Raw genomic sequence first — 115,343 nt, forward strand, 5'->3', positions numbered from 1 at the left:
GGATTTGCAGAGAGTGGTGTCCTCGCGGTGATGCTTTCGTCGACAGCGCTCGTCTTGATAGGCCTGGGCGTAGGTTGGTTGCTTTACGGTAGTAAACCGGCGCCGGAGCCCGCAGCCCCCGATGCCCTCGAACGATTTACTCCGCAAATCTTTCGCGTGTTGCGTAACGGCTGGTTTGTTGACGCCTTTTATCAGGCTACCTTCGTTCGCTTCACTACATGGTTCTCCCGCGTATGTGACTGGCTCGATCGATCAGTCTTCAATGGCGCGGTTCAGTTCATATCGTCGCTTACACTCGGAGCTTCCCGGCTGAGCCGATCAACGGATGTTTCCGTGGTAAACCGCATCTTTGATCAAAGCTGTCAGGAAGCAGTCCTCAGCGGCCGGCTTCTTTCGCGCCTTCAGGATGGCCGCGTGCAAAGCTATCTCCGCGTCATCGGAATCGCCTTTGCAGGATTCGTCCTATTCCTCATCTGGGGTCACCACGGATGAAGGTATTTCCATTCCTTTCAGTGCTGACTGCTGTGCCCCTGATCGGCGCCATCACAATTCTTGGCCTTGGTGACAAGCAGAAGAACCGTGCTCGGATCCTCGCACTGGTTTTCAGCTTCATTGCACTCGCTCTGATACTTATCCTGTCTCACGGCTTTGACTCGGCTTCTGGACAGCTTCAGTTCCAGGAGTTGCACGCATGGATACCCTCGCTTGGCGCGGAGTATCACCTGGGCATCGATGGGCTTGGGCTCGTGATGCTGCTGCTTTCGGCTCTTGTCGTGACCATGTCGATTGCCGCGTCCTCGCAGATTCGCGAGCGAGAAAGTCTTTATTTCTCTCTCGTCCTGTTCCTTCAAGCTGGCCTGTTCGGAACGTTCACAGCTCTAAACTTTTTTCACTGGTTCATCTTCTGGGAGCTAAGCCTCATCCCCGCTTTCTTCCTCATCCAACTGTGGGGTGGGCCTCGACGCGCAGCCGCAGCGACTCAATTTTTTGTTTACACGATGGTCGGCAGCGTCGCATTGCTGCTCTCGTTTCTTGCCTTATTCCATTGCACAGGAACATTCGACTTTCTTCGCCTGTCTGAACTGGCACGAGAGGGCCAGCTTGTCCCGGCCATGGCTACACATCTCGCGTGGCACAGGTTTACGCCGGAACATATTGCACTCTTGATCTTTGGCGGTGTATTTCTCGGCTTCGCGGTTAAGGTCCCTCTCGTTCCACTTCATACATGGCTGCCTTCGACATACGCCGAAGCGCCAACCGGCACGACAATGCTGCTCACCGGCGCAATGTCAAAAATGGGTGTCTACGGGTTCCTTAGAATCGTTCTTCCAATCTTTGCCCCGCAGCTTCGATCTACGCTGACGGTGCTCTTGTGGCTCGCTGTATCCACAGTTGTTCTCTCCGCGTTTGCGGCCCTCGCGCAAAAAGACTTGAAGCGTATCTTCGCCTATTCCTCTATCAATCACCTTGGCTATTGCATGCTGGGAATCTTTGCAGTTGCCAGTTTCACCGGCAATTCCGTCGCTCTAACAACAGCTAAGATCGCGGCTCTCGATGGTGTGATCCTGCAGGTTTTCAACCACGCCCTGATTGCCTCGGCGCTATTTTGGTTCGTGGCGTTGCTGGAAACGCGCACTGGAGGATTGCGTGGCCTAAACGATTTCGGTGGTCTCCGCAGGGTCGTTCCCGTCTTCACCGGGCTGATGGGCATCGCCCTGTTTGCCTCTCTCGGCTTGCCTGGGCTGAACGGCTTCATCGGAGAATTCCTCATCTTTCGAGGCGTCTTCCCGCTCGCGGCATGGGCTGCTGCGCTCTCCCTCCTCGGCCTGCTTGTCACTGCAATCTTCATCCTGACAATACTGCAGCGTGTCTTCTCTGGTCCCCTCAATGAGCGGTGGTCGAACATGCCGGACCTGACAGTCACCGAACGGCTCGCGCTGTTTTCCCCAATCGCCCTCATGTTTGCATTGGGCGTCTTTCCGCAACTCATTCTCGGCATCATCAACAGCACCGTCATGACCCTGGTGCAGCAGGTGAGGTACTAGCTCTTGCTCGCCTGGACAATCTACATATCGTTTCTGGGGGCACTGGTCCTGATGTTGCCCGGCGTGCCGGCAAAGGCTGCGCGCGGCATCGCATTGTTGGCGGCCATTGCGGGATTTACGGTCACAATCTCCGCGTTGCTGCGGCCGGCAAATGGCGCCATTGCCACCATCGTTCATCGATCATGGGTTCCGTCGCTCGGTATTGAATACCATCTTGCCGCTGATGGCATCAGCCTCGTGCTGGTCCTGCTCACCGGAATCGTCGCCATTGCTGGCGTCCTTTTCTCCTGGAACATCGAACATCGCTCAAAAGAGTTCTTCGCGCTTTATCTCGCCCTTATCGGAGGAGTCTACGGCGTATTCCTCAGCGCCGATTTATTCCTGCTCTTCGTCTTCTACGAGATCGCTATCATTCCGAAGTATTTCCTCATTGCCATCTGGGGTTCGACACAGCGCGAATATGCCGCGATGAAGCTTGCCCTCTACTCGTTGGTGGGCAGTGCAATGGTGCTTCTCGTTCTGATCGCGGCATATGTAGTCGCCGGCGCGAAGACGATGAACCTGCTGGCACTGTCACAATTCCCCTTCCCTCTTCACTTTCAAATGTGGGCGTTTCCAGTCGCGTTTATCGGCTTCGGAATTCTGGCCGGCCTCTGGCCATTCCATACCTGGGCTCCCACAGGCCATGTCGCCGCGCCGACAGCAGCTTCGATGCTCCTTGCCGGAGTTGTCATGAAACTGGGCGCATACGGCTGCTTGCGTGTCGCCATGGCGCTGTTTCCCCACGGGCTCGATCCCTGGGGATTCGCTGTGCTCGGCCTTGCTTCATGGCGCGATGTCTTTAGCCTGCTTGCGGTGATTGGCATCGTCTATGGCGCACTGGTCGCGCTCGTGCAACAGGATTTCAAATTCGTCATCGGCTATTCCAGTGTGAGCCACATGGGTTTCGTGCTGTTAGGCCTCATGACTCTCAGCCGTATCGGCCTCACCGGAGCGGTAGTGCAGATGTTTTCTCATGGTGTCCTGGCAGCGCTGCTGTTCGCTGTCGTGGGACGCATGGTCTATGACCGCACGCACACTCGCGATCTGACCGCACTAAGCAAAATGCACCTCAGCAAAGCCATCCCTTTCGCGGCATTCACCTTCGTCATTGCAGCGGTCGCTTCTATCGGAATGCCCGGGTTCAGCGGCTTCGTCGCCGAACTCCAGATTCTCATCGGGGCTTGGAGCGCGTTTCCAAGGTATGTGATCGTCGCAGGCATCGGAATTGCAATCTCGGTTGCCTACGCCTGGCGCGCCTTGCAGAAGGCATTTTTCTCTGACACCGATCCCGAGAGCACGACGCCCACACTCGCTGCCATTTCGATGCCTGAACGCATCGGGGCTCTCATGCTAATCCTCGCTAGCGTGACGATTGGACTCTATCCGCAATTTCTATTGAACCTGATAATTCCAGCCCTGAACTCACCGCTCTTTGACGGCCTGCGGAAAGGACACTGGTAATGATCGCAGTCTCCTATACCGCGCTCCTTCATCTCCTCCTGCCGGAGGTGATTGTGGTTGTCACGGCCCTGCTCGCGCTTGCCGCAGATCTCCTGATCTCCCGAACCGCTCCGATGCGCACTCGGTTCACGACCGGAGCTGTAATCTCTGCTATCGGCTGCCTTGGCGCAATCACACAAATCGTGCGCGATCCGCAGCACGCGAACGTCTTCAATGGAACCCTCGTTATTAACCCAGGATCGCAACTGGTTCAAATCGCCATACTCATCCTGACAGCCCTTATCGCCGTCCTGTCGATCGAATCATCTTTCACCTCGCACGTTGGCGAATACTTTGCTGTCACCCTCTTTGCAACCACGGGCATGATGCTGCTCGTGAGCTCAGAAAATGTTCTCCTGATCTTCCTCTCCCTGGAATTGCTAAGCCTCTCTCTTTATGTTCTCGCAGCGTTTAACAAGCGCAGCTCTCACTCGGCAGAAGCCGCCCTGAAATATTTTCTCTTCGGCGGAATGTCGGCGGCATTCCTGTTGTTCGGACTCAGCCTTCTGTACGGTCTGTCTAACTCAACAAATCTCCTGCAAATTGCGCGCGCAATTAAAAGCCCGCCTCTGGACCCACTCTGGGCTGCAGCAATCGTGATGATCGTCCTCGGGCTTGGCTTCAAGGTCGCGGCAGTCCCATTTCACTTCTGGGCCCCTGACGTCTATGAAGGAGCGCCATCCAGCAGCGCTGCACTCATTGCCTCCAGCGCCAAGGTAGCGGGCTTCGTCATCTTCTATCAGGTGATGGTTATCGGCTTCGCCGGAGCGGGAGGCAGCGGCGACTGGAAAAACTACACACCCGGCTGGGTTCCAATCGTTGCAGTCGTGGCGGCTATGTCGATGGTGCTTGGGAATCTAGTGGCCATCACGCAGACCAGCGTCCGCAGGCTTCTCGCCTATTCGGCAATCGCGCAAGCAGGATACATTTTGCTGGGACTGGTATCGCACACCGAACAGAGCTTCGACGCCCTGCTCTACTATGCGGTCACCTATGCTTTGACCGTGATTGGTGCGTTTGGAGCCGTAGCTATCGTTGAAGAGCAGCTTGGCGGTGAAAAGCTCTCTGACTTTGCCGGGCTCAGCCGTCGTGCGCCTCTGCTCTCCTTCTGCATGCTGATTTTTATGCTCTCGCTTGCAGGAATCCCGCCCCTGGCCGGGTTCTTCGGCAAATTCTTTCTCTTTGCTTCGGCGCTGGCCGCTGGACAACATCCACTCGGTCTGCTCTGGCTCGTGGTTCTGGCGATTGCCATGAGCACCGTTTCTCTCTACTACTACCTGCAGGTGCTGAAGCGTATCTATATCGCGGAACCGCCTTCAGAGGCGAACCGCATCCACGTACCGATCGTGAGCCAGCTTGCTCTTTGCGCGATTGCGTTGAGCATCCTGCTGCTTGGTTGCGCGCCAAACCTCTTCTTGGCTTGGCTGCACCAACCAATTCGCATCGCTCAGTTTTGACGGAACTTGTTGATTTTACTGGTCGGGGCGGAGGGATTCGAACCCCCGACCCTCTGCTCCCAAAGCAGATGCGCTACCAGACTGCGCTACGCCCCGACACACTCATTTTCCCATAACCGCGTTGAGAACAACCAGCGCTACATCATCGCGCCTCACCATCAACGCCAGCCCGGAGCCCCCGTGTGGTGCAGCAGCGCTCCGCCGATCCACAGCAGCAGGAAGAACGGCACCATCGCCAGCGCCATCAGGCCCACACCGAGCAGCAGCATGAACACCCAGTCCTTCCACGTATCCCGTCGACCGACCGCAAGACTCCGCTCCAGCAGGTGGTAGTTGCGACGATTCGCACGCCACGCGATGTCGAACAGATTGCCCGCAAACGGAATCGCTCCAATGCCGACCTCAATCGCGAGGTTCACAACCATCCTCGCGACCGTGACCAGCGGCACGCCGCGGAAGAACGCCGCGATAACGATGATGCAGCTCGCCAGCCCGCCAAGAAAATCGCCGATACCCGGAATGAAGCCGATGATTCCATCCAGCCCAAACCGGATCGACGTCCCCGGTACGCGAAACCACGTATCCAGCACACGCGAGAGCAGATCGAGGTTCTCATCGCGAAACGCTCCGCCCGCCCCGCGAAACCGTGGCTTCAAAGCTCCTGTATTCACAACACCAGGCGGCAGCACCTCACCATATTCGGCCTTCGTTCCCATAGCTTCGCCTGGCTCCCTTCGTGTCTTACGCATTGGATGCTACAATCGATAGCGGTACGGCGGCTATAGTTCAGTGGCAGAACGCCGCTCTGTGGCAGCGGATGTCGTGGGTTCGAACCCCACTAGCCGCCCCAAAAACTTCGTCTGCACAGGGCATCCTCCCCAGCCGCTGCGCTCCATTTTCGCGCGTTCGCAACACTGCGCGTCAGTTGTGAGATCGACCTTGCCGCGCGCCTCCAAGAGTCCCGAGCCAATCTCCGCTCCGCCGTCAGCCCCGAATCTTTTCGTCGGCACGTCCGGCTGGGCGTATCCCACCTGGAAGCCGGCTTTCTATCCCGCGAAGCTTCCCGCGCGCGCATTCCTCAACTTCTACGGTTCGCAACTCACCGCCGTCGAAGTCAACTACACCTTCCGCACGCTTCCCACGAACACCCAGCTTGAAAACTGGCAGGCCGCCGTTCCCGCCGGCTTCCGCTTCAGCTTCAAGGCCCCGCAGCGCATCACGCACTTCGCTCGCCTGCGCGACTGCGAACCGCTCGTCCAAAGTTTCCTCGGCGCGCTCGCGCCCATGCGATCCGGCGCCCTCGGCCCGCTGCTCTTTCAGCTTCCTCCGAACCTTCACGCGAATCGCGAACTCCTCGCGCACTTCCTTGATCTTCCGGCGTTCCATCATTCGCACGCTCAGCTCGCATTCGAGTTCCGCCACAACAGTTGGTTCACCGACGAGATCTTCTCGCTCATGCGTCAACACAACTCAGCCCTCTGCGTGGCTGAAAGCGATGACCTCTCCACGCCGGACGTTCAGACTGCATCGACGCGCTGCTACCGCCTGCGCCGTTCCGGCGGCTACACCGAGCCGGAGCTCGACGCGCTCGCCGAGCGCTTCGTCTCTCTCGCGCAGAACGGCGAAGTCTACGTCTTTCTCAAGCACGAGGACGAGCCGACCGGCGCTCTCAATGCAGCGCATCTCCAGCAGCGCGCCGCGCAACTCGCGACCCCAGCACTGCGAGGCGGCAACGGATGAGCGGCTCCCGCAACGGTAGCACCCGGCCCCCTCAGTTCCCTCCGTTTCACCCGCGCCGCTGGCTCGCCAACGGTCATCTGCAGACCATCGCCGGAAACTTCCTGCCGCGCCCGAACCATCTGCCCCCACCCACCGCGGAGTTCGTCGAGGTCTGCCCCGCGCGCGGCACGCAAATCTGCAGTCAGGTTCTCTGCGAGTGCCACTGGCAACCGGACGCAGTGCGCGGCGACCGCCCCACCGTGCTGATCCTCCATGGCCTCGAAGGTTCTTCGAACTCGCAGTACGTTGTCGGCAACGCCAACAAGTTTTGGAAGGCCGGCTGCAACATCATCCGCATGAACATGCGTAACTGCGGCGGCACCAAGTACGAAACCGCAAAGCTCACGCCGACTCTCTACCACTCCGGTCTGTCGAACGACGTCAAGCAGGTCATGGAGTTCTTTCTCGACCGCGAGCGCCTGGGCTCCATCTCGCTCATCGGCTACTCCATGGGCGGCAACCTCGTTCTCAAACTCGCCGGCGAATTCGGCAGCGACGCTCCGCCTCAGCTCAGAGCCGTCGTCGGCGTCTCGCCCGTCGTCGACATCGCAGCTTCCGCCGACGCGCTGCACGAGCCCATGAATCGCCTCTACGAGCGCAAATTCCTTCGCGAACTACTCAAGCGTTTCCGCCGCAAGGCCACACTCTTCCCCCGCGCCTACGATCCCCAGGTCGCCACCAGCATCGGCTCGCTCCGCGACTTCGACAACCGCATCACTGCCCTGTACTCTGGCTTCCAATCCGCCGACGACTATTATTTCCGGGCCGCCTCGGCCCGCGTGCTCGACCGCATCGCCGTTCCCACGCTTCTCATCCACGCCTGCGACGATCCGTTCATCCGCCTGCTGCCGGAGACCCGCGCCGTCATCGCCGAGAACCCGCACATCACGCTCCTCGAAACCGAGCACGGCGGCCACTGCGCATTCCTCGCCACGCCCGAACCCGCCAATGGAAACGACGGTTATTGGGCCGAGCACACCGCACTCCGATTCGTTCTCTCCCACGCACAGGGAACCCTGAACGATGCTCCCGCGCATTCAATTGCGATAAACCCTGTATCCTGAACCTGAATGCACGCAGAGTGGAGTGCCGAGTGTTCGGCTGAGGCTGCCGTACTTGTGGTTCCGTGGTCTGACGCGGACGGAGGCGCGCACTTCGTCAATCTGCGCACCGAACCCTACTCGATCGCCGAAATCCCTGAAGCCGAGCGCTTCCCTGATCTCGCCCGCGCGCTGCGCGCCCTCAACGCCAATCGCTCGCCCTTCCTTACCGCCAAATGCGACGCGTGGCCGCTCTCGGTCCGCGATAGCGCCGACGACCTCGAACTCATGCGCAAGGAACTGCTGATTGAAGCAGATGAGGCCACCTACGCCTTCACCAGCTACATCGATCTGCTCTGGCGCGAGCGAACCGTCTTTGCCTCGGCCCACCAGCAGCAGGACCGTATCGATCGCATCGTCCGCCGCGCCGGCAAGCTCCAGCACACGGAGTCCATGCTGCAGTGCGTCCTCCGCCCGGCGATCGTTGACCTCGGCGCGCCGCTCGAAGGCTTCGCAACCACGCTCTACGTCACCTCACTCGCACCCGACGCCGAACTCGCGAATCGCCGCTGGGCCAGCGCGCTTGAAGACGTCGTTGATCTCCTTCGCAGCCGCGAGTTCGAGATCAATCGCCTGTCCGTTACAATCGACCTGTAGTGCCTTCGACTGAATGCTTTTGTGGAACACGAATGTTCCATGTGGAACATTCATATTTCCGGAATAATGGATGTGGGAAACGCATTTTTCTGTGGAATAGCCGCATCGTCGAGTCGATAAACGGGCGCGTAGCTCAATCGGATAGAGCACCGACCTTCTAAGTCGGGGGTTGCAGGTTCGATTCCTGCCGCGCCTACCACTTCCCCCCGACCTGCACTGCACAGAATCCAAGCCCTCAGAACTTCACCTTGAGCGCAAGCTGGCCGGTCCGCGGCTGCTGCGCCGCAGTGATCACGCCAAACGTTCCCGAGCCAAACGTAGTTCCCGGGTTGTTCGGGTTAGTGTGATTGAAGACGTTGAAATATTCAGCGCGGAACTGCACCGTGACTCGCTCGCGAATATCAAAGTCCTTGTACAGGGCCATGTTCGAAACTTCGATTCCCGGACCCCGTAGCACTCCGGCGCCGGCGTTTCCGTAGAAGCCATTTGCCGGACGGGCAAACACTGGGGCCGCCGTCGTTCCCGGGTTGAACCAGAACGCGTTCGATCCGTACACCGTCGGCTTCCACGTCTTCGGATAGGTAATCGTTCCGACGATGTTCGGGCGCGTAATGGGACCGAGGTTCGAGCCCGTGATGCCAAGGTTCAGCGACGATCCGCTCTGGAGCGTCGTCATGTCCGACACCTTCCATCCACCCAGCAGCGTATGCGTCAATCCCTTCCCGCCAAAAAGCGGAACGCTGTAAATCACGCTTGCTGTGAAGACCTGGGGTACATTCAGCGTCGAGTTGCCGTACGCGCTGTGCAGGTTGTAGGAATTCTGGAAGCCGCCGCCATTGTCCAGATTGTGCGACCACGTGTACGCAACGGTCGCATAAATATGGTGAACTTCAGGATGCTTGAGACTCACCTCCAGCGCCGTCCAGTTATCAACGCCGATCGGATTATTCCAGCTGATCGTCCCGTAACCCTGATAAGGCGCATAGTAGGCCGAGGAATAGCCCGCGACGTTCAGATTTGGATTGAAGTCGTAGACGCCGGTTGGTCCGGGCTGGTTGAGGTTGTAGCTGGTGGAAAGATGGTTGGCGAAGTCTCCCGCTCCAGCGAGCGTCATCAGGAATGATCCCGGCAACTGCTGCTGCGCGCTCAGGCTGAACGTCTTGATCATTGCTACCTGGTAGTCATTCGGCATCCCCGTGACGGAAGGTGCCGTCGGCGCCGGTGCCGTACCGCCTGTCACGTTAGGAAATGTCGGGTCGGTAAGGTTTGTCTGATTGAGTATGGGAAAACTGACGCAGTTTTGCGAGCAGGCCGCACCCATGCCGCCATTGCGGTTATAGACGATCGAGAAGCCGCCGCGAAGTGAGGTCTTTCCATCTCCAAAGACATCCAAAGCGAACCCGCCCATCGGCCCGAAGTAGTAGTTGTGCTGATTCGTAATGTTGAGCGGAACACCATTCTTGCCATTCAGCTCGATGCCATTCTGATAACCAGCCGCATACGGTCCTGAAAGAACGCCGCCAATCGATACGGTGGGCACCGTCGCAGGATTGAAGAGCGAAGGAAGGAAGTTGGCCGAGTAGCCGGCCTGCGATCCAGGAAACGGCATCCGGTAAAAACGTATGCCAAGGCTGAGAGTCAGGCGCTTGCTCGCAGTCCAGCGATCCTCAACGTACGGGCTGGTAATTGTGTAGTGAATGTATTTGCGAACTCCATCCTGCCCCTGAGCGAACGTGTTCGGCAAACCGAGCAGATAATCCGCGATCGGGTTACCAGTGGCGTAACCGTTGAAATTGACATCACCGGTGGTATTCGAAACCGTCGACCATTGCCGCTTCGTTCCGAACACGATCTCGCCGCCCGCCTGCAGGAAGTGATGCCCGCGCAACCAGCTCCAGTTATCGGAAACCGTATCCTCCAGATCCGTCGCATCGGGAATCGTGTTGTTGGCGCTGGTGCCGAACTGCGACCATCCATTCGAGAAGGTGACGTGCGGCAGGCGGTTTTCGAGATAACCGCCGCTGTACGGGAACGCCTGAGAGTATCCGGAGATCTGCGAGCCAGAGATGATGCCGGCAAAATCATGCGTGATGACGTAGTTGTTCATCGCAATCGACGTATCGTTTGCCATGTTCGCTGAATACGTTTGCGTCAGCTGCACCTGCGCGAGCTTGTTATCCGAGATGAAAACGTCATAGTTTGTCGTGAACGGAGATCCCATGCGCGAAGCGTTCGGATTGTAGGCATCCTGCGTCTCCCAGAAGAGCTCGCCCATCAGGTGCAGCTTCGGCGTAATGTAGTGGTCGACCTTGCCTTCTTCATCCTTCTGGCCGGTGATCGCCGACTTCGTGTTGATGTAGTTCGTTGCGTTCGTCGTCGTGTAATTGGGCAGCACGGCCATCGCATTCAGCAGTGCAAGCTCAGACGAGTTGATGCGATTCGCCGGGATGACCCAGTTCCCGTTGCCATCCGTACCGAAGCACGCCGTCTTGGACGATGCATTGCAACTGCCCGTCAGCGTCGGATCTTTGAGGAACGCGGTCCCGTACACGCCCGTCATCGGGAACAGCGCCTCGTTGCCCGGCGTTCCGATGCCGCGCATCGTGGCCAGTGGTGTCTGGCCTGTCACAACTCCCTGCTGCTTCTCGTGCAGGAACTGCTGGTTGAAGTAAAAGAACGTGCGTTGCCGATTTGTGTTGTAGACGTGAGGGATAAAGACCGGGCCGCCCACGTGATAGCCGTAGATGTTCCACTCTTCGGGCGAGATGCCGGTGCTGACCGGAACGAAGTAGTTGCGCGCGTCGAGGAACGTGTTGCGCAGAAACTCCCATGCGCCGCCGTGGAACTGGCTGGTGCCGCTCTTGGTCTGCACGACCATCACGCTCGCGCCCATCAGGCTGTACTTCGCGTCGTAGTTGTTCTGCAGAACTTTGACTTCCTCGATCTCGTCCGGAACCGGCGTGATCGTGGTCTGCGTCATGTTGCCCGTGTTTTCGTTCCAGATGCCATCCAGCGTGTAAAACGTTCCGCTGGAGCCGCCGCCATTGATGTTGAGATAGTTCGAGGTCGCAAATCCGCCAGGCCCCATCGAATTGACCGGCGACGTATTCACGACTCCGGGCATCAGTTGCCCGAGACCCTCATAGTTCCGGCCGTCCAGCGGAAGCGCCTCCGCCTCCTCGCCGGAGACGGTGTTCGATATCTCCGGTGTGACGGTCTGCACGGCCACCGGGCTCGCCTCGACGGTCACCGAGGTGTCCACCGAGCCCGCCTTCAACGTGGCGTTCACCTGGAACACCGCCAGCGGCTCGAGATCGATGCCGGTTTCACTGAAGGTCGCAAACCCAGGTGCCGTGATGTTGACGTTGTACTTTCCGTTCGGCAGACCGGTCTGCGTGAACGAGCCATCGGAGTTTGTCTTCGTCTTTGCAACCAACCTCGTGTCCAAATTGGTGAGCGTGACGATGGCTCCGGGAACCACGGCGCCCTGCGAGTCCTGGGCAATGCCGCTGATCGTGCCTGTCGTCGTGATCTGGCAGATGGACGGTCGCACCCAGGCGATGACCAGCGCGAGGCAGACGAGCAGACCGCTGACGCGTGCCAGCAACGAGCTTTGCCCGCGGCGCAGACCTTTCGATGATTTCGCGGCGTTGCGCTTCGGCGTGGTCTCGTCTTGTGATACCGGTCTCTCGAATTTCATCTCGCGATTCTCCTTGAAGTTTGGCTCCGGAACTCTTCGTGTCAGATTGTGCCCAGGAAGGCGCGAATGCTTGCCGGATAGACCCTCACCGTCCGCTGCTATTCAAAGTTCACAGCGGCAGAGAGGCTCATACCCCACCGGCTGGGCACTATAGATATCCAGAAATGCGATTGTCAAGAGAGCGGTTTCTTAATCATGCCCAGACCGGATCGCGGCTTCTCTGCCGCGCCTACGATGACTCCCTGTCATCTCCTGTTGCGGTTCGTTTCGCAGCCTGCCTGAAGCTCTAGCGCCTCACGCAGGTTCGCTCTCGCTCGCCGGCATATGCACTATCGGTTGCGGATGCCGCCTGCTGAATCCGGTCATGTGCCGCACACCCGCCGCTGCAATGAACGTCAGTTCCAGCGCACAGACACCATCCCACTGCCAGCGCGACCACGCCAGTGACGCGAGCGCCGAACCCAGCGCTCCGCCAACGAAATAAATCGTCATGTAAATCGTGTTCAAGCGGCTGCGCGCCTGCGCTCCCAAACCAAAGATCCGTGTCTGGTTCGCAACCTGCATCATCTGCGCCCCGACATCGAGCGCCACCACCCCAATCACCAGCCCCGCCATGTGCATCGCCACGGTGGTCGATGCGCGCTCGGAAAGCCACAACCAGACATACGATCCGGTTAGCGTCGCGCCTGCAGCCGACACCACATATCGCGTTCCGCGCCGGTCCGAGAGCTTTCCGGCAAACGGCGCAACCATCGCTCCCGCTGCGCCCACCACGCCGAACGTCCCCGCGACTCCCGGCCCCATGCCGTAGTGCGACTGCAAGAGGAACGCCAGCGTCGTCCAGAAGCAACTGAACGACGCAAACACCAACGCGCCCAGGACACCGGCCTCGCGCAGCAACGGTTCGGTGCGGAACAGCGTCCACAACGACCGCATCGTCTCTGCGTAGGTCAGCGATTCACGCGCCTTCATCCGCGGCATCACGCGGTAGATGAACGGAACGAAGCACGCGTTCATCACCGCCGCCACGATGAACACGGTGCGCCAGCCATTCAACCGGCTCAGCCATCCGGCAAAGGTTCGCGCCAGCAAAATGCCCAGCAGCAGCCCCGTCATGACCGTGCCGATCGCCCGTCCTCGTTGCTCGTGCGGCACAAGGTCCGGCGCTATCGGCAACGCGACATGAGTCACCGACGCCATCAGGCCAATCAGCACGCTCGCGGCAATCAGCCACGCCAGGTTCTGCGCGAACGCCGCCAGCACCAACGCCACAGACACACCCGCGTACATCCGCAACATCAGCTTGCGACGTTCTGCGACATCTCCCAGCGGAACGAAGAACAGCAGGCCCGCGGCATAGCCTACCTGAGTCGCCACGGCCACAAAACCGATATGGCGCGCATCCTGCCCCAGGCTCTGGCCCATGACAGACAGCAGCGGCTGGTTGTAATACATGGACGCAACGCCGACCGCGCACGCCACCCCCAAAAAGGGCAACGCCCACCGTCCACTCAGCGCTGCATTTGTGCCTTCAGCCATTGGTCTCCAACTATTTGAGTCTACACAGACTTCCACCCCAACTCTTCCACCGCGAGCCCAATCCTGTCTAACCGCTTTAGAACCTTCGCGAAACAGCTATCATCGCGGAACAGCTATCATTAAGAGTTGAGCCTTATGCAGGCCCGGAGCCAGACTGAGATGGAGAACCAGACCATCGCGATTGCCATGTCCGGCGGCGTCGACTCCTCGACCGTCGCCGCGATGCTGCACGCCCAGGGACATACCGTCGTCGGCCTCACCCTGCAGCTCTGGAACCAGCGCCGCCTCGCAGGCCGCGAGGGCATGCCCGAGTCCGTCCAGGGCCGCTGCTGTTCCATCGATGACGTATACGACGCCCGCCGAGTCGCCGAGCACCTCGGCATCCCCTACTACCTCGTCAACGCGCAGGACCGATTCGAGGCCGAGGTCGTTCGCCCCTTCGTCTCCGAGTACCTCGCCGGCCGCACGCCCATCCCCTGCACACTCTGCAACAACCACCTCAAGTTCGACCAGCTCCTGGCCACCGCACGCTCCATCGGCGCCGATAAGATCGCCACCGGACACTATGCGCGCAATCAATTCGACCCCGCTCGCAATCGCTGGGTGCTCTCCCGACCCGCCGACCGATCGAAGGACCAGACCTACTTTCTCTTCGGCCTCACGCAGGAGCAGCTCTCGCGCACGCTCTTTCCTCTCGGCGATCTGCACAAGCCCGCCGTTCGCGAGATGGCCGCCGACGCCGGACTCGCGCTCGCCGCCAAGCCTGACTCGCAGGAGATCTGCTTCATCCCCGGCGGCAGCTACTCGCAGTTCCTCAAGGCGTATCTCGATGAGCAGGGCCGCGAGCTCCCTGACTCCTCCGGCGAGCTCGTCTCGACTACCGGCGAAACACTCGGCCACCACGAAGGCATCCACGCCTTCACCGTCGGACAGCGCAAGGGCCTCGGCCTCAGCTCGCCCGACCCGCTCTACGTCCTCAAGATTCATCCCGACTCTCACCGCGTCGAAGTCGGGCCGGACACCGACCTCTACACGCGCACACTGCGCGCCGATCGCCTGAACTGGGTCTCCATCGCCGCGCCCGCCGAGCCCATCCGCGTCAGCATCAAGATCCGCCACCGCCACGAGCCCGCGCCTGCCACGCTCCGCGTCATCAGCGACGACACAATCGAGGCCACGTTCGACGAGCCGCAGCGCGCCATCACGCCTGGCCAGTCCGCAGTCTTTTACCAGGAGGACGAGGTCGCCGGCGGCGGCTGGATCTTCTAGCCCACCGTCTCAGTCCTCTCCCGTCAGCCCCCAGGGATAGACCACCTTCCCGTCTTCCCGAACCACCGCACCCTGCGTCAGCCGCGCACGCTCAAAGCGACCCAGCCCCATAATGTGGAACACAGTCTCTCCGCTGGCGATCAGATAGTCCGTAACAATGCGGCGATGGCATCGCCACCACACCGCTTCCGAGCACATGGTCGCGCAACGCCGTTCGTGCCCCATGTCGAGCAGGTGACGCAGGCCGGCGCTGAACTCCGCAGACAGCGCATAATCCGCGTAGTTGTGGAAGCTCACATTTCGCCACAGACCGTTAACGTCCGGCGGTACAGACTTCACTGTCCCGCGACGCCCACCCAGCACGCCCATCAGCTCATACGAAATCCCGCAACGCGGCAGCTCCTCTGCTAGAGTCTCCTGGTTGAACTGCGGGTTCGTTCGCGATCTCGGAAACTTCCTGATATCCGCGAGCAGTTCAATCTCAGCACTGCGTAACAACTCGACAAATTCTTCCAGGCTGCGATTGGAATGCCCTACCGTGAAGAATGGCAGCCTCACGCTCAGCCCTTGCCGCGGTTCAGCGCGCTCTTGAGTGTTAGAGCGCCGCCCTTATGAGCAGCGACATGATCGGTCTTGTCGCTCTTGATCTCATACTGCGGATCGCTCTCCGAGGCATGGTGCGTATGCCCCTTGTAGTCGAAATCCCTGGTGTGCACAGCGATAACCGTCCCCGACACGTGACCTGCTTCAGAGTTCCAGCTCACGTGGTCGCCGATCTTGAACCTCTTCGTCATCGCACGTTCGCGTCTAGCCGTACGGCGTCACCCGCTTCGTCTCACTCGCAGCGGTTGGTGTCGTGGTCTCGCGCACCGTCGTATACCGCGCTGCAACAGGCGTGCCAGCCGCCGTCGTGCCATAGGTGGTCCGCTCATCCACCTCGACCACCGTCTCCACGTTCCGCTTGAAGGGCGACCGGTTCACCAGGGTCTCGGCACCGCGCTTCACCGCCTCAATAATCCCGGCAAGCTGCTGCACCGGCTTCCGCACGCTGTCCTGAACGGTGCGCGAGACATGATGCGCGGTGTTCAGCGCCTCGTTCACCATTCCGTCCACGCGCGCCACCTTCTCCTGCGTGCGCTTGTTCGCGTCCTTTACCGTCCGATTGATTTCGTCGGCCGTTGCGCTGTATTCATCCACCTTGGTCCGAACCGTGTAAGTGATCTGCTCCACGTTCGTGCTGATGGTGCGCACCTTCGGGCCCACATCCTCAATCAACAGGCGCGTCTTCTCGACCATCGGCGAGACCTTGGCCTCAGCCCGCTCGGCCATCCCTTCGAACTTGCGGATCAGCCTCAATCCCGTGAGACCCGCGATACAAACACCGAGAAACCCCGCGATAACCGCGATCGCGATGATCCCCATGAAGATCATCATCCAGTGGACGTCGTGCTGAATCGATCCCGCGTCCTCCTGAAAAAAAGCCAGCGCCAGGCAGCTAACTGCGTGCATCTCTTCACCTCTTCGAAACTTAATTGTGATGCCTTGCATCGAGCTGTCGCAATATCACCGCCAACCCGCCAAACAGAAGGGCCGGTCGCGACGAACCGGCCCTTCGCGTCCTTCCGAAGAACCTTTACGCCTGCGGCGTCTCCGAGGTCTTCGACATGTAAGCCTGTTTTCCAGCGTCCACAGCCGCCGTCACCGCGTCCGCCTGGCTCTGAACAAGGTCCTTGCCCTTGTCCACGTACTGCGACCATTGGGTGCGGCCCTTGTCGTAGTACTCCTTGCCCTTGTCGACATACTGGCCGAGCGCATCGCGGCCCTGCTGCACATACTGGCCGGCCTGTTCCCTGCCCTGGTTGTAAATCTGGTTCGCCTTGTCACGGGCCTCCATCGCGCTCTGCATCAGTTCGTCGCGCGTCTCCTTGCCGGACTTCGGCGCATAGAGAACACCCACAAGAGCCCCAATCCCGAGACCCGCCAGAAACCATCCAAACCCGCTTACGCTGCTGTCGTTATCCGCCATAGTCTTCTCCTAATCCTTCGAATTCACCACACTCCTCGAACCATGTTCGAGAGCGTCTTGTTGGGTCAAAACCGGTGTTGTTGTTCCCGGTCAATACCTTGGCGCATTGCCAGGCGCAAAGCCTCGCGTAAGGTACCCGTCCATGCGGGTAGATGCCTGCCGGGGCAGCTTCGGTTGCGTTCTCCCGATGCTTCTCCGGTGCAGTGGAGAGTAGCACAAAGATCTGCTCCGTGCACCGCGTCACCCGCATCCTACTGCCGAAGAATGTTTATGATCCGCGCTGGAGTGCAGCCTTGCCCTTCTCCACATTTATGTCCTTTGGCCGACACTTCGCCACGGGAGTACACTGCCCTCAGGAGCTATCCCGCTCCCCCCACCTGCGCGCCCCCCGGCCGGGCGCACCCAGAGATTGAGATCCTGTGAGTCAACCAGCGTCCAAGCCGCGTGGATATCTAAACCTCACGTTGCACGCCCATCTGCCCTATGTCGTTAACCACGGCAGTTGGCCCCACGGCATCGAGTGGCTTCTCGAGGCTGCCGCGGAAACCTATCTTCCGCTGCTCCGCACGCTCGATCGCCTCGACCGCGACAACATCCCGCTCAACTGCAATCTGAATCTTTCCCCCATTCTGCTCGAGCAGCTCGCGCATCCTGTCTTCCGCGCCGAGTTCCCCCGCTATCTCGAACGCAAGATCCTCGCCGCGCGAGAAGACGAGTCCTTCTTCCTCTCCATCGGCGAACACACCTACGCCGAGACCGCCCGTTTCTGGCAAAGCTTCTTCACCGAAGCCTCCCAGCAGTTCGCCGCGCTCAACCAGGACATCGTCGCCGGCTTCCGCAGCTACGCCGACCGCGGCATCATCGAGGTCATCACCTGCACCGCCACGCACGGCTACATGCCGCTGCTCGGCACAGACGAGAGCCTCCGCGCGCAGGTCCGCGTCGCCGTCGCCACGCACGAGAAGCATCTCGGCCGCCGCCCCCGTGGGATCTGGGCGCCCGAGTGCGGCTATCGGCCGTCCGGCCTCTGGTCCTATCCCGTCGCCCCTGAAGGCACCACCGAACCACCAAGCTTCCCGCGCATCGGCATCGAGCAGGCGCTGAGCGAATCCTCGCTGGAGTTCTTCTTCGTCGATACCCACCTTGTCCAGGAATCCGCGCGCGTTCACTCGCCCTACGAATTTCTTCGCCGCACGACAGCCAACGCAGGCCAGCCCAACGCCGGCTTCAACGCGCCAGACGATCGCCGCATCTATCATCCCTTCTACGTCGAGGGCCCCTACAAGAAGAGCGAAGCCGTCACCATCTTCCCGCGCGATCCCCGCACCGGCCTGCAGGTCTGGTCCGGCGACTCCGGCTACCCTGGCGACGAGAACTATCTCGACTTCCACAAAAAGCGCTGGCCCGGCGGCCATCGCTACTGGCGCGTCACCGGCCCGCGCGTCGACATCGGCGACAAGCAGCCCTACATCCCCTCCGTCGCCGCACAGCGCATCCGCGAGCACGCCGACCATTTCGTTCATCTCGTCTACCAGGCCCTCGAGCGCGGCTTCAACGACCCCGTGCCACCCATCCTCTGCTCGCCCTTCGACGCGGAGCTCTTTGGCCATTGGTGGTTCGAAGGCGTTGCGTGGCTCGAAGCTGTCGCCCGCATCCTGCATGACTACGACACTGGGATCGTCCTCACCACCTGCTCGTCCTATCTCGACAACTTCCCGCGCGGCGGCTTCCTCGCTTTGCATGAAGGCTCCTGGGGCGCCGAGGGCAACAACCAGGTCTGGCTGAACAACGAAACCACCTGGACCTACCGGCAGATCTACGCCGCCGAGCTCGCCTGCCGCGAAATCTGCACGTCATCCAAATGGCGCGACGGTGGCCTCGGCGAACGCATCGTCAAGCAGCTCTGCCGCGAGCTCCTGCTCCTGGAATCCTCTGACTGGCAGTTCCTCATCACCACCGGCGCCGCCCGCGACTACGCCGAGCTCCGCTTCAACACCCACCGCGATCAGTTCAACGAAATCCGCGCGCTCTACGAAACTCTCCATGGCGACGATGCCGCGCAACTCTCCGAAGACCAGCTCAATCGTCTCGCTTTCATCGAAGACCGGGACAACATCTTCGCCGACATCGACCCCTCCTTCTGGGCGATCGGCGCACATGCCACCCGCCCGTCAACCCGGCCCAACGGTTCGCCGAAGATCATCGATGAAGCCCTGCCCACTGATCCCCTTGACACCCCCATCGACGATGGCACCGTAAGCGAAGTCCACAAGTTCCTTCTCCCGCTCGACTCCAGCACCAAGGACGCGGATGACCCCGTCTAGCTACCGGTTCGTCGAGCTCCCAGGTCGTCGAGCTTCCAGGTACCCCGAGGCTTTAGCCTCGGGTCTCTTAGCAGCAGAAAATAGAAGGGGGCTTTAGCCCCTGAGGCATGTCTTTTTTTACCAATGCAATCTGCTCATAAAAAGAACACATCAACAGCAATCCGCGCACAGCTAACTCTCGTCCCACGCGCCCCACGAGAGCACACGCAGCGCCGCAGTCCGCTCGCACTCTGGCACCTTCTCTCACTCGACGCACCCTCCGTCGCCTGCGTCTGGACCATCGCCGTTGCGTCCGCCGTCGGCCTGCATCTTCCCTGGACATCACCCGCCGCGATGTTCGTCGCCGTCTGGATTCTCTATGTCGCCGACCGGCTCCTGGACGCCCGCTCGCTCGACACACATCACGCTCCGCACGATCTAGAAGCTCGCCACATCTTCCACCATCGTCATCGCCGTGCCTTCCTCGCCGGCATCCTCATCTCCGCCTGCCTGCTCTCTGCGCTTCTGCGCACGCTTGACACGCACGCACTCCGCCTCTACGTGCTCCTCGCCACGCTGCTCGCCGCATACTTTCTTCTCATCCACGCGCGCCCTGACACCGCCCATCGCCTCCCCAAAGAGCTCGCCGTCGGCATCTTCTTCCCTGCCGCCGTCTTCATCCCCACCGTCGCGCGTCTGCCGCAACTGCGGCTCGATCTCCTGCCCATCGCGATTCTCCTCGCCGCCACATGCTCCCTCAACTGCCTCTTCCTCTACGCTTGGGAGCATCCCGGTCCGCGCACACACGCACACAGCTCCACGCGCTGGGCCACACGTCACCTCGTCCCTCTCACCTGCACCATCGCCGCGCTCTCGCTCGTCTACTGTCTCCGGTCGAGTGCTCTACTGTCTGCACCGCGCAGCCTCATCGCATGCATTCTCGCGAGCTCGCTCCTGCTCCTCGCACTTCATTACCTGCGCCGACGCCTTCAACCCATCCATCTCCGCGCGCTCGCAGACCTCGTGCTCCTTACGCCACTCATCCCGCTCGCACTCTCCCATCTCAAACGGTGAGCGACACGCAACCCAACTTCGACCGCGTCGCGGCCATCTACCGCTGGGCGGAATACATCTCCCTCGGCCCGCTCCTGCAGCGCACCCGCACGCACTTCCTCAACCAGCTCAACAACCCTAGCCGCGCACTCATCCTCGGCGACGGCGACGGCCGCTTCCTCGAGCAACTCCTCCGCCGCTACCCCGACTGCACCGCCATCGCCGCCGACACCAGCGCCGCCATGCTCTCGAAACTCCGCAACCGCTGCGCCTTCGCCACAACACGCCTCACGACCCTCCATCGCTCCGCACTCGAGATCGACACCCCACCCGCCACCGACCTCATCGTCACGCACTTCCTTCTCGACTGCTTCACCCAACCCGAGGTCGACGCGCTCACCACCCGCCTCGCCTCGCCACTCCCGCCCGGCGCGCTCTGGCTCGTCAGCGACTTCGCCCTTCCCACCAGCCGCCTGCTCCGCCCGATCGCTCGCCTCTACATCATGTCGCTCTACGCCACATTTCGCCTGCTCACCGGCCTTCGCGTGCGTCACCTACCCGACCCGCAGTTCGCTCTCGCCCGCGCCGGACTTCGCCGCATCGCCCGAATATCTTTCCTCTTCGGCCTGCTCTACACAGAGCTCTGGCAGCACGAGTAGACTTGTCCTAGCGCGCAACCCACACGGTTTCGCCAACATCCACCCTCGTATGAGCTCCTCAACGCAGCCATCGCGGACGCCCTTCAACGCCCCCGAACGAGACCCCGTCTCCGACCCCGAGCCGCCCGTTCCGCCGCTGCCCGAACCCGACCCCGGCGTCTTCCACCACGAACCCAAATCGGCCCCCATCAAGTCAGAACCGGCCCCCGCCAGGAACGAAAAAGCCCACGCATGAATCTGTTCATCCTTCGCCACGCCAGTGCCGGTACGCGCCGCACCAATCCAGTCGTAGACGTCAAACGCCCTCTCGACAAAGACGGCAAGCGCCACTGCATCCACCTCGCGCAAGTCCTCAACGCGCTCAAGACCAACTTCGATCTCATCGTCTCCAGCCCGCTCAAGCGCAGCCTGCAGACCGCCCAACTCGTCGGCACAGAGACCGGCTACGAGTCGCCCATCCTCATCTCAAAGGCGCTCGCGCCGGACGCCACCTGGGCGCAGTTCCAGCGCCTCCTGCACGAGTGCTCCAACTACGAAAACGTGATGGTCGTCGGTCACAATCCGAACATCACTTCGTTCCTTGTCCATCTGCTCAGCTCGAACGGTCATGACGGAATGCATCAGCGGCCGCGCATCCGGCTCCGCAAAGGTGCAATAGCCCGGCTCAACATGCAGCGCGGTCCGGCCACGCTGCAATGGCTGCTTGCCCCGCCAGTCGTCAAAGCGCTCTACGCCACTTCCACAAAGAGCTCCCGCCGGAAGACTTCGCGGAAGTAAGGCGCCTCTTTCTTCAGCGACCACAGCTCCAGCTCCGCTCCTCCGCGCGACGGAATCAGCTCCATGATCACGCGCTTCGGAAACACACGCGTGCGCACCCGCACCGCCGTCGTGGTCCCGCGATCCTGGTTCAGCGTCTGCGCCAGCCGCAGCAGCACCACCGCGCGAATCACGTGCGTATGTTCCTCCAGCGGCACCGTGCGCATAATGCGGTCCATCGGATCCGGCCGCGTCTTGCCCAGGTAACGCGCAATCGCCCCTACAATCGCCCGCTGCTGCGGCGAGAACCCGAAGATCTCGGAGTTCGCAATGATGTATTGCGTGTGCCGGTATCTCCCCTGGTGGTTCATGTACTTGCCCACGCCCTGCATCATCGCCGCCGCGCGCAGCCACAGCCTGTACTCTTCCGGCAGCTCGTGCACGCGCTCCAGTTGATCGAAGATCTGCCCTGCCTGCTCGCTGTGCGCAGTCGCCTTCTTCAGATCGATGCCATAGTGCTTACATAGATGAACCACCCCGCGCCACCGCTCCGCTTCCATCGTGCGATGCACAGTGGCACGCGTGTCCGTCTCTGCCAGCATCTGCGCCAGCATGCCATCGCGCAGCCCTAGCCGCGAGTAGCGGAATCCCTTCAGCTCCATCCGCTCCAGCAGCGTCGCGTACACCTGCGCTCCGCCGCAGATAATCTCTGACCTCCGCGGCCCGATTCCCGGCATCGCCGCGCGCTGCGCGTTGGTCATCTTCAGCAGACGATCGGCAATTCTTCGCACCGCCGCCGCGCTCGTCGCCAGCGTCGCGTCACGCATCACACGCGCGCGTTTGCCGCGCGCCTGCTTCGTCGGCGCACGTTCGATAACGTCCTCTGCCGGAAGCGAGTGTGAAGCCTCGGCCAATGCCGCCGCCGTTCCTGACGTCGCAATCACCAGCCCTACGCGCGGGTGACCAAGCTTCCGCTCTCCACGACGCAGCTCACGATCGATAAACTTTCGCAGCCTCGCTACATCGACCTTGCTCGGCGGGTCGCTCCTCAAAAACTCCTGCTGCAAACGCACGGCTCCCAGCGGCAGACTCACCATGCTCTGAATGCGTCCCTGGTCCGATAGCGTCACCTCGCAGCTTCCGCCGCCGAGATCAATCAGCAGGCACTTGCCGCGCGCTCCCGCCTCGTGCGTCACCACTCCCAGGTGAATCAACCGGCCCTCTTCGAGCCCCGAGATGATCTCGACATTCCACCCGGTCGTCGACTTCACCCACGCGCGAAATGCCTCCGAGTTCCGCGCATCGCGCATCGCGCTCGTCGCCACCACACGCACGCGGTCCGCGACATGCATCTGCGTTGCACGATGAAATCTCTTCAGGGCCTTGATGGTGTTCGCCATCGCCTCCGGCGAGATAACCCCAGTCTCGAAAACACTTTCGCCGAGCCTTGTTACCTCCCGGTCTTCGTACAACGTCTTAAGCTTGTGCTGCTGCACCGACGCGATCGCGAGCCGACAGGAGTTGGAGCCGATATCGATGGCTGCGAACGTTGGCATTAAATGTTGAATCCTTCGTCGAGTTGAGTTCGTCCTTCTCTAGCAAGATACATTGGCGGCTACATCCCCCACGCATGAGACGACCATCAATTCCTGTCTTTACCGCGCATTCCCTCACAACAAATCCACAACTGCGCGCAATTGTTGCCGAGCCATCTCCCGCTCGTCCCGTTCTCTACGTTGAGAGCACGCCTCGCGCCTCACCGCATCCCGAGCCCTGGTCCCGCCGCAGCGTACTCGTTCTTCTCGCGCTCTGGGCCGCAATGTTCCTCGCCGCCGCAGCCACACCCTCTCTGCTTGACGACGCCGACGCCACACACTCGCAAGCCGCGCAGGCCATGCTCCACACCGGCGACTGGGTCACGCTTCACGTCAACGGCATTCGCTATCTCGAAAAGCCGCCCCTGCCCTACTGGATCGCTGCATCCAGCCTCCGCATCTTCGGCGAGAACACCTTCGCCATCCATCTCCCGCTCGCACTAACCGTCCTCGGCCTCGCTCTGCTCGCGTATGCCTGGGGCCGCCGCGCTTTTTCTGAACGTGCCGGCTTCTACGCCGCGCTCTTCACCCTCACCTCCGTCGGCGTCTTCCTCTTCACACGCATCTTCATCCCCGACGCGCTGCTCTCTCTTCTTCTCGCACTCTCCATCTATGCCGCCCTCCGCGCCCTCGACATCCACGCGCAACGTCCGCGCCTCTGGGCCTTCCTCATGTGGAGCACCCTCGCCTGCGCCGTGCTCACCAAGGGCCTCGTCGCCATCGTCTTCCTCTTCGCCTCCGTCGGTCTCTTCCTGATCCTCACCGGCGAATGGCGTCGCTGGCGCCTGCTCCACCCCTTTACCGGCCTCGCCCTCTTCCTCGCGATTGCCGCGCCGTGGCACATCCTCGCCGCGCTGCGCAATCCAGCCGTGCCCATGCCCGCTGGCTCGGGCTTCCCATCGCACGCCGGCTGGACCTGGTTCTACCTCTACAACGAGCACATCGCGCGCTTCCTCGGCACCCGCGTCCCACGCGACTACAACAAGCTCCCCGCTGCGCTCTACTGGCTCCTTCACATCGTCTGGCTCTTCCCCTGGAGCCTATTCGCTCCCGCTGCCATCGCCGTCGCCTGGCGAGAACGAGGTTCACCGTCAGCTCGCTGGCTGGGGCTGGAACGTCACCGCCTCCGCGAGTCCCGTTGGCACAGTTTCCCGCGCCGTTCGTTCGCCGCCCGCACCATTCTCCTGCTCACCATCTTTTCGGCCATCATCCTCGCCTTCTTCTCGCTCTCCACCAACCAGGAGTACTACACCTTCCCCGTCTACCTCCCGCTGCTCCTGCTCACCGCAGCCGCCCTCGCCCATCTCGAATCCGAGCCACTCACCTCCACTCGCACGCCGGGGTCCCTCACCTTCGCGCACGCCGCGCTCACCGTCCTCGGCCTCATCATCGCCTCCGCGCTCACCTACGGCCTCTGGACCTCCCGCCACCTCGCCTTCGTTCCCGACATCGGCAGCCTGCTCGCACATCGCGGCGTCGGCGACTACACGCTCTCGATGTCCCACTTCTTCGACCTCACCGGCCCTTCCTTCGCCGCCCTTCGACTCCCCGCCGCGCTCGCCGCCATCGCCTTCGCCATCGGCCCGCTCGCCGCCTGGATCCTCCGCGCACGCCGCCACGCATTCGCGTCAACCCTCACCATCGCCCTCACCGCGGCCACGTTCCTCATCGCCGCACACATCGCCCTCGTCCGCTTCGCGCCCATGCTCTCTTCGCGCGACTTCGCCTCCACCATCCAGAACCTCGAAGGTTCACACGCCATCGCCCCCGACAGCCAGGTCTTCCTCTACGGCGACCAGGCCTACGGCTCCTCCATCCCCTTCTACCTCGGCCAGCACGTTCAGCTCGTCGACGGCCGCAGCACCTCCATGCTCTTCGGCAGCCTCTTCCCCGACGCACCGCACATCTTCCTCACACCCGCCGACCTGCTCGCTCAATGGGGCCGCGGCCCGCGTAAAATCCTCTTCGTCCCGCTCGAAAAGCGCGACATCGTCGACCACCTCCTCGGCCCGCACCAGATCCTCCTCAAAGAGACCTCCGGCAAAGCCCTCCTCACCGACCGCCCACTCGACCATCCTTCCGGGCAGTGAGCACGATCAGCCACGCCGCCATCTGACAACGTGAGACCATAGAAAAGACCCTCACGCGTGATCTCAACCACCGCAGTTCCGTCCCCCTCAAGCCCCACACGAGGCACCCTCGCTGCGCCCCGTTCCTGGCGCTTCAGCTCCCTCGCGCTCATCACCCTCCCCTGGCTCATCCTCTATCTCGGCGGCATCTTCACCCCCGGCCTTCTCGACGACGTCGACTCGGTCTACATCGAAGTCGCCCGCGAGATGCTCCTCCGCCACGACTACGTCACTCCCTTCGTCGACGGCATCCGCTTCTTCGACAAGCCGCCCCTCATGTACTGGCTCGCCGCCGGCTCCATGCACATCTTTGGCATCCACGACTGGGCCGCACGCCTCCCACTCGCCCTCGGCGTCCTCGCTCTCCTCTTCGCCGTCTACGCGCTAGGCATCCGCCTCTTCGCCGCCGTCTCCCCCACGCACGCGCCCGACCGCGGCGGCCTCTACGCCGCACTCGCGATGGCGCTCTCCATCGGCCCCTGGCTCTACACCCGCTTCTACATCCCGGACATCCTCATCGCCCTCTGGATGACCCTCGCCGTCCACCTCTTCCTCATGGCCCTCGACCGCACTCGAATCCCCACCAATCCGGGCGCCCCGCGGACCACCGTCCCCCCGGGTGCCCCATTCATGCGCAGTCTCATCGCGCATGAGTGGGTTCGCACGCTCTCACAATCCCCACTCCTGCCCATGCTCGGCTTCGCCGCCGTCGTCGCCCTCAGCGTCCTCACCAAGGGCCTCATCGGCCTCGTCTTCCCCATCCTCTTCGCGATCCTCTACCTCGCGATCACCCGCCAACTCAAACTCCTCACCAAGCTCTCGCTCCTCCCCGCCACTCTCGCCTTCCTCGCCATCGCTCTCCCCTGGCACATCCTCGCCGCGCTCTGTAACCCTGCCATCGCCATGCCCAGCGGCGTCGGCCTCCCACCACGCGCCGGCTGGGCCTGGTTCTACCTCTACAACGAGCACATCGCGCGCTTCCTCGGCCGCCGCATCCCCCACGACTACGGCCAGGTCCCCATCCCGCTCTTCTGGCTCCTGCTCGTCCTCTGGCTCTTCCCCTGGGCGGCTTTCCTGCCCACCGCGGTCATCAGCGCCGTCAAACACCTTCGTGACCGCCACGCGCGCAACCATCCTCCCACCATCCCCCGCCAGCGCACTTTCATCCCCTTCCGCCTCACCGAAGCCCTCACCGCCCTACTGCTCTGGGCCGGCATCATCCTCGGCTTCTTTACCATCTCCTCGCGGCAGGAGTACTACCACCTTCCCGCACTCCCCGCGCTCGCGCTCCTCGTCGGCGGCCTACTCGCCGCGGCCGACGACCACTTCTTCACCAACTATCCCTTCTACGCCGACCCACTCCGCCGCACCCTCCGTGCCTCCCTTTGGTTCCTCGTTCCCATCGGCACTCTCCTCTTCCTCATCTGCGGATACTTCGCCCTCTTCTCACCGCGCCCTGCCGCCGGCGTCACGCTCAACGACCTCCTCAGCTCCAATCCCGCGCTCTACAACCTCTCGCTCGGCCACATCTTCGATCTCACCGGCTCCGCCATGGGCTTCTTCCGCTGGCCCCTCTCCATCGTCGCTGTCTCTGCGCTCGTTCTCGGCCCCATCCAGCACCTCGTCCGCCGTAGCGCCGTCGGCAAGCCACCCCACCCGCTTGGCCCGCGGTCACGCACCTTCGCGGCCAACCTCGTGCTTGCCGCCGCCACCACGGGCATCCTCCTCGCCGCCCACCAGGGCTACGTCCGCTTCAATCCCATCCTCGGCTCCAAAGACATCGCCCTTGCCATCAACGCCCAAAAGCGTCCCGGCGACCTCATCCTCATCGACGGCGAGCTGACCTCCGGCTCATCCCTGCTCTTCTACACATGCGAGCCCGCCTTCCTCGTCAACGGCCACGTCAACGGCCCATGGTTCGGCAGCTTCTGGCCCGACGCCCCCCAAATCTTCCTCACCGACGCCGACCTCACCCGCCTCTGGTCCGGCCCCCACCGCATCTTCCTGCTGACGTACCACCCCACCGAGCGCGAACACTTCCTCGCCCCCCAAGGCCCCGTCCACGACCTCGCCGACTCAGGCGGCAAAACGCTGCTCTCGAATCGCTAGTGGTTAGTGGTTAGTAGTTAGTGAGTTCTTGTCTGAGATACGATTTCGGATTGTGGCGATCGACGCATTCAGGATTGTGCCGACTTCCACCGCGAGTTGCTGCGTCAATTCCAGCTCGTCACGTTCGCCGAATCCGAGCGTCACTGCCAGCTCAAGCTGAGTTTCAACCTCCAGTGCCGAGCCTCTGGCAATTCCGAGGAAATGCAGAAATTCTCGTCGTGAAAGTCTCCCTCATCCCTCCGCAATATTGCTTGGCACCGAAACCGCGGCTCTCCGCAACTGATTCGTAAGCCCGAATCGCTCATCTGCCGGAAATGTTCGAGTGACCCTGTAAACCGCAGCAGTGAGCTCCATTGCCTTTTGCCACGCCACCGAACCCCGCAAAGAAGAAACCGCCAAACCAGCCCGCCTTTCACTAACCACTAACTACTAACCACTAACTACTCGCCTTCCGGCGCTTCCACCCGTCCCCCCGGCTTCAACTTATAAATCTTCCCGCGGTAATAAAAATTCTCCCCACCATAGCTGCCGACCCACAAGACCCAACCCAGCAGATCACGCAGCGGATAAATCGCCGTATTCGAAAGCCACTCCGAATCCCCCAGCGCGGTCAGCACCGCGCCTGCCTGCAGCCACCGGTTCGCCACCATCGCCAGCAGCCAAAGCACGCCGATCACCGCATGCCCGCTCCACAAGCCCCACAGCAATCCCAGCAAACCAAACGGCATCGCGAACGTCAGCCCGCTCCCGAAATGCCCCCACGGCCGTGAACGCCGCGTGCTCTGCATCCACCGCAACTGATTCCGGAAGCTCAGCCCAAACGGCGAATCCTGCACCATCAGCCGGATCACATGCGTCGCCATCTTCACGCCCGTTCCCTGCGCTGCCAGCCGGTTTCCCAGCACAAAATCGTCGGCATAAAACTGCCCCAGCTCGTCGAAGCCGCCCACATCCTGGAAGCTCTTCCGCCGCACCGCCATCGTCGCGCCCAGGGCGAACTTCGTGCCCTCAATCATGTCCGCGACCAGCACGCCGCTCGTCATCTCCACGCTCTTTCCCACCGCGTCCAGCTTCGACGCCAGCCCCGCGCCCTCATGCGGCGTCCCCAGATAAACGCAGCTCGCCAGCCCCACATGCGGGTCCTTCAGCGTCTGAATCATCGCGCGCAGATAATTCGGCCGCACCCGCACATCCGCATCGCTCGTAATGAACAGATCATTTTCCGCGACGGAATCCAGCTTCGCCAGCGAGTACACCTTGGCGTTGTGAAACTTCGGCATAGGCTCGCCGCAGGTCACGAACTTCGCGTTCACATGCGGATACTTCGCTCCCACGCGCCGCGCCAGCCGCAGCCCCTCATCCGAATCATGCCGCGCGCAGAACAGCAGCTCATAGTCCGGATAGTCCTGCTCAAAAAACGTCTCGAAGTTTCGCTCCATGCCCTGTTCGGTCCCATGGACCGGCTTCAGCACGCTCAGCTTCGGCAGATAATCCGCTGGTATACGTTCCTCACGCCGCCGCCGCAGCCCAAACCGGGCCGCCGCCGCCACTACCATACCGCAGTAAATCGAAGAGGTCACCGACCCCACGGCCGCAACCCAGAACAAAACGCGAAGTGCAATATGCATATTTAGAAAAAACACGGGCTCATGAAGCCAAAACACGGGCTTCCCGATGGCGACTTCAGCCGCAAAACCCCGTCCTCCAGTGTAGTTCAGCTCGAACGGCGCGTTCTATACCGGCCTAAGGGGAAACCTTAGGTCAGCTCATTTTTTTGACTCCAAAGGGCTGAAGGCCCGACCTATACGCCGAGGGCGCCGCAACTAACTTGCGGCTCGAAGCTTCCAGCTCCATCGCATGATGCGAACCATCCAGCGGGGACCCGGTTCCTGAAGTTCAAACCGAAACAGAAAGGCGGCCCGTGTGGGCCGCCTTTCCATGCCTGCATACTCCGCTCAGGATCCTGTCTAAGCTTTGGGCTTCTTTCCCGACCCTCGATGAGAGCCGTTCCCATTTGAACCACGAGACTTCTTTTCGCCGCCCTTGTTTGTGCTGGGATGCGTCTGACTGAGAGCCTCGCCAAAGACAGATGTCGTCGCCTTCTGTCCGGAGTCCTGGCGACCACGCTCTTCCTGGTCTTCCGTTCCCTTCACCTCACCGACCGAAAGCCCCTGTCCTCCGTTCATCTGCGACTCGACCGGCTCGAGCCCGAACGATGTCTGCCACGGTCCGCGCATATCCGACTCGCCTTCGTCACCGTCCCCGGTCGAACCATTGAAATACTCATCCACCAGAACCGGCGTGGGCTTGAGGAAACCGATCGAGAACGGCGGCTTCTCCATACTTTCCAGCGCAGCGGTGAAGGCCTTCATGTGAGTAATCTCACGCGTCATGAGAAATTGCAGCGTGTCGAGCGTCCCCGGATCATCCGTGTGATCGATCAGCCGTTCGTACACAATCTTGGCCCGCGCTTCGGCTGCGATATTGCTGCGCAGGTCAACATCCAGTTCCCCTGTAATCTTCAGGTAATCCGCCGTCCAGGCATTGCCTTGCGAGTTGTAGAGGCTCACGCCGCCGCCTCCCGCAATGGTCACCAGCGGATCCGCATCGGCAGCTTCGCGATTGGTCTTAAGTTCTTTCAGGTGCATTCGGATTAGCGCGCCCACAACTTCCAGATGGCTGAGTTCTTCGGTGCCGATATCCAGAAGAAGGTCCCGGCGTGCCAGATCATCCACGCAATTCCAGCCCTGGATGGTGTACTGCATGGCAGCCGCAAGTTCACCGTTCGCCCCGCCGAACTGTTCCAGCAGGAGTTTGCCAAACTTCACATCGGGCGTTCCGACGTTCACGGTGTACATAAGCTTCTTGATGTGGTGATACATTCAATCCCCATTTCGGTTTTCGGCGTGCGTGGGAGTCATCGCCCGTTAGGCAGGATGTCATTTGTCTCTAAGCGTAAGATGCGGCCCGTCTGCCGCGGCCAGCGGAGCGCCCAGGAAACGCGTTCACTAGCGTGTATTGTCTTGTAGCCGACTAAGCTCATAGGGCGCCGCGAGGACCCTAAAAGACCCTGTCTGTGCCAATTCCGCCAGCTATCCCTGTACGGGCCCCAAGCCTTTAGAATCAAGACTTTGCCAAAGGAGGTCCACCCATAACCCATTTGTTTTGAAGATTTTGCGCAAAAACCGGGGGAGGGGGGCTACCAAGGCGATCTACCGCCGCTTCTTCCCCGCCGACTGCACCGCATCGCGCAGCGGCACCGCCACCGGCCGCCGCACCGGAACCAGCCCCGCCTGCTGCCCCTGCGCCTGCTGCATCCGGCTCAGCATCTCCGTCCGGACGTATTCAACAAATCCCTGCATCTGGCGGTTCATCTCCTCCATGCGCTCCCGCATCTGCAGAACAATCGCAATTCCGGCGATGTTTACGCCCAGGTCGCGCGCCAGATTCAGGATGAACTCCAGCCGTTCCAGGTCCTCGTCCGTGTACAACCTCGTATTGCCCTCGGAACGCGACGGCCGCAACAGCCCCTCGCGCTCGTACAATCGCAGCGTCTGCGGGTGAATGTCATACATCTCGGCTACCGCCGAGATCATGTACGCTCCCTTGGACTTCCTCTTCGTCGCCATCGGCACAAGAATACCCCGAGGCTCGGTCGCATCGCATCCAACTAGGAACCAAACACCACAAGGAGCCCGCATGGCCCGCTCGCTGAACCCGCTCTTCCTCGCCGGCCTCGGAGCCGGATTCGCCGCCGCCGCCATCGCCACCACCCGCGCTCTCCGGGCCGCTCCGCCACCCGACGGCGCCGTCGTCCTCGTCACCGGCGGTGGCCGCGGCCTCGGCTACGCCATTGCCTCACGCTTCGCACGCCGCCCCATCCGGCTGATCCTCGCCGCCCGCGACCTTGGCGAACTGCACGCAGCGCAGGCTGCTCTCATCGCCGAACACCCGCACCTGCGTCCCGAGGACTTTTACCTCTTCCAGGGCGACCTCGCCAACCCAATGGAATGCCATCGTCTCGTCGACGAGTCCTTCGCGCACTTCGGCCGCATCGACGTCCTCATCAACAACGCTGGCATCATCGAGGTCGGGCCCGCGGAGGTCCAGCCGCTCGACGCGTTCTACCGCGCCATGCACATCCACTTCTACGGACCCTTGCACATTCTCTGGGCGGCGCTGCCGCGCCTGCGCCAGCAGTACCCCATGCCAGGCTGGAACCGCCGCTGCGCCATCGTCAACATCGCATCGATCGGTGGCAAGGTGCCGGTCCCACACATGCTGCCCTACACCGCATCGAAATTCGCTCTCGTCGGATTCTCGGAAGGTCTGCACGCGGAACTCCGCAAGGCGAACATTCTCGTCACGACCGTCTGCCCCGGCCTGATGCGTACTGGCGGCGAGCACCACGCGCACTTCACCGGCGATGTGGAAGCGGAGAAGCGGTGGTTCATGTTCGGCGCCAAAACTCCCGGCATCGCCACCACGCCAGAGCATGCGGCCTGCCGCATCTACTCCGCCGTCACGCATGGCTGCGCCGAGATCGTGATCACACCGCATGCGTGGCTCGCGGCACGCGTCCACGGCCACTGCCCAGGGACGAGCCAACTCATTGCGGGCCTCGCGAACGAATACGTTCTCCCGGACGCGCCGTGATACCTTCCATTCGATGAATGAGATTGAAGCCGTCGGCGCGGAGGCAGCTCTCACCGAAGGTCCGCTCGCCGATGCCACGACGCCTGACCGGCCGGAACGTCCGTGGATCTTCGGCTTCATCATTGCGCCCTCCGCCATCGTCGCCAACGGAGTCATCCAGGGCGGTGTGCTCGGCTTTCTGCTGAGCCAGCAAGGCATCGGCAGCAAGGTGCAGTCGCACCTCATCGGACTGCTAGCTCTTCCCACGAGCCTCTACTTTCTCTGGAGTCCGATCACCGACTTCTTCGTGCGCCGCCGGACTTGGTCGCTGGTCGGCGGTCTGCTCTCCGCGGTCCTGATGGCGGCGGCGTTTCACCAGAAAGACCTTAGCTCCACGCCAGCGCTCGCGCTGATGCTGCTGAGCGCGTGCCTGAGCCAGCTCGTGGTTTCAAGCTGCGGCGGCATGATGGGTGCTCTGCACTCCGAACGCAGCAAGCGCGTTGCGGGCAGCTTCTACCAGGCTGGATCGATGGGGCTCGGGGCGCTTTCCGTCAGTGTTCTGATCGGGCTCAGCTCGCGCGTCTCCCGCGACACGCTCTCTCTGGCGGCTGCTGCGCTCATTGGTCTGCCGACGCTCTTCGCGCTGGCCGCTCCAAAGCAGGACCAACTGGCGACCGGCTCGTTCGGCCACACCATGCAGCGTGTCTGGCTGGAGTTCAAGGGCACGTTCCTGAACTGGAGAGCGATTCCCTACACGCTCTGCATGCTCTTTCCAATCGCCACCGGTTCGGCCATTGGGCTGATTCCCGGCATCGCGAAGAGCTATGGCGTCAGCGGCGACAGCGTCGCCTGGGTCAATGGTCTGGTTGGCGGGCTGCTCACAGCGGGTGGATCGCTCGTCGGGGCAGCGATCCCCGCGCGCATCTCGGCACCAGTCGTCTATCTCTGCGTGGGTATCGTCAATGCCGCCACGATTGCGGTGCTCTGGCTTGGTCCGATGACGCCTGCGACCTATTACGTCGGTGTTCTGTTGTACTTGTTTACCGTCGGCACGGCCTACGCCCTGTTCACAGCCGTGGTGCTCGAATTTCTCGGCAACTCCGGCAAGAGCGGCAGCGGACGTTACTCCATCATCAACTCGATGGGCAACATTCCGGTTCTTTACATGATCGAGGTGGACGGCTGGGGCGCCGACCGCTGGGGCACACGTGGTCTGCCCGGTATCGATTGCGTTGTCGGCGGATTAGGAGCGGCGCTGTTGTTGAGCTACTTTCTCCTCTGGCAAGGCAAAGGTAGGAAGTCAGCGAGTTAGGAGCTCCTAACCCCTAACTTCTCACCTCCTAACTTCCCGACTGCTTGCTCAGCGTTCCCGTTCCAGTGTCCGCTCCGCACGGCCCGGTCAGCGACCAGTTCGAAACAGTCAGCGTTGATCCGTCGGTGGAGAAGCTTCCGGTTGCGGTCACGCTGTTGCCGGTGGTGTTGTCCGTGTAGGTCAGGACAAAGGCTCCGCCCGTCACCTGCGAGTTCACAACCGTTACCGGGCTCACGAAGCAGGGATTCGTCCCCAGGTTGGCCGTCCCGCTCAGCGTAAAGTTGCCGTCCGTATCCCCATTCGCCGACTGCGTCAGGTTCGCCGTCACGTTCATCACCGGCTTCTGCGTGTCCGAGAAGGTTCCGACGTACGTTCCCGTCACCGAGCTGTAGTTCTGCACCTGCGCCTTCACCGAGCTCACGAACGCGCACTGCCCGCCAGTTACATTCACGGTTGCGTTGGTCAGCGAGCGCCCGTCGGATGAAAGTCCGCCCGAGATCGTCAGCGTTCCTCCGGCAACCGGTCCGGTCAGCGTGATCAAGCCTGTGTCGTCGGTCGTGCCCGTGATGGCGATCGGCTGGGCTGCCGTCGCGCACCCGGTTGTCGCATCCGCGTGCAGCACGCCTGTGAACGCTCCACTCGACGTCCCGACGAGCGCCCCCGACATCATCGGCAGCGGCAGTCCACTGCCCGTGGCGCTCACCTGCCAGTTCCCGTTCACGAAGTTCTGGGTGTAGTCGTAGACGACACCGTCGTCCGCGCAGCCGGCCAGCGCCAGCATCAAAACAAGCGAGGAGACGGCAATCGTGCTCCGGTAACGAGGTCGGCGAAGGTGCATCTGGGGGACTCCAGCCTTAATGGCTGCCCGCAGTATGGCAACAGCGGGGTCCCGCCACAATTCCCCGGTATGGTTACCCCCCACCCCGGCGGGTGCCAGAACCAAGCCGCCCGAAGCGGTTTTTTCCGGAAAATCCTTCAGGAAACGGCATCCAATAGCGAACCGGAGCATCAGATAGGTTGACAATACTTCACTCACATGCGACAGTGAGGGAGGTCAGACAGACCCGGCCGGGCCGGGCTAAACCCGATCAGGGCCGGAACTTTGGCCCGGTACAGGAGCAACAACATGGCAAAGATTATCGGAATAGATCTCGGCACGACTAATAGCTGCGTCGCCGTGATGGAAGGTGGCGAACCCAAGGTCATCCCGAACGAGGAGGGCGGACGTACGACCCCCTCGATTGTGGCGTTTACGAAGAATGGCGAACGCCTGGTGGGCCAGGTGGCGAAGCGCCAGGCGATTACGAACCCCCAGAACACGGTTTACTCGATCAAGCGCTTTATGGGCCGGCGCTACAACGAAGTTTCGGACGAGATGAAGATGGTGCCCTACAAGGTCGTCCAGCAGGGCGATCACGTGGCCGTGGAGGCGCAGGGCAAGCTGTTTACCCCGCCTGAGATCTCCGCGATGATCCTTCAGAAGCTGAAGAAGGCCGCAGAGGATTACCTCGGCACGACGGTCACCGAGGCCGTTATCACCGTGCCCGCGTACTTCAACGACGCGCAGCGCCAGGCGACCAAGGATGCCGGCCGGATTGCCGGTCTCGACGTCAAGCGCATCGTGAACGAGCCGACCGCAGCCGCGCTGGCTTATGGACTCGACAAGAAGAAGGATGAGACGATCGCCGTGTATGACTTCGGTGGCGGAACGTTCGATATTTCGATCCTCGAGGTCGGCGATGGCGTTATCGAGGTGAAGTCGACCAACGGCGACACGCATCTTGGTGGCGACAACCTGGACCAGCGAATTGTGGAGTGGCTGATCTCGGAATTCAAGAGCGAGTCGGGTCTGGACCTGACCTCGAAGGGCAACGAGATGGCGCTGCAGCGTCTGAAGGACGCCGCGGAGCGCGCCAAGATTGAGCTCTCGACCGCGCAGGAGACGGAGATCAATCTGCCGTTCATCACGGCAGACGCTTCCGGTCCGAAGCACCTGGTTCGCACGCTGAGCCGCGCGAAGCTGGAGTCGCTGGTCGATGACCTGCTGCAGAAGTCGATTGGACCTTGCAAGCAGGCGATGAAAGATGCTGGCGTCGACGCGAGCAAGATCGATGAGGTCGTGCTCGTCGGCGGACAGACCCGCATGCCGAAGATTCAGCAGTTGGTGAAGGACCTCTTCGGCAGGGAGCCTCACAAGGGCGTCAACCCTGATGAAGTTGTTGCGATTGGCGCTGCGGTCCAGGCTGGCGTACTTGCCGGCGATGTGAAGGACCTGCTGCTGCTGGATGTCACGCCGCTGACGCTCGCCATCGAGACGATGGGCAGCGTGGCGACGCCGATGATCCCGCGCAACACCACGATCCCGACAAAGAAGACGGAGACGTTTTCGACGGCGGCCGACAATCAGACCGAGGTCGAGATCCACGTCCTGCAGGGCGAGCGGCCGATGGCAGCGCAGAACCGCACGCTCGGTAAGTTCAAGCTCGGCGGAATCCCGCCTGCTCCGCGCGGCATGCCGCAGATCGAGGTCACATTTGACATCGACGCGAACGGCATTCTGAACGTGACGGCGAAAGACAACGCCACCGGCAAGGACCAGAAGATCACGATCACGAGTTCTTCGGGTCTGAGCAAGGACGAGATCGACCGCATGGCCAAGGACGCCGAAGCGCACGCTTCGGAGGACAAGGAAGCCAAGGAGAAGATCGAGGCCCGCAATCAGCTCGACTCGATGGTCTACAACGTCGAGAAGATGCTGCGCGAAGGCGGCGACAAGGTCGCGGCTGCGGACAAGGGCGACGTCGAAACCGCGCTTGCCGATGCCAAGACCACGCTGGCCGGCGGCGATCCTTCGAAGACCGAGATGGAAGCGGCGCGTGAGCGGCTGACGACGGCAAGCCACAAGCTCGCCGAGGCGCTCTACAAGGCGCAGTCTGCGGGTGCGTCCGCTCCTCCGACCGACGGCGATGCGGCCGCGGCTGGAACGACGGATCAGCCGAAGGACGAAGGCGTGATCGATGCGGAGTATGTCGACACTGAAAAGTAAAACACTGGAATCCGAAGCCAGGTAACAGAACCGAATAGCTTCGTAGCGCGTATTACAAGGAGGAGTGCTTCGAATCTGGAGCCTCCTCCTTGTTGTATCTACGTCGTCGACGCGACAAAGCGATGACGAAGAAACGACACGGAATTGACTCGGAAAACGAATCGAAAACGGGTGGATCGGGTTCTAATAATTAGCTGGAAATTGGGCTGGAAGGGTGGCGGAGGAATGACAAACGAGAGAGCAAAGAACGACGGGGCTTGGCCCCAGGGAGTGCAGTGGAACCTCGGCTTCGGGCACGAGCATATGGGGGAAATTCTTTGGCGGTGTGATGCGCTTCGCGCCGGCCGCCTGTACCAGCGCAGTCTGTTTGCAACGCGCGAGGAGGCGGAGGAGTTCGTCGCGCGCATGCAGCAGGCGGAGCCCGATCAGGTTTTCAATGTGGAGGCAATCAAGGCCTCGACCGTCTGGAACTAATCGTCGATTAACACATTCGGGCATCCAATAACCGCGGCTCAAAACAGGGCCGCGGTTGTTGTATGCGTAACATTTTGGAGACAAGATGACCATCAACTGGGTGGCGGTACAGGCCATCGCCACCACTGCGCTCGTCATTACCAGCGGCGGAGCCATCGCCTACGCGGCGCTGCAGCTTCGGCACGAACGCGAGTATCGCTCGGTAAACAACCTCGAAAAGCAGCTTAGTTTTTTCCTCAGCGACTCCTTCGCTGCCGCGCGACGCCGTCTCGCCCAGGCGCGGGTCGGTGAGAACGGGCTCCTTCCCTGGAGCATCGATGAGCCACCGGTCGCGGCGTTTGAAGTCCTCGACTTCTATGAGCACCTTGGCCTGCTCGTCAAGAAGGTCCACCTGGACGTCTACGACGTCTGGCACACGTTCTACGAGTGGGCGCAACCTGTCTACGTCGACCTGCGGCCGCTGATCGAAAATGAAGACAGCCCGTACTCCGTGCAGTACAGCGATCTCCGCAAGCTCATGCGCGCCATGGACGAGATCCAGATCGAGCGCATGCACGCCAGGAATGCGAACCACTGGTCACTCTGGACACCGGAGCGCATCCTGGACCACTACCGCTACGAGCTCGAGACCTCGGAAGCGCCCGTACAGCCGATGAGCCGCCGTGCACGCCGCAAGGCCGAGGCCGCCGCTCGGGAGCGTGACCTTGCCTGAAGGCAACGAGATTCATCGCTGGGCCGAGCGCCACAGCGCCGCACTCACTGGTAAGAAGCTGCGCGTGGAGTCGCCGAACGGCCGCTTCCCCGACGCCGACGAGCTGGATAACCGCAAGCTCGAGCGCGTGCTCGCCAAAGGCAAGCACCTCGGCTACGTGTTCGGCAAAGATCGCATTCTGCACGTGCACCTGGGCCGCTATGGCGATTGGACCGAGGGGCAGATGCCGCTCGCTGAGCCGAAGGGCGCGCTGCGGTTGCGCATGTGGCCCGTCGGCGCGAAGCCGCGCAAGGACGCAGCCACACCAAACAAGCGCCACGGCTGGTACTCGTCGGATGATGGCACGAGCGCACTCATTCCGGAGCAGATCGACTGGCTGGAACTCCGCGGCGCGTCAGCCTGCCAGCTCTGGACCGACGCCAACTGGCAGGCGCTGCTCGCACGCCTCGGCCCCGATGCCCTCGATGGCGACGATCCGCAGCCCGCCTTCGATCGCATTCTCAGCGCGAAGACGCCGATTGCTGTGCTTCTGATGGACCAGACCGTACTCTCGGGGATCGGAAACATCTACCGCGCGGAACTGCTCTATCGCGCGCGGCTGGACCCCTTCACGGAGGGCCGCGAGGTGCCTCTGCAGACGCTGAAAGCCATCTGGAAGGATTCCATTCCGCTGCTCCGCGCGGGCATGCTCGACCGCCGCATTGTCACCACGCGCGCCAAGGACAGGCCAACGAAGAAGACCGGTCAGCCGCCCAAGGAGGAGGTCCACTACGCCTACCGCCGGCACGGGAAGCCATGCTTCGTCTGTGGCACAAAGATTCAGCGCCGCGACATCGCCGGCCGCACGCTCTATTGGTGCCCGGTGTGTCAGGCTGCTACACCTCGATGATGCGTCTACCCTCTCGGCGCATCTGTAGAGTAAGTTGAGAACAAGACTATGGCAGGACCAAAGAGCAAGGACTACTACGGCGTACTCGGCGTCAAGAAGGCGGCCACGCAGGACGAGATCCGCAAGGCCTTTCGCAAGCTCGCGCGCAAGTACCACCCCGACGTGAACCCCGGGGATAAAAAAGCCGAGGAAAAATTCAAAGAAATCTCCGAGGCCAACGACGTTCTCTCCGACGAGAAGAAGCGGAAGGTCTACGACCAGCTCGGCTTCTACTCCGACAACATCGACCCCGCCGCGGCCGAAGCGTATGCTCGCGCGGGCGGCGGTGCAGGTGCCGCCGGCGGCTTCGGCGGGGGTCGCGGAGCAGCCGACCAGGGTGTTCCGTTCGACTTCTCCGGCTTTGACTTCTCCGGCTTCACACCTGAGGGCCGGCGCACACAGCAGACAGAATCCACCGGCTTCGGCTCCAGCTTCCGCGACATCTTCGGCAGCATGTTCAGCGGCGGTGGTGGCGGCCGCCAACCTCGCGGTCCGCAACCCGGCACCGATCTTGAATACCAGGTGGAGATCGACTTCTGGACCGCAATCCGTGGAGGCATCACGCGCCTGGAAATTCAGCGCCAGTCACCCTGCCCGACCTGCAAGGGCACGGGCGCCGTAGGTAAGCCCATGGAATGCCCGGAGTGCCACGGTACCGGGCAGGTGCAACAGACCGGCGGCCGCATGAAGTTCAACATTCAGTGCCCGCGCTGCGGAGGTTCGGGCAAGGTGCAGAACAATTGCCCGACCTGCGATGGCGCCGGCGTCATCACGCGCCATGAGCCGCTCGAGTTCCGCATCAAGCCGGGCACGCGTGACGGGCAGCGAATCCGCCTCCCCGGCAAGGGCAACGCCGGCACGGAAGGCGCGGCTGCGGGTGATCTGTTTCTCATCATCCGCGTTGGGCATCACAAGCTGTTTCGCCGGGTTGCCGATGACATCCACATCACTGTCCCGGTCACCGCGATGGAGGCTGCACTCGGCGCGCGGATCGAGGTGCCGACCATCGATGGTGACGGCCATCATGCCGGACGCGCGCAGCTTAAGATTCCTCCCGGGACGCAGACGGGACAGAAGCTGCGGATGCGCGAGAAGGGCGTGCCCAGCGCCACACGAGAAGGCCAGCGCGGCGATGAGATCGTTGAGATCAAAATCGTCGTTCCGAAGATTCAGGATGAGCGCTCAAAAGAAATTCTGCGCGAGCTTCAGCGACTCAATCCGGAAGACCCGCGCGCCGATCTCTTCAACGAGCTCTAACCGGCGCAGCGGGCCTTGATCCGCTTTATCTAGGCGGCAGCCTCGCCCGCCAGAGCGGGCGCGGACGCACGCTGAGGACGCAGCAGCAGATAAAACGCAACGCCATGCGTAATCATGAGCACCGGCACGTAGAGAATCGGAATCCAGTACGTCGCGCCTAGCTGCCCGGCCACGGCAGGAAGTCCCTCCATTGTGGCGTGATAGTAGTCGATGAGAATGTCGGCCGCTCCCGCCAAATTAAATGCGATTACAAGCGCAGTGAAGAGCGGACGCACGCGCACTGCGAGCAGCGCCGCAATCGCCAGCAGTCCTGTCGCGAAGTCTCCGTAAGCAGCGAAGCGGGCAAAGGTCGCAGGCAGCGTGCCAACGACTCCCGGAAGGATGAACACAAGCCCGAAGAAGCGGAAGCTATGCAATGTAGCGATGGCGCGCTGCGTGTCGATCCAATTCATTGAGCGGAGCTTCGGCCGAATATATGTGCCGAAGAGGAGAAACCACGCTACATAACCTAAGACGAGTTGCGTCGGGAAAATAATTTCTGGCGACATATCGCCCTCCTATAGCGTGATGGGATTATAGCCGTCATCCAATAGACTCAAATTTTTCTTTAGAGCCAACTCGAGATTTCTTATGTCGGTTCCATGAGATGATCAAGGACATCCTATAATCAACGCGATGCGCTACCAGCCTGAACACAAAGCCGAAGTCCGCCACAAGATCGTCAAAGACGCCTCCCGTCGTGTGCGCAAGCAGGGATTGTCCGGTGCCGCGGTCGCCACTGTAATGCACGACGCGGGTCTGACCCACGGCGGCTTCTACAAGCACTTCGAAAACAAGGATCAGCTGCTGTTGGAATCGCTCAGCGAAGGTTTTCGGCAGATCGCCGACATGCTCGTGCAGGCCACGGAGAAGTCCAAACCCGGGAGCGCCTGGAAGACGATCGTAAACATCTACCTCAGCCCGGAGCACGCCGATCACCCGGAGCGTGGCTGCCCCCTGGCTGCACTCGCGCCCGAACTCGCGCGCGTCGACAAGGCGATGAAGCCGCGGATTCTCGAAGAACTGAGCAACTATAAGGCCCGAATGCTACCGTTTATGCCCGGGCGCCGCTCCGCAGAGAGAGAGCGCAACTTCATCTCCATTTTTTCAACCATGCTCGGAGCAATAGCCATTGCACGAATACTGCCCGATCCCGCGGCACGAGCGAAGGTCCTCAAGAGCGCGCGAGACTTTCTTTCGCGTAGCTTCTGATGGCCACATTCACCATCCCCACGCTCGATCAACGGCTTGCACGCGCGGCCCGCATCGAACGATGTAACCCCTTGCGTTGACTCCACCGCAACTCTCACCTAGGCTGAGCGCAATGCCCTCTGCGCGCTTTCGAGCGGCCACAGGCCGCCGCGACCCTGCACTCGACGGCCTGCGCGGAGTCGCCATCCTGCTCGTCTACATCTTTCACTACGGTGGCGGCCTGCGCTCCACAAATCCGCTCGTGCGCGGTCTGGGATACTTCACCGAAACCGGTTGGACCGGCGTCATCCTCTTCTTCGCGCTCTCCGGGTTCCTCATCACCGGCAGCCTGTGGGACTCACGCGAGGAACGGGATGTTCTGCGCAATTTCTACGCGCGACGCGTGCTCCGAATTTTTCCGCTCTACTACGCCGTCGTGCTCATCGCACTCCTCGCCTCGGTCGCGCGCGGCACGCGCCTCGCCGAGCTCACGCCGGTTCTTCTCTACGCTGGCTTTCTGCAAAATCTTCCCGGCCTCGTCAGCACAGCGCTGCTGCCCATCTCGCCGCTTCCGCTCTTCCATCTCTGGAGCCTGGCAGTAGAGGAGCAGTTTTATATCGTCTGGCCGGCGCTGGTCCTGTTCTCCGGCACGCGCTCGCGGGCACTGAACCTCAGCCTCTGGATCGTGGCGCTTTCTGAGGTCTTTCGCATCCTCACCCATCTGCCGATCGTCCCGCCCGATTTCGCCGCTACGCTCGATCCCTTCCTGCTGACGCACGCGGGCACGCTCGCGCTCGGCGCCGCTCTCGCACTCGCGCTACGGGGCCCACAGTGGCCGCTGGTCGAGCGCTGGGCGGTTACTGCCTTCTGGTCCGGCATCGTGCTCTACCTGCTTGCCAGCTGGCGCTCCGGCAGCTTTTATCTCTCGCCTTATCCGCAGTTCACCGTCGGCCTGCTGGGTGTTGGAATCGCCTCTACCGCAATCATTCCCATCGCGATGCGAACCGGCCGCCTGCGCCTCATTTTGTCTTCGCCGCCTCTGCGTTTTCTCGGCCGCATCAGCTATGGCTTCTACGTGCTGCACATCTTCATCGAGCCGCTGATTGATGTCCTCGGCGGCCGCGCCGCACATGCAACCTCAGGCGCGACGTACCAGCTCGCGCGTTTTCTCATCGCCTTCCCCATCACCGTCGCGCTCGCGTCGCTCTCCTACTATTTCTTCGAGCTTCCCATTCTGCGTTACAAGCGCCGCTTCCCGATGCATTCACCGCTTCCGCCGCAGGCACACGTCTCTACGACACCAAATTCATAGTCGACCGAACATCGGCCACCCCGCATCCGATTTCCGCCTCAGGCATCCAAAGCAAGGTGGCGACTTTGCTCGCCCTATCCCCGCACGACGGAAGCAGGCACAGGACGCATGGCAAGCGCTACCGCGACGCTCGACCAATCCACGGCCGCTGAGGCGCCGCAGGAGGTCACGCAGGGCGTAAACCCGTGGATCATCGCAGCGTCTGTCATGCTTGCCACTTTCATGGAGGTGCTCGATACCGCGATCGCCTCCGTCGCGCTTCCCTACATCGCGGGCTCGCTCTCTGCGTCGACTGATCAAGCTACCTGGGTGCTCACCAGCTACCTCGTCGCGAACGCCATCATCCTTCCGGCGTCCAACTGGTTTTCGCTCCGCTTCGGCCGCAAACGCTTCCTCGTCACCTGCGTCATCATCTTCACCATCGCCAGCTTCGCCTGCGGTGCCGCGCCGACCCTTGGCTTCATCCTCTTTGCGCGCGTGATCCAGGGAGCAGGCGGCGGCGCACTGCAGCCACTCTCGCAGGCCATCCTGCTCGAGAGTTTCCCTCCGCGCAAGCGTGGTGCGGCAATGGCGGTTTTCGCCTTTGGTGTCGTCGTCGCTCCGGTGCTCGGCCCCACGCTCGGCGGCTGGCTCACAGACACCTACTCGTGGCGCTACGCCTTCTACATCAACATCCCCATCGGCGCGCTCGCGGTCTTCATGATCAGCCGCTTCGTCCACGACCCGCCGTACATCTCTAAAGCGAAGGTCGCGCGCTTCGATAAGATCGGCTTCGGCACGCTTGCCGTCTGGAGCGGCTGCCTGCAGATCATCCTCGACAAGGGCCAGGAGGTCGACTGGTTCGGCGCCATCTGGCTGCGCTGGGCTTGCGTCTTCTTCGTCCTCTCGTTCTGCTGGTTCATCTATCAGTCCTGGTGGGGCAAAGATCCTCTTGTCGATCTCAAGGTACTCAAAGATCGCAACTTCCTCATCGGCTGCGCGCTCATCTTCCTCTTCGGGATCGCCATCTACTCCACGGTCACCGTTCTTCCGCTCTTCTATCAGGAGCTGATGGGCTACACCGCCTTCACCGCGGGCCTCGTCGTCGCGCCGCGCGGTCTCGGCGCCATCTGTGGCATGCCGGTTATCGGGTATTTGTCGAACAAAGCCGACCCGCGTTATTTGCTCACCTTCGGCTTCATCACCTTCGGTCTCACCACGCTCTACTTCGGCTCCATCACCACCCAGATCTCGCCGACGACCCTCTTCCTTCCGATCCTCATCACCGGCTTCGGCCTCAGCTTCGTCTTCGTGCCCATCAACACCGCGGCCTATGGCACGCTGCGCAACGACCAGATCGGCAACGCCAGCGGCCTCTTCAACCTGATGCGCAACGTCGGTGGTTCCATCGGCATCTCCATCGCCACCACGCTGCTCGTGCGCCGCGCGGACGTCCACCAGAACGAGATCGTCAATCACGTTCCGCAGACCGGCATCGCCTTCCAGAACAGCGTGCAAGGCGCACAGCATTTCCTCAACGGCCAATTCGGTCCCAGCAACGCCGCCGGAGCCGCACAGGCCAGCCTCTACGGCCAACTACTCCACCAGGCTTCCACCTGGGCCTTCGTCGACGTCTTCCGCTGGCTCTCGCTACTCAGCGCCGGCTGCGTCATCGTCGTGTGGTTGTTCAAGAAAGTGAAGCCCGGCCGCGGCCCCGCCGGAGCGCACTAATCCGCACTCTCAAAGCAGCGGTGCACTCTAAGACCAAGGCCTGCCGAGTTGGCAGGCCTTGGTCTTTGTTGTTGTAATCCCCCTAAAGGGATCTGCTTTTGTGTTTGAAGGCCGGCCTTACCGCGCCGTGAACGTCGCCTCCAGCGGCGTCTCCGCCGACGACGGCCCAGCCATCACGTGATACTCGCCGCTTGGCCGCGTCCAGCGCTTCGCGGCAACATCCCAGATCGACTCATAGATCGGATCGACATCCATCGTCACCGTTTTGCTCTCGCCCGCCGCCAACTCGACTTTCCTGTAGCCAATCAGCCGCTTCCACGGCTCGCCCGCGCTCTCCGGCAGGTGCACGTAAACTTCCGCAACCTCCGCCCCCGCACGCGCGCCCGTATTCGTCACGGTTAACGTCACCGACTCACCATCGTGCCCGACCTTCAAATCCGAATACTTGAATGTCGTGTACGACAGGCCGAAGCCGAACGGAAACAGCACCGGCTTCTTCTGCGACTCGTACCACTTGTATCCAACCGCCGCGCCCTCGATGTTGTAATCCACCTTGAAGCTCAGCACACCGTTTTTCACGGGTGGCGGAGGCTGCGCAATCTTCGTGCGCGGTAGCTCATCCTCGCTGCGCGGGAAGGTCATTGGCAGCTTGCCGCTCGGGTTCACCTGACCGAACAACAGCCGCGCGACGGCATCAGCTCCCTTCGATCCGCCGTACCAAGCCTCCAGTACCGCACTCGTGCTGTCCAGCCACGGCATCGTCACAGCCGTTCCAGTCTCCAGCACGACTACGGTGTGCGGATTCGCCTTCGCGACTGCCTCAATCAACTTGTCCTGGTTGCCAGGCAGCGAGAGATTCTCGAGATCGTTGCCCTCCGCCTCGAACTGCCAGGCGAACACAATCGCCACATCCGCAGCCTTCGCTTTCGCAACCGCATCTTCGATCCGCTCACCCGAACTGAAGCTCACCTTCGCGTTCGGCGCCTGCGCCTGGATCGCCTTCAGAGGCGACGTTGGGAACCAGACGTGTTTGCGCCACGGCGTTCCGCCAACCTGTCCCGGAGCATCAACCTGCGCCGACCCGCCGCCCGAGATCATCCCCATATCCGCATTGAACCCAATCACCGCAATCGACTGCGCCTTCGTCGCATCCAGCGGCAAGGTGCTGCGCTCGTTCCGCAGCAGCACGACGCTTCCCTCTTCGACCTTCTGCGACACCTCAAACCCATGCTCCGGATCAACCACCCCACGCACAACGGGATCGTCGATGATCCCGCTCGCGAACTCCGCCCAGAGCACTCGCCGCACATGATCATTCAGCTCGTCCTGCGAAACTTCTCCGTTCTCCACCGCCTGCTTCAGCTTCGCGCCATAGAACAAATCCAGCGGCTGCTCCTGATCAAGCCCCGCATGCGACGCCTTCACCGTGCTGTGCGTCGCGTCCCAGTCCGACATCACAAATCCCGGAAACTTCCACTCCGTCTTCAGCACATCATGCAGAAGCCACGTGTTCTCGCACGCGTAGTCGCCGTTCACGCCGTTATAGCTGCACATTACCGCGTCTGGGTGGCCGGTCTTCACGCCAATCTCAAATGCCAGCAGATCGCTCTCACGTCCCGCGCGCTCGCCGATTTGCGCATCCACCTCCTGCCGCCCGCTCTCCTGATCGTTGAACGCATAGTGCTTGATGTCCGAGATCACATGCTCGCCGCCTTCGCACCGAATGCGCGCGCCGACCATCGTCCCTGCCAGCACCGGGTCCTCGCCCATGTATTCGAACGTGCGCCCATTCCGCGGATCACGCGTGATGTTCGTCCCTCCACCCAGCGTCGCGTTGTAGCCCTGCATCCGCAGTTCATCGCCGATCAGCTTGCCGTAAGCGCACGCCGCATCAGGGTCCCAGCTCGCAGCCGATCCGACATTCGACGGCAGCGCAGTTGAGTAGCGTCCGTTGTTCGCGCTCTGCCGCACACCATACGCCGCGTCACTCATCTGGATCGTCGGAATACCCAGCCGCGGTACACCCAGCACAAATCCGGCGCCGCCATTCGACTGGTCCTGCACGGCCTCAACCTCGGGCGGAAGGTCAGTCTGCCGCGCCATACCTTCGCCGTGCAGCAGAGCAATCTTTTCGTCCAGCGTCATCTGCTGCAGCACCAGCTCTGCGCGGCGTTCCGGCGAGAGCTTTGCGTCCATCCACGGCCGGCTCCTGTTCGAGTTCTGTCCCGATACCGTCAACGCCGTCAGGCCAAGCACTCCACAAACAGCCACACAATGGGCTACCTTCATCACGCGTCTCGCTCCTTTGCAAACAAGGCAGCCAGTCTAGCATCTCCCATGCAAGACTGGCTGCCTCTGCGTCCACAGAAAAACGATTGTCTTTTGATTTAGGCCGCCTGCCCCTCGGATCTACTGATTCACGCCGCTAGCCAGGAATCCGCCATCCACCACCAGGATTTCGCCGGTCACAAACCCCGCCGCATCCGACGCCAGGTATACCGCCGCGCCCACCAGCTCCTCTGTCTTGCCGAACCGGCCCATCGGCGTGCGCATCCGCAGCTCCTTGCCGCGCTCGCTCTTGTCCAGCAGCTCCGCATTCAGCGCCGTGCGGAACACACCCGGCGCAATGCCATTCACCGTCACACCCTGCGCGGACCACTCCACCGCCAGCGACCGCGTCAGCGCCCCCACCGCAGCCTTCGAGCACGCATACGCCGTCACTTCCTTCAGCGACACAAACGTGTTCAGCGACGCGATATTAATGATCCGCCCATAACCCTTCTCCAGCATCTTCCTGCCGAAGATCTGGCACGCGCGCAGCGTCCCCGTCACGTTCGTCTCCATGATCGAGTTCCACTCGTCTTCAGGAAAATCCACCGTCGGCGCGCGCTTGATCTTACCCGCCGAGTTGATCAAAATGTCGACTTTGCCAAAGGCGCCAATCGTCGCATCGCACAGCGCCTGCAAACTCGCGCGGTCACCCACATCCGACGCCACGCGCAAGCTCCGCCGCCCACGCTCCTCAATCTGCTTCGCCGCCTCGTCCACCTGCTCCTGCCGGCGCGAGCTCGCCACAACGTCCGCGCCTGCGTCCGCCAGCCCCAGCGCCATGGCCAGGCCAATGCCCGACGTTCCACCCACCACCACCGCCGTCTTCCCGCTCAAATCAAACAAGCCTGCCATCGCCTCTCCCTCATCTTCCGCATCGGCGCAATGCCGTTGCCTTACTTTCTGTCATCCCCGCAGGGGATCTGCTTTTGCTTTTCCCGTCTCAGCCGCATCCTGCGTCAACGCAACGTGCTGCAGAATCTCGTCAACCACTTGCTCCGGGGTCTTATCGTTCACAACCCGCAGCGCGTCCTTGGGCGGCTCCAGCGTCGCAAACTGGCTGTCCAGCAGCTTCGAATTCATGAACTCGTGATGCCGCGCCGCCAGCCGCTCACTTAACAGTTCCTTGTCCCCATCCAGCCATACAAACGTGATCGCATTCGACGGAATCCCGTTCGCCAGCGTGTCCCGGTACTTCTGCTTCAGCGCAGAGCACGCGAGCACACCCCCCTCACCGCTCTTGTACCAGCTCCGCAGCACGCCGTTCAGAATCTCCAGCCAAGGCTGCCGGTCCTCATCGTTCAGCGGAATCCCCGCGTGCATCTTCTCTTTGTTCGCCGCCGGATGATAGTCATCGGCATCCGCGAACACCGTTCCCGTGCGCTTCGCCAGCAGTGTGCCGATGGTTGTCTTCCCCGACCCGCTCACTCCCATCAGCACCACGATCATTTCCGCGCATCTCCGAACAAAATCTCAGCTACTGTACCACCGGGTGCCAGGAACTGGCTCGAACCGGGTGCCCCATTCATACGCGAAGCGGATGAGTGGGTCCCCTCGACAGCTTACGCGCTCTGCCCCAGAAACACCGGCCGAATATGCCGATCCCACAGGTTCGTCGTTACGTTCTTCGCGATAACATCCTCGTGCTCCACGAGCTCCTTCGTGTACCGGTCGCCCATCTTCGCCGCGACCTTGAAGCCCACGTGAAGCAACTGCCTGAAGCTCGGGTTATATGCCGGATTCTTATGATCGTGCCGCAGCGCCGAGGTGAACTGCTCGCTGGTCCACTTATCCACCTCCTCCGGCTTCGGCAGCTTCGCGCGGTCAATGTCGATCACCGTCGCATACGGCGCCATCAGCTCATCTGCATGCGCATACGCCTCGCGGTAGACCTCCTTCGCCAGCTCCAGGCCCGACCCGCCGGCCTCTGCCAGTCCGATCAGCTCCTCCAGCCACGTGGTCCCCGCCGTCTTCAAATGCACGCCCGCGTCAAACTTCGTGATGGCCGCGTGAATCGGCGCATAGATCGAAAACTTATCCGAGCCCGAGTGCACGCTCAGCTTCAAATTCTTCGGCAGCCCATACCGCTCCACCGCAAACGCAATCGCCGCGATGTCCTCCTCGAACTCCTTCGCGAACTGCTTCACATCGCCCACATAATCCACGCCCTTGTTGAACCGCCCCGTGAACTTCGGCGCAATCGTCTGGATCGGAATCTTCTCGTCCGCGATCGCCGCCAGGATAATCAGCAGCTCCACCGGCGTCTGCGGCGAGTCTGTCTCGTCCATCGAGACCTCAGGCACAAACTTGCCCTCGCCCTTCTTCTCCACCAGGAACCGATAGATCCGCCCCGCATCCTGCACAGCCGCGAGAAACTTGTTTGCCACATCCTTCACAAATTTCACATCCGTCTTGAACGGCTGCGCGATCCGCGGAATCCGCACCTCGCCCACCAGCTCCGGATGCCGCGACACAAACCCTTCCACATCTTCGCGCTGCGCAGGCTTTCCAATCTCCTCGGCGACATCAATCGTGAAGAAGTCACACGGCTCCAAAAACCGCTCCACGTTCTTCAGGTTGATGTGGTCCGCATCCAGAAAGTACGGCAGCTTCCAACCAAGCTCCTTCACCGCTGCATCCGCCGCCTTACGCGTCTGCTTCGGGTCCGTCCCGATGATCGTGTGCTCGCGGTTGGACTTATTCCACACCGGCACAACCTCACACCCAGCTTCCTTGGCCTTTACACACGCCGCCAACTGGGCCTTCGCCTGGTGCGCGAACCGGTCGCCCACCCCCACGGAATACTTCGGCAAACGCATCTCACTCGCCATCACAGCTCTCCAATCAAATCTCTACCAGGAATCTTCAGACGCACGAATATTCCGCGGCATCTTCGCGCCCACCAGCATATCGACATCCGGTCAGACAGCGCAACAATTGAGTCAGACAGGCGCGAAATCTGGATCAAACTTCACTACCGCACAAATGCCCGACGACGGAAATGACTGCGAGCATCGCCCAGATATCTATTGTTACGACCGCAGTGCTAGTCACGGCAGGCACCCATTTCTTCGTCCACGGAATCAACAAAAGCATCGTCACGTGAAGCATTACCAGGACGGCTATCGTGCTCCAGAACCATGCATAAGCTCGTAGCCGCCACTTCACCGTAAGGATAAGAACGAAGACGAAAACGGTCGCCAGCACTGGCAGTGTAAGCTCCGGCCTTCCCATGTGATAGAAGAGCAACCCAAGGGCGATCGTGCTCACTATGACACAAAGAATGCCCCACCACGGCAAGCGCATTCGCTTGAGTCTGGCCTTGTCTTCTTTGGGGATGGCCCATAGCCGATGGAGTTTCCGCCGCGTGAGAGTTGGCATCAGTTCACGAACCGCCCCTTGTACGCCCACAGCCCCAGCCCCGGGTTCGAGATGTAGAAGATCTCCTCACCATCCACCACATTCCATCCATCCTTTAGCTTCTCCGGGTCGTACTTCTTCTCGTACTCCTTCAGATCGCCGTACTCGTAGTGCACGCTTTCGATCTCCTCGCGCGTCAGCCCACCCGGACAATACCGAATCGTGAACCGTCCCTCGCTCGACCCATGAATCAAGTGCGCCGCCGCGCTCAGATTCGCCGCCAACCCCGGATCTTCCTTCACATACTCCAGCGTCTTTGGCGTGCCGCAGTACCCAAACTTCCGTATCAGCTTGTCGATCGTCGCGTCCTCGCCGAACTCATGCACACCCGGCGCCAGCACAATCAGCTCCGCGTCATCCGCGAGCGCCATCCGCGTCCGATACACGCTCTTGTTCCCCAGCCACGTCGTCTTGAACTCATGCGGATCAAGAAACACCACCGCCTTCTTGATCTCGCGATCCAGCATCAGGAAGTTGCACTTCAAACTCAGCTCAGCAGCCTTCTCAAAGCAGTCATTGTCATCGCCGATGAACAAGCCGCGCATCACCAGTTCGCCCTTGTCGTTCTTGTTCACCACCGTCTGCACATACACAATCGGCAGGTCTTTCGCGAAGTGCTCGCTCGCATAGTTCAGCACTCTGCGAACCGGCGTATCCGCGCGCCCCATCATGCGCTCCATGCCATACACCGCACCTAGAAAGTGCGACCGATGAATCCCCATGACACCGCCCGTGCCCACAAAAATATTCTTGCTGCCGTTCGCCATGCCGACGACCTCATGCGGCACCACCTGCCCAATCGACAGAATCACATCATGCCCGCCATCCCGCAGCAGCTTGTTCACCTGCGCCGGCCACGTGTAGTCCAGCTTTCCCTCGCTCACCTCGCACATGAACTCGCTCGGCACCTCGCCCAGCGTCACAATGTCATTCCGCCAATCATGCACGCGAAAGAGATTCTTCGGCGTCTTCGGATACATCGTCGCCAGCTCGCTCTCGCTCATCGGCTTATGCGTTCCCAGCGCCGGCAACACATCGGTCAGCCGGTCGCCGTAGTATTCAAACGCCATGTCCGTCAGCTCACCGGCCTTCGAGTGAAAGCGCGTAAAGTCCGGCGGCACCGCCAGCACCTTCTTCCGCGGCTTCAACTTCTCCAGCTTGTCCAGGGCCTCAAACAGCCCCGCGCGAAACTCCTCCGGAGACATCTCCGTCGTCGGCGATCCAGCAGCAAAAAACAGACTCATAGGCCTTTATCTTAGCGCCGCTCGGAAAACGCGTTACACTCGTCTCGCGATGAAGTCGCGCCTTAATCTAACGCCTGCGCAACTGCTCCTCGTCAGCCTCTCCGGCGTCGTCATCTCAGCCGCCAGTCTTTCCCTAACCCGCTTCGTCCGTACCAGTGACGCCTGCGGTTGCATCCGCTGGACGCCGTTTCTGTTCGTCTTCGGCCTCTGCATCCCCGGGATCCTCATCGCCTTCAGCGCCATCGGCTCGCTGAGGAAAGGCATCCAGAACCAGCGATGGTCCGAAGAGCAGATCGAGCCTCTGCGCTCCTGGCTCGAATCCTCCTACACCACCGCACTGCTGATCGTCTTCGCTCTCAGCTACCTCATCGGGTGGGCCCTCTTGGCCAGGTTCCGCACCGGCGGCTTCGTAGCCCTGGTTCTCGGGCAGCTCCTCTCGCAACTGCGATGGGCCGTCCGTCGCCCACCTGCCCCACGCTCCGGCCTCATCGCCAACTGGCGCGACCAACTCGCCCCCATCCACTCCGAACACTGGGGCCGGCGATGAAGCTGAGCCTGTCCGACTCGCCCGCAAGGCTCGCACTGCTTTCACTCCTCTGCATCTTGATCATGTGCTTGTTTTTTCTCATCCCAGGGTCGCGACTGGTTCACTCGCCCCTGTTCGGCGCCTACTTGCTTTTCGGCATTGTTGCAGGCTCCGTCTGCACGATCCTTCCACTCAAATTCGTCTCCGACCTCCGGCACGGAGTTGAGGACGAGCGTTGGACAGAAGCACAGCTCGAACCCCTGCGCACACTCGTGCAATCCCGTTACTACACAGCGCTCAGCGTCGGCCTGTTCGTCGCCTTCGTCATTTCTCAGTTCGCTCTGAAACAACGCTCCCTTGACTTGGGATGGGCCTGCCTTTTCATCCTTGAAATGATCCTCTCCCAGCTCCGCTTTGCCCTCAAGCGCTCACCCTCATCCACTCCGGCCAATCAATCGCGCGACTCTGCCCCCATCCACTCCGAACACTGGGGCCAACGCTGAGAGGGTTGTGCGAAGGGCTCAGTCTTCGCGAATTTCAATTGTGTCTTCTTAATCATCTCCGGCCACAAAGAACCCGGATCGGAACTGAAGACTGTGCCCGTGTCTGCCGGAAAAATAAACCACGCGCCTAATTGCACTTCCGCCCGCAACTGATCTTGTGTCCATCCGGCATATCCCAGGTAAACGTGAAAAACGCCAGGGTCCGGTCGCGCCGCAATTGTCTTTTCGAACAGTGCTTTATCGGAAACCAAATAAACCCCACCGAAGACGTTGTCAGCCTTTTCAACCTTGGCCGACGACGCAAACAATGCCAACACGTTCGTGGGTTCCACCGGTCCGCCAACATAGACCGGATCGGAGCGGTCTTTCGCGGCTTTGAGATCAAGCACTCGCGAAAGCGGCACATCCGTGCGCCGGTTGAGAATCAGTCCGACCGCGCCTTTTTCATCGTAGTGAACCAGCAGGATCACCGTTCCTGCAAAGCTCGGATCGCCGAGCTTGCTGGCTGCCACCAGCACCTTTCCAACACCCAAATCCTTCGGATTCTTGAATTGAATCGGGACAGATTCCGCCTCGTAAACGCTGCCCTTTCCGTCCGCCGTCAGGGCAACAATCGCAAACAACATTGCGAACAGAAACCGTTTGCGCAGGGACATGACCGATATCCCTCCCACACGAACGAACTGCCGATCTACAGGCTACAACTTAGCGGCATTCATACGGGAACCGCGGCAGTGCGCCGCGCGTATCTATCTGCGGCACAACTCGCTCCGGAGAATCGACCATGCACCGACTTGTCCTCGCAACCTCCGCTCTCCTGCTGCTCACGCCCATCCTTCACGCCCAGACGCTCACAACCGGCGCCTGCAACGGCGATCAGGGCCAGACGAAGAACTACGGCCTTTTCGGATTGGCTCAGCAGCATGCCTGCGAGCTTCGCAAGACGATGCTGCCTCCCCGTTCCGAGCTAAAAATCTCCAACGGCAACGGTGGCATCGAGGTCATCGGTCAGGACCGTAACGACATCGCGTTCGAGGCTCGTATCATGGCCGCCGCCGGCAGCAAGGAAGACGCAGAATCCCTGTTGCACGAGGTGAAGATTGACCTCGGCGATACGATCCACGCCGACGGCCCCAGCACCATGCTCACCAGGCGCAGCTGGTATGTGAACTACCGTCTCCTCGTGCCACGCCATATCGCCGCACAGCTCCACACCGTCAATGGAGGCATCGAGCTCAGCGGCCTTGACGGGAACGCCACGGTCCAAACCACGAACGGCGGCATCACTCTGCACGATCTTGCCGGCGAGGTGCACGCCCGGACCACCAACGGCGGCATCGAGGCAGCACTAAGCGGAGACCGCTGGAACGGCGCAGGACTCTACGCCGACACTACCAACGGGGGCATCAACGTCAGCGTGCCTGCGCAATACTCTGCCCACCTGGTCGCCGGGACCACCCATGGAGGCGTGTCGGTCGACCTTCCGCTCAGTGGCGGAGAGATCAGCCGGAGACACATCGACACCAATCTTGGCAGTGGCGGCGCGACCGTGCACTTCGTGACGACCAACGGCGGCGTAGGCATCAATCACAACGGCCCTCGACACCAGAGCGAGTGACCTGCGCTAAAGCAAGAGCCCCAACTCTCTTCACCGCACCCCCCACCACCATCCCATCCGACCCGATAATCTTTAGCCTTTACCGTGCGCGAGCCTCGTGAGTACATTCCGCGATGTGAGGCAAACGCGTCCTGCGGAATTACCCCCCGCGGCGAGAGTATTCTCGAGTCTCAGAAAAGAGACACCGGAATGACGAAATTCAATCGATCGGCCTTGGCCGCCTTCTGCATCTGCATTCTCTCGGGCGTGGCCGGGATCGCCGCAGCCAGGCGGCAGCAATTCCGCACTATTACGATCAGCAATGTTCAACCGCGGCGGGACAGCTCGGGCGCGATCGTCGATGCGCACGATGGCGGCCTGCTCTTTGCAAACGGCCGATACTACCTCTACGGCACTGCCTACGACACGACGGCCGGCTACAGCATCAATAATCGTTTCCGCGTCTATAGCTCGGCCGATCTGCAGCAGTGGACCTTCGAGGGCGAGCTGCTGAAGTCACCTCCCGATGGCGTTTACTACAACCCTTCGATGGCCTATAACGCCAGGACCCACAAGTACGTTCTTCTGTACAACTGGTATCCCAAGCTATGGGATGGGCAGGTAGGCGTGGCGACCAGCGATACGCCGGTAGGCCCCTTCACGATCGCGAACACTCGCGTGAAATTGACTGAGGCGGATCAGCACCCAGGGGCTGGCACCATCTTTGTAGACGAAGATGGCACCGGTTACTACATCTATACCGCCATCTCGCAGGGTCACGCTGTCCGTGTCGAGCGTTTGACGGCCGATTTTCTGGCATCGACCGGGGAGGTCAGCGATGTCCTTGCCCGCAACTGCGAGGCAACATCGATGTTCAAGCGCAACGGGCTCTATTACGTGCTGTTCGATACGGCCTGCTGCTTCTGCGCCCGAGGCAGCGGCGCGCGGGTCTACGTCGCGTCCTCTCCCCTGGGACCATATACGCTGCGGTCCAACATCAACCGCGATCCCGGCCAGAAGCCGATCGTGGCGGCCCAGCAAGCCTCGATCGCCCATATTCCAACGCCCGATGGTGAAGCGCTGATATGGATTGCGGATCGCTGGGGTTCGAGGCCGGACGGCATCAAGGGCCACGATTTCCAATTCTGGAGCGCTCCGCTGCGCTTCGACAGCGAAGGCAACATCGCACCGATCGCGAACGTTGCGCAATGGAGTCTCACCGTGCGCGTCGGGGGCGGCCACGATTCCCATAGCACCACGCCATACGTGTGGCCAAAGAAGAAGGATCCGCATCCGCTCACTATCGACCCCTGCACCGGCGCTCCTCTCGCGCCAGACCCTACCGAGCGCGAGGGGAAACTATGAGTCGGCACTTTTCGAGCAGAGCGAAGCACCGCAATAAGTAGTTCGAAGCCTCAGTGCACGTCGGCCAGTGTTGCCGATGCGCCTGCTCAACACGGGGAGCCGTGAAAAATGTACTGGAGTGTAACGATGTACGTTCCGAGCCGCAGGACGATGATCGTTGCGGCAATTTGCTTCGTTCTCCTGAGCACTGCGTTTGCCCAGGCAGCGGTGGAGGACAACCCGAATGCGCTACGTCATTTGAAAGGCAGGACAATCGTATCGGAGAAGTTCCCTAAGGTGCAGCTGACCATTGGGAGAGGATTCCTATTCGTGGGTAAGCAACAAGTGAATCTCCATGGAAACGCCGAGGCCGAACAGTACGTTTTTGCCAGGCGGGACCGCGAGAACATTGCGAAGCAATTCTTCCTGATCCAGTTCGAACATTTCCTGCCGACCAACAACTTTACTTATGACTATGCTTCCATGCCTACGACCCAAATCGGCAATCTTCCCGTCAACTATGACGTGAAGAGCTTGCACGATCTTGGGGCCTTGATGCTGGGAGATAAAGGATCGGACGGCGCCGCCATGGTAGAGCTGCTTGCGAAACGGCACATTTCGTTGCCGCATAACACTGCCATGGTCCGTATGTTTCATGTGCCCTCTGCGGATCGCCGGACGGAATTGATGATTATCTACGGCGAGGCTTTGCCGCAGAATTTCGCCGTTCCTGTTGAAAAGAGGGGAGACTCCCTGGATAAGGAATCCTCCAGTTCGGCACAGATGTTCCTTCAACACGCGCGCCAGGCACTTGTCGTTCAAGCGAGGTGAGAGTTCTGCCTCGCTCCCTCAGTTATCGGAATGGGCTCGGAACGTCTGGTGAGCGCCGAGTAAAGAAAGTCCTGTTCGGGGTTCTTAGATGGTGTGACGTATAAGTCTGGAGAAGACGGCTCAGCGATGCAATCGGTTCGGGTGTCAACTATCCATAACAGGGCAATGCGCTCATTGACTGCTTAGCGAGCGTCGTCGGCAATCCGGACATTTCAATCCGTTCCACGAACTTCCGGATTGCCGGCCACGCGGGAGGCGATCCGTTAGAGCAAAGCGCATTGCGGCCAGCTCACCGAATTGTGACCGGAATACACCACCCTCTCGAACAATCGTGCGGATACCATCATCTCGATGACACGAATGCACTCGCGGCTCCTCACTCTGGCCTTCACACTCTTCGCCGTCACATCCGCACACGCTCAAACCTGGCACCTCGTCTGGTCCGACGAGTTCAATGGTTCCGCCAACTCGCTTCCCTCCTCCGCCGATTGGAACTTCGTCCGCGGCTGGGGACCCAAGGGCAATCACGAGATCCAGTTCTACTGCCGCCCCGAAGACAACGACGGCCCCTGCGACAGCAAGACCCATCCCAACCTCTACGAAGACGGCAACGGCCACCTCGTCCTCACCGCCATCCACACCGGCCAACTCTGGAGCTCCGCCCGCCTCAACACCCAGGACAAACGCTCGATCCTCTACGGTCGCGTCGAAGCACGCCTCCGCATGGAACCCGGCGCCGGCTTCTGGCCTGCCTTCTGGCTGCTCGGCGAAGACCACGAGAAGACTGGCTGGCCCGGTTGCGGCGAGCAGGACATCATCGAGTGGGTCCAGAAGTATGGTCCCTCCACCACCTCAGCCACCGTCCACGGTCCCGGCTACTCCGGCGGCAAAGGCATCAGCCGCACCTTCACCTTTCCAACTGTGAATGGCGTTCCCGGACGGATCGACGACGGCCAATTCCACACCTACGGCATGACCTGGTCACCCAACCGCATGGAGTTCTACCGCGACGACCCGTCCAAGCCCTTCTCGGTCGTTACGCCGGCCGATCTCCCACCCGGCACAAAGTGGGTCTTCGACCACCCCTTCTACGTGATCCTCAACTTCGCGATCGGCGAAGCCGGCTTCCCCGGCACAACCGACTCCACCACCCCCGCCACCGGTCGCATGTGGGTTGACTACGTCCGCCTCTACCAGCAGCAGTAAAACCTAAGTGCTTGGCAGGGTATTTACTCTTAAACTTGAGGATGAAAGAGAACGGCCCGGCTCAACGCCGGGCATTCGCATTTCATAACTCAAGTTCTTTGAAGACTTTGCAGCTTCCACCATACGAAAAATGGGACTCTTGACACAAAGTCCAGACCTAAGTCCCCTTCTTCGAAGACTTTGCACAAAAAGTAGGGGGAGGGGGTACCTACAACTTATACGCCTTCCTCACCAGATTCACCGTTAGGTCCTGGGCCAGCTCGAAGGCCTCATCCTCATCGAGTCGGCCCTCAGCCACCAGCTTTCCGAGGAACGCGCAGTCCACCCTGCGGGCCACATCGTGCCGCGCCGGAATCGACAGGAACGCCCTGGTGTCGTCGTTGAACCCGACCGTGTTGTAGAACCCGGCTGTCTCGGTCGCCTCCTCCCGGAAGCGCCGCATCCCCTCCGGCGAGTCATGGAACCACCACGGCGGCCCCAGCCGCAGGCAGGGATAATGCCCCGCCAGGGGGGCCAGCTCCCGCGAGTATGTCGACTCGTCGAGCGTGAACAAAATAAAGGTGAAGTTCGGCTCGTTGCCGTACTTCGAGAGCAGCGGCTGCAAGCCGCGAACGTACTCGGTCGGCGATGGGATATCTGCTCCCTTGTCGCGCCCGAACTTCGCGTAGACCAGCGCGTTGTGGTTGCGGATCGAGCCCGGATGAAGCTGCATCGTCAGCCCATCCTCCACGCTCATTCCGGCCATCTCCGTCAGCATCTGGGCCTGGAAGAGCTCGATGTCGCCGGCCTTCGTCTTGCCGGTGTAGATGCGCTCGTAGAGCGCGGAGGCGTCGCTAAACGGTAGATCGGCGGTACGCGCGGTGAGGTGCCCGTGATCCGTAGCCGTGGCACCGTTCTCCTTGAAGAACGCGCGCCGCTTGCGCAAGGCGGTGAGGTAGCCCTTGTAGTTCGAGACGTCCTCGTTCGCGGAATCCGCGAGCTTCTTCAGGTTGTCGTGGAAGCCGATGTACTCGGCGTCGATAACGGCGTCAGGACGGAACGTGGGCACGATGCGTCCCTTCCATCCGCTCTCGCGAATCTTCTTGTGCTGCGTCAGGGGATCGAAAGCGGTGTCCGTCGTTGCGAGCACCTCAATGTTGAAGCTTTCGAAGAGGGCGCGGGGACGAAATGCGGGTGTGCGCAGTTCCTTGTCGATGGTGTCGTAATACTCGTCGGCATTGTCGGTGCTGAGGCGGTCCTTCAGGCCGAACTGCTTTTCGAACGCGTAGTCGATCCAGAGGCGCGTGGGAGTTCCGCGGAAGAGGTAGTAGTTCCTGGCGAAGATGCGCCAGACCTCGCGCGGATCAGCCTTCTGTTTGCCGTCCGACTGTGGAATTCCGAGGGACTCCAAACTAATTCCCTGCGAGTAGAGCATGCGGAAGATGTAATGATCCGGCTGAATGAAGAGCGCAGCAGGATCAGGAAACGGCTGGTCGTCAGCGAACCATTGGGGATCCGTATGGCCGTGCGGGCTGATGATCGGAAGGTTCTCAACGGATTCATAGAGTTTTGCCGCAACACGTCTCGTCGCAGGTTCGGCAGGAAATAGCCTGTTTTCATCCAACATGGTTCAACCCTCTTGTTTACGCTCGTTCGTCTCTGTAGCTAGCCACGACAGGCTATCAAAGGTTGGGCACTCCTGTCTGACAGGTCTGTGATTCGCAGGCTTGTTACGTGGTCTACTTAATCTGAAAGTCTTCCCAAACCACCAATGCTGGAGATTTGTTTGAACGCTCTCGAAAGCCCTGAAACGCTGACCACTACTGAGTTTCTTGCTCGCGTCTACGAGGCCGCACCGCGCGTGGCAGTGTTTGACTGCGATGGGACCCTGTGGGGACCGGACTCGGGCTCCGCATTCATGTACTGGACGATGGAGACGGGGCTGCTCTCTGCCGAAGCGACGGCCTGGCTGAACGAGCGATATGCCGGATACAAGCGTGGCGACGTCTCGGAACTCGCGATCTGTGGCGAGATGGTCCAGGTGTATCAGGGTATTTCCGAAGAGAGGCTGCGCACCGCGGCGGCAGCGTTCTTTCGCGAGAAGATCGAAGCGCAGATTTTTCCCGAGATGCTTCAGGTCGTGCGTGATTTACAGGCTGCCGGCACTGAGATCTGGGCGGTGAGCTCTACGTGCGACTGGGTTGTGGAAGAGGGCGTGAAGCGATTCGGAATTCCAGCGGAGCGTGTGCTCGCCGCCTGCGTGGAATGCAGAAATGGAGTGGCGTCCGATGTGCTGTGCGATATACCGACGGATGAGGGCAAGGTAACGTCGCTGGCTCGCGCTGCGGTCACGTCGCCGGATGCCGTTTTCGGCAACTCGGTTCATGATGCGGCCATGCTATCGATTGCGCGGCGTCCGTTCCCGGTGAACCCGTCGGCGGAACTGGCACGATTCAGCGCGGACCGCGGATGGCCTGTTTACTATCCGGTTCCACGATAACAATCCAGTGACAATCTGGTTGCTCCGTGAAAAGCGTGAACCCTGGGGTGTACCCCAAGCCGTCTGACAACCGTCTTACACTGACAGCACGACGTGAAAGAGTCCATTCGCAAACTGCCGTCGAATAATTCATCCCCCGCTCGGCCTCTTCGCTACGTGGTCGCCGGGTTGATACTTCGCGGGGAGCATCCGCAGCGCGAGGTGCTGATCTGCCAGCGAAGCGTCGACAAGCCGATGGGGCTGAAATGGGAGTTTCCGGGCGGCAAGGTTGAACCGGGAGAGACTCCGCAGCAGGCGCTTGCGCGGGAGCTCGACGAGGAGCTCGGCATTCGGGCGACGGTCGGGCCGGAGATAACTGCGATTCGTCATAAGTATCGCAATGGCGGCTCAATCCATATTCAGTTCTTCACGATCGAAAGCTTTACGGGCGAGCTGCAGAACCTGGTGTTTGAGGAGATGCAGTGGACCACGTTCGATCGTCTGCCGGAGTATGACTTCCTCGCCGCAGATCTCACGCTCATTCGTGAGCTGGCGGAAGGCAAGCTGCTTTAGCTTGCCTTGAGCAAGCCGATCAACATGACAGCCGTGAGGATCGTAGCGAGAGCCGTGAGCGTCCACGCGACGATATTGTAGGAGGTCTTGTTGCGCCTGGCGCCCATCAGCGACTTCTTGTTGACCAGGATGAGCATGAAGACCAGCACCGCCGGCAGCAGCACGCCGTTGAGCACCTGCGAAAGAACGGCGAGCTTTGCAGGGGGCCGGTTCGAGATAAGAATGACGGCGGCCCCGACGACCAGAAGACCCGTGTAGAGCCAATAGAAGACGGGCGCTTCGCGGAACTTCTTGCTCAGGCCGCTCTCGAAGCCGAGCGCTTCGCAAACCGTATAGGCGGTGGAGAGCGGAAGAATGGAGGCCGCGAAGATGGACGCGTTCAGGAGGCCGAAGGCGAACAGCACGGAGGCGTATTGGCCGCCGAGGGGGCGGAGGGACTGAGCAGCGTCAGCGGCGTCAGAGATGTTGTGGACGTTGCCGACAAAGAGCGTGGCCGCGCAGGCGATGACGATGAACGCGGCGACGATGATCGAAAAGACGGAGCCGAAGACAGCGTCCGTCTGAGCAAACTTGAGCTTCGATGTCGGCGTGCCCTTGTCGACGACCGAAGCCTGCAAATAGAACTGCTGCCAGGGAGCAACAGTGGCTCCGATGAGGCCGACGGACAGATAGAGATAGTCCGAGTTGCGGAGATCGCGAAGGCGCGGGAAGCGAAGCGTGTCCTTCACGGCGGAGCTCCAGTTGGGGTGCGCGAGCACGGCGGTGATGATGTACGCGATGTAGAGGAAGCTGAGAACGACGAAGAGTTTTTCGAGTTTCTTGTAATCCCCGTAGACGACGAGCACCCAGACGAGCACCATCACGATGGGTACTGAGATCCATTTGCTGATGTGGAAGAGCGAAGCGCTGGAGCTGACGCCGGCGAACTCGCTGACGACGTCGCCGAGATTGCAGAGGACGAGGCCGAACATCAGCATGGCCGTGATACGAAGACCGAATTCCTCGCGGATGAGTTCGCTGAGTCCTTTACCGGTGACAACGCCCATGCGCGCGGAGATCTCCTGCGCGAAGGCAAGCATGATCGCCATGGGGATCATGGTCCAGAGGAGGGCGTAGCCGAACTGCGCGCCTGCGGTGGCATAGGTGTAGATGCCGCCGGAGTCGTTGTCTACATTGGCCGTGATGAAGCCGGGGCCAAGCACCGCGAGGATCAGCAGTATGCTTGTGCGCCAGCGTCTCCAGCGGTTCATCGGCGGCCCTCCGGCGGGTTAGTTGGCTGCGGAGGACAAGCCTTCACGCTGCACAAGTTGATGAAGACGTCGAGCGGGCTCTTCGAGGCTCGCGTCCTCTGCTACATGGACATTCTCTCTGATGTGCGCAGGGTTCTTCGAGGACACCAGAAGGATGGTGTTTGGATGCAGAATCAGCGCTGCCTTCAGCATAAGCGCTGCGAGGACTTCGCGTCGCGCCAAATCCCGGCCCGTGATCTCGGACCAACGGCGGCAACGGGCTTTGTCGCTGGTGAGAGCGTCGTGGAGGGTGTGCAAATGTTCGGTCAACGCACGGTGGTGGATGTGGAAGTCCGTCTCGCGGCGCGGAGATTCGAGAGGATCGAGGATGGACCAGTCGTGCTGGACGACGCGGCAGTAGCCGGGGCGGTCGCGGAGGAGTGCCGGGAGTTTCGCACTGTCGCTGCCAACGCCAAAGTCGCCAATGATTTTTTCCGCGACGGCGTTGTTGAGGAAATCGAGCAGGGTGAAGTCTGTGAGGTCCGTTGATTCGGGTTCGTGCAGGAGCAGGAGGTCGACGTGGGTCGTGCGGAGATTGCGGAGGCTGCGATCAAGTGAGGCGCGGGCCTCTGCGGCAGTGAATCTGGATTTTGCGGGAGGGGCGGCAGCCGCTCCGGCCGAGCGCGCGAGGCGCTTGAGCGAGGGGACGCGCTGGAGGAGTGGGCCGACGGCGCGGCGGACGGTGCGGAGGAGGCTGCCGCGGCCGGGCGGGGCTATGCCGAATTTTGTGGTGATGGTGATGTCAGGGTGGCGGGCGATGAGATCGCCGAGGCAGCTCTCGGCTTCGCCGTAGCCGTAGAGAGGAGCGACGTCGAAGTGACGAATGCCGGCGTCGTAGGCGGCGTCGAGAAGGCGGAGGCTCTGACGGCGCGAGATGCCGGCCATGAGGATGGAGCAGCCGAAGCCGAGGCGGGTTGTCTCGCGCCCGCTGGATGCGAGCCGGATGTGCTCCATGAGGCCTCCACTCAGGATTTTTTGAGGATATCGCGCAGGCGGGCGATGATTTTGGCGACCTGCGCGTCGTTGTGGTAGCCGCTGCGCTCGGCCCGGACGCGGCCGGCGGCGGCGATGCGGGTGCGGGAGGCTTCGTCGGGAAGATAGCGGCGGATTTTTTCGACGCATTCCTGGATGCCCTCGAAGAAGACTGCCTCTTCGTCTTCGACGAAACGGGCGAGGTGGCCGGGGGAGCGCTCGACGAGCAGGAAGCCTTCGCATGCGGCGATCTCGAAGCTCTTGTGCGCGAACTCGTCGTGGTTGGAGTGGGTGAGAAAGCTGAGGTTGATTTTGGCGCGCCAGATGGCTTCGCGGTAGTCGCGGCCGTAGAGTTCCCTGCCCGTGTAGATGGCCTGCTGGGCCTCGGGTGTGAGGCGCTCACGCCAGACGGAGCTGCCGGAGATGGTGACGGGGAGGCCGAATTCCTTCCAGAGGCGGGTGAGAAAGCCGGCGCGGTCATCGTACGGCGTGCCGATGAAGGAGACGCCGCTGGTGCGGTCGGCGTCGCTCCAGCCGGGGGGCGGCGGGAAGTGGATGGTGGGTTCGTATGCGGTCTGGATTTTGAGGACGTCGCGGGCGCCGTGCTCGCGGTATTCGAGGACGTTTTTGTCGCGCTGGACGACGTGGAGATCGAAATGAGTGAGGTCTTTTTTGTAGAGACGCCAGCCTGGGTCGCCACGGACGCCGAAGACGTTGTCGATCATGTAGCTGACGCTGACAATGCCCATGCGGCGGAGTTTGCCGAGGATCCGGGGCTGGAGGGAGAGGAGCTTGTCGGCCCAGAAGATGTCGGGGCGCTCCCGTTCGGCGGCGGCGAGGATGTCGCGGTTGAGGCGCGTGACGCCGGGGCCGACCTGGGCGCGGTGAACGATTTTTTTGACGAGCGCGCTGGAGGGTTCGTACTCGTAAGCGTTGATGGGGATAACGGTGTGGCCCTGGCGCTCGAGCGCCCAGAGGCGGTAGAGCGAGGAGTCGTTGGGCGAGAGGCCAGAGGCGTAGAGGATTTTTAGCGGGCGTTCGGCAGGCATGCTGCGATCAGCCCTCACGCAGCGCTGCGATCACCTGCTCGGCGTGGATGACGCCGGCGACGTGTCGGGTGGCATTTACCACGGGCAACGAGCGCAGGTTGTACTTGTCGAAGAGCTCGGCGACCTCGGCGTCGCGCGCGTGCAGACCGCAGGAGACGATGTGGCCTTCGGAGAGCGAGGAGAGTTTGGCATCAGGCTGCGCTAACAGAAGACGGGGCAGCATGACGACATCATTGAGCTTCTCCTCGTCATCGAGCAGGTAGATTTCGGAGATGGTGTCGGGGTCGCCTTCGAACCGGCGGAGGGCATCGATGGCCTCGGCGACGGTTGCCTCGCGGGAGACGCTGATGAAGTCCGTGGTCATGCGACCCGCGGCGGTTTCCGCCGAGAACTCGAGGAGTTCTTCGACATCCTGGCGCTCCTCGGGCTCCATCTCCTCGAGGATCTTTTCGGACTCTTCCTCGCTGAGTTCGGCGAGGACATCGGCGGCGGCGCCGGGGTCCATCTCCTCGATGATGTCTGCTGCGCGCTCGGAGTCCATGCGCTGCAGTAGTTCCTTTTGAACCCGTGGATCGATCTCTTCGAGGGCCTCGGCGGCGGTCTGTTCGGGGAGGCTCGTGAAGACCGCTTCGCGTTCAGCAGGTGCGAGTTCTTCAAGAATGTCGGCGATGTCGGACGGGTGCAGCTTGGCGAGGCGTTCCTGACCGATCTTGAGGCGAACTCGGCGCGCAGGGTCGCGCTCGATGACGTCCACGCAGCTCCACGGGATGACGCGCGAGGGAATGCTGCTGACGATGGTATCGATTGTGCCTGCGGGAAGGCCTTTGAGCAGGCGGCGAGCGGCGCCGCGCAGGCCGATTTCGACGTCTTGAATCAGGAGAGTTGTGGTGCGTGCGCCTCCTCCGTCCTCGGTCCAGGCGAGGTTGACGTCGTTCACGCGAACGACCTTGCGGCCATCGACGTCGATGATTTGCTGATCGAGCAGGTCACGTTCGAGCAGGAGGGTGTCTCGAAGGCTCGGGACGGGATGAGGTTTGGCGTTGGTGCGGAGGCGTTTGGGCGAAGCGCCGGGATTATCCAGTTCCTCAATGGCGACCATGAAGCGGTCAGCCTTGCCGCGTTTAGAAAGCAGCAGACCCGAGACCCGATTTGCATCCTTGCCAACGTCAACTGCGAGCTCCTGCACGTGGCCGTAACTATGGCCGGAGGAGTCCACGACCTGCATGCCGACAAGCATGGCTACCGAGGTCGGATTGGTCGCGGCGTTTTCCATGAGTCCCTGAATCTTTTCTAACCCTAATCCATCACGCGCGACGGATGCACTCCGCGAGTGTAGAGGCAGTCTATCGGATGCTACTGCACAGCAAACAGCCACCGCTTGGGCGGTGGCTGCGCGGTCTGGTGTAAGGACCGCTATTTGCTGAAGTCCACAGTCGGCACCTGGCTGTTCTGCGGGTTGCCCTTGAAGTATTCGTCACGCACAGGGAATCGAGCGCCCGCCCAGAGGCTATTGGGAAACTGCTGGACGTACGTGTTATAGGCCCGGAGGGTTTCGTTATAACGGCGGCGGGCAACGGCGATGCGGTTCTCTGTACCGGCCAGTTCGTCCTCGAGGCGCATGAACTGATCGTTGCCCTTCAGGTTCGGATACTCCTCCTGCAGGCGATAAAGGGGGCCAAGCGCCACGTCCAGACGCTGGTTGGCATTAATGCTGGAGGCGCGATCAGAGCCCGAGGCGAGGACGGCCGCGCGGGCGTTCGCGATGTTCGTGAGGACGGTCTCTTCCTCCTTGACATAGCCCTTGACGCTGGCGACCAGGTTCGGAATGAGATCAAGCCGGCGTTGTTGTTCGATGTCGACCTGTGAATAGGCGCTATTGACCTGCTCATTCAGTTGCACCATGTGGTTCCTGGAACTGACATAGCTGCCACCGACCAAGAGAGCCACCAACACGACTACTACAAGTGCTACCCAGGCACCTTTCATGTTCTTCCTTTCGTGCGCTTTGCGCTTGAACTCAGATTACTTGAACTACCAGTCGCCGCTGGCACCGCCGCCACCAGAGCCCCCACCGAAACCGCCGCCGAAGTCGTCGTTACCCCCGCCGCCCCCGCCACCACCACCGCCGCCCCCACCCCAGCCGCCACGACCTCCTCCGCCCATCATGTTTCCGAGGATGAACCAGGGCAACCAGCCGCCGCCGCGACGGCCGCTGCCGAACATGAAGAACAGAATGACGAAGAAAATAATGACGCCGAGCCAGTCATTGCGACCACGCTGCGGAGCGGGCTGACGGACGGGATGCTGCAGAGGGGTGAGAGTTACGTGTGCGTCAGCGGCGATAACGTTGGCAATCTGCTGCTCAGCTTCGAGCAGACCAGGACCGTACTCACCACGCTGCAGGTACGGCACCATCGTGCGGCCGATGTCACCGACCTTTGCGTCGTTGAGGATACCCTCAAGCCCATAGCCGACCTCGATGCGGCGTTTGCGGTCATTAATCGCAAGGATCATGAGCAGGCCGCGGTCGGTGTCTTTGGCACCGACCTTCCATTTGTCTTCGAGGTCTGTCGCGAACTCCTCGATGCTTTCGCCCTGCAGGGAGTGGATCGTGACAATGATGACTTTGGCGTGGGCCTGTTGCCAGAGTTCCCCGCTGAGCTGCTCCATTTCCTGCTTCGAGCCGGCGTCGATGACCCCGGCGAAATCCTGCACGTAGCTGGTGGGCTGGGGAAGCTGGCTGACAGTTTCGGCGTACGCGCCAACGCAGCGGACCGCGGTGACGATGAGAAGCAGGACGCTCAGACGCCGGAGAGTTCGCACAAGCCTATCGTACGCTGCGCAAAGAGAAAGCCCCTGCAGCAATGGCCACAGGGGCTGCGTGATGAGTCGATGAGAGGCCGGCTACAGCTTCTTCTTCAGGTCGTAGGCCATGTTCTTATGAGCGGCTACGACGCTCTTGCCCTGCTCGACGGACGTGCGGAACTTGGCGTCCTTGGTGTCCTTCACCTCTTTGGTAAAGGCGTCAAGATCCTTGCCGTGATCGCTGACCATATCATCGATGTACTTCTTATCGAAGTCATTGCCGGACCGGCCCTGCAGGTCGTCGTACTCCTTCTGTGCGTCAGAGCTAAGGGCTGTGGGCGCTGCGATTCCCCACGATTCTGCATAGGGTTTCATCTTTTCAGTAAGCTTCGTATGGTCAGTGACCATGCGCCGACCGAAGTTTTTGACGGCGGGATTTGTGGCTTTCTGCTCAGCGAGCTTGCCGAGTTGGATCTCGTCGTAGTTACCTTGCGAGGCGTTCGTGAGGAACTGCTTGTCCTGGTCGGTGGCCTGGGCCTTCGATGTCTGCGTGAACATCAGTGCTGTTGCGCCCATGGCAGCGCAGCACATGAAATAGCTAACCCGTTTCATTTTTCGTCTCCTGGGCGCGGGCAGGCCGCGCCTCATAAATGGCACACGATAGTGTGAGGCCGGGGACTCACTGCGCGTTGCATCGCATTCCGCAACCCATATCGATATCCTGTACATCATCGGAGATTTATGCAGACCACAACTGACCTACAGCCACCCGTTGCAGACCGTGAACCACGCACAACCTCGATCCACTCGACTGAGCTGCGTGATGATTACGCGTGGATGCGAGACAAGGAGAGCCCTCGCGTGCTGGACTACCTGCGGGCCGAAAATGCGTATACGGCCGCGATGATGGCGGGCACGGAAGAGCTGCAGAAACAGCTCTATGATGAGATTCTGTCGCACATCAAGGAAGATGATGTCTCGGTGCCTTACCGCGACGGCGAGTGGGAATACCTGGCGCGCACGGAGAAAGGCTTGCAGTATCCGCGATATTGCCGGCGGCCAGCGGGGTCGGCGGCGAGCTTGTATTCCACGGAGATTTCGCCGGGCGAGGCGGTGATCCTGGATGTAAACCGGCTTGCCGAAGGGCAACCGTTTATGGCGATTGGCGACAGCGCTGTGAGCCCCGACGGAAAGCTGCTGGCGTACACAACAGACAACACGGGATTCCGGCAATACACGCTGCACATCAAGGACCTGTCGACAGGAAAGGTGCTCGGCGACACGGCGGAAAGGGTTGGATCGCTGGCGTGGGCCGCGGATTCGAAGACGCTGTTTTACTCGACTGAAGACGAGCAGACGAAGCGGCAGGATCGGCTGTTCCGCCATCGGGTGGGCGATTCGGCGAGTGCGGACGTGGAGGTATTTCATGAGCCGGATGAGCGCTTCAACTTAGGCGTGGGGCGGACGCGGGACCGCAAGTACCTGCTGCTGCAGATTGGCAGTCATACAACGAGCGAGAACTGGTTCGTTTCGAGCGCGAATCCGGAGCAGCAGTTCAAGCTGATTGCTCCGCGCGTCGATGACGAGGAGTATTACGTCGATCATCGCGATGGATACTTCTACATTCGCTCGAACCGTGAGGCTGAACAGTTCAAGCTGATGCGAACGCCGGTGGACGCAGCGGACCGCGAACACTGGGAGGAGTTGCTGCCGGAGCACAAGGATGCGCCATTCGAAGATTTTGACCTGTTCCAGAACTTTCTAGTTGCAGGGTATCGCGAGCGCGGATTGCCGGTGCTGCGGGTGTTCTCCCTGGAGGGTGAAGGGCGCCCGGTAGCGCCGCGGGACATACGCTTCCCTGACCCGGCGTACACGGCCTTCAGCGAAATTAATCGCGACTTCAACGCGAAGACGTTTCGCTATGCGTATCAGTCGCTGGTGCGGCCGTCGTCAGTGTTCGAGTACGAGATTGCGACGGGCACGTCGACGCTACTGAAGCAACACGAGGTTCCGGGCGGATTCGACGCGGCAAATTACCAGTCGGAGCGGCTATGGTTTCGTGCGCACGATGGCACCGAGGTGCCGGTCTCGCTGGTGTACCGGCGAAGTGCGTTCGAGAAGAACGGCAAAAATCCGCTGTACGTGTACGGTTATGGAAGCTACGGATATCCGCTGCCGCTCGGATTCTCGGCGTCACGTCTTGCGTTGCTCGATCGTGGGCTCGTTGTAGCGTATGCGCACATTCGCGGCGGCGGTGAGTTGGGTGATCCGTGGCACGACGCCGGCAAGATGATGCAGAAGCAGAATACGTTTACGGATTTCATCGAGACCGTAGAGTTCCTGGTACGCGGGGGTTATGGCGATCCGTCGCGTGTCGCGATTGAAGGTGGGAGTGCGGGCGGTCTGCTGATGGGAGCGGCTGTGAACCTTGCGATCGAAGCCGGAAAGCCGAACCTGTTCCGTGCAGTTTTGTCGCATGTGCCGTTCGTGGATGTGATGAACACGATGCTGGATGCTTCCCTTCCCTTGACGGTCGGCGAGTATGAGGAGTGGGGCAATCCGAATGAGCCCGAAGCATTCGCCTACATGCGCGGCTACTCTCCCTATGACAACCTGCGCAAGGCTGAGTATCCGGCGATGCTGGTGAAGACAAGCCTGAATGACTCGCAGGTGATGTACTGGGAGCCGGCGAAGTATGTCGCCAAGATGCGCACGTTGAAGACAAATGATACGTCGCTACTGCTGCACATCAACATGGATGCGGGCCATGGCGGCGCGTCGGGGCGTTACGACTATTTGAAAGAGATTGCGTTTGACGATGCATTCCTTCTGCGGGAGTTGGGCGCAGAGAAACGGATCTAAGCGTAAAGTCGATCAGCGCTCGACTTCTTCAGGAAGACCACCGTCGCCTTCGCCCGGAGCGAGGAAGAGGTTGGTCTCGAGACCGTGCTGGCGCGTGTAGAGGTCAAAGTAGCGGCCGCCGACTGCGTAAAGCTCCTCATGGGTGCCGCGCTCGATGATGCGGCCCTCTTCGACCACGAGTATCTGATCGGCGCGGCGAATCGTGGAGAGGCGGTGCGCGATGACGAATGTTGTGCGGCCCTGCATGAGGTAGCTGAGACCGTGCTGGATCATGGCTTCGCTCTCAGAGTCGAGCGAACTCGTGGCTTCGTCGAGGATGAGAATGCGCGGGTCGGCGAGGATAGCGCGCGCGATGGAAAGGCGCTGGCGCTGACCACCGGAGAGCTTTACGCCGCGTTCGCCGACGATGGTCTCGTAGCCTTCGGGAAAGCGCTCGGCGAATTCATCCACGCGTGCAATGGAGCACGCCTGCTGGAACTGCTCTTCGGTCGCCGACGGCCGGGAGAACATGATGTTTTCGCGAATGGTTCCGTCGAAGAGGAAGGTCTCCTGCAGAACGACGCCGAGTTGACGGCGATAACTGCTGAGCCGGATCGTTGCGAGGTCCTGGCCGTCAATGAGCACGGCGCCAGATTGCGCGGTATGAAATCCGCAGACCAGGCTGATGATCGTGGACTTGCCGGAGCCGCTGGAACCGACGAGAGCGGTTACGGTGCCTGGCTGGGAGTGGAAGCTGACGTTGTGCAGCACCGGCTTGTCGGCGACGTAGGCGAAGCTGACGTCCTCGAACCGCACGTCACCGCGGATGATGCCGGCATCGTGCGCACGGTTCGGGTCAGCGTCCTCGGCGTGCTCGCTCATCACTTCGCGTGTGCGGTCGAGGCCGGCCATCGCTTCAGTCAGTTGTGTGCCGATCGCGACAAGTTGCACGAGAGGCGCGGTCATGAAGGCTAAAACCATCACATACGCGAAATAGCCACCCGTGGTTAGTCGGCCGATTGCGTGAAGGTGTGCGCCCATCCACATGACCACTACACCGACGACACCGAGAATGACGGTCGAGGAGAGTGTCATGAGCGATTGCGCGGTCAGCGAGCTGATGACATTGTTCAGCAGTCGGGCGACACCACCGGCGAAGACGTTGGCTTCGCTCGCCTCCGCGTGATAGCCCTTGACTACGCGGACGCCGCCCAGCGACTCGGTGAGTCGGCCAGTCACCTCAGCGTTGATTTTGGCGCGCTCGCGAAAGATCGGCCGAATGGTCTTGAACGCGCGCTGGAGCACGAGCGCGAAGGCAGTCATGATGACGAACGCGAGCAACGTCATGCTCACGCTGACATGCAGCAGATATGCGAACGCAAAGAGAGCCGTCAGCACCCCGCCAACGAAGTCCACAACGCCGGTACCGATGATGTTGCGCACGCCTTCAACGTCAGTCATGATGCGTGCGACAAGTGTGCCTGTGCGGTTCTCGTCGTAGAAGGCGACGGGCAGGCGACCGACATGCTGCTGCACCTGCTTCCGCAGTTCGGCGATCATGCGCTGGCCGGATTTCGAAAGCAGTTGCGTCAGGGCGTATGAGGTTACACCTTGAATTAGCGTGGCCAACAAGACAGCGCCAACGACAATGGGCAGCAGCCGCATGTGCCCAAGCGTGAATACCTGATCGATGAGCGGTTTGAAGGACAGGGGCAGAACCAGCGAACAGGCACGGTTCACAATCATGATGCAAAAGCAGCCGGCCATGAGCCAGCGGCGCGGCTTCACGAGCGTCCAGATCTCCGGCCAGACGTCGCGAAACTTCACCTTCGGCCGCTTTGCCGTGAGATCGGCGCCGATTGCTTTGCCGGTGTTGCGTGATGGGCGATCAGCTGCCTTCATGCCGCCCCCACCGATGCCGTGTCTAAATCCGCCCATGTGTGTGTAAGTGTAGCCGCAGAGCGATGGTTCGAAGAATTCTTCTAAGCAGTGCGTGAGCGTCGCGCGGCGATGAAGCTGCGCACGCAGAGCAGCGTAAAGACGAGGCAGACGGCTGACATGATCGCCTGCTCCTGCACGGCCGCAGGATGAACAAGTGGACCACCGCTGGCGGCGACCCACTCCTTGATCGCCATGAATCCCGGAAACAAAAATCCTAGCAGCGAGATCGTTACAGCGATATGCATCCAGAGCATGCGGCGGCGGGCATTCTCTGTCAGCGAGAGGACGCCACAGACGACGAGTGCCAAACCAAACCACAGCGGAATGAGCGCTGTCGGATGAGTGCTACCGGTGCCGACGAAATATGCGACACCGATGATTCCAAGCAATATGCCAAATACGATCGTCAGCTTTGCCAATGTTTTCTCCTATGCAGCCGCAGCCTGCTTCACTTGATCGAGCACTGTCGTGACGCTCCAATCGTTGGTCGGGTAAAACGCGATCACCTTGCCATCCTTGCCGATGACCACCGTTGCGAGTGAGTGCTGCAGGGTGCCTTTCTCGCCGGGCGTTACGCCAACGTCAAAGAACTGCTCCATCTTCGGCAACTCCTTTTCGCTAGGGGCGGCAAACTCCCAATGGTCGAAGGTCTCCTTCGAGTACTTGCCGGTGTATGCGCCGCCATAGCTCTTGAGCACCTTGGGCGTATCGTACGTCGGATCAAAGCTGACGCTGAGCAGGTGCGTATCGTTGTAGAGCTTCGGATCTGCGGCTAGTTGCTGGTCGATTTGCGCGAAGTTGTGGCTCATGCGCGGGCAGTAGTCCGCCAGCGGACAACGGGTGTAGATGAAGGTCATGAGCAGCACCTTGCCACGATACTGCCTGAGATCGATCTTCTTATCGGATTGATTCAGGAGAGCGAAGTTCGGCACCTCATCACCCAGCGTGGGCACGTGATATTGCACTGCCTGGACGTAGTCGGGCTTCGCCTGCGCGATGACGACGATCTCGCTCACACGCAGATTCACAGGGCCCTCCGGGCTCGGGTCCGCGAGCACCGTAGCCATAATCTTGTCACCGGGGTGCAGTTCCGATAAGGCTGAGCGATCCGTCACAGGGTATGCCATCGTCATCGCTTCCATGAGGCCAGGAATGTCTTGATGCTGCAGCGTCACCTGCCCGTCCTGTGCGTCGACGGCCACAACGGTCGCGCGGATCGGATATTGCTTCGTTGTGCTTGTCGCTGTGCTCGAAGTGCGATGGCAGCCCTCGATGCTTGTTAGCGCCATTCCGCCGAGGGCGGCAGTGAGTGTAAGAACTGCCATGGATAGCCTTTGTCGTGCGCTTCGGTTCACACCTTCCATGATAGTCGCGTGCTAGCATCAAGGTTTTGCTGCGTTTCAACAGGGTCGACCAGGTGCGGCGGCCACTGCGGGGAGGCGCGGCTCACGCTGTTGCAGCAGCCCCGCCTTGAGCGCACCTTCACTCGCGATTCTGCTCGCCTTTGGAGCCGTGCTCTTGCCGGAAGAAATCAAACCATCCGCGATCAGTTCGGGCCCAGCGCTGCCGTGGCTCGCGGTTGATTTCTTGCTTGCAGGGCTCGGTACGGTGTTGCTCGGCCCGCTGCTTCCGTCTGTAGCGCACGCATGGAGCCTGACGGATGCGCAGAGCGGATTGCTGCTGTTGGCCAAATTTGTCGGAGCCTTTCTTGGTGGCGTTACCGTTCCGCGGCGCCTTGGTCTGGGGATCTTCGCAGGGTCGCTGCTGGCATTCGTCGGCTTCACGTCGTTCGCACTTTCGAGTTCCCTGCTGCCAGGTTGTGCGGCTCTGTTCGTGAGCGGGATCGGGCTGGGCCAGATCATCGCATCGACGAACATTCTCACTGGACGCCGCTATCGCACGCATACCGGGTCTGCCCTTTCGTCGCTGAATTTCTTCTGGAGTTTCGGCGCCGTCATCACCGGCGTCCTGGTCGGTGCATTTGTGCCCCGCTTCGGGCTGCGCAATCCGCTGCTGTGTTTCGCGGCTCTCTACCTTGTCAGCGGGATGGGCGGCGTTGCTCGCAATACGGGTTCCGGTGCTTACGTCGAGAGTGAGTCTGAGCAGCCGCGGGCGCTCGCGGCGGGCACGATCGCGTTTTTCGCACTGTTGCTTTTTCTATATGGCGGGCTGGAGACGTGCTTGACCGCATGGATTACAACGTTCACGGTGCGGTTTTCAGATCTTCGTCTGCTGGGTGGACAGTCAGGAGTTGTGCTGATGTGGGCCTCACTGACGGGCGGCCGCGCACTGTCATCTATTGCATTACGGCACGCGACCGAACAGGCCGTGCAGCGTATGGGTCTTTTGCTTGTAGGCATAATGATCGCGGTGCTGGGGTGGGCACATCACGGTTGGACACTCTCTGCCTGCTGTATCCTCATCGGACTTGGCCTTGCGCCATTTTTCCCTGCGACTTTTGCAGTGCTGATGCGAAAGCAGCCTCCGGCGCGGACTGCAGGATTTGTCCTGGCCGTCTCGGGCCTCGGCGCAGCGTTTTTCCCCTGGATGATGGGGGTACTGTCGACCCGGACAGGATCCCTGAGAATTGCGATGGCGATTCCCTGGACGCTGGCGATTGTGCTGCTTCTTCTGAGCCTGGTATTCCGCTCAACGGACGCGTTTTCCACTCCGCAGCCAGGCGAAGATTCGGTGAAAGTCGGCGTATAAAGGATAGAGGGCAAAAGCGCCGCGGATGCCGAAGTTTGTCACTGAGCCCGATCTGTTGGATGCGCTGGCGCGCGGCGTTCTCGTCGTATTACCAAACCGGCGAGCGTCGCGGACCCTGCGCCAGGCTTACGACGCACGCCAGCGCGCGGCCGGGCTCCGGGCGTGGAACGCTGCCGGAGTTCTGACTTGGACGGACTGGACGCGCAGTCTATGGTCGGGCCTTGCGGTTCAAGGGCAGGAGCTTCGGCTGCTGCTAAACCCTGCTCAAGAGCACAGTTTGTGGCGCGAGATCATTGAAGTTTCGACCGCCGGTCGCACTCTGAGTTCACCGGACGCTTTAGCGGAAATCGCGCATTCTGCCTGGTCACTCGCCGCTGCTCACGGCGCAACTGGCCGCATCCGTAGTACCGCGACCACGTTCGACAGCCGAACTTTCGCGGGTTGGTCGGAGAGCTTCAGGAAGATCTGCGCGTCGGAGAATTGCATTTCCTCCGCACAGATCGAGGAGGCCCTTCGCGCGCATGCGGTGGCTCGCACTCTGCGCCTGAGTGATCCCGTCCTCCTGGCGGGATTCGAGGAACTAACACCAGCACAGGCGGGGCTTATTGAGGGCTTACGCGTGAGCGGCGCGCAGATCGACGAAGCGGCGATCGAATGGGCCGGACCGTCTGCTCCGTCGCGAGTCAGCAGTGTCGTTCCCTCGTCGCGGGATGAGATCGTTTTCGCGGCGCGATGGATTCAGCAGTTCTTCTCGGACGGCGCGTCTCAATCAGCCACCCCCCGGATAGCAGTGCTATTGCCAAAGCCGCAAGAGAGCCGGGCTGAGGTCGAGTCCGTCTTTCGAGAGATTCTGGCACCCGAACTGCAGCCCATCGAGGCCGACAACTCGGCTGCACCATGGGAGTTCACGGGCGGTGCTCCGTTGCTCGGTCAACCGATGGTTGCGGATGCGCTCGCATTCTTGCACTTGCTGCTGCGTCCGCTTCCTATTGAACGGCTTAGCGCACTTCTTCGTTCTCCATTTATCGGATCCAGCTCAGACCTCTTGGCTGCGGCACGATTCGATTCACAGGTTTTGCGGCGTCGACCATACCTCTTGCCGGAGCTCGACCTGGATGGACTCACGCGCGTCATTCAGCAGCAATCCGGATTGAACAGGGCTCCGAACTTTCGTCCAGCATGGCTGAATGCGGTGAATGAGGTTGCAGCGAGGCTGCGGACGCCGGCTTCACGAAGCTATGCGGAATGGGCGGAGATGGTGCGCACCTTGTTGCGAGCCGCAAACTGGCCCGGGGATCGGGCCCCGACGCCCTCTGAGTTCGCCGCCGCCGGTGCCTGGGACGCGACGCTTGACTTGCTCGCCACGCTGGACTTCCGCGGCTCTCGCATCAGCTTCGCAGTAGCCGTCAAGGCGCTGGAGCAACTGTTGAAGTCCTCGCACGCGAGCACTCCGGCCGCGCATGGTCCCATTCAGGTAATGTCTCCTGAGGATGCAGAAGGCTCAGTGTTCGATGCGATCGTCCTTCTACATGCGACAGATGAAGCGTGGCCCGAGCCGTCCCGTTTGCATCCGCTACTCGGATGGCCTCTGCAACAGCAGCTCGGTCTTCCCGGCGCCGATCCCGCACGCGATGCGGAACGGTCGATGCGGCATGCAGAGTCTCTGTTGCGCCGCACGCAGAATGTGCTTGTGCTTAGAGCGGCCTCAGATGAACGCGGCCCGTTGCGGTCCTCGCCGCTGCTAAGCCGCATCGGCATCACTTTCGCGTCGGCGGACTCACTTTTGCCGGAGAGCGCGCCGCCTGAGCCCATCGCGGAGGAGGTTGCGCCTGATGATGCCGCGCTCCCGCCGCTTCCTTCGCCCGAACTTCGGGGCGGAGCGGTCGTTCTGAAGCATCAGGCGGCCTGCGGGTTCCTTGCCTTCGCAGAGATGCGCCTGAACTCCACAACTGTTGATCCTTGCGAGCTTGGTCTGAATGCAATCGAGCGCGGAAACCTGGTCCATCGCGCTCTCGAAAGCTTCTGGAGTGCCACGCAGTCACAAGCGGAGTTGCGCGCGCTTTCGCACGAAGAGCGTGAGCGCCGTCTTGGCGAGGCCATCGACATCGCGTTTTCCAGGTTCCCGACGCCCGCACCAGGCTGGAATGCGGCGTACCTTCGGCTTCAGCGCGAGCGCCTCCGCCGTCTCCTTCTAGGATGGCTGGATTTTGAATTGCAGCGCGGCCCATTCACGGTTCGCAAGCGTGAAGAACGCACCTCGATTCCGATCGGGCCACTGCAGCTGAAGGTTCAGCCCGACCGCGTGGACGAGGTCGAAGGCGGAATCGTACTCGTCGACTACAAAACTGGCTACAAGGTCCACCCTTCGAACTGGGAAGGTGAACGCCCCGATGACCCGCAGCTTCCGCTTTATGCTCTGCTGAGCGAACCTGGCACACTGCAGGCGTTGCTATTCGGGCGCATCCGCCCAGGCATTGAGATGAAATGGCAGGGATTGGCAAGCAGTCAGACCGTTCTTCCCAAACAACGGCAGAAGCTGGTCGACCTCGATCTACGGCGCGAGGAGTGGAATTCTGTCCTGACGACCCTCGCGGAGAACTTCGCAGCAGGCCGTGCAGACGTCGATCCCAAAAGCTTCACTGTGAATTGCGAGGGCTGTCGGCAACGCATGCTCTGCCGCGTGGACCCCGTAGCGCTGGCAGGTGCTATCGAGGAGAGCGAGAGCGAGGAGGAGTTCGATGTCTGAGCTCCTCAACTTCCCGCCGCTTGATCTGGTCCCGCCGGATGATCAAGGCCGGCCGCCTGATCACGAAGCCCGGCGTCGGGCGCTCGATGTGCGGCTCTCCGCGATCGTCGAGGCACCTGCAGGGTCAGGCAAAACCGGACTCCTGTTGCAGCGCTATCTGAAACTGCTCGCGGAAGGTGACATCTCGCAGCCGGAGGAGATTCTTGCGATCACCTTCACGCGCAAGGCAACTGCAGAGCTGCGCGAGCGAGTGCTGGAGCAGCTTCAGGCTGCAGCCGACGGGCAGCCGCTGCCGGAGGACGCCAGCAGCTTTGAACTACAGACGCGATCGCTTGCGGCGGCCGCCCTCGCTGCCGATGCACGCCACGGATGGCGGCTCCTCGATCAACCTCAACGACTGCGTATCCGGACGATCGACGCGTTATGTGCCGAGATCGCTCGAACGCTTCCGCTGCTCTCGGGATCCGGAACGAACCAGCCCATAGAGTCTGCCGAGTCGCTGCATCGCGAAGCCGCGCGCCGGACCCTGCTCGAGCTCGGCGGACCCGATGCTGCCCTCAATAGCGCTCTCGAGACGGTACTTCTGCACCGGGACGGCAACCTGAATGATTGTGAGGCGCTGATCGCGCGAATGCTGGAACAGCGTCAGCAATGGGGCGAGCTCGTTCCGCTGGACAGTGCGTCGATCTCGGAGGAACACCTCGACACGGAGGTACGTCCACGGCTCGAACGATCGCTGGAGACCATTGTTTGCGCCGGTTTGAACCGCGCTATCCGCGCTGTCGAGACAATCGACCGAGCCATCTTGCCCGACTTGGCTTCTCTGCTGGGCAAGCTCGGAGCCGAGCCCTCGCTTCATCCAACGAAGCCATCAGCCATTGCAATCTGGGCCGGGAGGTTCGAGGCTCCGGAAGCCTGCGCTGGTGATCTGGCTCACTGGCGTGCCCTGTTACACCTGCTGTTCACGCAGGCCGGGGATTGGCGCAAGTCGTTCGCAAGCGGCTACATGGGCTTCGATACCTCTTATGAAGATCGAGGCATCCTCACGGAAATCGTGAACCACCTTCAGGCAAACGGAGTGGCCGAAGTGCTCCTTGCCATCCGTGAGTTGCCGCCGGGGCGCCTGCCTGAGGAACAGTGGCGGGTTGCGAAGGCACTCTTCAGGTTGCTGCGCCACGCGCTTGCCCACCTCAAGGTGGTTTTTGCCGAGACTGGCCACTGCGACTTTTCCGAGTTGGCGCTCGCGGCCTGCGAAGCGCTGTCCGCCGAAGATGGTGCTGCCGATCTCTCGCACTCACCCGGGGCGCGGCTCACCCACCTGCTGGTCGACGAGATGCAGGACACCTCGTCTTCGCAGTACATGCTGCTCGAGCGCCTGACGCGCTCCTGGGATGGTCACTCGCAGACTGTCTTCCTCGTCGGTGATCCGAAGCAGTCTATTTATCTCTTCCGGCAGGCGCGCGTAGAGCGATTTCTTCGAACCGTGGCAGAACGGCGGCTCGGAGATGTACCGCTGGAAGCGCTGCGGCTAACCGCGAATTTTCGCTCTCAGGGTGCGCTCGTTGAGGCATTCAATGGCATGTTTTCAGAGCTCTTCCCGCAGACCGCGGTTGCTACACAGGCGTTGGGCGAAGAACTTGAGGTTCCGTTTGTGCGCGCGGATGCAATTCGGTCTGCGTCTGCGCATCCGCTCGCAATTGAGTGGCACCCAGAGATCCTCGGCAACCAGCCGCTATCAAGCAACTGCGATACAAAAACAGCCGAGCCACGCGCCGCGCGCATGCAGCGTGAAGCCCGGCATATCCGACGGATTATTGAAGAATGGCGAGCAAAGCCGCTTCCGGAGGGCCGCACTAAGCCCTGGAGCATCGCAGTGCTTGCCCGCGCCCGAAAGCATCTCACCTCGATAACCGCCGAGCTGTCGCGCGATGGTGGCACAGGTCCAATCCCGTTCCGCGCAGTTCAGATCGATGCCCTTGATGAATGCCCGGAGGTGCTGGATGCGCTTGCGCTTACGCGCGCCCTGCTTCATCCAGCCGACCGTGCCGCATGGCTCGCCGTCTTACGCGCTCCATGGTGCGGCCTTGCGCTTGCTGACCTTCTTCACCTCACTGGAGAAGGGCCGGAGGCTGACCGCGATGTGACCCTTCCAGAACTGATCGGCTTACGCGGCGGTCAACTCAGTGCAAACGGCCAGCAGCTTCTGGCGCGGGCATGGACGACGCTCGATCGCGCTGTACGCACGCTCGGCCGAACGTCTTTTGCCGCGCACGTTGAACGCACATGGCTGAGCCTTGGTGGAGATGCCTGCTTGTCGCCGGCACGCCGGGCAAACGTGCGCCGCTTCTTCGAGGTGCTGCGGGAACTGGAGCAGGAGAGCGACGGAGCTATCGATACCGCAGTCCTCAACGCACGCCTTGCGAAGCTTTTCGCCGAAAGTACGCCCGATGAGAACGCCGTCCAGCTACTGACGATCCATAACAGTAAGGGCCTTGAATTCGATGTGGTGCTCATTCCCGGGCTTGAGCGGTCAACAAATCGCAGCCGCTCTGAGCTACTGAACTGGCTTGAGGTCGATCCTGCAGATGGTGCAGCGGCTCATATCCTGCTGGCTCCGATTGGATCGCGCGGGGATCAGGCCCAGGGCCTGAACCAATGGATCTCGAGGGTTAAGCGGTCGCGCGAAAATGCGGAGCTCCGCCGTCTCCTGTACGTTGCGTGCACGCGGGCTCGCGAAGCACTCCATCTCTTTGCTGCCTGCGATGCCCAAAAGGACGGAACAGCTCGTATCCCGGGAGAAGGGACGCTGCTGCGGGCAGCGTGGCCCGTGGCCGCGATGCACTTTCACGCGCACGGAAACTCGGCCGAAGCGCCCGCGGCAATTCCAACGATATCCACGCGGCAAAGCAATCTCCTGCCGTTTACATCCGGTTCAGTTTCCGAGGAAGGTCTCGCGCTGGCGGCCTCTGCGGGCGAAGCCACGCGGGCGGTTCCAGTCATCCACCGGCTCCCGTTAGCCTTCAACCCGCTGGCACGGTTCACCTCCACGGACATGCTGAGGCTGCCCTACACACCCGCTTCCGAGCTGCCACAGTCGCCTGCGTTCGAACGCCCGGAGGGCTCATTCACTGTGCGCGCATTCGGCAACACAGTCCATCGCTTCCTTCAGCTCGTGAGTAGCATGCTCGCAACCGGCGATACTCCCGATACACTCCTCGGCAGAATCCCTTCATGGGAACCGCGCCTCGTGGCTGCTCTTCGGAATGAGGGTCTTTCCTCTGCATCGGCGCAACGCGAATCGCAGCGTGCGATGAGAGCTCTGCTCAAGGCCCTCGAAGATCCTGTCGGCCGGTGGATCCTGTCGCCCCACAAATCGGCCGTCAACGAACACTCAATTGCCTCGGTTGGCTCCTCGCTTCTGCGGGCCGACCGGACGTTCGTCGCGGGCTCGGCTCCCCTGACCGCCGGTGACGACCGAATCTGGATCATCGACTTCAAAACCACAGAGCAGGGTTCACGTTCTCCTGAAAGATTTGAGCAGGATGAGCTCCTTAAGTACCGTGACCAACTCGAGCGCTACGCTGCTGTGCAGAGCGACCTATCTCCTGTGTCTCGTAGCATTGGCCTCGGTCTCTACTACCCTCTTATTCCCCGCCTGTTGCACTGGACTTTCTAGGCACCTCCCCCTTTAGGCACATCTGAACTTCCTTGCGCCGGTGCTATCCTTCTATCGCACGGCTCCGGAGGATTCACAGGGCTATATGTCACATTCAAGCCGCCTGGTCCTCTGCGTCGATGACGAGCGGGTAGGACTCCACGTACGCAAGCTTCTTCTGGAGCGCTCTGGCTATAACGTCCTCACCGCGAATGACGGCAGGACCGGACTGACACTCTTCCGGGAAAATCCCGTCGATGCGGTTGTCCTCGACTACGCCATGCCCGGCATGCATGGCGGTGAAGTGGCCGCACAGATGCGTGCTGAGAAGCCGTATGTTCCTATCCTTTTGCTATCGGCCTATGTCGGGCTCCCGTCCGATGTTACCGGGTTAGTAAACGTCTATATGACGAAAGGTGAAGGGGCACCTGCGCTTTTGGAGAAACTCGATCGCCTTTTTTCGCAACTTAACTCTTAGTTATTGCGAATATTAAAGTGTGGCGTCTGCGGCACTTAAGACTCACCTCTGCGGCGACTGGATCGCCGTTTTGCGAACCCTGAACGATTTTCTTTGCGAGCGGTCGAGTGAACCTGAGTCAGCTAAATCGGATACTTCTGCAGACTCTGCTGCTTCCTGTAGTTGCACTGCTGCTTGTCTCCGGGGCGCTCATCTGGCAGGTTGGCAATGCATTGAGGACAGTCACCGATCTCCGGGACTCTGACCGCAACATCGCTACCGCAACGTCTATCCTCGCGAAGACTGTTGACGAGGAAACCGGGCTGCGCGGCTTCCAGAACACCTCGAACGAAGCTTTTCTGGAGCCTTTTCAGAAGACACAGGCTCCCCTCGCATCCGATGTGACCTCCCTCCGGAAGGACCTCGTACGGCACGGCAAAGATACGAGTCTGCTGAACCAGTTTGTCACGACGCACCGCGCCTGGGTGGACAGCTTCGCTACTCCGATGATCGGCTTGATCCGGTCCGGCGGAGACACACGCGACGTTGCTCTCAACCTCAGCGGCAAGAACCAGATGGACCAAATGCGCGCTCTGCTGAACGAATTAATCGATGAGCAGAAAATGCAGCGTCAGAATGAGGTCGAACACTGGCAGAATCAGGTTCGGCACACGCTCGAAGCGATCGTTGGTTGCGCCGCGCTCATTGGTCTTTTGATCGGACTGTTCGCTCGCAGCCGACTCCACATGGTGACGCAAGCATTCCAGGGCGCCATCGCCGCTCTTCGCAAGAACGCGCAAGCAACATATGACTCCGAGCAGCGCCTGCGGACCACGCTCACCTCCATAGGTGATGGCGTCATCGTCTGCGATCAGCATGGCCGCATCGAACTGCTGAATGCGGTCGCTGAGCAGCTAACAGGCTGGACCCAGGCTGAAGCGGCGCAACAGCCTATCAGCGACGTCTTCCTCATACTGGATGAGGCTACACGTGAGCTTATGGAGAACCCTGTCGATGCCGTGCTTCGCACGCGTCGCGCTGTTTCACTCGCCAACCATGCCGTTCTCCTTCGTCGAGGCGGCGGAGAGATTCAGATAGACGACAGCGGCTCACCAATTCTCGATCGCTCTGGCGAACTCGCCGGTGTCGTTATGGTCTTTCGGGACGTCAGCCAGCAGCGGCGGACACAAGCCGCACTTCTTGCGAGCGAAAAACTTGCCGTCACCGGAAGGCTCGCCGCCACGCTGGCGCACGAGATCCATAATCCACTCGACTCGGTTGTCAATCTGCTCTATCTGATGAAGAACGGGTCGACGCCCGAGGAGAATATTGAGTTCCTCGACCTGGCGCGTTCGGAACTCGATCGCGTTACGCAAATCAGCCGCGCTATGCTCGGCATGTACCGCGAATCCAAGACGCCCATTGAACTTAACCTGAAGGAACTTCTCGACAGCATTCTGCTCCTGCTTCAACGCCAAATCACACAAGCGGGCATCACTCTCAAGAAGGACCTCGCTGACAATGTCACGATCAGCGGCTACCCCGCGGAATTGCGACAGGTCTTCACGAACCTGCTCACGAATGCAATGGACGCCTCCACGCCAGGGTCGGTCATCGAAGTTTCACTCCGTTGCACGCCGGCGCCCGATGACCAGCGTTTGCGCTCCAGCCGCAGTGGCGTGACCGTTTCTGTAATCGACCATGGCCCCGGTATTCCTTCCGACACGATCAAACATCTCTTCCAGCCCTTCTTCACGACCAAGGGTGAGAAAGGCACCGGACTAGGGCTGTGGGTCAGCCAGGGCATCGTGCAGCGGCACGGCGGTGACATCCGGCTCGAATCGCGCACCGACGAAACGAATCACGGCACAACCGTGTCTGTCTTCCTTCCTCCCACAGCACTTGAAATCGCCGCTCCGGAGAGCGCCGCGTCTCAGGCTTGAACTGCCGCACCACAGAGCAGCTGCGCAAGCACAGCCGCGGCACGCTCGCAATCGTCGCGACTTACGTCGTAGTGTGTTACCAGCCGCACCGCATGCGGCCCAATTGCACTCGCCAGCACGCCGTGCTCTCGCAATTTGCGGACAAGTGCCGACGCATCACCACTCTCGCCGCTGCCCTGCTTCAATGTAAAGATCACAATATTCGTCTGCACATCCGCGGGACCGATCTCCGCCCCGTCGCAGCGCGCGATCGCTTCTGCGAGCAGCCGCGCGTTTGCATGATCCTCTGCGAGCCGCTTCGGCATCTCTTCCAGGGCAATAAGTCCCGCGGCCGCCAGAACGCCCGCCTGACGCATCCCACCACCCAACGCCTTACGAAACACCCGGGCCCGCTCGATCACCTCACGCGAGCCCACCAATATCGATCCGACCGGCGCACCCAAACCCTTGCTCAAGCAGAACATCACCGTATCGAAACCTTGCGTGAGCGTCGCAACATCTACTCCCAAGGCAGCAGCTGCATTGAAGACGCGAGCTCCATCCAGATGCACCGGCAGTCTGGCGTCCCGTGCGCCCTCCCAAATCTCTTCCAGAACCTCCAGCGGAGTTACCGTCCCACCAGCCATATTGTGGGTGTTCTCCACAGCAATGAGTCCCGTTGGCGCGCGGTAATAGATCTTCGGGGCAATCGCCCGGCGGATCGATTCCCACGACAACACACCGCCATCACCCTCCACCGCACGTGGCACGCAACCCGAGAACGCGGACACCATGGCCATTTCCCAGTCGAGGATGTGCGATCGCGCCTCGCAGATGACCTCCTGCCCGTGATCCGTATGAAGCCGGATCGCGATCTGATTCCCCATCGTCCCGGTTGGTACAAAGATCGCGGCCTCGCGCCCGAAGACCCCGGCCGCACGCTGCTCCAGACGATTCACAGTTGGATCTTCACCATATACATCGTCCCCAACTTCAGCCGCAGCCATCGCCGCACGCATCGCTGCTGTTGGCTTGGTCACTGTATCGCTGCGTAGATCAATTACATTTCCGCTTCCCAAACTTTCACCTCTCAAGCCACAACGGCTAACAGTTCACCAAAAATCTCGCTTGAAACCAGCCGGCCTCGCGTGGTGAGCGACCACCGCCCATCCGCGACACCCACTAAACCGTCGCCCGCTAGTTCGCGGACGCGGTCCTCACATTCGCGAACCCAGTCTAGTGGGAACCGCTCGCGCAGATTGCCGACCGAAAGTCCCTCATTCAACCGCAGAGCGAGGAAGATCGATTCCTCAAACTCATCACGCCCGGTTATCTCAATCAGATCAACAGCAAGTTCTGCGTCGTAATCATCGAGCTCGTCTGGATTCGCAAATCGAACTGCCCTTCCATCGTCGCGCAACAGCATGGAGTGTGCATCCAAACCAAACCCGAGATACGGCGCGCGCTCCCAGTACTTGCGATTGTGACGGGACTGATGCTGCGCGCCATACGCAAAGTTGGAGATCTCGTATTGCGCGAACCCGTAGGCCGGCAGGAGTTCGCAGGCTTCCTCATACATCTCTGCTGCGAGCTCCTCGCTTGCCACTGCCGGTGCATGCAGTCGAGCACCGCCGCCCAGTACCTCGCGGCCGAGCCGCGACCCCTCGTCAATCTCCAGCAGATACACACTCAGATGAGTGAGCTCCGAAGAGCACGCAGCCTCGAGCGATATCCGCCAGCTATCACGCGTTTGATGAGGCAGTCCGGCAATCAGGTCCGCTCCAATATCCCGCACCCCTGCTGCACGGAGCCGCGCAAACTCGCGCATGCACGATTCACCGGTGTGCGTCCGGCCCACGGCCGCACTCTCGCGATCCACAAAACTTTGCACTCCTAGACTCACGCGACTAACGCCCAATCGCAACGCCTCGTCCAGGACCTCATCCGCAATCTGCCCCGGAGCCGCCTCAAGCGTAATCTCCGCATCCGACTGCAGCGTAAACTGCCGCCGCAACGCCGCGAAGATGTCCCGCAGTTGCTTCGGATCGAGCAGGCTGGGTGTGCCCCCACCGAAGTACACCGTATCTACCAGGCTCGGGAGTTGCGCTCCAGCCCGCTCCGCCTTCGCCGCAGCGCCATCGATCTCCTCGCACAGCCTGCGCACATATTCAGCAATGCGCTCGGCCGACGAAACTCCTGATGCAAAGTTGCAGAAGCTGCACTTGGCCCGGCAGAACGGCACGCTTACGTACACGCCCAAGCGCTCCGTCTGTGCCAAATCACTCATAATTCCATTCTTTCATGCGACCAAATCCCGCCACTACAATCTATTCATCATGGCCGCAGTTACGGATGACAAGCAGAGCAAGCCACAACCGGCCGATCCCGCGCCCGAACAGCGTTCCGGTCCTGACGAGGACGTCGTCGGCAGGGCTTATGACTCCCGCCTAATGCGGCGGTTGGCCCGCTATCTCACTCCATACAAGCTCGCCGCCGGCTTTTCCGCCTGCGCCACCATCATTAAATCGGCGTCTGACGTTGCTGGTCCCTACCTTGTGAAAGTGACCGTCGACGCTTATCTTGCCCCCAGCGGCCACCCCGGCTGGCTCGCCCGGCACCTCAGCCCACACCCTCTCACAGGCATCAACGAGCTTGCGCTGCTTTACCTGGGAGCTCTGCTCCTCAGCTTCGGCCTGGAGTTTGTCCAAACCTACCTGATGCAGTGGACAGGTCAGAAGATCATGTACGATCTGCGCTCGCAGATCTTCCGCCACATCCAGAGCATGCACGTCGGCTTCTTCGACCGCAATCCCGTTGGGCGCCTCGTCACCCGTGTCACATCGGATGTCGATGCCCTCAACGAGATGTTCACCTCCGGCGTTCTCGCCATCTTCGAGGACGTCTTTGCGCTCAGCTTCATCGTCTACATCATGCTCAGGATGAGCTGGCCGCTCGCGCTGCTGACACTCTCCGTGATTCCCGGGATTCTCTATGCGACGAAGCTGTTCCGCGAGCATGTCCGCGACAGCTATCGTCGCCAACGCGCCGCCACCGCTCGCATCAACTCCTTCACGCAGGAGTACGTGTCTGGCATGAGCGTCGTGCAGCTTTTCAACCGCGAGCGCCGCGCCTTCCGCGATTTCTCCGCAGTCAATGCTGAAAACAAGCACGCATGGACCGACGCGATCTTCGCCTACGCACTTTACTATCCTGTCGTCGAATTCCTCAGCTCGACAGCGATTGCACTAGTCATTCGGTTCGGCGGCCGTGCAGTGCTGCGAAACACTGCCTTGGGTTCATTGGGCAGCGCGTCTATACATTCCTCCGTCTTCCACACTGTTACGCTCGGCATTCTGATCGCGTTCATCCAGTACGCACAACGCTTTTTCCGGCCGATCCAGGACCTCAGCGACAAGTACAACATCCTGCAAGCGGCAATGGCCGCAGCCGAGCGCATCTTCAAGCTGCTCGACACCGCACCTGACATCTCCTCACCCGCACATTCGCGCACTGGTGATCACTCAGGGCGCATCGAGTTCCGCAACGTCTGGTTCACCTACCAGAAGCTCACTGCGCAAGACGTTACCATCCTCGCGTCCTCATCTAACCCCGAGCGTGATCTCCCGCATGTGGAATGGATTCTTCGCGACGTCAGCTTCACTGTCCATCATGACGAGACTGCAGCCATCGTGGGACATACCGGGGCCGGCAAGACCACGCTCACGGCATTGATGATGCGGTTCTACGATGTGCAACGCGGCCAGGTTCTCGTCGACGGCATCGACGTCCGCGAGCAGGATCTCCTCACTTTGCGCCGTCGCTTCGGTGTGGTTCTTCAGGACCCTTTCCTCTTCTCGGGCGACATCCAGTACAACATCCGCCTCGGCTCCTCCTGGATCACTGAAGACGAGGTCGCCAACGCAGCCGACCAGGTCAATGTGGGCGACTTCATCCGCACACTTCCAGCCGCGTTCCACGAGCCTGTGCTCGAGCGCGGCTCGACTCTCTCAACCGGCCAGAAGCAACTTGTAAGTTTCGCCCGGGCGCTTGCACACAAGCCGGGCATCCTCATCCTCGATGAGGCCACCAGTTCGGTCGATACCGAAACAGAGCTCCGCGTGCGTTCTGCTCTCGAACGCATGATCACAGGCCGCACCAGCGTTCTCATAGCGCATCGCCTCTCGACGATTCAACGCGCCGACACCATCCTCGTCATGCATAAGGGCAAACTCCGCGAACAGGGAACGCACCAGCAATTGCTCGCAAACCGGGGTCTCTACTACAAGCTCTATGAGTTGCAGTACAAGGATCAGGAATCTGGGACGGCCGCACTCGGCACTCCGTTCCCCGAGACCTTTACCGCCTGAAAACAGCTCGTTCCGTGCACTTCCGGTTCCTTCCCGTGTAGCCAAAACGTTGCTGTGAAGCCGCCCTATGGCTCCCGGCTCGCATCACATTTGCCAGTCCCTTATCGCCGGGAGCAGCCCGCATGCACGTTCGTTCTGTCGTCCTCTTTACCGCGCTCACGATTACTGCCTCCGCCCAAACGCACACCGCTCACCGCACCGCGCCGGCCGACGAGACCGCCATCCATAACGTCTTCTGGCAGCCCAACAATCTGCACCAGGGCTCACCCATGTTCCTTACGGTTGAGCTCGAGCGCCCGGCGAGGCGTGTCACCGGCAACTTCGTGAACAAGACGATCACCTTCTTTTCCGACTCGCCGGGGAAGAAAACCTGGCACGCGCTTGCCGGAGTCGATCTCGATGCGCAGCCGGGCGACTACGGCCTGGACGTCACCGCAACTCTCGTCGGCGGCCGCGTCGCGCATTGGAGCCAGAAGGTCACGGTTGCCGCCGGCGACTTCAAGACCGGGGACATCAACGTCCCAGAAAACTACGTCAATCCGACCGACGTTGAGCAGAAGCAGATCGCGCAAGACGAATTGCTCAAGAAACGAGCCTACGCGCACTCCGCTCTGCATCCGCTCTGGTCTGGCGATTTCATCAAGCCGGTGAACGCCGCTTCCACACCCACGTTCGGTGAATCCCGCATCCTCAACGAAGAGAAGACCAGCCTGCATACCGGCACCGATTTTCCCGTCGCTGAAGCCACGCCCGTCATCGTCTCCAACTCGGGCACAGTCGTTCTCGTGCGCGATCTCTTCTACGAAGGCAACACGGTGATCGTCGATCACGGCGTTGGCCTCTTTACGGTCTACCTGCACATGTCGCGCATCGACGTCCATGAAGGCGACAAGCTGGATAAAGGCGCGAAGCTCGGCCTTTCCGGAGCGTCCGGCCGCGTCACTGGACCACATCTTCACCTTGGTGTTCGCTGGAGCGGCGTGTGGCTCGACCCCGTTCAACTCCTCGCCATCACATTGCCGAAGACCAGCTTCGCCGCTTCCGAGCGCCATACGGCCGAACGGCTCGCGCACCGGCGATAAACGTAACTCGTCACCAATAATCCTGTGGAGGCCGCGGCTCCGCGCCTCACCTGCTTGAGGTTTCACTCCATGGGGCTTGCCGCACGACCGCCCGTCCCGCCGCGGGCGTTGCCTGCCGCTGTTTCACAGGCGACACTGCCTTGCCCTGCACCACATCTTCAAGCGCGTCGTGCACGAACAGCAGCGACAACGCACGCCCGTCAGTGAGCGCCTGCATCTGTCCCGCGTTGTGAATCAACAGTGCAGGACGCGAATCAAACTCGCCGCGCGAAGCCTGATCGTCCTCTTCCGTCCAGGCCGGCAACCAATCCCAGAGCATGATGCGCCAGGCATGATCGCCCTGCACAATCACCGTCGTATCCTTCCATCTTGGCGACTGCTGCAAAACTGCCATCATCGCCCCGAGCGTCCGGTCCGCCAACGCCAGGTTGTCCAGATACGAACTCCCGCATCCGTGGGCGTATTCGTCGTTTACGCGGCTCCAGATATTCGGGCTGTGCGGAATCGGCAGGTGTAAAAAGATGAAGTCCGCCTGATCCTGCTTCAACAGTTCCATCGCATGCTGCTGCAGACTCAAATCCGTCTGCAATCTTTGCCGCACATCGAAGTCGCAGCTCCTGCGGTCTGCAAGGACTGGCGAAAAAAGCTGGATCACTAACCCTTGAAACGGCCGGGCTGTATTCCGCCACAGGCTGTACCGCTGCGCCATATCGCCGTCGGTCCGATCCAGGTTAGTCCAGTAGCAGCTATCCAGCGCGCTCCGGTAAATCGTGCAGTACGGGTTGTACCAGCCAACGGCTGCAGTCCTCCATCCCGCGCGCTCCGCATCATGAAAAATTGTTCCGCTGCCATCCAGCGGATGCCACCCATGTACACCGTCATAGTGCACCCTAAAGCTGTTGTTGAATTCATAGCGAAAATCGTCGACTGCCGCGCCGCTCAGTAACGAAGGCACAATCTTTACCGTCTTTAGCCCCACCGGCTGCATGTTCGTGTAGAGCGTGCTCTGCGCGCGCAACGCGTCAAAGTTCGGCAGAGCCAGGTCGTGCGCTCTGTGTTCGAATAGCTGATCGTACGAGAGTTCATCAAACAGCACCCACACCACACGCGGATGTACACGCGGTGATTGCGGACTCTTGCTCCACGCCGCCTTAATCTGCTGCGGACCTGGTCTCCATGCCATCACCCAAAGCAACTGCACGATGCTGCATATTCCGAAGATCGCAAAGAAAACACCCACCGCATCACCTATGCGAATCACGCGACGGTATCCCAACGGAAACCGCAGCAACAACAGCAGCAGCAACGCAGCCCACACCACGCCAACGATGAGAATCACACCGTCCGTCAATGTCAGCGGACTCACCGTGCGCGTCCGCTCCAGCAGATATGGCGGCGCCAGGATCATCACCATCAGGCGCACCCAGGAGTAGTAAGTTGTGCGAGCCGCGAACGCGAGCACGACAAACAAGACCAGGCCGAGCAGCAGAATGTCCGCAACCTGCGCGAGACAGATTCCGGTCAGAGGATACGGAACGTGCATACGCACATCCGATCCACCGCCCAGCAGATCGCCATAGTTCACAACGAGAATCAGCGAAGCCAGCCCGATGCACTGGCAAAGCCGCTTCAACACATGGCGCCATCGCAGCTGTGCACGTTCAGTCACCCACGCGCCTCGCCTGAAATTCGTTCCAGAAGGTACAACACCCGCCCGTTCCCCAGCGTCTCCGTCCGCGCGACCGTGAAAAGCCCTTCGCAAGCTGCGAGCAGATCGCGCTCACTCAACGCGCCATACAGTGAATCTCGTCCACGCATCAGGCTCACAAACATCGGATCCGTCACGGGCACCCACTCCATAACAACAAATCTTCTCGTCAATCTGCTGCACAGCTCCACAATCGCACGCAACGGAATCTGCTCCAGCAGCAGTAGATGATGGATCACGGCCAGCAGCATCACAAGATCAAACTGCCCCTCGAGCCGTTGCAACAGCGCACTCGATTCGCGGTTTTCCCAGCCCACCGCTGGCGTAGGCCGCGCAAGATCGGCATGAATCGTCTGAATCTTCAGATTCTTCGCGACGCTCATCTGCGCGATCCGCTCCGCTGCGTCGGCATCGCGTTCAACAGCCACCACCTCCGCACCGGCCTTCGCGGCCATCGCGCTGAACTCACCCGTATTCGCCCCGACATCCAGCACCGTCGCCGGCCGCAGCTCTTCCAGCACATCACGAATCCACGTACGCTTCTGCTCGCTCTCAGCCGCGCTGTAGTGCGAGTTCGTGCTCGTGTACTCTGCCCATTCAGAGTTCGCACTCTTCGGCATGACGGCTCGAGTACGTTTGCGCAACCCCGCAACAGTTCGCTTCAACGTATGCAGTGTCAACTCCGGATCACGCGCCGGCTGCTTCCTTGTCACACTCGCCTGTTGATCCTTGCGCCGATCAAGCAGCGCAGGAATTGTGACAGGCCATAACGCCGCTGGCGACAGCCGCTTTCCCCAACTCAGCGCCGCGTACAGCTCAGCCGGCTCATATCCATCGCGCTTGAACGATGTCAGTTCCAGCGGCCAGTGGAGCAGCTTCTTCATTAGCAGCGGCAGCAGAAACGTCCGCACATACTGGCCGTAAGCCAGCCACAACGAGCTCCCCACATCGCGCCGCTCGAACGACAGCACATCCACCAGCACTGGCCGCGGTCCTTCGAACAAGACATTCAGCGGTGTCGCGTCCTTCAGAATCCATCCCTCATCCAGAGCCTCGTCGCACAGCCGCAACGTCAGCTCCGCCGCAGCAAGCCACTGCAAGGCGGTCCACTCCCACGGATACACAGGAATTCGCACGCGCGGATGAATCAGGCGCAACCCACTCGCGCCGTCATCCACCTCGCTCGGAATCATGTCGCCGCGCTCGACTGCACGACGATAAAAACCGGAGTTCAGAAACTCGAACACCGGCTCCCGGAACTCGGGCCGTATCGACCGCACAGCCCGGTCCTGTTCGACAACCAGAGAACCTGCGGGATCGCGAAATGTGGGATCAGCGGCAGCGAAGCTCATGCCACCTAGCGCGCATCACCCTTCTCCTCGGCGAGAGGAACAAACACCTCGGCCTTGCGACGCCAGCCGAACAAACCCCGTATCTTCCTCCGGAGAAAGAACGCCGCGGCAGCCATTACCGACGCAGCAGACTGTAATGCAAGCAACCCCGAACCTGGATCTACGTACATGGCCATCGCTCGCCGCTCCGTGGCAATCAGCACACATACACACATCAGGCAGCCAAGCGCAAAAGAAAGGAGACGCTTCATCGACACTCTCCGTACGGTCCGGCAGTCACTCTTCCGGCCGAAATCGAATCTAATTGAGCCCTTTACGTCATTCGCGTAAACGCACGATCTCCAAATCTGTCGTGCAACTTAAGTCCGCCGCTCGTGCGAGTGGACACAATTCACACACAGAGACGAGCAAGGCCGCCGAAAAGACGACCCCTAAAGGGAGAAAAATTTCGAGAATGTCATTTTGGCCCGCTTTGAGAACAAAGACCATTAACTCTGAAAGACATGTGAATCTTCTCAGTCATCTCCCACCGTGCTGCTCCGCCGCCTCCAGCAGCTTCTGCAGCCGCCGATCGCGGGCCTCGGGCGTTTGATAATAAAAAATCCCTAGCAATTGCTGCCTGCGTTGAACAACTGTCATTCGCTCCCACCCGGTGTTCGCTTTCCTATTGCCCCGCAGGGCACGTGCGATCAACGGAGGTAACTCCTGCTCGGCCTCCATCGTCGCCAGCAGCCGCTCTGCCATCTGCTGTGCGCGCCGTCGCTGCGACTCCTCGCTCTTCACTCCTAAAACCCACTTCCCAATCTCACGACGCATCGACTCCGAAAGTGCGTCGTACCACTCCCTCAGGCCGTTCTCATCGTCCAGCAGCACTTCCAAAACCTCGGGCAGCTCCGCCGGACGCGGCTCCATGTCGGGCTCCAAAGCCACCTCAACGGAATCGCCGCACGCCACCCCACTCTGCTTCTGCGTTTCGCGATTCACCAGCAGGTAATAGCCTTTACCATCGGCAAACAGCGACGTCCGAAACGTCGCTCCGTTGACTGCACCGCGCACGCGATGTCGGATCATCTTCGGCCACATCTTCGCCGGATCGAATGGCACGCGCGCGATTGTCCATCCCAGCCCGTGCTCCTTCTCCAGCACCGCTTTGAATCTCTTCGTCGAATTCGCCGCAGTCTTCGCCATCTCGCGACTATCTTAACCGGCGCCACATCTCGCCCCCCGAGAAACGAAGCCCAAACGACGGTAAACTCGACGCATCACCACGTCACCCAACCCGCGCATCTTCCTCTCCGCCGGCGAGGCCTCCGGTGACGCCTACGGTGCCCAGCTCATCGCTGCCCTTCGCGCCCGGCTTCCCGACGCATCCTTCACAGGTCTGGGTGGCGCTCAAATGGCCCGCCAGCACCAGCAGCAGATCGTCCGTGCCGAAGACGTCGCAGTCATGGGCCTCACTGAAATCCTCCGCCACATCCCGCACATCTATTCGAGCTACCGCCGGCTCGTCCACTCCATCCGCACGAACCGCCCCTCCATCGCCGTCCTCATCGACTTCCCCGACGTCAACTTCCGGCTCGCGCGCCATCTCCACCGCGACGGCGTCCCCGTCGTCTGGCTCGTCTCGCCCCAGCTCTGGGCCTGGAAGCGACGCCGGCTCCGCTGGGTCCAGCAGCGCGTCTCCAAGATGCTCGTCATCTTCCCCTTTGAGGAGACCTTCTACCGCGACCGCGGCGTCGACGCCGAATTCATCGGCCACCCGCTCCTCACCGCCGAGTCCACCAGCCCGTCACTGCCGCGCGAAACCTACGCCGCCCAGCATCACCTCGACCCCGGCAAGACCTGGGTCGCCCTCCTGCCCGGCAGCCGCTGGAAGGAGATTCACGCCAACCTTCCCGCACTCCACGAGCTCGCCATGAGCGACCTCATCGCCACCGCCGCCGCCGAAACCACCTTCGACGGCCGGAAGATTTCCACACCCCGTGACCCAGCCGCCCACACCCGATTCGAATTCCTTCTTCCAGTCGCCTCCACAATTAAACCCGCCGACGTCCAGGCCCACATAGAGGAGCTCAACCGCGAGCACCTCAAATACTTTGGACCTGAAGCCTCAACCGTCCGTTTAACTCTTGTACCCGACGCGCGCGAGGCACTGCACCACGCCCGCGCCTCCGTGGTCGCCAGCGGGACCGCGACCGTCCTTGCCGCAATTGTGGGAAATCCCTTCGTTGTGGTCTACCGGGTGTCTCCCCTCACCTTCGCGCTAGCCAAACGCCTCATCCGCTACCCGGACGAGTTCCCCGAGATGACCGACTCGTCCGGGAACCTCCCCGTCGCCATGCCCAACCTCATTGCCGGCCGCCGCATCGTGCCCGAGCTCCTCCAGGCTCACTTCACCGCCCAAAACGTCGCCACCGAGCTCGCGCCTCTTCTCACCGACACTACCGAACGCCACGCCCAGATCGCCGCCCTCGCCGACCTCCGCCACCGCCTCCTGGCACACGGTGGCCGTCACCTCACCCCGATCGATCGCGCCGCCGAGATCGTGGTCGATCTGCTTCAGCAACCCGAACGCCCCCAACACCGTTTCCTATAGCTCGTAGTCCGAACATCCACTCTGTCGTCTAATTTGACAGACACTCGCGGAGAACCCTCTATCTGCGGTAGCTTTGGCTTAGGCTGACTTCCCCGCGAATCCGCCAAGGACCCCATGCTTCGCCTGCACTTCACGCTGCGCCGCCTTCTCTCGATCGCCCTCCTCGCTCTGACCTCGGTCGCGGTTAGACCGTTACACGCCGCTATACCGACGCGGCAGCAGATCGATGTCTCCGGCTATGTGATCAAGGCTGATCTCGACCCTGCCACCGGGCGCCTGAACGCAACCGCCACCGTTACGTTCACCACGCTCGAAGACCTCACCAGCGTCGTCTTCGGCTTCAACAACGGCCTGCAGATCTCCTCACTCACATCTGCCGACAAGTCCACCCTCACGCCCGAGCGCAATGCCGCTGACTCCACCGTCCGCGTCAGCGTTCCCGCACCACTCGCCAAAGGTACAAGCTCCACTTGGACCTTCACCTACACCGGCGTCCCAACCGTAGACACCAGTCCCGTCGACGGTATCAACTTCGTTCACGTTGCCGACCCGGTGAGCATTCTTCTCTACCCTGGCCGGTGGTTTCCCATCTCGTTGCCCGGGCTCTACACCGATCGCTTCACCGCTGAAATCCACGTCAGCGTACCCACTGGGGAGCGCGCCATCGGCAGCGGCATTGCCGGTTCGCATCCGGCACCTGGCGGCAAAACCGAGTTCATCTTCAACTGGACCAAGCCCGGCTTCCCCGGCACCATCGTCGCCGGCAAATTCCTCCCGCCCGTCTCCGCCGCGGACGCCCCCAACGTGCACGTCTTCCTCACCGACGCCAACAAGGCCAAGGCCCACGACTTCGCCGAGACCGTCGCCAAAGAGTTCGAATACATGACGAACGAATTCGGCGGCGCCGAGTCCCCGCTTATTAATGTCGTCGAGCTCCCGCCCGACTCCGTCTCCGCCTCTTGGGCGCCCGAGATGGTAGCCATCCGCCCGGACCGCGGAACCACCCGCCTGCTCGCCAATACCGTCGCCCATCAGTGGTGGGGCTCTGAGGTTTCGCCCGCCACACTCAACGACGAGTGGATCTGCAACGGCATGACTCGCTACGCCGAGCTTCTCTACCTTGAAGACCAGAGCGGCAAAACAGCACTCCAGAACGCCATCACCGACACCGAAGCCGCCGCGCTCGCCTACGACACCGAACCCCTCACCTCACTCTCCCGCCTCGACCCCTTCTCGCCGCAGTTCCAGAACATGACCTACGACAAGGGAGCGATGGTCTTCCATATGCTCCGCTGGGAGATGGGTGACGACGTCTTCACCACCTTCCTCCGCGCGCTTCTTTCGCAGAACATGGACAAGAGCATCCGCACCTCGCAGGTCCAGACTATCGCTGAAGCGCAGTCGCACCTCCAGCTCACACCTTTCTTCTCGCAATGGGTCGACGGCACCGGCGCGCCGGACTTCGGCAACAACTATCAGGTTTATCGACTCGGCAATGGCAAGGGTTTCCGCACCGTCGGCACCGTCACCCAGGACCTCGACCTCTTCAAGATGCCCGTCGAGCTCCGCATTGAAACAGAAGGCAAAACCGAAGAGCGCCGCGTCGATCTCTCCGGCACCGAGTCCGCCTACAACGTCGAGACCTTTGGCCGGCCGCGCAAAGTGACTATCGACCCCGATAACTGGCTCCTCAAGTCAACATCCGATCTCGCCGTCCGCGTAGCCGTTCTACGCGGCCAGCAGGACGTCGCCCAGGGCGATCTCCTCGGCGCGATCGGCGAATACCAGAAGGCACTCGACCAGGACCGCGGCAGCTCGCTCGCGAACTACCGCCTCGCCGAAGTGTTCCTCATGCAGAAGAACTACCAGTCCGCTGCCAACAGTTTCCGTGACGCTCTCCGCGGCGACGGCGATCCCAGATGGATTGAGGTCTGGAGTCACATCAACCTCGGCAAGATCTTCGACATCACCGGCCAGCGTGAGCGCGCCGTCAACGAGTACCGTCTCGCCATCCAGACCAACGACAACACGCAGGGCGCCATCAACGAAGCGCGCTCGCTCATGCAGAAGCCTTACCAGCGTCAGGACAACACCGGCGACTAGTCTCAACCTGATCAGCAGGAAAGGCAGACTCGTCGAGTCTGCCTTTTCCTTTTCACCCCAAAGCAGCTGGTTTACCGCTGAGTGAACCGGCGACGCAGCACGTCCGCCGCGCCGAGAATCGAGGTCCCGAGAGGCGCCAGCGCGTTCGGCTCTGGCGCCACGTTCAAGCGGCGCATTAGGGGCTTACGACACCGTTGCTGTGTTGAACGCAGTTTATGCATCGGCCACGGTCGAAGACCATCTACGCGCGTATGAATTCGTAATGAAGATCGATTACGCCGCGACAGGTATGTCCAGGCACCGACACTCTTCGAATCACCCATCGCGTCGTGTGCCGTCGTGATGGAATGAAACTCATTCGGAGCTCCACAGGAAAGCACCCGGATATCCACACAACTCAATCGATTCGCACTTGCATGCACAGGGGCGCGATCCGTAATGTCTGTCCAACTGATGAACGAGCAGTAAGTCGGAAGTGAATCGCTGAAGAGGCAGACGAACCCAGCAGCCGGCGCAAGTCGGAAGTTGATCGAAAGCAACTACAGAGGATGAGCGGAAGATTGAGGCTGGAAGTCGGTCGAAGGCAAAAGGCCTGAGGACGGAGCGCTCGACGAGAGTCGGGAGAGCCAGCCACAGGAAGCCGGAAACCAAGGCACCCGACGCAAGTCGGAAGAAGCCGGGAGACCGGACGGTTCGAAGGAAGAAGCGCCTGGCGCAAGTCAGGAAGCTGGCCAACGGGAGAGCCGGAGGATTTGAGCGCGCGGCGCGAGTCGCTAACTCAACCGAAGGCGGAGACGAAGGATGCGGCACCCGGCGCAAGTCGGGAAGGCTGGCCAACGGAAAGCCGGAGACGGGATCTGCCACACTGCGAGATTGTCAACGATGAAAGCGCCAGAGGCTTCGGCCCCTGGCGTTTTCGTTTGTGGCGCGGATTGCTCCTTCGTGTGTTGTCCTACGGCTGTCCCTTTCCGCCGCCGGCACCGTAGATGTTGCCTGTGGTGTAGCTCGCGTCTTCTGCGGCAAGCTGCACGTAGATGCTGGCGAGTTCCGCCGGCTGGCCGGCTCGCTCAGCGGGTAGTCACCGCCGAAGTTCTGTAAATGCTCTTTGGTAGCTCCTCCGGAGATCTGCAGCGGGGTGTAGATCGCACCCCCTCCCCTCCCCCCTTTTTTTGCGCAAAATCTTCAAAACAAATGACTTGAGGGTGGACCTCGGTGGCGCGAAAGGGTAAAGTCCTGCAAAGTCTTCAAACCAAAGGGGTAGAGCTCACAGGGGGAACCACTCGTAATTGGGCGGCTGAAGCCGATCCGGCGCACTAAACGTGTTTACCGCGCCCTCGCGATCTTTTGCTGTTCGTGAAGATGTCTTGCAACACCCAGAGCAGCAGCGAAGCTGCAAATGGCACCAACACAAGAATGAACATCGTGACGGTAGTGAGTGATCTGGCGTACATAGGACTTCCAAGTGCCAAAGTCTTTGCGCACTCCTTGCAATACTCAAGCACTCCTCCTGATTACAGAGGTCCAGCCACTAAAAAGTCAGTATGGGATTCGTTAGGAATTTGTGAAGGCGATCAGGTGGTCAGGATGTTCTCGAGCCTTTGGAGGTTCGTACGTTCGCCCATGACGATGAGGACGTCGCCTGCAGAGATCGCGAATTCGGATGGAGGGTTGAATGTCGTCTCTCCACCTTGTTTGCGGATGGCGAGCACGATGACACCCGCTCTCCTCAATTCCAGCAACTCACCGAAGGTCTTCGCAGTGACGTCCGTCCCCGGCGTTACGCGCACCTGTTCCACTACTACTCCCGTTCCCACGTTGCTCCGGGCGAACTCCATGAATTCGACGACCTGAGGGCGCAGCAGAACGTCGGCGAGTTGTCTGCCTGCCATTGAGAATGGAGTAAGGACGGTGTCGGCTCCGGCCCTGCGCAGCTTCTCACCGGCCTCTTCTTCCGAAGCGCGCGTGACGACGGTCAGCTGCGGGTTGAGAGCCTTCGCCGAGAGGATGATGAACAGGTTTTCGGCGTCGGAGGGCAGGGCCGCGATGAGCCCCTTCGCACGGAGAACGCCGGCGTCTCGCAAGCTGTCGTCCTGTGTCGCGTCCGCTACAACGGCGAGCATGCCAGCGGTCGTAGCCTTTGTGACGCGCTGTTCGTTGCGGTCAATGATGAGGAAGGGCGCACCGGTTCGCTGGAATTCGAGCGATGCATTGCGGCCCACGCGGCCATAGCCGCAGACGATGAAGTGATCGCGAAGTTGGTGGATCATTTTCTTTTTCCTGTGTTCTCCGAAGAGACCTTGCAACTCAAGCTCGATGATTGTTTGCGCCATGGCACCGACAGATACGAACATTCCAGTCACACCAAACAGGATCAGGAAGGTGTTGAACACACGGCCGGCATGGCTCAGCGGCCTGGGCTCCGGATAACCGATTGTCGTGATGGTAGATATGGTGACGTAGAAGGCGTCGAACCACGAATAGTGCTCGATGAGGACGAAGCCTGTCGTACCGACGCCGACAATGAGACTCAGGAGGGCCAGGATAAAGAGTATGCGGCGGATCAGACGCGCATGCATCCAGGACTCCTTTGAGTCAGGATCAAACCCGAGGACGCGACCGCAACCTCAGCGTATCGTTTGCTATGCAAACGATATCCCACCTTTTCCAGCTCGGGCCGTAAAAGATAAGCTACCGACTGGAAGCGTTTCGGGACATTTTCCGGCCTGTTAGCTAGCCATCGCCGGGACCCCATCCGGGAGTGGACGGGTTGCAGGCGAGGTGTCCCGCAATCGGAGAATCCAGAAGACAAGCACTCCAACCCACACGAGGCTGTTGGCGTAAGCCCAAACGAGAAAGAGCCGGGCGTCATGTTGTGAGGCCGCCAATGTTCTGCCGGACTGCGAGAGGATGCTCGCCACGCTGACGATCCAGAAGCCCAGGAGGAGACGGCGTTCTGCAGTGTTGTCGCTTCGTTTCGGCAGAACGAGCAGAAAGAGAAAGACGAATCCAGTGAATACTGCTCCCCTGTCGAGCGGGGCCGGAGAAAGATCAGGTAGAACGGAGACGAGCAGCATTGTGAGGCCGCCGGCTATTAGCAACGCGGCCGCGAATAGAAACAATGCAGAATCGCGCAACCTTCGGCCCGCGTGACGAGTGACCCGGGACTGAATGAATCTGCGCGTGAGAGAGTAGGCGATGGCAAGCTGCAAGGCCAAATCAAAGAGCGACATCAAGGATGCGACCTGGAAGTAACTCGCCGGATCGAACACCTTCATTCCCACCTGGAGGATGGCGGCGCGCAGGATATAGAGCAGCAACAGTGCGGCAAAGAGAGACAAGCGCCGGATCAGATGCCGTCTCTGCATGACCGCGAGTAACGCTACGGATGCAATGAATGTGACGAACAACAATAGAACGTTGGCAAGGCGCATCGGATCGCTTTCTGGATGGAGATGTTTCCGCTAATCGTTGTCGGGCGGCGAGTGGTCCTTGTTGGCTACGAAAAATGACGGCTTGAATGTCACCGGAACCTGGGTGTACGGCTCAGGTGTTTGTGTGTAGTCGAAGCAGTCCGAGAAGTCGTCGGCGTTCACATCGCGTTGGCCGAGGCTCGGTAAGTTGAAGACCTCTTCGGTGTATTTGAGGAAGCCGCTGAACTCGTGAACCTGGTGCGAGACGTAACCGTGTTTCGCGTAAGGCGAAACGATGATGAGCGGAACGCGGAAGCCGAGGCCCATGTTGTCGACCTGCGGCGGGGGAACGTGATCGTACCAGCCTCCCCAATCGTCCCAGCTGATGAAGATTACGGTGGAGTCCCAGAACGGGCTGGCCCCGATGGCGTTCACGATGTTTGCAACCCAGTCGGGACCTTCTGAAGTCTGGCCTGGACCAGCGTGATCGGAGTAGGTATACGCCGGCACAATCCACGTAACCTGAGCCAGCTTGCCGGCCGCAATGTCGGTGAGCACCTGAGGCGCGGGCGAGATGACATTGTTGGACCAGTCAGGACCATAACGGATGTGCTTGATCGCCTGAAATGCGGACCAGACGCCGCCGCCTAGTGCCCAGCCACCTGTGGCGAGCGGCGGAGCGTAGTACTTCCACGTGATGCCCTTTGCGTCCAGAGTGTCGGCGATCGTTTGATAGTCAAAGCAGGGGAAGACGCCGGGGAGGTCTGTTCCGTTAGGGCCGATCAGAGCTACGGTCGTTGTCGGCTTGGCGTCGCATCCCCACTGATCAGTTACAGGAGCGGGATTTTCATCTGCACCCTGAGACTGACCGGCAATCATGTACTGGTGCGCGACAAAGCTCGGACCGCTGTTGGACTGAAACATGCGGTCGCCGAAGGTGTAGGCCTCGCCGAGCGTGAAAAGCGGCACGGTTTCAGACTGCGGTACATAGGCTAGCGCAAGGTTCGCTACAGGATAGTCCGTGGTGACGTGCCCGAAGTTATCCATTAGCCCGTTGTCATAGTCGGCAAACCATCCGGGGTGGCTGTGATCGAGGTCTGATCCCTGCTCAAACGGAATCGGCTGCAGCGGGACGGATTTGCCCTTCTGCATCGCGGACTGGGCGGTGTCGGCGCCGGGAAAGCCGTTGAACAGGTTGTCGGTACTGCGATTCTCCTGCATGATCACGACGATGTGTTTGATCACCGTCGCATTCGTTGGCGGCGGCGTGGTCGGTGTCTGCTGACTCGGACCGGTGGAGCATCCCTGGAGCAACAAGAAGCCGAGTGAGAAGCCGAAGGCAATTCCTGCGTGGTGTATGTGCCGCAACATATCTTTCCTCGCCAACGGAAATTACCTCGACCAATCCGGGACAGGCCCTTAGTTGTACATGAGGCTGAGTCGGTTAGATGCACGAAAAATAGTGCGCCGGAGCACCGTTGGGAGTTACTTTCGTGTCCTGTCGGGTTATTCAGGTACCCTCGCAACGCATCGCTGCCGTTCCGGCGTCGTCTTCGATTAATCCAAGAGTTATGTACGCGACGGGCAGCCACCAGCGAGCCGTGTGCTGATATCCACTCATCACAAAAGACGCAATGAATGGACGTCTGCAAAGGGCTCTGGGATGACTGGCAGAGGCTCCGCTAATGCGTTGCACCGGGCCTTGTGCACTTCGCTTTCGTAATCGACGATAAGGCACTATTCGTAATTGACAAGCGGTTACCGAGGGATAATACTGCGGCATCATCACGGGCCGGTTTCTTTCTAGCAAGCCAGGAGAGACGATATGGCCGATCAGGTAAAAACCACAGCTACTATTGCTATTCCAACCGATTTCGAGTTTGGAGCAGTGCCGCCCATTCGCGTTATCGGCGAACCCATCCCTGTAGCACCGGCGCCTCCACCACTTGGGCCCCTTGCAGCGTTCATAGGTGAATGGATCGGCGGCGGATTCAACACGATTTTTCGGCCTGACAGCGGGGCTACACCGACGCCGATGCCTGGGCCCATTACAACCACCGATCCGGCGGACAATGTTCTGGAGTTGAATCTCACCTCGGAGAGCCTCACGTTTTCACCTTCTCTGGGCACAGTTCCGAACCGAGGCTCCAGCACGCAGGCGGATATTTCGCTGAATGGTGTGCCCTACCTGCAAACGATCAAGGATGTAACCATTCCAACAGCACCCGTTGGCATTCATGCGGAACCAGGATTGTGGATGGCTGTTCCGGCCACCACTGCCCCGCAAGATCCGGCAACCGTCGTGCGGATGGGGTCAATCCCTCACGGCACAACGATCGAAGCGCAGGGGACCTCAACGGTGACGAATGGGCCGCCGAACATACCTGCGGTGGATATCACGCCTTTCTTCAGGGGCCAGCCCGGAAACAAGGTGCCCTTTCAGAATCAGGATGCTGCTAACCAGGGGACCAGGCGGATTCCGCAGAATCTTTCCGTGGCGCCGTTCAGCTCTCTGACAATCGCCCAATGGCAAGCGATGATCACTGATCCGAATTCGGTTCTTCGCAACGCCATCAAAAATCAGACGATCAAGTCAACGACGACGATCTCTATTAGCACCACGCAACCACCGGTTCCACCAGCGTTTGGCGGCGGCACGGACAATATCGCTTTTCTGCAAGGCGATGCGACCGGGACCAACCCCAATGCGCAATCAATCCAGCTAACGGCGACATTCTGGATTGAGGAGGTGGAGCACACGATTCTGGTGCCCATTTCAAAGCCTGGCCAAACCCAGATACTGAAGCCTCAAACAGCAGTTCTTGGGCTTCCCACCCCGACGTTCTCGGTTTCACCGCCGATAGCGATTACTACACCGCGTACCATCACGTTTACATCGGCCCAGATCCAGTACTCGCAAACGGTTTTGCTGAACTTCGGTCCGCTTAGTTGGCCCCATGTTTCTGTTGCGACATTGGTGCCGGCAAGCCCGATCACCGTGCCGCCGTCTGTCTGGGGTTGAGCAGTCAAGAGTAGTCGAGCCTCATGGGAAAGCAACACGCGAAGGCGGACTCGAAAGAGTCCGCCTCTTTTTTGCGCGAAGTGGTTTCGTGGCTTCACCTACATCAGACGCGCAGGCGGGTTATCGTTTCACGATTACGGCGAGCTGTTGCGGAGGAATCGTGAGCCGAACGGGTAACGTCTCGGCGTGGTCGGCATGGAAGGGCGTGGCTACCTCGACCTGGCCGGAGGCGCCATCGAGGTTCACGTCAACGGTCTGCGGTGTAGTGTCGAAGTTAACCACCACGCATGCTTCTCCGCTCTGGCCTGCTTTCAATGGCTTGAAGACGGAGTAGCGGACATTGGGGCCGCCGTGAACCGTTGCGCCCATCCTGTCGTTGAATCGTCCGAAAAACAGCAGGTCCGCGTATTCCTTGCGGATCCTTATTAGCTCGCTGACGTAGCGGGCAAGCGGTCGCGTGAGTGGGTTGTCGACGGAGGTGGTGTAGTGGAGAGGTGACAGGTCCCACACGAATCCATAGCGCATGCCGTTATTCATTTGATGGTAGTCGCCGGGGGTTTCGCCGAAGAGCGTCGCAGTCCACTCGGGAAAGGTGTATTTCAAAACCGGCGATCCGATATCGATGCTTCCCATGCGCATGTAGGAGACGTCGATGTAAGGCATCGATCGGTCGAACCACACCTCGCCGGCGAGAGAGAAATCCGGAGTGATCGTGCGGGCGTTGGCGAGCAACTGCTTGAAGGTTTCAAGGATGCTGGGCACGAGCGACTTGTCAGGGGAGACGGAAAGTGTTTTGTTGAAGTCCAGCACGGCTGAACCGGCCGACTTGTCGAGCTGGAAGCCTTCTGCGCCGTCACGAACGAGCTGCATGTATTGGTCCATCTCGAACTTTCTGAATTCGGGGTGGGCAGGACTGACGAGTGTCATCTCCGATCGCGCCAGCCCGGCGCGGCCGCCGATCGTGCCTTCTCCCCAACCGAAATGAGTCCAGTCCGGCGCATAGCGACCCTCGACAGCATATTGCTTGAGATTGTTCTGGAAGAGCGGGGTGGCCGTATCGGCTACATCAATATTGGAGAAGATGAGTGGGTGAACGCCGATGGCGCGGACATCCGCGAGGGCCTTGCGAAATTCTTCCGGCGTGCCGAGTCGCGGGTCCGGCTGATACTGCGGGTATCCGCGATCGATACCGCCGATGTCCCAGCCAAGAATTTCAAAGGTGGTGATTCCATATTTTTTGGCGTCGGCGGCGAGCTTCGGAAGTTCGTTGAAGCGATGCAGTACTACATCTTCGCCGTTGAAGAGAATGATGGACTGCCATGCATTTTCTTTCCGAAGCCAGTCGGGCGGCCGCTCGACCGTGAAGTGCTGGTCGAACCATGACCGGTAAATCTTGCTGGCCTCGTGCCAGTCTCCGGTGTGGACCTCGAGCGCGATGGGGCCAGACGTGAATGTTCCGTGGCTGAGGTATGGGAGGTTGACCCATCCCATCGTCATGCCAATGGGATCTCCCGGGGGCAGTTCAGAAGGTGAAGGCCAGTCATCCCTGGGATCTGAGCCCTTCGAAAACGGCCGCAGCTCCATGTCCAGCAGCATCAGGCGAGTCTCAGGATCCTCGTTGGCGTAGTAATAGCCGATGCCGGCCTTTGGGTTATAGATATCGATCCAGCCCATCGACATGCCCCCGGGGTAGGTGAAGGTCATGGCGTCGTAGGGTATGCCGAAATTGCCTCCGCGAAAGCCGCCACGGAACTGAGTGAAAAGTGCGGGAGAAATGTTGTCGTTCGCACCGGGGATCATCGACCGCGTGTCGGCCCGATCGCCAATGCCTTTTTGTCCACCGATGATGCCGTACATCACTTCCGCGAGTTTGCGGTCCGTCGGATTGTCGACCGCGATTGAGAAGTGAATCTGCGCATCCACAGCCTCGATACGGTACTGGACTTTGACGGGCAGGGACTCTCGATCATTGCGCAGCGAATCGTACGTGCACAGGACTCCGCCGGGTATTGGCTCGATGTGGCTTACGCGTTGGTCACGGCTGTTGAAGTAATTCGCCTCATAGTCCTTCTGCGGAAGAAGGATGCGAAAGTTCTCACCGAGACGGGCTTCACCGATGATGTCGAGTTCAGGATTCTTCCAGTGCACGCCGATGAGATCGCCGTTCCTCTCTGACAGCCGTAGCGTGGCTACAGGAGTATCGATCGTGCGGACCTGCGCGGAAACGCAAAGAGCTGTTACGCAAATTGCAAATGCGGAAACAAAACGGATCAGGTACTTCAACGTGTGTGCTTGCCTCATACTCTCCACAGTAACGCGATTTTCAACGAAAAAAGGAGCGGACTCTTTTGGAGTCCGCTCCTTTGGTTTCTGGCGCGCAGTGCTTCTCGCGTTGGGTTAGATGGTTTCGGCGCCGAGTTCTTCCTGTTCGCCTTCCATGCGCATCGCTTCGAGCTCGCGCTCTTCGGCTTCGTGGGCCTCCTGGACCTCGGCCTGGATCTGGGCTGCCGCTTCCTCGAGCTCCGGGGAGAGCTGGACGTTGCGGTAGTAGTCCATACCGGTGCCGGCGGGGATGAGGCGGCCGACGATGACGTTCTCCTTGAGGCCGCGCAGCGCGTCGATCGAGCCGTTGATGCTGGCTTCGGTGAGCACGCGGGTGGTCTCCTGGAAGCTCGCCGCCGAGATGAAGCTGTCGGTGGAGAGCGACGCCTTGGTGATGCCGAGGAGCAGCGGACGACCGATTGCGGGGCGGCCACCGTCCATCAACACACGCTGGTTTTCGTTGTTGAAGCGGAAGCGATCGATCTGCTGCTCGAGCAGGAAGTTGGAGTCGCCAACCTCTTCGATCTTCACCCAGCGAAGCATCTGGCGGACGATCGTCTCGATGTGCTTGTCCGAGATGGACACGCCCTGGAGACGGTAGACCTCCTGGATTTCGTTGACGAGGTACTGCTGAAGCTCGCGCTCGCCGAGGACCTCAAGGATGTCGTGCGGATTGCGCGGGCCGTCGATGAGTGCGTCACCGGCACGGAGGCGTTCGCCTTCCTGCACGTTGACGTAGACACCGCGCGGAACGCTGTACTCCTCTTCCTGCCCATTGTCGGCGGTGACGTAGACCTTGCGCTGACCCTTGGTGACATCGCCGAAGCGGACCACGCCGTCGATCTTGGAGATGATCGCCGGATCGCGCGGCTTGCGGGCCTCGAAGAGCTCGACGACTCGCGGCAGACCGCCGGTGATGTCCTTGGTGCGGGTGGTTTCGCGCGGGATCTTGGCGAGAATGTCGCCAGGATGAACCTCGTCACCGTCCTGCACCATGAGGTAGGCGCGTGACGGCATGAGGTAGCGCTTCTGCGTTCCCTTGCCGGATTTGATGAGAATTGCCGGCTGGCGCTTCTCATCGGCGGACTCGGAGACGACGAGACGGGAGAGGCCAGTGACCTCGTCGATCTCTTCGTTGACAGTGACACCTTCCTGCAAGTCCTTGAACTGCACGGTGCCGGCGATCTCCGTAAGGATGGAGAAGGTGTACGGATCCCACTCGCCGAGCAGGGTGCCGAGCTTGACCTCCTGTCCGTCCTCAACGCGGAGCTTGGCGCCGTAGACGAGAGCGTAACGCTCCTTCTCGCGGCCCTTCTCGTCGATGATGGCGAGAGAACCGGAGCGGTTCATGACAACCAGGCCGCCTTCCTTGGAGCGGACGGTGACCAGGTTGATGAAGTGCGTCTTGCCGGCGTTCTTGGCTTCGAGGTGCGAGGCATCCGCCACGCGGGAGGCTGTGCCGCCGACGTGGAAGGTACGCATGGTGAGCTGCGTTCCGGGCTCGCCGATGGACTGCGCCGCGATGACGCCAACGGCCTCGCCCATCTCCACCATCTTGCCCGAGCCGAGGTTACGGCCGTAGCAAAGGATGCAGCAACCGCGCTTGGACTCGCAGGTGAGAACCGAGCGAATCTTGACACGCTCGATGCCCGCAGCCTGAACAGCGGAGGCCTTGTCTTCGTCGATCTCTTCATTGATATCGACGATGACCTTGCCCTCGAAGTCCTTGAGCTTTTCGAGTGACACGCGGCCGATGATGCGGTCGCGCAGCGGCTCGATGGTCTCGCCGGCCTCGATGATCGGGGTGACGTAGATGCCCTCGACGGTGCCGCAGTCGTGCTCGGAGATGATCACATCTTGAGCCACGTCAACAAGTCGGCGGGTGAGGTAGCCGGAGTCAGCGGTCTTGAGCGCCGTGTCAGCCAGACCCTTGCGGGCGCCGTGGGTCGAGATGAAGTACTCGAGCACGGTGAGACCCTCGCGGAAGTTGGCCTTGATGGGCGACTCGATGATCTCGCCGGACGGCTTGGCCATAAGGCCGCGCATGCCGGAGAGCTGACGGATCTGCTGCTTGGAACCACGGGCTCCGGAGTCAGCCATGATGTAGATCGGGTTCATGGCTCCTTCCTTGTCCGCCTTCTTCATGTTGTTGAACATTTCGTCGGCGACGCGGTCGGTGACACCAGACCACAGCTGCGTGACCTTGTTCTGGCGCTCCTGGTTGGTGATGGAGCCTTCGAGATACTGGCCCTGCAGAGCGATGACCTGCTTTTCAGCGTCGGCAACGACGGTGTACTTCGACTCGGGGATGACCATGTCATCGAAGCCGACCGACAGACCGGAGCGGGTGGCGTACTGGAAGCCAAGCTCCTTGATGCGGTCGAGCGCGCGGACTGTGACCTCGAGGCCGAGGTTGAGGTAGCAGTAGTTGACCAGCTGCCCGATGCCCTTCTTCTTGAGCAGGCCGTTGATGAACGGGATCCCCTCAGGCAGCGCGTCATTGAGGATGGCGCGGCCGACCGTGGTGGAGATGTACTGCTTGTTGAAGTGCACGGGCTCGGTGTGCGTGATGTCCTGGTCGTCGTAGGCCGTGGTCATGTCGAGCACGGGGCCGGTGTAGCGGAGGCGGATCGGCGAGAGCGTCTCCACCTGCTTGGCCTCGAGCGCCATGAGGACCTCTTCGACGTTGGCAAAGGCACGGCCTTCACCTACGGCGCCAACCTTGGACTTGGTCAGATAGTAGAGGCCGAGCACCATGTCCTGCGTGGGCACGGTGATGGGCTGGCCGGAGGCCGGCGACAGGATGTTGTGCGACGCGAGCATGAGGACCGAAGCCTCAATCTGCGCCTCAGGAGACAGCGGAATGTGCACGGCCATCTGGTCGCCGTCGAAGTCCGCGTTGAAGGCGGTGCAGACGAGCGGGTGAATCTTGATGGCCTTGCCCTCGACGAGCACAGGCTCGAAGGCCTGGATGCCGAGGCGGTGCAGCGTCGGAGCGCGGTTCAACAGCACGGGATGGTCCTTGATGACCTCCTCGAGGATGTCCCACACGATGGGCTCCTGCAGCTCCACCATCTCCTTGGCTTGCTTGATGGTGGTGCAGTGGCCGGTCTGCTCCAGGCGGTGATAGATGAACGGCTTGAAAAGCTCGAGCGCCATCTTCTTGGGAAGACCGCACTGGTGCAGCTTGAGCTCGGGGCCGACGACGATAACGGAACGGCCGGAGTAGTCGACGCGCTTGCCGAGGAGGTTCTGACGGAAGCGGCCCTGCTTGCCCTTGAGGGTGTCAGAGAGCGACTTCAGCGGACGGTTGTTCGCACCGCGGAGAACGCGGCCGCGGCGACCGTTGTCGAACAGAGCGTCGACGGCCTCCTGCAGCATGCGCTTCTCGTTGCGCACGATGACCTCAGGCGCATGGAGGTCCATGAGCTTCTTGAGGCGGTTGTTGCGGTTGATGACGCGGCGATACAGATCGTTGAGATCCGAGGTCGCGAAGCGGCCGCCATCCAGTGGCACGAGCGGACGAAGCTCGGGCGGGATCACGGGGATCACGTCGAGGATCATCCACTGCGGCTTATTGTCGGACTTGCGGAAGGCCTCGACAACCTTGAGACGCTTGGAGTACTTGAGCTTCTTCTGCAGCGAGGTCTCGGTCTTCATGCGCTCGCGGAGCTCGATAGCAAGCTCCTGGATCTCGACGCGCTTGAGAAGCTCCTTGATGGCCTCGGCGCCCATCATGGCCTTGAAGCCGGAGGGGCGATACTGCTGGTCGAGCTCGCGGAAGCGGTTCTCGTCCTTGATGACCTCGCGCTCCTTGACCGGCGCGTCGCCTGGATCGACGACAACGTAGGACTCGAAGTAGAGGACGGCCTCGAGCTCACGCAGCGAGATGTCGAGCAGGTGGCCGATGCGCGAGGGCAGGCCCTTGAAGAACCACACGTGCGAGCAGGGGCTGGCGAGCTCGATGTGGCCGAGACGCTCGCGGCGGACCTTGGACAGCGTGACTTCAACGCCGCACTTGTCGCAGATCACTCCGCGGTGCTTCATGCGCTTGTACTTGCCGCAGAGGCACTCCCAATCGGTGATGGGGCCGAAGATGCGGGCGCAGAACAGGCCATCGCGCTCCGGCTTGAAGGTGCGGTAGTTGATGGTCTCGGGCTTGGTGACTTCGCCGTGCGACCACGAGCGGATCTTCTCGGGCGAGGCGAGCTGAATCTTAATGGAGTCGAAGTCGGTGATGGGACCGGCGAGCTCGAAGGGGCTGGAGCGGAACATGTTTTTTCTCTCCGTTGCAGTGCTTAGCTCGATGCCAACTTTTTGGTTCGCTCTCTCGGGTTCTGAGAGCCTGTTGCGAGCTTCGCTGCTGTACTGCTGCTTATTGCGTTGTGACTGCGGTGGTCTGCGGTCACTGAATCTTTGGTCATCGCCCTGTCCTCTGCTCTTCCCTGCCGTTACGCAAGCTCAGGAAGAGCAGAGGTGGGCGGATTGGCTAATCGGCTACGGCCAGCTCCGGCAGTGCAGGGATGCCTTCGTCGTGCGTGCCGTTTACTTTGACCAGCTCGACGTCGAGGCAGAGCGACTGCAGCTCACGGATGAGCACGTTGAACGACTCGGGCACGCCAGGCTCGATGGCAGCCTCACCCTTGACGATGGCCTCGTAGATCTTGGTGCGGCCGTAAACGTCGTCGGACTTGGCGGTCAGGAGCTCCTGCAGGATGTAGGCGGCGCCATAAGCTTCGAGCGCCCAGACCTCCATCTCACCGAAGCGCTGTCCACCGAACTGCGCCTTGCCACCCAGCGGCTGCTGCGTGATGAGGGAGTACGGTCCGATGGAGCGGGCGTGGATCTTGTCGTCGACAAGGTGCGACAGCTTGAGCATGTAGATGTAGCCGACCGTCACCGGCTGCTCGAATGTCTCACCTGTCATGCCATCGATCAGAGCGCTCTTACCCGATGAGGGCAGACCCGCTGCTGCGAGCAGTGCCTTGATCTCGGTCTCGCGCGCGCCATCGAACACAGCGGTGCCGAACCAGATGCCCTTCTTCATGCCCTTGGCGACGCGCAGAGTCTGCTCGTCATCAAGTTCGAGAAGCTGGTTGAGTGCAGCGGTGTTCTTGAACTCCTCCTTGAAGACCTCGCGAACTTCGGAAGCCTGCTGGAAGTTCTCGACGAGCTTCGCAACCTTGGCTCCAAGGTCATGCGCGGCCCAGCCGAGGTGCGTCTCGAGGATCTGACCGACGTTCATACGCGACGGCACACCGAGCGGGTTGAGAACGATCTCGACAGGCGTTCCGTCGGGGAGGTACGGCATATCCTCTTCCGGCAGGATCCGCGAGATGACGCCCTTGTTACCGTGGCGACCGGCCATCTTGTCACCGACCGAGAGCTTGCGCTTCATGGCAATGTAGACCTTCACCATCTTGATCACGCCGGGTGAGAGCTCGTCGCCCTTGCCCATCTTGGTGATCTTTTCGTTGGTGATCTTGCGGAGAACGTCGATCTGACGTGAGGTCATCTCTTCGATCTCGTCGATCTGCTCGTTCACGCGCGGGTCCTTGTCGGCGTAGCGGATACGCTTCAGGTTGCGCGTGGAGATGAGCTCGATCGTGTCGCGGTCGAGGATGTCGCCCTTCGAGAGCAGCTTCTTATTGGTGCGCTCGTCGTGCAGGTCGGCCTGGACTTCCTTCGAGCCGAGGATGGCTTCGAGGCGCTTGAGGCGCTCGTCGGTGAGAATTCGAATCTCATCGGCGAGGTTGCGCTCGAGCTTCTCGATCATCTCCTGCTCAATCTGCAGAGCGCGCTGGTCCTTCTCCTGTCCCTTGCGGGAGAAGATGCGGACGTCGACGACCGTACCCTCAATGCCCGGAGGGCAGGTGAGCGAGGCGTCGCGCACGTCGCCGGCCTTCTCACCGAAGATGGCGCGGAGCAGCTTCTCCTCAGGAGTGAGCTGCGTCTCGCCCTTCGGCGTGACCTTGCCGACGAGGATGTCGTTGTGCGAAATCTTCGCGCCAATGCGGATGATGCCGCTCTCGTCGAGATCGCGCAATGCATGCTCGGAGACGTTGGGGATATCACGCGTGATCTCCTCCGGTCCGAGCTTCGTGTCGCGAGCCTCGATCTCAAACTCCTCGATGTGAATGGAGGTGTAGTAGTCCTCCTTCACAAGCTTCTCGGAGATCAGGATCGCGTCCTCGAAGTTGTAACCGCGCCACGGTGTGAACGCGACGAGCACGTTGCGGCCGAGGCCAAGCTCGCCCTGCTCCGTGCACGGACCGTCCGCGATCACCTGCCCCTTCAGCACGCGGTCGCCCTTGCGAACGATCGGCTTCTGGTTAATGCAGGTGTTCTGGTTGGAGCGCTTGAACTTCGTGAGTTGGTAGATGTCGGAGCCGACCTCACGCGAGAGCTGCGTGGGGTGATGCTCGCCTTCGACGCGCACGATGATGCGCTCGGAGTCGACCGAGTCCACGATGCCGTTGCGCTTGGCCAGGATGACGGCGCCGGAGTCGCGCGCGGTGACGCCCTCCATGCCGGTGCCGACATACGGTGCCTCAGAGACGAGCAGAGGAACCGACTGGCGCTGCATGTTCGCGCCCATCAGCGCGCGGTTCGCGTCGTCGTGCTCAAGGAACGGCACGAGCGAGGCGGCCACGGAGACGAGCTGCTTCGGCGAGACGTCGATGTAATCGACCTCCGCCTTCGGCACGAGAACGAAGTTGCCCTGCTTACGGGCGTTGACCAGGTCCTCGGTGATCTTGCCTTCGGCATCGAGATCGATGTTGGCCTGCGCGATCGTGTGGCGATCTTCCTCCCACGCGGAGAGATAGAAGCTGAAGGGCTCGAAGTCAATGGTGCGCTTTCCATCCTTCTTGAGCTGCTTGTTCAGCTTCTGAGCCTCATTGATCTCAAGCGTGTCGCCCTGACGGAGCCCGGACTCGCCGGCATTCGAGACGGCAACGTAGTCGAGCACCTTGCCGTCCTTGACGCGACGGTAGGGCGACTCGATGAAGCCGTACTCGTTGATGCGAGCGAAACAGCTGAGGGAGCTGATCAGTCCGATGTTCGGGCCTTCCGGCGTCTCAATCGGGCAGATGCGGCCGTAGTGCGTCGGATGAACGTCGCGGACCTCAAAGCCTGCACGCTCACGCGACAGACCGCCAGGTCCAAGGGCCGACAGGCGGCGCTTGTGCGTGATCTCCGAGAGCGGGTTGGTCTGGTCCATGAACTGCGAGAGCTGCGATGAACCGAAGAACTCGCGGATCGCGGCCATGACGGGCTTGGCGTTGATGAGGTCGTGCGGCATGGCCGTCGACATCTCCTGGTAGACCGACATCTTTTCCTTGATCGCGCGCTCCATGCGAACTAGACCGATGCGGAACTGGTTCTCCATGAGCTCACCGACCGCGCGAACGCGGCGGTTGCCAAGGTGGTCGATGTCGTCGACGAGGCCGATGTTCTTGCGCAGCTTGAGGAGGTAACGGATGGTTCCGTAGAAGTCCTCAGGCGTCAGCGTGCGCTTGTCGAGACCGGTGGCTTCCTGGTTCTCGTACAGCTTGATGTTGAACTTCAGACGGCCGACGCGCGAGAAGTCGTACTTGCGCGGATCGAAGAACATGCCTTCGAAGAGCGCAGTCGCGGTGTCAAGCGTCGGAGGATCGCCCGGACGCAGCTTGCGGTAGATCTCGATGAGAGCTTCCTCAGGCTTGCGAACGGAGTCACGGCGCAGCGTGTTGGAGATGATGTTGCCGACGTCGTCGCGCTCGGGGAAGAAGACCTCGAACGAAGTAACGCCGGACTGCAGGATCTTGTGCAGCTTGTCAGCGGTGAGCTCAGCGTTGGCTTCGTAGAGCAGCTCGCCGGTCGTCATGTCGACGACGTCGGAGGCGGTCATCGCGCCCTCGAACTCGGAGGTCTCAACCTCGACGGACTGGATGCCGGCCGCACGGATGTGCTTCAGCGCGGAGGCACCGATCTTCTTGCCAGAGGAGACGATCTCCTCGTGCGCGCCCTTGCCACCGTGGATGGCAGAGGTGGAACGCGTGCCCACGAGATGCGTTGGCTTGTCCTCGGACGTGACGGTCCAGTGGAGCTTCGCGTCCTTCACGCTGATCGTGTCGACCGTGTAGAAGGTCTTGAGGATCTCCTCGTCAGTACGAAGGCCGAGAGCCCGCAGGAAGATGGTGCCCAGGAACTTGCGCTTGCGGTCGATGCGGACGTAGAGCGTGTTCTTCTGGTCGTACTCGAACTCCACCCATGAGCCGCGGTACGGAATGATCTTGCCGAGGAAGTAGGTGCGGTTGTTCGCGGTCTCAAAGAAGACGCCGGGCGAACGGTGCAACTGCGAGACGATAACGCGCTCGGTGCCGTTGACGATGAAGGTTCCGTTGGCCGACATCAGCGGAATGTCGCCAAAGAAGACCTCCTGCTCCTTCATATCGCGCAGGGACTTCACACCAGTCTCGGGGTCCTTGTCGTAAATCTTGAGACGGATGGTGACCTTGAGCGGCGCGGAGTAGGTCATGCCGCGCTCTTCGCACTCTGCCTGGTCATACTTCAGCTGCAGGCCGACGGGATCGCCGCACTTGGTGCAGAAGTCGGGGGTGTTCTTGTTGTAGGTTCCGCAGAACTTGCAAAGGACGTCGCCCGGGTGGAACGGGTCGGTGATCACCATGTGCCCGCAGTTCGAGCAGGCGGTGCGCAGGTGGTTCAGGCCCTTGAGGTACCCGCACTTGCACTCCCAGTTGCCGATCGTGTAGTCGACAAACTCCAGCTCGGAGACATTGCGGAAGTCAGTGATGGGGAAGACGGATGTAAAAACAGACTGCAGGCCGTTGTCTTCGCGCTCCTGGGGCAGCTTATCCATCTGCAGGAAGCGCTCGTAGCTGCGGCGCTGGACCTCGATGAGGTTTGGAATCTGAATGCTGGTTGGAATCTTCGAAAAGTCGAGACGGGTACGAACCGCACGCAATTCGTTCTGGTTGGTCGAGTCGGACATGAGCTCTCCTGTTGCTCGGCCCCGGGTTGTGGGGCCAGTTGCTGGGCTCGAGGGAGCGAGAAGAAGCCGCCGGTCGGACGATCTCTTTCGCTTGGACTTGCTGTTGCGCCCGTTCGGGGTGACCGTCCTCGTTTACCGGCCACGCCCAAGGCGCGCTGTGCTGCTCCCCGCGAAGCATTCTGCGAGGTACAAACTTGGTATTTCGCTTCCACATGGGAAGCTGCTACAAAAGGCGCTACGCAGGACAGAAGGTCCGGCATGAGCGCGCGGCGTTAGGTGCTTGCAAAGACGCCGAAAACGCCCTGCGGGCGCGGATGCCCGAAGAGCGCGGATTGATCTCTTGGTTCAGAATGTAGGTCGAAACGCTGTATAGTCGCCGCCCTTTGAGAGCCCGCCGCAAGGCCTCAAGAGTTTGCCGCTTGGTCAGACGTTTCACCCTGTGGATCCGCCGCTCGAACCACAGGATGGCCGGCTCCGTAGCCTGCGTCCCAATCCGCAGGATGAACCGGATAATGCTAGGAAACTTCTGCTGCCTTACTTCGCCGCCGAATACTGGTGCCGTATCACGAATGCCTGGTATGTGGATCACCGAGCCCTTGCTCGTAACGGCTGCGCCCGTTAGCAGCCGCGATCCTCGCCCATTGGTAAGGATACAGTAAACATACACAAGAATGCAAGTGAAGTGCCAGAACGGTACCGCCGAAGCCGAAGCCCCGACGATACCGACCGGTCACTGCATTCTTATTTCTGTGGCCAGCCAGGACTAAAGTCCTGAATAACCTTACCCTTACGAAGGCTGAGGCTGGCGCCGACTAAAGCCGGTCGCCCTCCCCGTAAATTCACGAAAGTCGTGAATTTACTTGATCTCGACGGTCGCGACGCCTTCGAACTTCTTGGCGATGGCTGCCGCATCTTCCTTCGAGATGTTCTCCTTCAGAGGCTTGGGAGCGCCGTCGACCAGGTCCTTGGCCTCCTTGAGACCAAGCGAGGTGACCTCGCGCACTGCCTTGATGGTGTTGATCTTGTTCGCTCCGGCATCCTTGAGGATGACGGTGAACTCGGTCTTCTCCTCGGCTGCCGGAGCCGCAGGGCCGCCCGCTGCCGGAGCCGCCGCAACGGTGGCCGCAGCCGCCGAAACGCCAAGACGCTCTTCGAGCTTCTTCACCAACTCTGAAGCCTCGAGCAGGGTGAGGCTAACGATCTGATCTTCCAACTGCTGAATGTCTGCCATTTTGTTCTCCAGTTACTGCTAATTTCTAAAACTCGGTGTTTCCGATTGCATTTCCCAGGGCTCGCGCCCAAGGTTGCCGCCCCTCACCTCCGGGTTTCCGTTGCGCCCAGACCAGCGCCCCCGAAGCTCAGAACGGCGAAACTTATTTGCCTTCGACCGGCGCTTCGCCAGCGGCCGCGCCGCCCTGCGATGCCGTCGAATTCTCCGGCTGAGCCGCGCCGGAGGGCTGCTCGCCCGCCTGGGACTCCTCCACATGCGCTTCAGCTTCGGTGGCCGCGGCCTTGTCAGCCGCCGGCTCAGACTTGCCCTCTGCCTTCGCCTCGGCCTGGGGAGCTTCGCCAGCGCCACCGCCGAGCTTGTTCTGTTCGACAGCCTGGTTCACCACGACAGCCAGGTTGCGGCCGGTCGCATTGATCACGGTGGCCAGACGCGTCGCCGGAGCGTTGATCAGGAAGAGCAGCTTCG

General features: G+C 60.8%; 87 protein-coding genes, 3 tRNA genes and 1 pseudogene (2 of these 91 only partly in view). 44 read left to right on the plus strand and 47 right to left on the minus strand.

All coding sequences use genetic code 11. From position 1 onward, the window contains the following. The 4 genes in view from nuoL to VGU25_09140 are tightly spaced (at most 3 nt apart) and all read left to right on the plus strand, a layout consistent with a single transcriptional unit that may run on beyond the window. A protein-coding gene (nuoL, locus tag VGU25_09125) for an NADH-quinone oxidoreductase subunit L (protein HEV2577361.1) crosses the window boundary here: on the plus strand, positions 1 to 492 show its 3' end. It extends 1,569 nt beyond the left edge of the window; only the last 492 of its 2,061 coding nucleotides appear in the window; the start codon falls outside the window, past its left edge; its stop codon occupies positions 490 to 492. Further along, positions 489 to 2,045 (plus strand): NADH-quinone oxidoreductase subunit M, encoded by a 1,557-nt coding sequence (locus VGU25_09130; protein HEV2577362.1) that lies wholly within the window; start codon positions 489 to 491, stop codon positions 2,043 to 2,045. The genes nuoL and VGU25_09130 overlap by 4 nt, the downstream gene beginning before the upstream one ends. 3 nt (positions 2,046 to 2,048) lie before the next feature. Further along, positions 2,049 to 3,548, plus strand: a complete 1,500-nt coding sequence (locus VGU25_09135) for an NADH-quinone oxidoreductase subunit M (protein HEV2577363.1) — start codon at positions 2,049 to 2,051, stop codon at positions 3,546 to 3,548. Further along, positions 3,548 to 5,044 carry an NADH-quinone oxidoreductase subunit N gene (locus VGU25_09140; GenBank protein ID HEV2577364.1) on the plus strand — a complete coding sequence of 499 codons (1,497 nt, stop codon included), beginning with the start codon at positions 3,548 to 3,550 and terminating at the stop codon, positions 5,042 to 5,044. Before VGU25_09135 ends, VGU25_09140 begins: the two co-directional genes overlap by 1 nt. Positions 5,045 to 5,063: 19 nt before the next feature. On the opposite strand, the gene VGU25_09145 is transcribed toward VGU25_09140, so the two are convergent. Continuing rightward, positions 5,064 to 5,140, minus strand: a tRNA-Pro gene (locus VGU25_09145). A gap of 62 nt (positions 5,141 to 5,202) precedes the next feature. Further along, positions 5,203 to 5,760, minus strand: coding sequence for a DUF4112 domain-containing protein (locus VGU25_09150; protein HEV2577365.1), 558 nt, complete (start codon positions 5,758 to 5,760; stop codon positions 5,203 to 5,205). 59 nt (positions 5,761 to 5,819) lie between these two features. Between VGU25_09150 and VGU25_09155 the strand changes: the two genes are divergently transcribed. From VGU25_09155 to VGU25_09175, 5 genes are all read left to right on the plus strand, one after another. Further along, positions 5,820 to 5,894 (plus strand) — tRNA-His (locus VGU25_09155). 89 nt (positions 5,895 to 5,983) lie between these two features. After that, positions 5,984 to 6,784: a DUF72 domain-containing protein gene (locus VGU25_09160; GenBank protein ID HEV2577366.1), complete on the plus strand. Its 801-nt coding sequence runs from the start codon at positions 5,984 to 5,986 to the stop codon at positions 6,782 to 6,784. After that, complete coding sequence (locus tag VGU25_09165; GenBank protein HEV2577367.1) at positions 6,781 to 7,887, plus strand: alpha/beta fold hydrolase; 1,107 nt, start codon at positions 6,781 to 6,783, stop codon at positions 7,885 to 7,887. The genes VGU25_09160 and VGU25_09165 overlap by 4 nt, the downstream gene beginning before the upstream one ends. A 6-nt stretch (positions 7,888 to 7,893) precedes the next feature. After that, positions 7,894 to 8,520 carry a hypothetical protein gene (locus VGU25_09170; GenBank protein ID HEV2577368.1) on the plus strand — a complete coding sequence of 209 codons (627 nt, stop codon included), beginning with the start codon at positions 7,894 to 7,896 and terminating at the stop codon, positions 8,518 to 8,520. 122 nt (positions 8,521 to 8,642) lie between these two features. Next, a tRNA-Arg gene (locus VGU25_09175) sits at positions 8,643 to 8,719 on the plus strand. A gap of 36 nt (positions 8,720 to 8,755) precedes the next feature. Here VGU25_09175 and VGU25_09180 read toward each other — a convergent pair. After that, positions 8,756 to 12,220, minus strand: a complete 3,465-nt coding sequence (locus VGU25_09180) for a carboxypeptidase regulatory-like domain-containing protein (GenBank protein ID HEV2577369.1) — start codon at positions 12,218 to 12,220, stop codon at positions 8,756 to 8,758. Between the two features lie 294 nt (positions 12,221 to 12,514). Continuing rightward, positions 12,515 to 13,759, minus strand: coding sequence for an MFS transporter (locus VGU25_09185; protein HEV2577370.1), 1,245 nt, complete (start codon positions 13,757 to 13,759; stop codon positions 12,515 to 12,517). 135 nt (positions 13,760 to 13,894) lie between these two features. On the opposite strand from VGU25_09185, the gene mnmA reads away from it, so the two are divergent. Beyond that, positions 13,895 to 15,028: a tRNA 2-thiouridine(34) synthase MnmA gene (mnmA, locus tag VGU25_09190; protein ID HEV2577371.1), complete on the plus strand. Its 1,134-nt coding sequence runs from the start codon at positions 13,895 to 13,897 to the stop codon at positions 15,026 to 15,028. Between the two features lie 9 nt (positions 15,029 to 15,037). Here the strand turns inward: mnmA and VGU25_09195 are convergent, their stop codons facing one another. The 4 genes from VGU25_09195 to VGU25_09210 form a co-directional block, all read right to left on the minus strand. After that, complete coding sequence (locus tag VGU25_09195; protein HEV2577372.1) at positions 15,038 to 15,586, minus strand: DUF488 domain-containing protein; 549 nt, start codon at positions 15,584 to 15,586, stop codon at positions 15,038 to 15,040. Positions 15,587 to 15,588: 2 nt separating this feature from the next. Further along, on the minus strand, positions 15,589 to 15,822 hold the full coding sequence (locus VGU25_09200) for a DUF2945 domain-containing protein (GenBank protein HEV2577373.1): 234 nt from the start codon (positions 15,820 to 15,822) through the stop codon (positions 15,589 to 15,591). A 13-nt stretch (positions 15,823 to 15,835) separates the two neighbouring features. Next, positions 15,836 to 16,537, minus strand: coding sequence for a hypothetical protein (locus tag VGU25_09205; GenBank protein ID HEV2577374.1), 702 nt, complete (start codon positions 16,535 to 16,537; stop codon positions 15,836 to 15,838). A 124-nt stretch (positions 16,538 to 16,661) separates the two neighbouring features. Then, a complete protein-coding gene (locus VGU25_09210) occupies positions 16,662 to 17,054 on the minus strand; it encodes a YtxH domain-containing protein (protein HEV2577375.1) in 393 nt (130 codons plus the stop codon). Positions 17,055 to 17,473: 419 nt separating this feature from the next. Here VGU25_09210 and VGU25_09215 point away from each other — a divergent pair, with 419 nt between their 5' ends. From VGU25_09215 to VGU25_09230, 4 genes are all read left to right on the plus strand, one after another. Next, positions 17,474 to 19,378, plus strand: coding sequence for a 1,4-alpha-glucan branching protein domain-containing protein (locus VGU25_09215; GenBank protein ID HEV2577376.1), 1,905 nt, complete (start codon positions 17,474 to 17,476; stop codon positions 19,376 to 19,378). A 123-nt stretch (positions 19,379 to 19,501) separates the two neighbouring features. Then, positions 19,502 to 20,431 carry a hypothetical protein gene (locus tag VGU25_09220; GenBank protein ID HEV2577377.1) on the plus strand — a complete coding sequence of 310 codons (930 nt, stop codon included), beginning with the start codon at positions 19,502 to 19,504 and terminating at the stop codon, positions 20,429 to 20,431. Further along, a complete protein-coding gene (locus tag VGU25_09225; protein HEV2577378.1) occupies positions 20,428 to 21,069 on the plus strand; it encodes a class I SAM-dependent methyltransferase in 642 nt (213 codons plus the stop codon). The genes VGU25_09220 and VGU25_09225 overlap by 4 nt, the downstream gene beginning before the upstream one ends. Before the next feature lie 231 nt (positions 21,070 to 21,300). After that, a complete protein-coding gene (locus VGU25_09230) occupies positions 21,301 to 21,846 on the plus strand; it encodes a histidine phosphatase family protein (protein HEV2577379.1) in 546 nt (181 codons plus the stop codon). On the opposite strand, the gene VGU25_09235 is transcribed toward VGU25_09230, so the two are convergent. Continuing rightward, positions 21,798 to 23,381 (minus strand): Ppx/GppA phosphatase family protein, encoded by a 1,584-nt coding sequence (locus tag VGU25_09235; protein HEV2577380.1) that lies wholly within the window; start codon positions 23,379 to 23,381, stop codon positions 21,798 to 21,800. The genes VGU25_09230 and VGU25_09235 overlap by 49 nt on opposite strands. A 74-nt stretch (positions 23,382 to 23,455) precedes the next feature. Here VGU25_09235 and VGU25_09240 point away from each other — a divergent pair, with 74 nt between their 5' ends. Next, entirely contained in the window at positions 23,456 to 25,510 is a 2,055-nt protein-coding gene (locus VGU25_09240) for a glycosyltransferase family 39 protein (GenBank protein HEV2577381.1), read from the plus strand. Positions 25,511 to 25,567: 57 nt separating this feature from the next. Continuing rightward, positions 25,568 to 27,658: a glycosyltransferase family 39 protein gene (locus tag VGU25_09245; protein HEV2577382.1), complete on the plus strand. Its 2,091-nt coding sequence runs from the start codon at positions 25,568 to 25,570 to the stop codon at positions 27,656 to 27,658. A 3-nt stretch (positions 27,659 to 27,661) separates the two neighbouring features. On the opposite strand, the pseudogene VGU25_09250 reads toward VGU25_09245, so the two are convergent. The 4 genes and pseudogenes from VGU25_09250 to VGU25_09265 all read right to left on the minus strand — a co-directional run bounded on the left by VGU25_09250 (position 27,662) and on the right by VGU25_09265 (position 31,287). Next, positions 27,662 to 28,081: pseudogene (locus VGU25_09250) on the minus strand (four helix bundle protein). Positions 28,082 to 28,098: 17 nt separating this feature from the next. Beyond that, positions 28,099 to 29,301: a glycosyltransferase gene (locus VGU25_09255; protein HEV2577383.1), complete on the minus strand. Its 1,203-nt coding sequence runs from the start codon at positions 29,299 to 29,301 to the stop codon at positions 28,099 to 28,101. A gap of 324 nt (positions 29,302 to 29,625) precedes the next feature. Next, positions 29,626 to 30,540: a manganese catalase family protein gene (locus VGU25_09260; GenBank protein ID HEV2577384.1), complete on the minus strand. Its 915-nt coding sequence runs from the start codon at positions 30,538 to 30,540 to the stop codon at positions 29,626 to 29,628. Between the two features lie 330 nt (positions 30,541 to 30,870). Continuing rightward, entirely contained in the window at positions 30,871 to 31,287 is a 417-nt protein-coding gene (locus VGU25_09265; protein ID HEV2577385.1) for a helix-turn-helix transcriptional regulator, read from the minus strand. 70 nt (positions 31,288 to 31,357) lie between these two features. Here VGU25_09265 and VGU25_09270 point away from each other — a divergent pair, with 70 nt between their 5' ends. Continuing rightward, a complete protein-coding gene (locus tag VGU25_09270) occupies positions 31,358 to 32,314 on the plus strand; it encodes an SDR family oxidoreductase (protein ID HEV2577386.1) in 957 nt (318 codons plus the stop codon). Between the two features lie 13 nt (positions 32,315 to 32,327). Beyond that, positions 32,328 to 33,605 (plus strand): hypothetical protein, encoded by a 1,278-nt coding sequence (locus VGU25_09275; GenBank protein HEV2577387.1) that lies wholly within the window; start codon positions 32,328 to 32,330, stop codon positions 33,603 to 33,605. Positions 33,606 to 33,633: 28 nt separating this feature from the next. Here VGU25_09275 and VGU25_09280 read toward each other — a convergent pair whose 3' ends face one another. Next, positions 33,634 to 34,443, minus strand: a complete 810-nt coding sequence (locus VGU25_09280; GenBank protein HEV2577388.1) for a hypothetical protein — start codon at positions 34,441 to 34,443, stop codon at positions 33,634 to 33,636. Between the two features lie 288 nt (positions 34,444 to 34,731). Between VGU25_09280 and dnaK the strand changes: the two genes are divergently transcribed. The 5 genes from dnaK (at position 34,732) to VGU25_09305 (ending at position 40,022) form a co-directional block, all read left to right on the plus strand. Further along, positions 34,732 to 36,651 carry a molecular chaperone DnaK gene (gene dnaK, locus VGU25_09285; protein HEV2577389.1) on the plus strand — a complete coding sequence of 640 codons (1,920 nt, stop codon included), beginning with the start codon at positions 34,732 to 34,734 and terminating at the stop codon, positions 36,649 to 36,651. Between the two features lie 225 nt (positions 36,652 to 36,876). Then, positions 36,877 to 37,125, plus strand: coding sequence for a hypothetical protein (locus VGU25_09290; GenBank protein HEV2577390.1), 249 nt, complete (start codon positions 36,877 to 36,879; stop codon positions 37,123 to 37,125). A gap of 85 nt (positions 37,126 to 37,210) precedes the next feature. Next, the gene (locus VGU25_09295; protein ID HEV2577391.1) at positions 37,211 to 37,837 is read left to right on the plus strand and encodes a hypothetical protein; all 627 of its coding nucleotides are present in this window, start codon (positions 37,211 to 37,213) and stop codon (positions 37,835 to 37,837) included. Next, the gene (locus tag VGU25_09300; protein ID HEV2577392.1) at positions 37,830 to 38,726 is read left to right on the plus strand and encodes a DNA-formamidopyrimidine glycosylase family protein; all 897 of its coding nucleotides are present in this window, start codon (positions 37,830 to 37,832) and stop codon (positions 38,724 to 38,726) included. Before VGU25_09295 ends, VGU25_09300 begins: the two co-directional genes overlap by 8 nt. Positions 38,727 to 38,774: 48 nt before the next feature. Then, positions 38,775 to 40,022, plus strand: a complete 1,248-nt coding sequence (locus tag VGU25_09305; protein ID HEV2577393.1) for a J domain-containing protein — start codon at positions 38,775 to 38,777, stop codon at positions 40,020 to 40,022. A 29-nt stretch (positions 40,023 to 40,051) separates the two neighbouring features. On the opposite strand, the gene VGU25_09310 is transcribed toward VGU25_09305, so the two are convergent. After that, entirely contained in the window at positions 40,052 to 40,570 is a 519-nt protein-coding gene (locus tag VGU25_09310; GenBank protein HEV2577394.1) for a hypothetical protein, read from the minus strand. 127 nt (positions 40,571 to 40,697) lie between these two features. Here VGU25_09310 and VGU25_09315 point away from each other — a divergent pair, with 127 nt between their 5' ends. From VGU25_09315 to VGU25_09325, 3 genes are all read left to right on the plus strand, one after another. Continuing rightward, positions 40,698 to 41,273, plus strand: a complete 576-nt coding sequence (locus VGU25_09315) for a TetR/AcrR family transcriptional regulator (GenBank protein HEV2577395.1) — start codon at positions 40,698 to 40,700, stop codon at positions 41,271 to 41,273. Between the two features lie 112 nt (positions 41,274 to 41,385). Next, positions 41,386 to 42,564, plus strand: coding sequence for an acyltransferase (locus VGU25_09320; GenBank protein HEV2577396.1), 1,179 nt, complete (start codon positions 41,386 to 41,388; stop codon positions 42,562 to 42,564). 108 nt (positions 42,565 to 42,672) lie between these two features. Next, positions 42,673 to 44,274: a DHA2 family efflux MFS transporter permease subunit gene (locus VGU25_09325; protein HEV2577397.1), complete on the plus strand. Its 1,602-nt coding sequence runs from the start codon at positions 42,673 to 42,675 to the stop codon at positions 44,272 to 44,274. A 117-nt stretch (positions 44,275 to 44,391) separates the two neighbouring features. Here VGU25_09325 and VGU25_09330 read toward each other — a convergent pair whose 3' ends face one another. The 6 genes from VGU25_09330 to VGU25_09355 all read right to left on the minus strand — a co-directional run bounded on the left by VGU25_09330 (position 44,392) and on the right by VGU25_09355 (position 51,266). After that, positions 44,392 to 46,563, minus strand: coding sequence for a glycoside hydrolase family 3 C-terminal domain-containing protein (locus tag VGU25_09330; protein ID HEV2577398.1), 2,172 nt, complete (start codon positions 46,561 to 46,563; stop codon positions 44,392 to 44,394). Between the two features lie 120 nt (positions 46,564 to 46,683). After that, positions 46,684 to 47,457 (minus strand): glucose 1-dehydrogenase, encoded by a 774-nt coding sequence (locus tag VGU25_09335; protein HEV2577399.1) that lies wholly within the window; start codon positions 47,455 to 47,457, stop codon positions 46,684 to 46,686. A gap of 51 nt (positions 47,458 to 47,508) precedes the next feature. Further along, positions 47,509 to 48,051 carry a gluconokinase gene (locus tag VGU25_09340; GenBank protein HEV2577400.1) on the minus strand — a complete coding sequence of 181 codons (543 nt, stop codon included), beginning with the start codon at positions 48,049 to 48,051 and terminating at the stop codon, positions 47,509 to 47,511. 113 nt (positions 48,052 to 48,164) lie between these two features. After that, positions 48,165 to 49,433 (minus strand): tagaturonate epimerase family protein, encoded by a 1,269-nt coding sequence (locus tag VGU25_09345; protein HEV2577401.1) that lies wholly within the window; start codon positions 49,431 to 49,433, stop codon positions 48,165 to 48,167. A gap of 133 nt (positions 49,434 to 49,566) precedes the next feature. Further along, positions 49,567 to 49,872, minus strand: coding sequence for a hypothetical protein (locus tag VGU25_09350; protein ID HEV2577402.1), 306 nt, complete (start codon positions 49,870 to 49,872; stop codon positions 49,567 to 49,569). Between the two features lie 110 nt (positions 49,873 to 49,982). Beyond that, entirely contained in the window at positions 49,983 to 51,266 is a 1,284-nt protein-coding gene (locus VGU25_09355; protein HEV2577403.1) for a lactate racemase domain-containing protein, read from the minus strand. Positions 51,267 to 51,315: 49 nt separating this feature from the next. On the opposite strand from VGU25_09355, the gene VGU25_09360 reads away from it, so the two are divergent. Then, positions 51,316 to 51,813 carry a hypothetical protein gene (locus tag VGU25_09360; protein ID HEV2577404.1) on the plus strand — a complete coding sequence of 166 codons (498 nt, stop codon included), beginning with the start codon at positions 51,316 to 51,318 and terminating at the stop codon, positions 51,811 to 51,813. Positions 51,814 to 52,243: 430 nt separating this feature from the next. Here the strand turns inward: VGU25_09360 and VGU25_09365 are convergent, their stop codons facing one another. Beyond that, the gene (locus VGU25_09365; protein ID HEV2577405.1) at positions 52,244 to 52,951 is read right to left on the minus strand and encodes a YqgE/AlgH family protein; all 708 of its coding nucleotides are present in this window, start codon (positions 52,949 to 52,951) and stop codon (positions 52,244 to 52,246) included. A gap of 128 nt (positions 52,952 to 53,079) precedes the next feature. Here VGU25_09365 and VGU25_09370 point away from each other — a divergent pair, with 128 nt between their 5' ends. The 4 genes from VGU25_09370 (at position 53,080) to VGU25_09385 (ending at position 57,273) form a co-directional block, all read left to right on the plus strand. Next, complete coding sequence (locus VGU25_09370; GenBank protein ID HEV2577406.1) at positions 53,080 to 53,913, plus strand: DUF4097 family beta strand repeat-containing protein; 834 nt, start codon at positions 53,080 to 53,082, stop codon at positions 53,911 to 53,913. A 189-nt stretch (positions 53,914 to 54,102) separates the two neighbouring features. Further along, complete coding sequence (locus VGU25_09375) at positions 54,103 to 55,257, plus strand: family 43 glycosylhydrolase (protein HEV2577407.1); 1,155 nt, start codon at positions 54,103 to 54,105, stop codon at positions 55,255 to 55,257. A 126-nt stretch (positions 55,258 to 55,383) separates the two neighbouring features. Continuing rightward, positions 55,384 to 56,067, plus strand: a complete 684-nt coding sequence (locus VGU25_09380) for a hypothetical protein (protein ID HEV2577408.1) — start codon at positions 55,384 to 55,386, stop codon at positions 56,065 to 56,067. A 351-nt stretch (positions 56,068 to 56,418) separates the two neighbouring features. Then, positions 56,419 to 57,273 carry a glycoside hydrolase family 16 protein gene (locus VGU25_09385; protein ID HEV2577409.1) on the plus strand — a complete coding sequence of 285 codons (855 nt, stop codon included), beginning with the start codon at positions 56,419 to 56,421 and terminating at the stop codon, positions 57,271 to 57,273. A 208-nt stretch (positions 57,274 to 57,481) separates the two neighbouring features. Here VGU25_09385 and uxaC read toward each other — a convergent pair whose 3' ends face one another. Further along, on the minus strand, positions 57,482 to 58,879 hold the full coding sequence (gene uxaC, locus VGU25_09390) for a glucuronate isomerase (protein HEV2577410.1): 1,398 nt from the start codon (positions 58,877 to 58,879) through the stop codon (positions 57,482 to 57,484). 159 nt (positions 58,880 to 59,038) lie between these two features. On the opposite strand from uxaC, the gene VGU25_09395 reads away from it, so the two are divergent. Together VGU25_09395 and VGU25_09400 are read left to right on the plus strand one after the other, a co-directional pair. Continuing rightward, positions 59,039 to 59,752: a haloacid dehalogenase-like hydrolase gene (locus tag VGU25_09395; GenBank protein ID HEV2577411.1), complete on the plus strand. Its 714-nt coding sequence runs from the start codon at positions 59,039 to 59,041 to the stop codon at positions 59,750 to 59,752. A 93-nt stretch (positions 59,753 to 59,845) separates the two neighbouring features. Beyond that, positions 59,846 to 60,304 carry a (deoxy)nucleoside triphosphate pyrophosphohydrolase gene (locus tag VGU25_09400; protein ID HEV2577412.1) on the plus strand — a complete coding sequence of 153 codons (459 nt, stop codon included), beginning with the start codon at positions 59,846 to 59,848 and terminating at the stop codon, positions 60,302 to 60,304. Here VGU25_09400 and VGU25_09405 read toward each other — a convergent pair. The 7 genes from VGU25_09405 to VGU25_09435 all read right to left on the minus strand — a co-directional run bounded on the left by VGU25_09405 (position 60,301) and on the right by VGU25_09435 (position 67,031). Continuing rightward, a complete protein-coding gene (locus VGU25_09405) occupies positions 60,301 to 61,554 on the minus strand; it encodes an Nramp family divalent metal transporter (GenBank protein HEV2577413.1) in 1,254 nt (417 codons plus the stop codon). The genes VGU25_09400 and VGU25_09405 overlap by 4 nt on opposite strands. An 18-nt stretch (positions 61,555 to 61,572) precedes the next feature. Next, entirely contained in the window at positions 61,573 to 62,547 is a 975-nt protein-coding gene (locus VGU25_09410) for an aldo/keto reductase (protein HEV2577414.1), read from the minus strand. Between the two features lie 11 nt (positions 62,548 to 62,558). After that, on the minus strand, positions 62,559 to 63,614 hold the full coding sequence (locus VGU25_09415; GenBank protein ID HEV2577415.1) for a glycosyltransferase: 1,056 nt from the start codon (positions 63,612 to 63,614) through the stop codon (positions 62,559 to 62,561). Between the two features lie 7 nt (positions 63,615 to 63,621). After that, positions 63,622 to 64,887 carry a CBS domain-containing protein gene (locus VGU25_09420; GenBank protein HEV2577416.1) on the minus strand — a complete coding sequence of 422 codons (1,266 nt, stop codon included), beginning with the start codon at positions 64,885 to 64,887 and terminating at the stop codon, positions 63,622 to 63,624. 140 nt (positions 64,888 to 65,027) lie between these two features. After that, a complete protein-coding gene (locus VGU25_09425) occupies positions 65,028 to 65,516 on the minus strand; it encodes a LemA family protein (protein HEV2577417.1) in 489 nt (162 codons plus the stop codon). 129 nt (positions 65,517 to 65,645) lie between these two features. Further along, entirely contained in the window at positions 65,646 to 66,437 is a 792-nt protein-coding gene (locus VGU25_09430) for a TPM domain-containing protein (GenBank protein ID HEV2577418.1), read from the minus strand. 81 nt (positions 66,438 to 66,518) lie between these two features. Further along, on the minus strand, positions 66,519 to 67,031 hold the full coding sequence (locus tag VGU25_09435; protein ID HEV2577419.1) for a DUF4142 domain-containing protein: 513 nt from the start codon (positions 67,029 to 67,031) through the stop codon (positions 66,519 to 66,521). Between the two features lie 129 nt (positions 67,032 to 67,160). On the opposite strand from VGU25_09435, the gene VGU25_09440 reads away from it, so the two are divergent. Continuing rightward, positions 67,161 to 69,281 (plus strand): S9 family peptidase, encoded by a 2,121-nt coding sequence (locus tag VGU25_09440; protein HEV2577420.1) that lies wholly within the window; start codon positions 67,161 to 67,163, stop codon positions 69,279 to 69,281. Positions 69,282 to 69,293: 12 nt separating this feature from the next. On the opposite strand, the gene VGU25_09445 is transcribed toward VGU25_09440, so the two are convergent. The 3 genes from VGU25_09445 to VGU25_09455 all read right to left on the minus strand — a co-directional run bounded on the left by VGU25_09445 (position 69,294) and on the right by VGU25_09455 (position 72,526). Next, positions 69,294 to 71,162, minus strand: coding sequence for an ABC transporter ATP-binding protein (locus VGU25_09445; GenBank protein HEV2577421.1), 1,869 nt, complete (start codon positions 71,160 to 71,162; stop codon positions 69,294 to 69,296). Between the two features lie 80 nt (positions 71,163 to 71,242). Then, positions 71,243 to 71,620 (minus strand): hypothetical protein, encoded by a 378-nt coding sequence (locus VGU25_09450; protein ID HEV2577422.1) that lies wholly within the window; start codon positions 71,618 to 71,620, stop codon positions 71,243 to 71,245. Between the two features lie 9 nt (positions 71,621 to 71,629). After that, the gene (locus VGU25_09455; protein ID HEV2577423.1) at positions 71,630 to 72,526 is read right to left on the minus strand and encodes an SCO family protein; all 897 of its coding nucleotides are present in this window, start codon (positions 72,524 to 72,526) and stop codon (positions 71,630 to 71,632) included. 145 nt (positions 72,527 to 72,671) lie between these two features. Between VGU25_09455 and VGU25_09460 the strand changes: the two genes are divergently transcribed. The 5 genes from VGU25_09460 to VGU25_09480 all read left to right on the plus strand — a co-directional run bounded on the left by VGU25_09460 (position 72,672) and on the right by VGU25_09480 (position 82,711). Continuing rightward, complete coding sequence (locus VGU25_09460; GenBank protein ID HEV2577424.1) at positions 72,672 to 73,910, plus strand: MFS transporter; 1,239 nt, start codon at positions 72,672 to 72,674, stop codon at positions 73,908 to 73,910. A gap of 25 nt (positions 73,911 to 73,935) precedes the next feature. Next, complete coding sequence (locus VGU25_09465; GenBank protein HEV2577425.1) at positions 73,936 to 76,656, plus strand: PD-(D/E)XK nuclease family protein; 2,721 nt, start codon at positions 73,936 to 73,938, stop codon at positions 76,654 to 76,656. After that, positions 76,649 to 80,332, plus strand: coding sequence for a UvrD-helicase domain-containing protein (locus tag VGU25_09470; GenBank protein HEV2577426.1), 3,684 nt, complete (start codon positions 76,649 to 76,651; stop codon positions 80,330 to 80,332). The genes VGU25_09465 and VGU25_09470 overlap by 8 nt, the downstream gene beginning before the upstream one ends. An 85-nt stretch (positions 80,333 to 80,417) precedes the next feature. Further along, the gene (locus tag VGU25_09475; GenBank protein ID HEV2577427.1) at positions 80,418 to 80,789 is read left to right on the plus strand and encodes a response regulator; all 372 of its coding nucleotides are present in this window, start codon (positions 80,418 to 80,420) and stop codon (positions 80,787 to 80,789) included. 107 nt (positions 80,790 to 80,896) lie between these two features. After that, entirely contained in the window at positions 80,897 to 82,711 is a 1,815-nt protein-coding gene (locus tag VGU25_09480) for an ATP-binding protein (protein ID HEV2577428.1), read from the plus strand. Here VGU25_09480 and ltaE read toward each other — a convergent pair. Next, positions 82,702 to 83,769: a low-specificity L-threonine aldolase gene (ltaE, locus tag VGU25_09485; protein HEV2577429.1), complete on the minus strand. Its 1,068-nt coding sequence runs from the start codon at positions 83,767 to 83,769 to the stop codon at positions 82,702 to 82,704. The genes VGU25_09480 and ltaE overlap by 10 nt on opposite strands. 11 nt (positions 83,770 to 83,780) lie before the next feature. Next, positions 83,781 to 84,977 (minus strand): radical SAM family heme chaperone HemW, encoded by a 1,197-nt coding sequence (hemW, locus tag VGU25_09490; GenBank protein ID HEV2577430.1) that lies wholly within the window; start codon positions 84,975 to 84,977, stop codon positions 83,781 to 83,783. Positions 84,978 to 85,026: 49 nt separating this feature from the next. Between hemW and VGU25_09495 the strand changes: the two genes are divergently transcribed. Next, positions 85,027 to 87,057: an ABC transporter ATP-binding protein gene (locus VGU25_09495; GenBank protein ID HEV2577431.1), complete on the plus strand. Its 2,031-nt coding sequence runs from the start codon at positions 85,027 to 85,029 to the stop codon at positions 87,055 to 87,057. A 122-nt stretch (positions 87,058 to 87,179) separates the two neighbouring features. After that, positions 87,180 to 88,139: a M23 family metallopeptidase gene (locus VGU25_09500; GenBank protein ID HEV2577432.1), complete on the plus strand. Its 960-nt coding sequence runs from the start codon at positions 87,180 to 87,182 to the stop codon at positions 88,137 to 88,139. 46 nt (positions 88,140 to 88,185) lie between these two features. Here VGU25_09500 and VGU25_09505 read toward each other — a convergent pair whose 3' ends face one another. From VGU25_09505 to VGU25_09520, 4 genes are all read right to left on the minus strand, one after another. After that, entirely contained in the window at positions 88,186 to 89,808 is a 1,623-nt protein-coding gene (locus tag VGU25_09505) for a sulfatase-like hydrolase/transferase (GenBank protein ID HEV2577433.1), read from the minus strand. Next, the gene (locus VGU25_09510) at positions 89,805 to 91,199 is read right to left on the minus strand and encodes a class I SAM-dependent methyltransferase (GenBank protein ID HEV2577434.1); all 1,395 of its coding nucleotides are present in this window, start codon (positions 91,197 to 91,199) and stop codon (positions 89,805 to 89,807) included. The genes VGU25_09505 and VGU25_09510 overlap by 4 nt, the downstream gene beginning before the upstream one ends. A gap of 5 nt (positions 91,200 to 91,204) precedes the next feature. Next, positions 91,205 to 91,450, minus strand: coding sequence for a hypothetical protein (locus VGU25_09515; protein ID HEV2577435.1), 246 nt, complete (start codon positions 91,448 to 91,450; stop codon positions 91,205 to 91,207). Between the two features lie 268 nt (positions 91,451 to 91,718). Continuing rightward, positions 91,719 to 92,387 (minus strand): YdeI/OmpD-associated family protein, encoded by a 669-nt coding sequence (locus tag VGU25_09520; GenBank protein HEV2577436.1) that lies wholly within the window; start codon positions 92,385 to 92,387, stop codon positions 91,719 to 91,721. 97 nt (positions 92,388 to 92,484) lie between these two features. Here VGU25_09520 and VGU25_09525 point away from each other — a divergent pair, with 97 nt between their 5' ends. Beyond that, entirely contained in the window at positions 92,485 to 93,795 is a 1,311-nt protein-coding gene (locus tag VGU25_09525) for a lipid-A-disaccharide synthase (GenBank protein ID HEV2577437.1), read from the plus strand. Positions 93,796 to 93,909: 114 nt separating this feature from the next. Beyond that, on the plus strand, positions 93,910 to 95,898 hold the full coding sequence (locus tag VGU25_09530) for a M1 family aminopeptidase (protein HEV2577438.1): 1,989 nt from the start codon (positions 93,910 to 93,912) through the stop codon (positions 95,896 to 95,898). 1,571 nt (positions 95,899 to 97,469) lie between these two features. Here VGU25_09530 and VGU25_09535 read toward each other — a convergent pair. The 3 genes from VGU25_09535 to VGU25_09545 all read right to left on the minus strand — a co-directional run bounded on the left by VGU25_09535 (position 97,470) and on the right by VGU25_09545 (position 100,679). Next, the gene (locus VGU25_09535) at positions 97,470 to 98,474 is read right to left on the minus strand and encodes an NAD-binding protein (protein HEV2577439.1); all 1,005 of its coding nucleotides are present in this window, start codon (positions 98,472 to 98,474) and stop codon (positions 97,470 to 97,472) included. Between the two features lie 150 nt (positions 98,475 to 98,624). Beyond that, positions 98,625 to 99,329 (minus strand): hypothetical protein, encoded by a 705-nt coding sequence (locus VGU25_09540; GenBank protein HEV2577440.1) that lies wholly within the window; start codon positions 99,327 to 99,329, stop codon positions 98,625 to 98,627. 30 nt (positions 99,330 to 99,359) lie between these two features. Then, positions 99,360 to 100,679 carry an alkaline phosphatase family protein gene (locus tag VGU25_09545; GenBank protein HEV2577441.1) on the minus strand — a complete coding sequence of 440 codons (1,320 nt, stop codon included), beginning with the start codon at positions 100,677 to 100,679 and terminating at the stop codon, positions 99,360 to 99,362. Positions 100,680 to 101,133: 454 nt separating this feature from the next. Between VGU25_09545 and VGU25_09550 the strand changes: the two genes are divergently transcribed. After that, positions 101,134 to 102,330, plus strand: a complete 1,197-nt coding sequence (locus VGU25_09550; GenBank protein ID HEV2577442.1) for a heme-binding protein — start codon at positions 101,134 to 101,136, stop codon at positions 102,328 to 102,330. A gap of 120 nt (positions 102,331 to 102,450) precedes the next feature. On the opposite strand, the gene VGU25_09555 is transcribed toward VGU25_09550, so the two are convergent. The 5 genes from VGU25_09555 to rplJ form a co-directional block, all read right to left on the minus strand. Beyond that, positions 102,451 to 104,631 (minus strand): DUF6259 domain-containing protein, encoded by a 2,181-nt coding sequence (locus VGU25_09555; GenBank protein HEV2577443.1) that lies wholly within the window; start codon positions 104,629 to 104,631, stop codon positions 102,451 to 102,453. A 96-nt stretch (positions 104,632 to 104,727) separates the two neighbouring features. Continuing rightward, positions 104,728 to 108,927, minus strand: coding sequence for a DNA-directed RNA polymerase subunit beta' (gene rpoC / locus VGU25_09560; protein ID HEV2577444.1), 4,200 nt, complete (start codon positions 108,925 to 108,927; stop codon positions 104,728 to 104,730). A 214-nt stretch (positions 108,928 to 109,141) separates the two neighbouring features. Then, entirely contained in the window at positions 109,142 to 113,647 is a 4,506-nt protein-coding gene (gene rpoB / locus VGU25_09565) for a DNA-directed RNA polymerase subunit beta (protein HEV2577445.1), read from the minus strand. Positions 113,648 to 114,503: 856 nt separating this feature from the next. Further along, a complete protein-coding gene (gene rplL / locus VGU25_09570; GenBank protein ID HEV2577446.1) occupies positions 114,504 to 114,878 on the minus strand; it encodes a 50S ribosomal protein L7/L12 in 375 nt (124 codons plus the stop codon). Positions 114,879 to 115,020: 142 nt separating this feature from the next. Then, positions 115,021 to 115,343: the end of a 50S ribosomal protein L10 gene (gene rplJ / locus VGU25_09575; GenBank protein HEV2577447.1), read on the minus strand. Its footprint extends 409 nt past the window's final position; the window shows 323 of its 732 coding nt (coding positions 410-732); its start codon lies off the right edge, out of view; its stop codon occupies positions 115,021 to 115,023.

The sequence above is a fragment of the Acidobacteriaceae bacterium genome, from assembly GCA_035944135.1.
Lineage (GTDB): Bacteria > Acidobacteriota > Terriglobia > Terriglobales > Acidobacteriaceae > Granulicella.

Coding starts and splice junctions, on each gene's coding strand:
- VGU25_09265 (HEV2577385.1), bottom strand. CDS start 31,287: ATGGCGACGAAGAGGAAGTCCAAGGGAGCGTACATGATCTCGGCGGTA.
- VGU25_09200 (HEV2577373.1), bottom strand. CDS start 15,822: ATGACGAAGAGGTTCAAGATCGGCGACCACGTGAGCTGGAACTCTGAA.
- VGU25_09385 (HEV2577409.1), top strand. CDS start 56,419: ATGACACGAATGCACTCGCGGCTCCTCACTCTGGCCTTCACACTCTTC.
- VGU25_09410 (HEV2577414.1), bottom strand. CDS start 62,547: ATGGAGCACATCCGGCTCGCATCCAGCGGGCGCGAGACAACCCGCCTC.
- VGU25_09240 (HEV2577381.1), top strand. CDS start 23,456: ATGAGACGACCATCAATTCCTGTCTTTACCGCGCATTCCCTCACAACA.
- VGU25_09420 (HEV2577416.1), bottom strand. CDS start 64,887: ATGGAAAACGCCGCGACCAATCCGACCTCGGTAGCCATGCTTGTCGGC.
- VGU25_09470 (HEV2577426.1), top strand. CDS start 76,649: ATGTCTGAGCTCCTCAACTTCCCGCCGCTTGATCTGGTCCCGCCGGAT.
- VGU25_09375 (HEV2577407.1), top strand. CDS start 54,103: ATGACGAAATTCAATCGATCGGCCTTGGCCGCCTTCTGCATCTGCATT.
- VGU25_09230 (HEV2577379.1), top strand. CDS start 21,301: ATGAATCTGTTCATCCTTCGCCACGCCAGTGCCGGTACGCGCCGCACC.
- VGU25_09325 (HEV2577397.1), top strand. CDS start 42,673: ATGGCAAGCGCTACCGCGACGCTCGACCAATCCACGGCCGCTGAGGCG.
- VGU25_09355 (HEV2577403.1), bottom strand. CDS start 51,266: ATGAGTCTGTTTTTTGCTGCTGGATCGCCGACGACGGAGATGTCTCCG.
- VGU25_09295 (HEV2577391.1), top strand. CDS start 37,211: ATGACCATCAACTGGGTGGCGGTACAGGCCATCGCCACCACTGCGCTC.
- uxaC (HEV2577410.1), bottom strand. CDS start 58,879: ATGTTGGATGAAAACAGGCTATTTCCTGCCGAACCTGCGACGAGACGT.
- VGU25_09455 (HEV2577423.1), bottom strand. CDS start 72,526: ATGGCAGTTCTTACACTCACTGCCGCCCTCGGCGGAATGGCGCTAACA.
- VGU25_09210 (HEV2577375.1), bottom strand. CDS start 17,054: ATGGCGGATAACGACAGCAGCGTAAGCGGGTTTGGATGGTTTCTGGCG.
- VGU25_09535 (HEV2577439.1), bottom strand. CDS start 98,474: ATGCATGCGCGTCTGATCCGCCGCATACTCTTTATCCTGGCCCTCCTG.
- rpoB (HEV2577445.1), bottom strand. CDS start 113,647: ATGTCCGACTCGACCAACCAGAACGAATTGCGTGCGGTTCGTACCCGT.
- VGU25_09305 (HEV2577393.1), top strand. CDS start 38,775: ATGGCAGGACCAAAGAGCAAGGACTACTACGGCGTACTCGGCGTCAAG.
- VGU25_09290 (HEV2577390.1), top strand. CDS start 36,877: ATGACAAACGAGAGAGCAAAGAACGACGGGGCTTGGCCCCAGGGAGTG.
- VGU25_09515 (HEV2577435.1), bottom strand. CDS start 91,450: ATGAAGCGTCTCCTTTCTTTTGCGCTTGGCTGCCTGATGTGTGTATGT.
- VGU25_09465 (HEV2577425.1), top strand. CDS start 73,936: ATGCCGAAGTTTGTCACTGAGCCCGATCTGTTGGATGCGCTGGCGCGC.
- VGU25_09445 (HEV2577421.1), bottom strand. CDS start 71,162: ATGAAGGCAGCTGATCGCCCATCACGCAACACCGGCAAAGCAATCGGC.
- VGU25_09280 (HEV2577388.1), bottom strand. CDS start 34,443: ATGCACCTTCGCCGACCTCGTTACCGGAGCACGATTGCCGTCTCCTCG.
- VGU25_09425 (HEV2577417.1), bottom strand. CDS start 65,516: ATGGTGCAACTGAATGAGCAGGTCAATAGCGCCTATTCACAGGTCGAC.
- VGU25_09270 (HEV2577386.1), top strand. CDS start 31,358: ATGGCCCGCTCGCTGAACCCGCTCTTCCTCGCCGGCCTCGGAGCCGGA.
- VGU25_09380 (HEV2577408.1), top strand. CDS start 55,384: ATGTACGTTCCGAGCCGCAGGACGATGATCGTTGCGGCAATTTGCTTC.
- VGU25_09510 (HEV2577434.1), bottom strand. CDS start 91,199: ATGAGCTTCGCTGCCGCTGATCCCACATTTCGCGATCCCGCAGGTTCT.
- dnaK (HEV2577389.1), top strand. CDS start 34,732: ATGGCAAAGATTATCGGAATAGATCTCGGCACGACTAATAGCTGCGTC.
- VGU25_09360 (HEV2577404.1), top strand. CDS start 51,316: ATGAAGTCGCGCCTTAATCTAACGCCTGCGCAACTGCTCCTCGTCAGC.
- VGU25_09320 (HEV2577396.1), top strand. CDS start 41,386: ATGCCCTCTGCGCGCTTTCGAGCGGCCACAGGCCGCCGCGACCCTGCA.
- VGU25_09170 (HEV2577368.1), top strand. CDS start 7,894: ATGCACGCAGAGTGGAGTGCCGAGTGTTCGGCTGAGGCTGCCGTACTT.
- VGU25_09180 (HEV2577369.1), bottom strand. CDS start 12,220: ATGAAATTCGAGAGACCGGTATCACAAGACGAGACCACGCCGAAGCGC.
- rpoC (HEV2577444.1), bottom strand. CDS start 108,927: ATGTTCCGCTCCAGCCCCTTCGAGCTCGCCGGTCCCATCACCGACTTC.
- VGU25_09555 (HEV2577443.1), bottom strand. CDS start 104,631: ATGAGGCAAGCACACACGTTGAAGTACCTGATCCGTTTTGTTTCCGCA.
- VGU25_09315 (HEV2577395.1), top strand. CDS start 40,698: ATGCGCTACCAGCCTGAACACAAAGCCGAAGTCCGCCACAAGATCGTC.
- VGU25_09130 (HEV2577362.1), top strand. CDS start 489: ATGAAGGTATTTCCATTCCTTTCAGTGCTGACTGCTGTGCCCCTGATC.
- VGU25_09220 (HEV2577377.1), top strand. CDS start 19,502: ATGCAATCTGCTCATAAAAAGAACACATCAACAGCAATCCGCGCACAG.
- VGU25_09365 (HEV2577405.1), bottom strand. CDS start 52,951: ATGTCCCTGCGCAAACGGTTTCTGTTCGCAATGTTGTTTGCGATTGTT.
- VGU25_09435 (HEV2577419.1), bottom strand. CDS start 67,031: ATGAAACGGGTTAGCTATTTCATGTGCTGCGCTGCCATGGGCGCAACA.
- VGU25_09150 (HEV2577365.1), bottom strand. CDS start 5,760: ATGGGAACGAAGGCCGAATATGGTGAGGTGCTGCCGCCTGGTGTTGTG.
- VGU25_09495 (HEV2577431.1), top strand. CDS start 85,027: ATGGCCGCAGTTACGGATGACAAGCAGAGCAAGCCACAACCGGCCGAT.
- VGU25_09440 (HEV2577420.1), top strand. CDS start 67,161: ATGCAGACCACAACTGACCTACAGCCACCCGTTGCAGACCGTGAACCA.
- VGU25_09340 (HEV2577400.1), bottom strand. CDS start 48,051: ATGATCGTGGTGCTGATGGGAGTGAGCGGGTCGGGGAAGACAACCATC.
- VGU25_09165 (HEV2577367.1), top strand. CDS start 6,781: ATGAGCGGCTCCCGCAACGGTAGCACCCGGCCCCCTCAGTTCCCTCCG.
- VGU25_09345 (HEV2577401.1), bottom strand. CDS start 49,433: ATGGCGAGTGAGATGCGTTTGCCGAAGTATTCCGTGGGGGTGGGCGAC.
- hemW (HEV2577430.1), bottom strand. CDS start 84,977: ATGAGTGATTTGGCACAGACGGAGCGCTTGGGCGTGTACGTAAGCGTG.
- VGU25_09540 (HEV2577440.1), bottom strand. CDS start 99,329: ATGCGCCTTGCCAACGTTCTATTGTTGTTCGTCACATTCATTGCATCC.
- VGU25_09370 (HEV2577406.1), top strand. CDS start 53,080: ATGCACCGACTTGTCCTCGCAACCTCCGCTCTCCTGCTGCTCACGCCC.
- VGU25_09185 (HEV2577370.1), bottom strand. CDS start 13,759: ATGGCTGAAGGCACAAATGCAGCGCTGAGTGGACGGTGGGCGTTGCCC.
- VGU25_09545 (HEV2577441.1), bottom strand. CDS start 100,679: ATGTTGCGGCACATACACCACGCAGGAATTGCCTTCGGCTTCTCACTC.
- VGU25_09330 (HEV2577398.1), bottom strand. CDS start 46,563: ATGAAGGTAGCCCATTGTGTGGCTGTTTGTGGAGTGCTTGGCCTGACG.
- rplL (HEV2577446.1), bottom strand. CDS start 114,878: ATGGCAGACATTCAGCAGTTGGAAGATCAGATCGTTAGCCTCACCCTG.
- VGU25_09550 (HEV2577442.1), top strand. CDS start 101,134: ATGGCCGATCAGGTAAAAACCACAGCTACTATTGCTATTCCAACCGAT.
- VGU25_09140 (HEV2577364.1), top strand. CDS start 3,548: ATGATCGCAGTCTCCTATACCGCGCTCCTTCATCTCCTCCTGCCGGAG.
- VGU25_09415 (HEV2577415.1), bottom strand. CDS start 63,614: ATGCCTGCCGAACGCCCGCTAAAAATCCTCTACGCCTCTGGCCTCTCG.
- VGU25_09235 (HEV2577380.1), bottom strand. CDS start 23,381: ATGCCAACGTTCGCAGCCATCGATATCGGCTCCAACTCCTGTCGGCTC.
- VGU25_09530 (HEV2577438.1), top strand. CDS start 93,910: ATGCTTCGCCTGCACTTCACGCTGCGCCGCCTTCTCTCGATCGCCCTC.
- VGU25_09475 (HEV2577427.1), top strand. CDS start 80,418: ATGTCACATTCAAGCCGCCTGGTCCTCTGCGTCGATGACGAGCGGGTA.
- VGU25_09335 (HEV2577399.1), bottom strand. CDS start 47,457: ATGGCAGGCTTGTTTGATTTGAGCGGGAAGACGGCGGTGGTGGTGGGT.
- VGU25_09520 (HEV2577436.1), bottom strand. CDS start 92,387: ATGGCGAAGACTGCGGCGAATTCGACGAAGAGATTCAAAGCGGTGCTG.
- mnmA (HEV2577371.1), top strand. CDS start 13,895: ATGCAGGCCCGGAGCCAGACTGAGATGGAGAACCAGACCATCGCGATT.
- VGU25_09260 (HEV2577384.1), bottom strand. CDS start 30,540: ATGTATCACCACATCAAGAAGCTTATGTACACCGTGAACGTCGGAACG.
- VGU25_09205 (HEV2577374.1), bottom strand. CDS start 16,537: ATGCACGCAGTTAGCTGCCTGGCGCTGGCTTTTTTTCAGGAGGACGCG.
- VGU25_09405 (HEV2577413.1), bottom strand. CDS start 61,554: ATGAACCGCTGGAGACGCTGGCGCACAAGCATACTGCTGATCCTCGCG.
- VGU25_09500 (HEV2577432.1), top strand. CDS start 87,180: ATGCACGTTCGTTCTGTCGTCCTCTTTACCGCGCTCACGATTACTGCC.
- VGU25_09275 (HEV2577387.1), top strand. CDS start 32,328: ATGAATGAGATTGAAGCCGTCGGCGCGGAGGCAGCTCTCACCGAAGGT.
- VGU25_09310 (HEV2577394.1), bottom strand. CDS start 40,570: ATGTCGCCAGAAATTATTTTCCCGACGCAACTCGTCTTAGGTTATGTA.